General features: G+C 70.5%; 113 protein-coding genes, 2 tRNA genes and 1 riboswitch (2 of these 116 cut by a window edge). Of the genes, 71 read left to right on the forward strand and 44 right to left on the reverse strand.

Going from position 1 to position 110477, the window contains the following annotated elements:
- Together exaC and ACERZO_RS06345 are read left to right on the forward strand one after the other, a co-directional pair.
- Positions 1 to 607, forward strand: partial view of an acetaldehyde dehydrogenase ExaC gene (gene exaC / locus ACERZO_RS06340; RefSeq protein WP_372663206.1) — the 3' portion only. 917 nt of this gene lie to the left of the window's left edge; only the last 607 of its 1524 coding nucleotides appear in the window; the start codon falls outside the window, past its left edge; it ends in the stop codon at positions 605 to 607.
- Entirely contained in the window at positions 607 to 978 is a 372-nt protein-coding gene (locus ACERZO_RS06345) for a DUF779 domain-containing protein (protein ID WP_372663208.1), read from the forward strand. The genes exaC and ACERZO_RS06345 overlap by 1 nt, the downstream gene beginning before the upstream one ends.
- Here the strand turns inward: ACERZO_RS06345 and ACERZO_RS06350 are convergent.
- Positions 944 to 2302 (reverse strand): M20 family metallopeptidase, encoded by a 1359-nt coding sequence (locus ACERZO_RS06350; RefSeq protein WP_372663210.1) that lies wholly within the window; start codon positions 2300 to 2302, stop codon positions 944 to 946. The two genes, ACERZO_RS06345 and ACERZO_RS06350, sit on opposite strands and share 35 nt — an antisense overlap.
- A gap of 54 nt (positions 2303 to 2356) precedes the next feature.
- Between ACERZO_RS06350 and ACERZO_RS06355 the strand changes: the two genes are divergently transcribed.
- Positions 2357 to 3040, forward strand: coding sequence for an MOSC domain-containing protein (locus tag ACERZO_RS06355; RefSeq protein ID WP_372663212.1), 684 nt, complete (start codon positions 2357 to 2359; stop codon positions 3038 to 3040).
- Positions 3030 to 3626, forward strand: coding sequence for a TetR/AcrR family transcriptional regulator (locus ACERZO_RS06360; protein WP_372663214.1), 597 nt, complete (start codon positions 3030 to 3032; stop codon positions 3624 to 3626). Before ACERZO_RS06355 ends, ACERZO_RS06360 begins: the two co-directional genes overlap by 11 nt.
- Here ACERZO_RS06360 and ACERZO_RS06365 read toward each other — a convergent pair whose 3' ends face one another.
- Entirely contained in the window at positions 3627 to 5192 is a 1566-nt protein-coding gene (locus ACERZO_RS06365) for a beta-N-acetylhexosaminidase (protein ID WP_372663216.1), read from the reverse strand. It lies immediately after the preceding gene.
- 65 nt (positions 5193 to 5257) lie between these two features.
- Positions 5258 to 7129: a propionyl-CoA synthetase gene (locus tag ACERZO_RS06370; protein ID WP_372663218.1), complete on the reverse strand. Its 1872-nt coding sequence runs from the start codon at positions 7127 to 7129 to the stop codon at positions 5258 to 5260.
- Between the two features lie 185 nt (positions 7130 to 7314).
- Here ACERZO_RS06370 and ACERZO_RS06375 point away from each other — a divergent pair, with 185 nt between their 5' ends.
- Positions 7315 to 9069: a serine/threonine-protein kinase gene (locus tag ACERZO_RS06375; protein ID WP_372663220.1), complete on the forward strand. Its 1755-nt coding sequence runs from the start codon at positions 7315 to 7317 to the stop codon at positions 9067 to 9069.
- Here ACERZO_RS06375 and ACERZO_RS06380 read toward each other — a convergent pair.
- A complete protein-coding gene (locus ACERZO_RS06380) occupies positions 9066 to 9638 on the reverse strand; it encodes a class I SAM-dependent methyltransferase (protein ID WP_372663222.1) in 573 nt (190 codons plus the stop codon). The genes ACERZO_RS06375 and ACERZO_RS06380 overlap by 4 nt on opposite strands.
- A gap of 76 nt (positions 9639 to 9714) precedes the next feature.
- Between ACERZO_RS06380 and ACERZO_RS06385 the strand changes: the two genes are divergently transcribed.
- Positions 9715 to 10428: an AraC family transcriptional regulator gene (locus ACERZO_RS06385; RefSeq protein WP_372664576.1), complete on the forward strand. Its 714-nt coding sequence runs from the start codon at positions 9715 to 9717 to the stop codon at positions 10426 to 10428.
- Position 10429: 1 nt separating this feature from the next.
- Here ACERZO_RS06385 and ACERZO_RS06390 read toward each other — a convergent pair whose 3' ends face one another.
- Entirely contained in the window at positions 10430 to 11998 is a 1569-nt protein-coding gene (locus ACERZO_RS06390) for a dolichyl-phosphate-mannose--protein mannosyltransferase (protein WP_372663224.1), read from the reverse strand.
- Positions 11999 to 12066: 68 nt separating this feature from the next.
- Here ACERZO_RS06390 and rsmI point away from each other — a divergent pair, with 68 nt between their 5' ends.
- From rsmI to ACERZO_RS06415, 5 genes are read left to right on the forward strand one after another with little or no spacing between them, the layout of a single operon-like run.
- Positions 12067 to 12906 (forward strand): 16S rRNA (cytidine(1402)-2'-O)-methyltransferase, encoded by an 840-nt coding sequence (gene rsmI / locus ACERZO_RS06395; RefSeq protein ID WP_372663226.1) that lies wholly within the window; start codon positions 12067 to 12069, stop codon positions 12904 to 12906.
- A 5-nt stretch (positions 12907 to 12911) separates the two neighbouring features.
- A complete protein-coding gene (locus tag ACERZO_RS06400; protein WP_372663228.1) occupies positions 12912 to 13073 on the forward strand; it encodes a hypothetical protein in 162 nt (53 codons plus the stop codon).
- Positions 13073 to 13633: a hypothetical protein gene (locus ACERZO_RS06405; RefSeq protein WP_372663230.1), complete on the forward strand. Its 561-nt coding sequence runs from the start codon at positions 13073 to 13075 to the stop codon at positions 13631 to 13633. The genes ACERZO_RS06400 and ACERZO_RS06405 overlap by 1 nt, the downstream gene beginning before the upstream one ends.
- Before the next feature lie 36 nt (positions 13634 to 13669).
- On the forward strand, positions 13670 to 14149 hold the full coding sequence (locus ACERZO_RS06410; protein ID WP_372663232.1) for a DUF4265 domain-containing protein: 480 nt from the start codon (positions 13670 to 13672) through the stop codon (positions 14147 to 14149).
- The gene (locus ACERZO_RS06415; protein ID WP_372663234.1) at positions 14146 to 15090 is read left to right on the forward strand and encodes a hypothetical protein; all 945 of its coding nucleotides are present in this window, start codon (positions 14146 to 14148) and stop codon (positions 15088 to 15090) included. The genes ACERZO_RS06410 and ACERZO_RS06415 overlap by 4 nt, the downstream gene beginning before the upstream one ends.
- 7 nt (positions 15091 to 15097) lie before the next feature.
- Here ACERZO_RS06415 and ACERZO_RS06420 read toward each other — a convergent pair whose 3' ends face one another.
- A complete protein-coding gene (locus ACERZO_RS06420) occupies positions 15098 to 15631 on the reverse strand; it encodes a QsdR family transcriptional regulator (protein ID WP_372663236.1) in 534 nt (177 codons plus the stop codon).
- Positions 15632 to 15680: 49 nt separating this feature from the next.
- Between ACERZO_RS06420 and ACERZO_RS06425 the strand changes: the two genes are divergently transcribed.
- On the forward strand, positions 15681 to 16637 hold the full coding sequence (locus tag ACERZO_RS06425; RefSeq protein WP_372663238.1) for a quinone oxidoreductase family protein: 957 nt from the start codon (positions 15681 to 15683) through the stop codon (positions 16635 to 16637).
- Here the strand turns inward: ACERZO_RS06425 and ACERZO_RS06430 are convergent.
- The 5 genes from ACERZO_RS06430 to ACERZO_RS06450 all read right to left on the reverse strand — a co-directional run bounded on the left by ACERZO_RS06430 (position 16614) and on the right by ACERZO_RS06450 (position 20959).
- Positions 16614 to 17843 (reverse strand): aminodeoxychorismate synthase component I, encoded by a 1230-nt coding sequence (locus ACERZO_RS06430; protein ID WP_372663240.1) that lies wholly within the window; start codon positions 17841 to 17843, stop codon positions 16614 to 16616. The genes ACERZO_RS06425 and ACERZO_RS06430 overlap by 24 nt on opposite strands.
- A gap of 19 nt (positions 17844 to 17862) precedes the next feature.
- Positions 17863 to 18477: a glycoside hydrolase family 25 protein gene (locus ACERZO_RS06435; protein ID WP_372663243.1), complete on the reverse strand. Its 615-nt coding sequence runs from the start codon at positions 18475 to 18477 to the stop codon at positions 17863 to 17865.
- 78 nt (positions 18478 to 18555) lie between these two features.
- Positions 18556 to 19320, reverse strand: a complete 765-nt coding sequence (locus ACERZO_RS06440; protein ID WP_372663245.1) for an ABC transporter permease — start codon at positions 19318 to 19320, stop codon at positions 18556 to 18558.
- Complete coding sequence (locus ACERZO_RS06445) at positions 19310 to 20287, reverse strand: ATP-binding cassette domain-containing protein (protein ID WP_372663247.1); 978 nt, start codon at positions 20285 to 20287, stop codon at positions 19310 to 19312. Before ACERZO_RS06445 ends, ACERZO_RS06440 begins: the two co-directional genes overlap by 11 nt.
- An 81-nt stretch (positions 20288 to 20368) precedes the next feature.
- A complete protein-coding gene (locus tag ACERZO_RS06450; RefSeq protein ID WP_372663249.1) occupies positions 20369 to 20959 on the reverse strand; it encodes a PadR family transcriptional regulator in 591 nt (196 codons plus the stop codon).
- A 52-nt stretch (positions 20960 to 21011) separates the two neighbouring features.
- Here ACERZO_RS06450 and metG point away from each other — a divergent pair, with 52 nt between their 5' ends.
- From metG to ACERZO_RS06490, 8 genes are all read left to right on the forward strand, one after another.
- The gene (gene metG, locus ACERZO_RS06455) at positions 21012 to 22808 is read left to right on the forward strand and encodes a methionine--tRNA ligase (protein WP_372663251.1); all 1797 of its coding nucleotides are present in this window, start codon (positions 21012 to 21014) and stop codon (positions 22806 to 22808) included.
- Between the two features lie 9 nt (positions 22809 to 22817).
- The gene (locus ACERZO_RS06460) at positions 22818 to 23654 is read left to right on the forward strand and encodes a TatD family hydrolase (RefSeq protein WP_372663253.1); all 837 of its coding nucleotides are present in this window, start codon (positions 22818 to 22820) and stop codon (positions 23652 to 23654) included.
- A 209-nt stretch (positions 23655 to 23863) separates the two neighbouring features.
- Complete coding sequence (locus ACERZO_RS06465; protein WP_372663255.1) at positions 23864 to 25288, forward strand: transglycosylase family protein; 1425 nt, start codon at positions 23864 to 23866, stop codon at positions 25286 to 25288.
- Between the two features lie 101 nt (positions 25289 to 25389).
- The gene (rsmA, locus tag ACERZO_RS06470) at positions 25390 to 26226 is read left to right on the forward strand and encodes a 16S rRNA (adenine(1518)-N(6)/adenine(1519)-N(6))-dimethyltransferase RsmA (protein ID WP_372663257.1); all 837 of its coding nucleotides are present in this window, start codon (positions 25390 to 25392) and stop codon (positions 26224 to 26226) included.
- Positions 26227 to 26363: 137 nt separating this feature from the next.
- A riboswitch (SAM riboswitch) is annotated at positions 26364 to 26454 on the forward strand.
- Between the two features lie 209 nt (positions 26455 to 26663).
- The gene (locus ACERZO_RS06475) at positions 26664 to 27674 is read left to right on the forward strand and encodes a methionine ABC transporter ATP-binding protein (protein ID WP_372663259.1); all 1011 of its coding nucleotides are present in this window, start codon (positions 26664 to 26666) and stop codon (positions 27672 to 27674) included.
- Between the two features lie 70 nt (positions 27675 to 27744).
- Entirely contained in the window at positions 27745 to 28707 is a 963-nt protein-coding gene (locus ACERZO_RS06480; protein ID WP_372663261.1) for a 4-(cytidine 5'-diphospho)-2-C-methyl-D-erythritol kinase, read from the forward strand.
- A gap of 54 nt (positions 28708 to 28761) precedes the next feature.
- Positions 28762 to 30525: an ABC-F family ATP-binding cassette domain-containing protein gene (locus ACERZO_RS06485; RefSeq protein ID WP_372663264.1), complete on the forward strand. Its 1764-nt coding sequence runs from the start codon at positions 28762 to 28764 to the stop codon at positions 30523 to 30525.
- A gap of 25 nt (positions 30526 to 30550) precedes the next feature.
- The gene (locus ACERZO_RS06490) at positions 30551 to 32239 is read left to right on the forward strand and encodes a fatty acyl-AMP ligase (protein ID WP_372663266.1); all 1689 of its coding nucleotides are present in this window, start codon (positions 30551 to 30553) and stop codon (positions 32237 to 32239) included.
- A 145-nt stretch (positions 32240 to 32384) separates the two neighbouring features.
- Here ACERZO_RS06490 and ACERZO_RS06495 read toward each other — a convergent pair whose 3' ends face one another.
- From ACERZO_RS06495 to ACERZO_RS06510, 4 genes are all read right to left on the reverse strand, one after another.
- Entirely contained in the window at positions 32385 to 32741 is a 357-nt protein-coding gene (locus ACERZO_RS06495; RefSeq protein WP_372663268.1) for a DivIVA domain-containing protein, read from the reverse strand.
- 171 nt (positions 32742 to 32912) lie between these two features.
- The gene (locus tag ACERZO_RS06500; protein WP_372663270.1) at positions 32913 to 33227 is read right to left on the reverse strand and encodes a DivIVA domain-containing protein; all 315 of its coding nucleotides are present in this window, start codon (positions 33225 to 33227) and stop codon (positions 32913 to 32915) included.
- A 21-nt stretch (positions 33228 to 33248) separates the two neighbouring features.
- Positions 33249 to 33842, reverse strand: a complete 594-nt coding sequence (gene pth, locus ACERZO_RS06505; RefSeq protein ID WP_372663272.1) for an aminoacyl-tRNA hydrolase — start codon at positions 33840 to 33842, stop codon at positions 33249 to 33251.
- A 9-nt stretch (positions 33843 to 33851) separates the two neighbouring features.
- The gene (locus tag ACERZO_RS06510; protein ID WP_372663274.1) at positions 33852 to 34457 is read right to left on the reverse strand and encodes a 50S ribosomal protein L25/general stress protein Ctc; all 606 of its coding nucleotides are present in this window, start codon (positions 34455 to 34457) and stop codon (positions 33852 to 33854) included.
- 345 nt (positions 34458 to 34802) lie between these two features.
- Between ACERZO_RS06510 and ACERZO_RS06515 the strand changes: the two genes are divergently transcribed.
- Both ACERZO_RS06515 and ACERZO_RS06520 read left to right on the forward strand, forming a co-directional pair.
- Complete coding sequence (locus tag ACERZO_RS06515) at positions 34803 to 35921, forward strand: hypothetical protein (RefSeq protein WP_372663276.1); 1119 nt, start codon at positions 34803 to 34805, stop codon at positions 35919 to 35921.
- 99 nt (positions 35922 to 36020) lie between these two features.
- The gene (locus tag ACERZO_RS06520; protein WP_372663278.1) at positions 36021 to 36662 is read left to right on the forward strand and encodes an NAD(P)-dependent oxidoreductase; all 642 of its coding nucleotides are present in this window, start codon (positions 36021 to 36023) and stop codon (positions 36660 to 36662) included.
- On the opposite strand, the gene ACERZO_RS06525 is transcribed toward ACERZO_RS06520, so the two are convergent.
- The 5 genes from ACERZO_RS06525 to ACERZO_RS06545 all read right to left on the reverse strand — a co-directional run bounded on the left by ACERZO_RS06525 (position 36656) and on the right by ACERZO_RS06545 (position 41942).
- The gene (locus tag ACERZO_RS06525; protein WP_372663280.1) at positions 36656 to 37522 is read right to left on the reverse strand and encodes a TIGR03621 family F420-dependent LLM class oxidoreductase; all 867 of its coding nucleotides are present in this window, start codon (positions 37520 to 37522) and stop codon (positions 36656 to 36658) included. The genes ACERZO_RS06520 and ACERZO_RS06525 overlap by 7 nt on opposite strands.
- Positions 37523 to 37583: 61 nt before the next feature.
- Complete coding sequence (locus ACERZO_RS06530) at positions 37584 to 38564, reverse strand: ribose-phosphate diphosphokinase (RefSeq protein ID WP_364451495.1); 981 nt, start codon at positions 38562 to 38564, stop codon at positions 37584 to 37586.
- The gene (gene glmU / locus ACERZO_RS06535; RefSeq protein WP_372663282.1) at positions 38561 to 40033 is read right to left on the reverse strand and encodes a bifunctional UDP-N-acetylglucosamine diphosphorylase/glucosamine-1-phosphate N-acetyltransferase GlmU; all 1473 of its coding nucleotides are present in this window, start codon (positions 40031 to 40033) and stop codon (positions 38561 to 38563) included. Before glmU ends, ACERZO_RS06530 begins: the two co-directional genes overlap by 4 nt.
- A gap of 48 nt (positions 40034 to 40081) precedes the next feature.
- Positions 40082 to 41836 carry a GGDEF domain-containing protein gene (locus ACERZO_RS06540; protein ID WP_372663284.1) on the reverse strand — a complete coding sequence of 585 codons (1755 nt, stop codon included), beginning with the start codon at positions 41834 to 41836 and terminating at the stop codon, positions 40082 to 40084.
- A 34-nt stretch (positions 41837 to 41870) separates the two neighbouring features.
- A tRNA-Gln gene (locus tag ACERZO_RS06545) sits at positions 41871 to 41942 on the reverse strand.
- Positions 41943 to 42148: 206 nt separating this feature from the next.
- Here ACERZO_RS06545 and ACERZO_RS06550 point away from each other — a divergent pair.
- Positions 42149 to 43114, forward strand: coding sequence for an acyl-CoA desaturase (locus tag ACERZO_RS06550; RefSeq protein WP_372663286.1), 966 nt, complete (start codon positions 42149 to 42151; stop codon positions 43112 to 43114).
- Positions 43115 to 43209: 95 nt separating this feature from the next.
- Entirely contained in the window at positions 43210 to 43803 is a 594-nt protein-coding gene (locus tag ACERZO_RS06555) for a TetR/AcrR family transcriptional regulator (protein WP_364451484.1), read from the forward strand.
- Here the strand turns inward: ACERZO_RS06555 and ACERZO_RS06560 are convergent.
- The 3 genes from ACERZO_RS06560 to ACERZO_RS06570 are packed head-to-tail and all read right to left on the reverse strand — an operon-like array spanning position 43800 to position 45069.
- Positions 43800 to 44189: an NUDIX hydrolase gene (locus ACERZO_RS06560; protein WP_372663288.1), complete on the reverse strand. Its 390-nt coding sequence runs from the start codon at positions 44187 to 44189 to the stop codon at positions 43800 to 43802. The two genes, ACERZO_RS06555 and ACERZO_RS06560, sit on opposite strands and share 4 nt — an antisense overlap.
- Positions 44186 to 44578, reverse strand: a complete 393-nt coding sequence (locus tag ACERZO_RS06565; RefSeq protein WP_372663290.1) for an NUDIX hydrolase — start codon at positions 44576 to 44578, stop codon at positions 44186 to 44188. Before ACERZO_RS06565 ends, ACERZO_RS06560 begins: the two co-directional genes overlap by 4 nt.
- Positions 44575 to 45069 (reverse strand): isochorismatase family protein, encoded by a 495-nt coding sequence (locus tag ACERZO_RS06570; protein ID WP_372663292.1) that lies wholly within the window; start codon positions 45067 to 45069, stop codon positions 44575 to 44577. Before ACERZO_RS06570 ends, ACERZO_RS06565 begins: the two co-directional genes overlap by 4 nt.
- 30 nt (positions 45070 to 45099) lie before the next feature.
- Between ACERZO_RS06570 and ACERZO_RS06575 the strand changes: the two genes are divergently transcribed.
- The gene (locus ACERZO_RS06575) at positions 45100 to 45825 is read left to right on the forward strand and encodes an SDR family NAD(P)-dependent oxidoreductase (protein ID WP_372663294.1); all 726 of its coding nucleotides are present in this window, start codon (positions 45100 to 45102) and stop codon (positions 45823 to 45825) included.
- 201 nt (positions 45826 to 46026) lie between these two features.
- Here ACERZO_RS06575 and ACERZO_RS06580 read toward each other — a convergent pair whose 3' ends face one another.
- The 4 genes from ACERZO_RS06580 to ACERZO_RS06595 form a co-directional block, all read right to left on the reverse strand.
- Positions 46027 to 47208 (reverse strand): PQQ-dependent sugar dehydrogenase, encoded by a 1182-nt coding sequence (locus ACERZO_RS06580; protein WP_372663296.1) that lies wholly within the window; start codon positions 47206 to 47208, stop codon positions 46027 to 46029.
- A 16-nt stretch (positions 47209 to 47224) separates the two neighbouring features.
- On the reverse strand, positions 47225 to 48070 hold the full coding sequence (locus tag ACERZO_RS06585; protein WP_372663298.1) for an alpha/beta fold hydrolase: 846 nt from the start codon (positions 48068 to 48070) through the stop codon (positions 47225 to 47227).
- Between the two features lie 46 nt (positions 48071 to 48116).
- Entirely contained in the window at positions 48117 to 48773 is a 657-nt protein-coding gene (locus ACERZO_RS06590) for a response regulator (protein ID WP_372663300.1), read from the reverse strand.
- Between the two features lie 313 nt (positions 48774 to 49086).
- A complete protein-coding gene (locus ACERZO_RS06595; protein WP_372664577.1) occupies positions 49087 to 50190 on the reverse strand; it encodes a sensor histidine kinase in 1104 nt (367 codons plus the stop codon).
- Positions 50191 to 50337: 147 nt separating this feature from the next.
- On the opposite strand from ACERZO_RS06595, the gene ACERZO_RS06600 reads away from it, so the two are divergent.
- Both ACERZO_RS06600 and ACERZO_RS06605 read left to right on the forward strand, forming a co-directional pair.
- Positions 50338 to 50934, forward strand: coding sequence for a class I SAM-dependent methyltransferase (locus ACERZO_RS06600; RefSeq protein WP_372663302.1), 597 nt, complete (start codon positions 50338 to 50340; stop codon positions 50932 to 50934).
- Positions 50906 to 51397, forward strand: a complete 492-nt coding sequence (locus ACERZO_RS06605) for a DedA family protein (RefSeq protein WP_372663304.1) — start codon at positions 50906 to 50908, stop codon at positions 51395 to 51397. The genes ACERZO_RS06600 and ACERZO_RS06605 overlap by 29 nt, the downstream gene beginning before the upstream one ends.
- On the opposite strand, the gene ACERZO_RS06610 is transcribed toward ACERZO_RS06605, so the two are convergent.
- Complete coding sequence (locus ACERZO_RS06610) at positions 51373 to 52146, reverse strand: MmyB family transcriptional regulator (RefSeq protein WP_372663306.1); 774 nt, start codon at positions 52144 to 52146, stop codon at positions 51373 to 51375. The genes ACERZO_RS06605 and ACERZO_RS06610 overlap by 25 nt on opposite strands.
- Positions 52147 to 52220: 74 nt before the next feature.
- Here ACERZO_RS06610 and ACERZO_RS06615 point away from each other — a divergent pair, with 74 nt between their 5' ends.
- The 4 genes from ACERZO_RS06615 (at position 52221) to ACERZO_RS06630 (ending at position 57837) form a co-directional block, all read left to right on the forward strand.
- Positions 52221 to 53144 carry an LLM class flavin-dependent oxidoreductase gene (locus ACERZO_RS06615; RefSeq protein WP_372663308.1) on the forward strand — a complete coding sequence of 308 codons (924 nt, stop codon included), beginning with the start codon at positions 52221 to 52223 and terminating at the stop codon, positions 53142 to 53144.
- A 52-nt stretch (positions 53145 to 53196) separates the two neighbouring features.
- A complete protein-coding gene (gene mfd / locus ACERZO_RS06620) occupies positions 53197 to 56751 on the forward strand; it encodes a transcription-repair coupling factor (protein ID WP_372664578.1) in 3555 nt (1184 codons plus the stop codon).
- A gap of 99 nt (positions 56752 to 56850) precedes the next feature.
- The gene (locus ACERZO_RS06625) at positions 56851 to 57660 is read left to right on the forward strand and encodes a helix-turn-helix domain-containing protein (RefSeq protein WP_372663310.1); all 810 of its coding nucleotides are present in this window, start codon (positions 56851 to 56853) and stop codon (positions 57658 to 57660) included.
- Between the two features lie 15 nt (positions 57661 to 57675).
- Positions 57676 to 57837, forward strand: a complete 162-nt coding sequence (locus ACERZO_RS06630) for a DUF397 domain-containing protein (RefSeq protein ID WP_372663312.1) — start codon at positions 57676 to 57678, stop codon at positions 57835 to 57837.
- Here ACERZO_RS06630 and ACERZO_RS06635 read toward each other — a convergent pair.
- Positions 57821 to 58228 carry a hypothetical protein gene (locus ACERZO_RS06635; RefSeq protein ID WP_372663314.1) on the reverse strand — a complete coding sequence of 136 codons (408 nt, stop codon included), beginning with the start codon at positions 58226 to 58228 and terminating at the stop codon, positions 57821 to 57823. The genes ACERZO_RS06630 and ACERZO_RS06635 overlap by 17 nt on opposite strands.
- An 85-nt stretch (positions 58229 to 58313) precedes the next feature.
- Between ACERZO_RS06635 and ACERZO_RS06640 the strand changes: the two genes are divergently transcribed.
- From ACERZO_RS06640 to ACERZO_RS06670, 7 genes are read left to right on the forward strand one after another with little or no spacing between them, the layout of a single operon-like run.
- Positions 58314 to 59339, forward strand: coding sequence for a hypothetical protein (locus tag ACERZO_RS06640; protein ID WP_372663316.1), 1026 nt, complete (start codon positions 58314 to 58316; stop codon positions 59337 to 59339).
- Entirely contained in the window at positions 59336 to 60262 is a 927-nt protein-coding gene (locus tag ACERZO_RS06645; protein ID WP_372663318.1) for a MazG family protein, read from the forward strand. Before ACERZO_RS06640 ends, ACERZO_RS06645 begins: the two co-directional genes overlap by 4 nt.
- A 60-nt stretch (positions 60263 to 60322) precedes the next feature.
- Positions 60323 to 60880, forward strand: a complete 558-nt coding sequence (locus ACERZO_RS06650; RefSeq protein ID WP_372663320.1) for an RNA polymerase sigma factor — start codon at positions 60323 to 60325, stop codon at positions 60878 to 60880.
- Positions 60877 to 61659 (forward strand): zf-HC2 domain-containing protein, encoded by a 783-nt coding sequence (locus ACERZO_RS06655; protein ID WP_372663322.1) that lies wholly within the window; start codon positions 60877 to 60879, stop codon positions 61657 to 61659. The genes ACERZO_RS06650 and ACERZO_RS06655 overlap by 4 nt, the downstream gene beginning before the upstream one ends.
- Positions 61660 to 61670: 11 nt before the next feature.
- Entirely contained in the window at positions 61671 to 62459 is a 789-nt protein-coding gene (locus ACERZO_RS06660) for an ABC transporter ATP-binding protein (RefSeq protein WP_372663324.1), read from the forward strand.
- Positions 62459 to 63817: a hypothetical protein gene (locus ACERZO_RS06665; RefSeq protein WP_372663325.1), complete on the forward strand. Its 1359-nt coding sequence runs from the start codon at positions 62459 to 62461 to the stop codon at positions 63815 to 63817. The genes ACERZO_RS06660 and ACERZO_RS06665 overlap by 1 nt, the downstream gene beginning before the upstream one ends.
- Positions 63814 to 64374 carry a hypothetical protein gene (locus tag ACERZO_RS06670; RefSeq protein WP_372663327.1) on the forward strand — a complete coding sequence of 187 codons (561 nt, stop codon included), beginning with the start codon at positions 63814 to 63816 and terminating at the stop codon, positions 64372 to 64374. Before ACERZO_RS06665 ends, ACERZO_RS06670 begins: the two co-directional genes overlap by 4 nt.
- Positions 64375 to 64590: 216 nt before the next feature.
- Here the strand turns inward: ACERZO_RS06670 and ACERZO_RS06675 are convergent, their stop codons facing one another.
- Genes ACERZO_RS06675 through ACERZO_RS06685 form a run of 3 tightly spaced genes read right to left on the reverse strand, consistent with a single transcriptional unit; the run spans position 64591 to position 66637 of the window.
- A complete protein-coding gene (locus ACERZO_RS06675; protein WP_372663329.1) occupies positions 64591 to 65001 on the reverse strand; it encodes a PPOX class F420-dependent oxidoreductase in 411 nt (136 codons plus the stop codon).
- A 17-nt stretch (positions 65002 to 65018) separates the two neighbouring features.
- Entirely contained in the window at positions 65019 to 66071 is a 1053-nt protein-coding gene (locus ACERZO_RS06680; RefSeq protein WP_372664579.1) for an SGNH/GDSL hydrolase family protein, read from the reverse strand.
- Complete coding sequence (locus ACERZO_RS06685) at positions 66068 to 66637, reverse strand: TetR/AcrR family transcriptional regulator (RefSeq protein WP_372663331.1); 570 nt, start codon at positions 66635 to 66637, stop codon at positions 66068 to 66070. The genes ACERZO_RS06680 and ACERZO_RS06685 overlap by 4 nt, the downstream gene beginning before the upstream one ends.
- A gap of 64 nt (positions 66638 to 66701) precedes the next feature.
- On the opposite strand from ACERZO_RS06685, the gene ACERZO_RS06690 reads away from it, so the two are divergent.
- A complete protein-coding gene (locus ACERZO_RS06690) occupies positions 66702 to 66914 on the forward strand; it encodes a KTSC domain-containing protein (RefSeq protein WP_372663333.1) in 213 nt (70 codons plus the stop codon).
- On the opposite strand, the gene ACERZO_RS06695 is transcribed toward ACERZO_RS06690, so the two are convergent.
- Genes ACERZO_RS06695 through efeU form a run of 4 tightly spaced genes read right to left on the reverse strand, consistent with a single transcriptional unit; the run spans position 66911 to position 70612 of the window.
- Positions 66911 to 67345: a VOC family protein gene (locus ACERZO_RS06695; protein ID WP_372663335.1), complete on the reverse strand. Its 435-nt coding sequence runs from the start codon at positions 67343 to 67345 to the stop codon at positions 66911 to 66913. The two genes, ACERZO_RS06690 and ACERZO_RS06695, sit on opposite strands and share 4 nt — an antisense overlap.
- A 26-nt stretch (positions 67346 to 67371) precedes the next feature.
- Positions 67372 to 68628, reverse strand: a complete 1257-nt coding sequence (gene efeB, locus ACERZO_RS06700; RefSeq protein ID WP_372663337.1) for an iron uptake transporter deferrochelatase/peroxidase subunit — start codon at positions 68626 to 68628, stop codon at positions 67372 to 67374.
- Positions 68625 to 69770 (reverse strand): iron uptake system protein EfeO, encoded by a 1146-nt coding sequence (gene efeO / locus ACERZO_RS06705; RefSeq protein WP_372663340.1) that lies wholly within the window; start codon positions 69768 to 69770, stop codon positions 68625 to 68627. Before efeO ends, efeB begins: the two co-directional genes overlap by 4 nt.
- Positions 69767 to 70612 carry an iron uptake transporter permease EfeU gene (gene efeU, locus ACERZO_RS06710; RefSeq protein WP_372663342.1) on the reverse strand — a complete coding sequence of 282 codons (846 nt, stop codon included), beginning with the start codon at positions 70610 to 70612 and terminating at the stop codon, positions 69767 to 69769. Before efeU ends, efeO begins: the two co-directional genes overlap by 4 nt.
- A 367-nt stretch (positions 70613 to 70979) precedes the next feature.
- Between efeU and ACERZO_RS06715 the strand changes: the two genes are divergently transcribed.
- The gene (locus ACERZO_RS06715) at positions 70980 to 71726 is read left to right on the forward strand and encodes a lytic murein transglycosylase (RefSeq protein WP_372664580.1); all 747 of its coding nucleotides are present in this window, start codon (positions 70980 to 70982) and stop codon (positions 71724 to 71726) included.
- Positions 71727 to 71942: 216 nt separating this feature from the next.
- Here the strand turns inward: ACERZO_RS06715 and ACERZO_RS06720 are convergent, their stop codons facing one another.
- Entirely contained in the window at positions 71943 to 72347 is a 405-nt protein-coding gene (locus ACERZO_RS06720) for a tetratricopeptide repeat protein (protein ID WP_372664581.1), read from the reverse strand.
- A gap of 71 nt (positions 72348 to 72418) precedes the next feature.
- Between ACERZO_RS06720 and ACERZO_RS06725 the strand changes: the two genes are divergently transcribed.
- The 15 genes from ACERZO_RS06725 to ACERZO_RS06795 all read left to right on the forward strand — a co-directional run bounded on the left by ACERZO_RS06725 (position 72419) and on the right by ACERZO_RS06795 (position 88466).
- Positions 72419 to 72880, forward strand: a complete 462-nt coding sequence (locus tag ACERZO_RS06725) for a VOC family protein (RefSeq protein ID WP_372663344.1) — start codon at positions 72419 to 72421, stop codon at positions 72878 to 72880.
- Between the two features lie 60 nt (positions 72881 to 72940).
- Complete coding sequence (gene eno / locus ACERZO_RS06730; RefSeq protein WP_086865093.1) at positions 72941 to 74227, forward strand: phosphopyruvate hydratase; 1287 nt, start codon at positions 72941 to 72943, stop codon at positions 74225 to 74227.
- Between the two features lie 252 nt (positions 74228 to 74479).
- Entirely contained in the window at positions 74480 to 74842 is a 363-nt protein-coding gene (locus ACERZO_RS06735; RefSeq protein ID WP_364452528.1) for an FtsB family cell division protein, read from the forward strand.
- A 705-nt stretch (positions 74843 to 75547) separates the two neighbouring features.
- Positions 75548 to 76057: a DUF501 domain-containing protein gene (locus ACERZO_RS06740; protein ID WP_372663347.1), complete on the forward strand. Its 510-nt coding sequence runs from the start codon at positions 75548 to 75550 to the stop codon at positions 76055 to 76057.
- 140 nt (positions 76058 to 76197) lie between these two features.
- The gene (locus ACERZO_RS06745; protein ID WP_372663349.1) at positions 76198 to 77376 is read left to right on the forward strand and encodes a lytic transglycosylase domain-containing protein; all 1179 of its coding nucleotides are present in this window, start codon (positions 76198 to 76200) and stop codon (positions 77374 to 77376) included.
- A 9-nt stretch (positions 77377 to 77385) separates the two neighbouring features.
- Positions 77386 to 78339 carry a Ppx/GppA phosphatase family protein gene (locus tag ACERZO_RS06750; protein ID WP_372663351.1) on the forward strand — a complete coding sequence of 318 codons (954 nt, stop codon included), beginning with the start codon at positions 77386 to 77388 and terminating at the stop codon, positions 78337 to 78339.
- A gap of 236 nt (positions 78340 to 78575) precedes the next feature.
- Positions 78576 to 80201, forward strand: a complete 1626-nt coding sequence (locus ACERZO_RS06755) for a peptide ABC transporter substrate-binding protein (protein WP_372663353.1) — start codon at positions 78576 to 78578, stop codon at positions 80199 to 80201.
- A gap of 104 nt (positions 80202 to 80305) precedes the next feature.
- Positions 80306 to 81235, forward strand: a complete 930-nt coding sequence (locus ACERZO_RS06760) for an ABC transporter permease (protein ID WP_372663355.1) — start codon at positions 80306 to 80308, stop codon at positions 81233 to 81235.
- Entirely contained in the window at positions 81228 to 82181 is a 954-nt protein-coding gene (locus ACERZO_RS06765; RefSeq protein ID WP_372663358.1) for an ABC transporter permease, read from the forward strand. Before ACERZO_RS06760 ends, ACERZO_RS06765 begins: the two co-directional genes overlap by 8 nt.
- A 6-nt stretch (positions 82182 to 82187) precedes the next feature.
- The gene (locus tag ACERZO_RS06770; RefSeq protein ID WP_372663360.1) at positions 82188 to 83183 is read left to right on the forward strand and encodes an ABC transporter ATP-binding protein; all 996 of its coding nucleotides are present in this window, start codon (positions 82188 to 82190) and stop codon (positions 83181 to 83183) included.
- Positions 83176 to 84174, forward strand: a complete 999-nt coding sequence (locus tag ACERZO_RS06775; RefSeq protein WP_372663363.1) for an ABC transporter ATP-binding protein — start codon at positions 83176 to 83178, stop codon at positions 84172 to 84174. Before ACERZO_RS06770 ends, ACERZO_RS06775 begins: the two co-directional genes overlap by 8 nt.
- 103 nt (positions 84175 to 84277) lie before the next feature.
- Complete coding sequence (locus tag ACERZO_RS06780; protein ID WP_372664582.1) at positions 84278 to 85969, forward strand: S8 family serine peptidase; 1692 nt, start codon at positions 84278 to 84280, stop codon at positions 85967 to 85969.
- Between the two features lie 104 nt (positions 85970 to 86073).
- On the forward strand, positions 86074 to 86868 hold the full coding sequence (locus tag ACERZO_RS06785) for a hypothetical protein (RefSeq protein WP_372663365.1): 795 nt from the start codon (positions 86074 to 86076) through the stop codon (positions 86866 to 86868).
- 48 nt (positions 86869 to 86916) lie between these two features.
- Positions 86917 to 87702: a hypothetical protein gene (locus ACERZO_RS06790; RefSeq protein WP_372663367.1), complete on the forward strand. Its 786-nt coding sequence runs from the start codon at positions 86917 to 86919 to the stop codon at positions 87700 to 87702.
- A complete protein-coding gene (locus ACERZO_RS06795; protein WP_372663369.1) occupies positions 87699 to 88466 on the forward strand; it encodes a hypothetical protein in 768 nt (255 codons plus the stop codon). Before ACERZO_RS06790 ends, ACERZO_RS06795 begins: the two co-directional genes overlap by 4 nt.
- Here the strand turns inward: ACERZO_RS06795 and ACERZO_RS06800 are convergent.
- Entirely contained in the window at positions 88444 to 89937 is a 1494-nt protein-coding gene (locus tag ACERZO_RS06800; protein WP_372663371.1) for a S10 family peptidase, read from the reverse strand. The two genes, ACERZO_RS06795 and ACERZO_RS06800, sit on opposite strands and share 23 nt — an antisense overlap.
- Before the next feature lie 31 nt (positions 89938 to 89968).
- On the opposite strand from ACERZO_RS06800, the gene ACERZO_RS06805 reads away from it, so the two are divergent.
- The 4 genes from ACERZO_RS06805 (at position 89969) to ACERZO_RS06820 (ending at position 94250) form a co-directional block, all read left to right on the forward strand.
- Positions 89969 to 90628 (forward strand): endonuclease V, encoded by a 660-nt coding sequence (locus ACERZO_RS06805; protein WP_372663373.1) that lies wholly within the window; start codon positions 89969 to 89971, stop codon positions 90626 to 90628.
- Complete coding sequence (locus ACERZO_RS06810; RefSeq protein ID WP_372663376.1) at positions 90625 to 91308, forward strand: uracil-DNA glycosylase; 684 nt, start codon at positions 90625 to 90627, stop codon at positions 91306 to 91308. Before ACERZO_RS06805 ends, ACERZO_RS06810 begins: the two co-directional genes overlap by 4 nt.
- Before the next feature lie 84 nt (positions 91309 to 91392).
- The gene (locus tag ACERZO_RS06815; protein ID WP_372663378.1) at positions 91393 to 92727 is read left to right on the forward strand and encodes an NAD(P)/FAD-dependent oxidoreductase; all 1335 of its coding nucleotides are present in this window, start codon (positions 91393 to 91395) and stop codon (positions 92725 to 92727) included.
- 191 nt (positions 92728 to 92918) lie between these two features.
- Positions 92919 to 94250 carry a ricin-type beta-trefoil lectin domain protein gene (locus tag ACERZO_RS06820; RefSeq protein ID WP_372663380.1) on the forward strand — a complete coding sequence of 444 codons (1332 nt, stop codon included), beginning with the start codon at positions 92919 to 92921 and terminating at the stop codon, positions 94248 to 94250.
- Positions 94251 to 94303: 53 nt separating this feature from the next.
- Here ACERZO_RS06820 and ACERZO_RS06825 read toward each other — a convergent pair whose 3' ends face one another.
- Entirely contained in the window at positions 94304 to 94582 is a 279-nt protein-coding gene (locus tag ACERZO_RS06825) for a hypothetical protein (protein ID WP_372663382.1), read from the reverse strand.
- A 202-nt stretch (positions 94583 to 94784) separates the two neighbouring features.
- Between ACERZO_RS06825 and ACERZO_RS06830 the strand changes: the two genes are divergently transcribed.
- The 4 genes from ACERZO_RS06830 (at position 94785) to ACERZO_RS06845 (ending at position 99519) form a co-directional block, all read left to right on the forward strand.
- Entirely contained in the window at positions 94785 to 97304 is a 2520-nt protein-coding gene (locus ACERZO_RS06830; protein WP_372663384.1) for a DUF4407 domain-containing protein, read from the forward strand.
- Positions 97304 to 98677, forward strand: coding sequence for an FHA domain-containing protein (locus tag ACERZO_RS06835; RefSeq protein WP_372663386.1), 1374 nt, complete (start codon positions 97304 to 97306; stop codon positions 98675 to 98677). The genes ACERZO_RS06830 and ACERZO_RS06835 overlap by 1 nt, the downstream gene beginning before the upstream one ends.
- A gap of 27 nt (positions 98678 to 98704) precedes the next feature.
- The gene (locus ACERZO_RS06840) at positions 98705 to 99397 is read left to right on the forward strand and encodes a hypothetical protein (protein ID WP_372663388.1); all 693 of its coding nucleotides are present in this window, start codon (positions 98705 to 98707) and stop codon (positions 99395 to 99397) included.
- 45 nt (positions 99398 to 99442) lie between these two features.
- A tRNA-Leu gene (locus tag ACERZO_RS06845) sits at positions 99443 to 99519 on the forward strand.
- Positions 99520 to 99805: 286 nt separating this feature from the next.
- Here ACERZO_RS06845 and ACERZO_RS06850 read toward each other — a convergent pair.
- Both ACERZO_RS06850 and ACERZO_RS06855 read right to left on the reverse strand, forming a co-directional pair.
- On the reverse strand, positions 99806 to 100294 hold the full coding sequence (locus tag ACERZO_RS06850) for a MerR family transcriptional regulator (protein ID WP_372663391.1): 489 nt from the start codon (positions 100292 to 100294) through the stop codon (positions 99806 to 99808).
- A 10-nt stretch (positions 100295 to 100304) separates the two neighbouring features.
- On the reverse strand, positions 100305 to 101162 hold the full coding sequence (locus ACERZO_RS06855) for an SDR family NAD(P)-dependent oxidoreductase (RefSeq protein ID WP_372663393.1): 858 nt from the start codon (positions 101160 to 101162) through the stop codon (positions 100305 to 100307).
- A gap of 58 nt (positions 101163 to 101220) precedes the next feature.
- Here ACERZO_RS06855 and ACERZO_RS06860 point away from each other — a divergent pair, with 58 nt between their 5' ends.
- The 3 genes from ACERZO_RS06860 to ACERZO_RS06870 all read left to right on the forward strand — a co-directional run bounded on the left by ACERZO_RS06860 (position 101221) and on the right by ACERZO_RS06870 (position 103040).
- Positions 101221 to 101964: a PIG-L deacetylase family protein gene (locus tag ACERZO_RS06860; protein WP_372663395.1), complete on the forward strand. Its 744-nt coding sequence runs from the start codon at positions 101221 to 101223 to the stop codon at positions 101962 to 101964.
- 61 nt (positions 101965 to 102025) lie between these two features.
- Positions 102026 to 102562, forward strand: a complete 537-nt coding sequence (locus ACERZO_RS06865; protein ID WP_372663397.1) for an RNA polymerase sigma factor — start codon at positions 102026 to 102028, stop codon at positions 102560 to 102562.
- Positions 102563 to 102593: 31 nt separating this feature from the next.
- Entirely contained in the window at positions 102594 to 103040 is a 447-nt protein-coding gene (locus tag ACERZO_RS06870) for a peroxiredoxin family protein (RefSeq protein ID WP_372663399.1), read from the forward strand.
- 7 nt (positions 103041 to 103047) lie between these two features.
- Here the strand turns inward: ACERZO_RS06870 and ACERZO_RS06875 are convergent, their stop codons facing one another.
- Complete coding sequence (locus tag ACERZO_RS06875; RefSeq protein WP_372663401.1) at positions 103048 to 104250, reverse strand: cytochrome P450; 1203 nt, start codon at positions 104248 to 104250, stop codon at positions 103048 to 103050.
- Between the two features lie 62 nt (positions 104251 to 104312).
- Here ACERZO_RS06875 and ACERZO_RS06880 point away from each other — a divergent pair, with 62 nt between their 5' ends.
- From ACERZO_RS06880 to ACERZO_RS06900, 5 genes are all read left to right on the forward strand, one after another.
- Positions 104313 to 104924 carry a TetR/AcrR family transcriptional regulator gene (locus ACERZO_RS06880; RefSeq protein WP_372663403.1) on the forward strand — a complete coding sequence of 204 codons (612 nt, stop codon included), beginning with the start codon at positions 104313 to 104315 and terminating at the stop codon, positions 104922 to 104924.
- A gap of 201 nt (positions 104925 to 105125) precedes the next feature.
- Positions 105126 to 106292 carry a thioester domain-containing protein gene (locus ACERZO_RS06885; protein WP_372663405.1) on the forward strand — a complete coding sequence of 389 codons (1167 nt, stop codon included), beginning with the start codon at positions 105126 to 105128 and terminating at the stop codon, positions 106290 to 106292.
- 130 nt (positions 106293 to 106422) lie between these two features.
- Complete coding sequence (locus ACERZO_RS06890; protein ID WP_372663407.1) at positions 106423 to 107304, forward strand: helix-turn-helix transcriptional regulator; 882 nt, start codon at positions 106423 to 106425, stop codon at positions 107302 to 107304.
- Between the two features lie 79 nt (positions 107305 to 107383).
- Positions 107384 to 108214 (forward strand): dioxygenase family protein, encoded by an 831-nt coding sequence (locus ACERZO_RS06895; protein WP_372663409.1) that lies wholly within the window; start codon positions 107384 to 107386, stop codon positions 108212 to 108214.
- Positions 108215 to 108325: 111 nt separating this feature from the next.
- A complete protein-coding gene (locus tag ACERZO_RS06900; protein WP_372663411.1) occupies positions 108326 to 109087 on the forward strand; it encodes a thioesterase II family protein in 762 nt (253 codons plus the stop codon).
- Here the strand turns inward: ACERZO_RS06900 and ACERZO_RS06905 are convergent.
- Both ACERZO_RS06905 and ACERZO_RS06910 read right to left on the reverse strand, forming a co-directional pair.
- A complete protein-coding gene (locus tag ACERZO_RS06905) occupies positions 109078 to 110103 on the reverse strand; it encodes a glycoside hydrolase family 19 protein (protein WP_372664583.1) in 1026 nt (341 codons plus the stop codon). The genes ACERZO_RS06900 and ACERZO_RS06905 overlap by 10 nt on opposite strands.
- 342 nt (positions 110104 to 110445) lie before the next feature.
- Positions 110446 to 110477, reverse strand: partial view of a zf-HC2 domain-containing protein gene (locus ACERZO_RS06910; protein ID WP_372663413.1) — the 3' portion only. Its footprint extends 145 nt past the window's final position; only the last 32 of its 177 coding nucleotides appear in the window; its start codon lies beyond the right edge, outside the window; the stop codon is at positions 110446 to 110448.

Genomic DNA, 110477 nt, shown 5'->3' on the forward strand with positions numbered 1-110477 from the left:
GCGGGCGCTGATCCAGTCCGGCATCTACGACAGGTTCCTCGGCGACGGCGTCGAGCGCGTCCGCAAGATCAAGCAGGGCCACCCGCTCGACACCGAGACGATGATCGGCGCGCAGGCGTCGAACGACCAGCTCGAGAAGATCCTGTCCTACATCGACATCGGCAAGCAGGAAGGCGCCGAGATCCTCACCGGTGGCGTGCGCAGCGACCTCGGCGGCGAGCTGTCCGGCGGCTACTACGTCGAGCCGACCGTGTTCGCCGGCGACAACAAGATGCGGATCTTCCAGGAGGAGATCTTCGGCCCGGTCGTGTCGGTGGCGAAGTTCGACGACTACGCCGACGCCATCAAGATCGCCAACGACACGCTCTACGGCCTCGGCGCCGGCGTCTGGTCGCGCGACGGCAACACCGCCTACCGCGCCGGCCGCGACATCCAGGCGGGCCGCGTCTGGGTGAACAACTACCACGCCTACCCGGCGCACGCGGCCTTCGGCGGCTACAAGGCGTCCGGCATCGGCCGCGAGAACCACAAGATGATGCTCGACCACTACCAGCAGACGAAGAACATGCTGGTCTCCTACTCCGACCAGGCGCTCGGATTCTTCTGATGACGCAACGAGTAGACCTGACACCGGCTGCCGCGGACCTCCTGCGGCAGCTGGTGTCACTCCACGGGCCGGTGATGTTCCACCAGTCCGGCGGGTGCTGCGACGGCAGCGCCCCGATGTGCTACCCGGCCGGGGAGTTTCGCACCGGCGCGTCAGACGTGCGCCTGGGCGACCTTGAAGTCGAGGGCATCGAGGACGTGCCGGTCTGGATGTCCGGGCCGCAGTTCGAGTACTGGAAGCACACGCACCTGACGATCGACGTCGTGCCCGGCCGCGGGAGCGGGTTTTCCTTGGAGGCGCCCGAAGGCGTGCGTTTCCTGATCCGCTCCCGGCTGCTCACCGACGCAGAGTCGGCGGCGCTGAACCGATAGCGCCGAACAACGCCGTGGCGAGTTCTAGGCCTTCCCGGGCCACCGGGGCGAGCAGGTGCTCGTCCGGCGCGTGCTGCAGGCAGCCCGGGTAGGAGTGCGGCAGCCACAGCGTCGCCAGTCCGAGGACGTCGGTGAAGACGTGGTTGGGCAGCCCGCCGCCGAAGTTCGGCAGCAGGGCGACGGGTTTGTCCGCCACCTGGTCCAAAGTGGACTTGGCCCAGCCTGCCCACGGGTTGTCGACCGGGGTGCGGCTGGCGAGGAAGGTGGCGTCCGCCGTCACCGAAACCATCGGGAACCCTTGCGCGGCAAGGTGCTTTTCGAGCGTCGTGGTGAGGTCACCGATCTCGGTGCCCGCGACGTACCGCAACTGCAGCACCGCGCGGGCGCGGCCGGGGATCGCGTTGACCGGGCGGTCGGCGTCCCCGGCGTCGAGCGCCAGCACCTCCAGGGTGTTCCAGCCGTAGAGCCGCTCGGCGGGGCCGAGTCGTTGATCGCCCCAGCCCTCGTCCGCCCCGTCGACGACCACGTCGGCCAGCGCTTCGCGGACGGACTCCGGCAGCTCGGGCGGCAGCAACGCGGGCACCTGGATGCGGCCGTGGCCGTCGACCAGGCTCGCGATCGCGGCGGCGAGCGTCGTCGCGGGGTTGCGCAGGATCCCGCCCCAGTTGCCGGAGTGGTAGGCGTCCGGGCGCAGGTTCGCGTCGAGGGTGATCCGGACGCCGCCGCGGGCGCCGAGGAACAGCGTCGGTGTCGCCGCGTCGAGGCGCGGGCCGTCGGAGGCGACGAGGACGTCGGCTGCGAGGAGTTCCTTCTGCTGGGCAGCGAACTCCGTGAGACCGGGCGAGCCGATCTCTTCGCCGGTCTCGAAGAGGAACTTCAGGTTGAAGCCGAGGGCGCCGCGCGCTTCGAGGAGCAGCCGCAAGGCCGTGAGGTTGATCAGGTGCTGGCCCTTGTTGTCGGCGGTGCCGCGGCCGTACCAGCGGTCGCCGTCCGCGGTCAGCGTCCACGGGTCCAAGCCGTCGCGCCACCGCCCGGCTTCCCCGACGACGTCGGCGTGGCCGTAGCAGAGCAGCGTCGGCAGGTCTTCGCCTTCGGTGCGGACCCCGACCAGGAACGGGCCGCCCGCCGGGTCCGGGTTGGCGTGCTGGGTGACCTCGCAGCCGAGGCCGGACAGCGCCGGGGTCAGGACTTCGTCGAGGTAGGCCTGGATCGCGGCGCGGCCTTCGGGGGCGTCGCTCACGGTGGGGTAGGCGACGAGCCGGGCGAGTTCGGCGAAGAACGCGCCGGAGTCGACGTGGGCGCGGGCCTGGTCGAGCAGTTCCATGACCGCCAGCCTAAAGGGCGAAAACAATACGAACGGTCGTGCTATCTTCGGGGTATGAACGTCGACAGCGTCTACGTGGGCGAACCGAGCGTCCTGGGGTACCGGCGAGAGCGGCAGGTGCTCAGCGGGATCACGAAGGCGCTGGTCACCGCGCCGGAGCTGCAGCTGACCGAGCTGAACCTCGACGGCGACCGCCAGGCCGACCTCACCGTCCACGGCGGGGTCGACAAGGCGGTCTACGTCTACCCGGCGGAGCACTACGCGGCCTGGCGCGAGGACGGCTTCGAGGTCGGCACGGCCGATTTCGGCGAGAACATCTCGCTGTCCGGGGTCACCGAGGACGACGTGCGGATCGGGGACGTCTGGGCCTGGGGCGACGCGCTCGTGCAGGTCTCGCAGCCGCGGTCGCCGTGCTTCAAGCTCGCGATGAAGACCGGCCGCAAGGACATCGCCCCGGCGATGATCGACTCCGGGCGCAGCGGCTGGTACCTGCGCGTGCTGCGGCCGGGCACCGTGCCGACGTCCGGCGCGCTCGAGCTGGTCGAGCGCGCGGACGCGCCGACGGTCGCCGAGGTGTACGTCATCTCGTTCGCCAACTACGGGCAGCTGCCGCCGGAGCACGTCGAGCCGGCGCTGGACTTCGCGGACCGCGTGCTGGCGACGCCCGCGCTGGCGGAGCAGTGGAGCGCCGGCATCCAGTCCACTGTGGACCGCTGGCGGGCGCGGCGTGCCGGTTGACGGCCGGGTCGCCCGCGGCGACGCGACCCGCCGCCTGGTGCTGCGCCGGGCGGCGGACGTCGCGTCGGTCGACGGCCTGGAGGGACTGTCCCTCGGCCGGCTGGCCACCGAGCTGGAGCTGAGCAAGAGCGGCGTGTTCGCGTTGTTCGGCTCGAAGGAGGAACTCCAGCTCGCGACGGTCGAGGCGGCGTTCGCCATCTTCGAGGCGCACGTCGTGACGCCCGCCCGCGCGGTGGCGCCGGGCTTGCCGCGGCTGCGCGCGATCTGCGAGAACTGGCTGGACTACTCGGAAAAGCGCGTGTTCCCGGGCGGGTGCTTCTTCTTCAACGTCGGTGCGGAGGTCGACGCGCGTCCCGGCCGGGTCCACGACGCGGTGGCGGCGGCGAGCGGCACGTTCGCGGAGTTCATCCGCGAAACTTGCTTCGACGCGGTCTCGCTCGGCCACTTGGCCGCGGACGCGGAGGTGCTGGCGTTCGAGCTGCACGCGCTGGGCCGCGCGGCCAACGCCGACGCGGTGCTGAACGGGGGAACGCAGGCGTACGAACTGGCCAGGCGGGCGATCCGCGCCCGCCTGGCCGGCGCGTGACTACTTCCAGTCGACCTGCGGGCTGCGGTAGAAGTTGATGCCCTGGGCCACCCAGCGCGGGCTCTGCTTCGCGAGGCGGGCGCGGTAGGCGTCCCAGTTGTGGGTGGCGCGAGGGGACCAGCCGATCTCCGCGATGCCCGGCAGCCGCGGGAACGCCATGTACTCGATGTCGGCGCTCGTGCGGATCGTCTCGGTCCACAGCGGCGCCTCGACACCCGCGACCTGCTTCTCACCGACGCCGGTCACCAGCGACGCGGGATCCCAGTCGTACCCGTCGCGCACCTCGATCAGCGCGGCCCAGTCCTGGCCGAGCGGCGTCGAAGCGTCGTACTTCATGTCCAGGTACGCGTAGTTCGCCGGCGACATCAGGATCTTGCTGCCCCGGGCCGCCGCGGCCGCGACCGAGGCGTTGTCCCCGCCGAAGTCCCAGTACTGCGGGACCGCCGACGCGGGCGGGTCCGACTTCGCGATCTCGTGCCAGCCGGTGACCTTCTTGCCGTACTTGGCGACGATCGGCTGCACCTTCTTCTCGAACGCGAGGTAGTCCGCGGGCGGCGTCGAGTGCGCCTCGTCGCCGCCGATGTGCAGGTACGGGCCGGGGGTGATGGCCGCCAGCTCGCGGACGACGTCCTCGACGAACTTGTAGGTGATCGGCGAGGAGATGCACAGCGAGCTGTAGCCGACCTCGGTGTCCGTGCGGACCGGGACGGCCTTGCCGTCGCAGTTCAGCTCCGCGTACGTCGACTGCGCCGCGTTCGTGTGGCCCGGCATGTCGATCTCCGGGATCACCGTGATGTGCCGCGAAGCCGCGTACGCGACGATGTCCTTGTACTGCGCCTGGGTGTAGTAGCCGCCGGGGTCGCCGTCGACGGCGGTCAGGCCGCCGACCGTGGCGAGCTTCGGCCAGCTCTTGATCTCGATCCGCCAGCCCTGGTCGTCCGCGAGGTGCAGGTGCAGGGTGTTGACCTTGTACTGAGCGATCTGGTCGATGTACCGCTTGACCTGGTCCGGCTTGAAGAAGTGCCGGGCGACGTCGAGCATCGCGCCGCGTTCGGCGAAGCGCGGGTAGTCGAGGATCGTGCCGCCGGCGACGGTCCACGTCCGGTGCTGGACGCGCTTCGCGTCGATCGCCGACGGCAGCAGCTGCCGCAGCGACTGGACGCCTTCGAAGAGCCCGTCCGCGGTGTTGGCTTTGAGCGAGACGCCGTCGCGGGCGACCTTCAGCTCGTAACCCTCGGTGCCGATCCGGGAGTCGTGGCCCAGCTGCAGGGAAATCGCGGGCAGGCCGGCGGCGTGCGGCACGACCGGCAACGGGTAGCCGGTGGCCGGGCGCAGCAGGCCGCGCAGGTAGTCCGCGACCTGGCCGGCGCCGCGGCCGGCGGTGATCACGGTGAACGGCGTCAGCTTGAAGCCGCCCCGCGGGTCGGCCTTCGCCGAGACGGGCGCCGGGACGACGTCGGTCACGCTGCGTTCCGGGGCGGCCGGCGCGGCCACCGCGGCAGCGGGCACGCCGACGGCCGTGAGACTCACGATCGCCGCGGTCAAGACGGCTCTGGACAAGCGCATCAGGGCACCTCCGGTCGGGGACTCCTCCCAAAGGTACAGACCAGCGGAGCCATTTGGAACAGTCCTTAACGAAGGGCGGCGCGGATGGCGTCCAGGACGGCCGGGTCCTCGATCGTCGACGGCACGGCCTCGTCGCGCCCGTCGGCGATCGCCCGCATGGTCTTGCGCAGGATCTTGCCCGACCGCGTCTTCGGCAGCGCGTCCACAATGGACACATCACGGAACGCGGCGACCGGCCCGATGTCCCGGCGCACCAGTGCCACGAGTTCGTCGCGCAGCTGGTCTTCGGCGATGTCCGCGCCCGCCTTCAGCACGACGAACCCGCGGGGCAGCTGGCCCTTGAGCTGGTCGGCGACCCCGATGACGGCGCACTCGGCGACGGCCGGGTGCGAGGCCAGCACGGCTTCCATCGACCCGGTGGACAGCCGGTGGCCGGCGACGTTGATGACGTCGTCGGTGCGGCCCATGACGAACAGGTAGCCGTCCTCGTCGAGGTAGCCGGAGTCGCCGGTCAGGTAGTACCCGTCGTAGCGGGAGAGGTAGGCCTCGCGGTAGCGCTCGTCGTCGCCCCAGAGCGTCGGCAGTGAGCCCGGCGGCAGCGGCAGCTTGACCGTGATGGCGCCTTCGCGGCCGGCCGGCAGCTCGTCGCCGGCCTGGTCGAGGATCCGGACGTCCCAGCCGGGGACGGGCTTGGTCGCCGAGCCCGGCTTGACCTCCATCGGCTCCAGGCCGCGCGGGTTGGCCGCGATCGGCCAGCCGGTCTCGGTCTGCCACCAGTGGTCGATCACCGGTGCGCCGAGCTTCTCGTGCGCCCAGTGGAGGGTCTCCGGGTCGAGCCGCTCGCCGGCCATGAAGAGCGTCTTGAACGCCTTCAGGTCGTACTTCGCCAGTTCACGGGCGTCCGGGTCGACCTTCTTGACGGCCCGCAGCGCGGTCGGCGCGGTGAACAGCGCCTGGACGCCGTGCTCGGCGATGACCCGCCAGAACGCGCCCGCGTCCGGCGTGCCGACCGGCTTGCCCTCGTACATGACCGAAGTCGCCCCGACCAGCAGTGGCGCGTACACGATGTAGGAGTGCCCGACGACCCAGCCGACGTCGGACGCCGTCCACCAGACGTCACCGGCGTGGACGTCGTAGACGGCGTCCATCGAGTAGGCGAGCGCGACGGCGTGGCCGCCGGTGTCGCGCACGACGCCCTTCGGCTTCCCGGTGGTCCCGGACGTGTAGAGGATGTAGAGCGGGTCGGTCGCCGCGACCGGCACCGGGTCGGCCGGGTCGGCGTTCGCCGCCAGCTCCCGCCAGTCGAGGTCCCGCTTGGCCAGCTGGGCCGGCGCCTGCTCGCGCTGCAGCACGACGACGTGGTCGGGCTGGTGCTCGGTCAGCTCCAGGGCGGCGTCGATGATCGGCTTGTACTCGACGACCCGCGTCGGCTCGATGCCGCAGGACGCCGCCAGGATCACCTTGGGTTTCGCGTCCTCGATCCGCGCCGCCAGCTCCTTCGGCGCGAAGCCGCCGAAGACCACCGAGTGCACCGCGCCGATCCGCGCGCAGGCCAGCATCGCGATCGCCGCTTCGGGCACCATCGGCAGGTAGATGATCACGCGGTCACCCTTGGTGACCCCCAGCGAGCTGAGGGCGCCGGCGAACCGCGCGACCGTGTCGCGCAGCTCCTCGTAGGTGTAGGTGCGTTGCCGTCCGGTCACGGGAGAGTCCCAGATCAGTGCGGCCTGGCCGCCGCGGCCGGCCTCGACGTGCCGGTCGAGCGCGTTGTACGAAGTGTTCAGCTCGGCGTCGGGAAACCACCGGTAGAAGGGCGGGTTCGAGCTGTCCAGAGCCCGCTCCGGCGCCTTCGTCCAGCTGATCGCACCGGCCGCGGCCAGCCAAAACGCTTCCGGGTCCGTCAGGCTGCGCCGGTAGGCCTCGGCGTACGCGCCCATTGCCGCTCCTTCACGTCGAACATCCGCGCCGGCCCCCATCATGGCGCGGGAGCGGCGGGCTCGCCGGATTCCGGGCACGCTGAAGACCCGGCAACCTCACGGCGGCCGGCTGCGTCCTAAGCTGGACCGCGGGGAAACGCGGCGTGACGGTACGAAGTGAACACGGACAGTGAGGGGATCCGGCGGTGAACGGACTCGCGAGCGCGTTGCTCTCGCTAGCCCATTCCTTGTTCGGCCCGGGCTTCTGCCCCGGCGACTGGGTGTGGGCCACGAGTGCGGCCGGCGCGCTCGTCGCGCTGATCCCGCCGGCCGGCGCGCTGGCCGTGTCGATCATCCGGAAGGGCACGGGCAACCGCTACGACGCCACGACGCTGGGGGTCTTCGGCGCGATCGGCCTGGTCAGCGCCCTCGTCCTGCCGTGGCTGCTGTCGAACGGCGTGTCGGGCGTCTACCGCTCGGCGTTCGCCAAGGAGAAGACCGGCCTGTCCGCGACCGAGCTCTCGACGCTGCGGGGCCCCGGCGGCTGCTGGGTCGATTCCCAGGTGGACTACCTGGGCGGCCGGCAGACCGTCTTCGACGTCTTTTCGTCCCGCAGCACCGGCGCCGACGACCTCCCGTTCTTCGTGTACCTCCTGGCGTTCATCGTCCTGGGGGCGGGCTCGCTGCTGTTCGTCATGCTCCAGGGCCGCACCGCCTTCCGCCGCGGCCCGAAGTGGCCGTCGCGGTTCTTCTGGATCCCGTTCGCCGCGATGCTCGCGTTCAGCGTCGGCATGGAGGCGAACACCGCGCTGCACTTCTGGCTCGGCTTCCTGCCGTTCAGCGTGCTGGGCCTGATCCCGGTCGCGATGGTCGGACCGCCGCCGTGGTCGGTGATCAACCGGTCCGACGCGCCGCCGCGCCGCGAGGAGCCGCAGGGGCCGCCGCCGTCGCAGGTCCAGCCGCGCCCGACCCCGCCGCCCCCGCCCCCGGTCAACCGGCCGTACCCGAAGACGGCGCTGGCGTCCGCGCCCGAGCCCCCGCCGATGGCCGGCGCGCTGGCCGCGGCCCCGGGCCCGGTCCCGCCGCCGCCCGGCTCGCGCAACGCCGGCGGCAGCCGCTACCGCCGCGTCAAGCAGCTCGGTGCGGGCGGGTTCGGCACGGTCTGGCAGGCCGTCGACACCCAGCTCAACCGCACGGTCGCACTGAAGATCGCGCACGCGCCGGACCGCGACACCGCCGAGCGCATGCAGCGCGAGGCCCGCGCGCTGGCCGTGGTCAGCCACCCGAACTGCGTCAAGGTGTACGACCTGGCCGAAGAGCCGGACGGGCTCGCGCTGGTCATGGAGTACCTCGAGGGCCGGCCGCTGGCCGAGCTGGTCGACGGCCAGGGCCCGCTCGACGACGTCGCGGCCGGCCGCCTCTGGGCGACCATGGCGGGCGCGCTCGCCGCGGCGCACGAGAAGGGCGTCCTGCACCGCGACATCAAGCCGTCGAACGTCATCCTCGACCCGAGCGGCCTGGCCCACCTGATCGACTTCGGCATCGCCCGCAGCCAGGGCGACTCGAAGATGACGGCGACGGGCATGATGATCGGCACGCCGGACTTCGTGGCCCCGGAGCAGGCGATGGGCGCGGCGGCGTCCCCGGCGTCCGACGCGTGGCAGCTGGCGGCGACGATCAGCTACGCCCTGTCCGGCCAGCCCCCGCGCGGCACACGCGAGACCCCGATGGCGGCCCTGATGGCCGCGGCCCGGGCGGAACCGGTGTCCCGGCTGCCCCAGCGGAGCGCGCACGCGCGGCTGCTGGCGGCTTCGCTGGACCCGGAGCCGCGACGCCGTCCGACGCTGAACGCCGTGCGGCGTGAGGTCGAGGGCTGGCTGTCGCGGGCGGGCAAGTCGGCCGACGGCCCGGTGACGCGGGTGGTGCCGCGCCAGCCGGGTGGCCAGGTGCCCCGCCGCTAGCCGGGCTTCACCGCCTCGAAGATCAGCAGCTCCTTCGGGTGGTGCTGGATCTTCACCTGCTGCTCGAAGCCCGCCTTTTCGAGGCGCGCCGGGAACGTCGCCGCGTCGACGACGTTCATCGTGTCGCCGAGGTGCAGCAGGCGGAACCTCAGGTTGAGCTGGCCGTCGCTACCGCAGTACGTGCCGCCCGGGCGCAGGACCCGGGCGGCCTCGGCGAAGATCGCGTCCTGCAGCTCCTTCGTCGGCACGTGGTGCAGCATCGTGAAGCACACGACGGCGGAGAAGCGGCCGTCCTCGAACGGCATCTCCGCGCCGCTGCCCTCGACGACCTCGGCGCGGCCGCCGAACTTCGCCCGCAGCAGCTCGCTCGACGCGGGGTCGATCTCCAGGACCGTCAGCTTCGGGACCGCCTTGAGCAGCACGGTCGTGGTGGCGCCGAAGCCGGGGCCGATCTCGAGGACGTCGTCGCCGAGGTCGCGCTGCTTCAGCCACGGCGTCAGGCGTTCTTCGACGGTGGCCGCCCACTTCTCCGAGCTGCAGATCTTGCGGTGGATCAGGTTCATCGGCATGCGTCCGACGTTATTTCCACGCGCGGATGGCCGGTAGCCGATAGCCTGCCAACTGATGTCGCGAACCAGCCAAGCCATGCTGCTCGGCGAGGTCGACCTGCCCGCCGGCACCTGGTTCCCCTGGCACGAGCACCCGGTCCACCAGCTGGTCTGGTCGGCCCGGGGCGTCGTCGCGGTCAAGGCGGGTGACGCGGGCTGGGTCCTCCCACCGACCCGGGCGCTGTGGATGCCGGCGGGCGTCCAGCACCGCACGGGCGCGCTCGGCCGGGCGGCCCTGCGCGGCATCTACGCCGACCCCGCGCTGTCCCCGGTGTCGTGGCCCGCGCCGCGGATGGTGGTGGTCCGGCCGCTGCTGCGCGAGCTGCTGGAGTACCTGACCGGCGACGGCGTGGCCCCGGACGCCCGCCTGCGCGCCGAGGCGGTGGCGTTCGACCTGCTGGAACCCCTGGACGTCGTCCCGATCGTGGTGCCGTCGCCGGCCGACCCGCGCGCCCGCGACGTCGAGCGCGCGGTGGTTTCGAACCCGGCGGACCCGCGGAGCCTGGCCGAGTTCGGCCGCGACGTCGGTGCGGCGGAGCGGACGCTGGCGCGGATCTTCGTGCGCGAGTGCCGGATGCCGTTCGGGACGTGGCGCACGCAGGTGCGGCTGCGTGCGGCGCTGCCGCTGCTGGCCCAGGGGGCGCCGATGGAGACGGTGGCGCACCGGGTGGGCTACAGCTCGGCGAGCGCGTTCGTGGCGGCGTTCCGGCGCGCGGTCGGCGTCACGCCGGGGGCGTACTTCGCCGGCTGAGCTACCGCCAGGACGGCAGCCAGCGTTCGGCCTCCCATTGCCCGGTCGTGATCGCGACGCCGTTCAGGATCGGCCACAGCCAGGCGAAGTTGGCCACCACCAGCCCGACGTACAGGCTGACCACGAGCAGACCGGTCCCGCGTCTCTCGAACCCGCGCCGCGCGCTGCCCAGGATCTGGCCGAGGCACAATGTCAAGCCCAGGACCAGGAACGCGGCCAACGGCGTCGCGTAGAAGAAGTACATCTGGCGGTCGATGTTGGTGAACCAGAAGACGTACCCGCCGAGGTAGCCCACCAGCACCGCGGCGTAGCGCCAGTCCGCGCGGAACACCGAGCGCCACACCGACCAGCCCAGCATCGGGATGGCCAGCCACCACATCGCCGGCGTGCCGATCAGCATCGTCGCGCTGACGCAGCGGGCCTCGCCGCAGCCGGTGACGTCGCCGTCGTAGCTGTAGAGCATCGGGCGCAGCCCCATCGGCCACGTCCACGGCTTCGACTCCCACGGGTGCGGGTTGTCCTTCGGCGTGACCAGCGTTTCGTGGAAGTGCAGGACGTTGCCCGTGTAGTCGGCCAGCGAGCGCAGCGACGCCGGGACCCACGACCAGACGCCCGGCGCGATGTCCTTGATCTCCGTGTAGTGCCGGTCGGTCGCCGTCTCGCTCGCGAACCACGCCCAGTACGCGCCGAGGTACATCAGGAACGGGATGAGCAGGATCGCCCAGAGCGCGGGCAGCACATCGCGGCGGATCGTGCCCAGCCACGGCCGTTCGACGCCGGCCGCGCGCCGCGCCGCGACGTCGAAGAACACGCACAGCAGGCCGAACGCGACGATGTAGTACAGCGCCGACCACTTGACGCCGAAGGTCAGCCCGATCATCAGCCCGGTCGCGAACCGCCACCAGCGGAAGCCCAGCTTGGGGCCCCACACGGACTCGTTGACCCAGCCTTCGCGGACCGCCGTCGCGAGGCGCTCGCGCACCTGGTCGCGGTCGACGAGCAGGCAGGCGAACGCGGCGAGCACGAACAGCGCGATGAAGATGTCGAGCATGCCCATGCGCGACTGCAGGTGCAGCACGCCGTCGCTGATCACCAGGATGCCCGCGATGCCGCCGAGCAGCGTCGAGCGGGTCAGGCGGCGGGCGACGCGGATGGTCAGGAAGATGATGAGCGTGCCGGCCAGCGCGGGCATGATGCGCCAGCCCCAGCCGTTGTAGCCGAACAGCCATTCGCCGATCGCGATCAGCTGCTTCGCCAGCGGCGGGTGGACGACCAGCTCGTAGCCGTAGTTGTCCTCGTAACCGCCGTTGCGCAGCACCTGCCACGCCTGCGGCACGTAGTGCTTCTCGTCGAAGACCGGGCTGCCCTTGTCCGTCGGCACGCCGAGGTTCTGCAGCCGGACGATGCCGCCGATCACGGTCAGCACCAGCGTGACGACCCAGCCGCGCAACCGGTCGGTCGGCATGCCGCGGCCGAGCAGCGTCACTTCGCGGTCGGTCGGCGGCCGGAGCGCCTCGAGGGGGTCCGGCCGGACGCTCTCGTCGTCGGCACGGGTCAGCACGGCGGTCACGGGGGCGATCCTACGGGCGCGGCGGGACGTGCGTCGTCGGGATCCGCTGATCAGCCTAGGCTGGCCGGGTGACTCCGGGCCGTCTGATCCTCGCCGCCACCCCGCTCGGCGACGTCCGTGACGCTTCCCCGCGCCTGGCTTCGGCCTTGGCAGAAGCCGACGTCATCGCGGCCGAAGACACGCGGCGGCTGCGATCGCTGGCCTCCGCGCTGGAGGTGACCCCGCGAGGCCGGGTGGTGAGCTTCTACGAGGACGTCGAGACGGCGCGCCTGCCCAAGTTGCTCGAATCGTTACGCGCGGGCGAGACGGTGGTGCTGGTGACGGACGCCGGTATGCCCAGTGTGTCCGATCCGGGCTTCCGGCTGGTGTCGGCTTGCGTCGCTGCTTCTCTTCCGGTGACGTGCCTGCCCGGCCCGTCCGCGGTGACGACCGCGCTCGCTTTGTCCGGTTTGCCGTGTGACCGGTTTTGTTTCGAGGGTTTCGCGCCGCGGAAGCCCGGCGAGCGGACGCGGTGGTTGACGTCGTTGGTGTCCGAGCCGCGGACGGCGGTGTTCTTCGAGTCCCCGCACCGGTTGGCATCGCTGCTGGCCGACGCGGCTTCGGTGCTGGGAGCGTCTCGCCAGGCCGCGGTGTGCCGGGAGTTGACGAAGACGTATGAAGAGGTGAAGCGGGGATCGCTGTCGTCGCTCGCCGAGTGGGCCGCGGAGGGCGTGCGCGGGGAGATCACGGTGGTGCTGGCGGGGGCGGAGCCGCGGTCGGTTTCGGTGGCGGATTTGGTGGCGGAGGTTTCCTCGCGGGTTGCTTCGGGGGAGCGGCTGAAGTCCGCGGCCGCGGAGGTTGCCGAGGCCACTGGGGTGTCCAAAAAGGAGCTCTATGACGCGGTGTTGGCTTCGCGGAAGGCGGAGTGACCGGGTTGTCCCGATTCGCGGACACCTACGGTGAGGGCCACCGGCTCGGCGCCGGTGGGGCGCCGTCCGCGCCCGTCGGCGCCTTTCTGCGGCACTACCACGGCCGCGAGTTCGGCGCGGTGCTGGAGAGTGGGCAGGTCCTGCTGTGGCTCAGAGCGGCGAGGTGATGGTGGAGTTCGAGATCGGACGTCACGATTGGCCGTCGCGGGCTTCGGTCTACGGCAACTCCGCCGTTTTCCCGGACGCCGTCCGGGCGCTCCGCTCAGCAGAAAGCAGAGCCGACGCCGAGTTGGCTCTCCGGCGGCTGGAGGAGGTGCTCCCGCTGGGGGAAGGGCCGACCGAGGTATCGGTCGCCGCGGCCTCGACTCTGGTGCACTGCCTGTGGGGTTGCAGCGTCTTCGCCGCCGACCTTGTCCTGGGTGTGCTTGCCGACCTCGCGGCCGGGTTCGCCGGAGGTGACCTGCGCGATCCGGTGCAGGCGGCCCTCCGGCAGGACGTCCTGCGCGAAATCTGCCGCGGTTTCGTCGCCTACGTCGAAATGGCGGAATCCGCCGGCTCGGCCGACATTCGCACCGCCTGCATCGATCTGATCACCGCCTGCGGTGGCGCTGACGCCGGACTCCGGGAGCGCGCCATCCACTTCCTCGAGGCGTTCTTGGCGGAGGTAAGTTTCGCGTCGCATCGAGAGGTCATCGAAGCGTCACTTGACGAGGTGCGTGCCGCCTGATGGAGACCGAGGTCATCGAGTGAGCACAGGGGCGAAATGAGCAGCACCGGCGAGGAAGCCCTCTACCAGGTCGTCTTCGACCTTCCCGACGACATCGCCGCTTGGGCTCCCGGCACGTCGGAGCGGTTGTGGGCGGCGAAGACCTCGGTCAGGCTCGAGGTCGAGGTCCGCAACACCCCCTTCTACTTCAAGGGGATCTCCTACCGGGACCGCGTCCGGGTTCGGATCGACCACGAGCGGCGGGAGCTGGTGTTCGACGAGTTCGTGGCCGAGTCGGGGCACTCCACCGTGCGCGTCATCCTGATGGATCCCGGGGGCGCCGCCGCGGTGGCGGAGCTGCTGGACGGGTTCGGCTGCACCTGGGAGATCGACGCGGGTGAGCGGTTGTGGGTGATCGACGTGCCACCTTCGGCCGACTACGACGCCGTGCTGGCCGAGCTGGTCAAGCTCCTCGAAGCCGGGAAGATCGAAGTCCAGGAAGCCGCGCTTTCCGAAGCGCACGGCGGTCGCGGATGACGGCCGTGGTGCTCGTCGCCAAGTACGACGAGGCGGCGCGCCGGGGTGAGGTCGAAGACTGGACATCGAACGACGACATCGGCTCTCGGTTCGCGGGCGAGGTGCTCTCGGCCGCCGAGTACTACCGGGTCGAGGAGCGCTACCTCGGGTTCGTCCGGTCGCTCGCGATCTCCTGCGGTGTCACCGAGTTCGTCGTCAGGACTCCGATGGTGGCGAAATCGCCGCCACCGTGGGTCCCGCCGTTGCGGAGCGGGCTGGTGGTCGATCCGGAAACCGCCTTGAAGCTCGTCCGCCGCATGCTGCGGATCGGCGACTTCTCCTGCGTGCTCTGCGGTGGCGACGACCTCACGGTCGGTGTCGAGACCGACTTCTACCTCTCCGTGCAAGCCGACGAGGACGGGGTCGCCGAGTCCGCCCGGCGTTTTGGGCTGCATCTGTACGAGGCCGGCTGGTCGTGGTTCGAATCGGACGACGACGTGCCGGTGCTCGGCGAGTTCGACGACCGGTTGGCCCGGAAGGCGCTGCAGTCGGCCGGGCGGCCGGTCGTCGCGCTGGAGCGGTGGGCCAACGGGCCGCGAGGAGAACGCTGGCACCTGGTCGATGGTGCCGAATCACTCGGCTGGATCCGCCGGCTGCCTCCGGGCGTCGCCGTGGCGGCCTTGCCTGAGGTCCGGATCAAGTGGGTGCCCCGTCGGGATGTGGTGGCGGACGCCGGTGTCGACGAGCCCGTTGTCGTCGTCGCGCGGCCGGAACCCGGCGCCGGGTCCGCACTCGAAGCCGTCGTCTTCCTGGACGGTGTCCGTGAAGACGACCTGCCGTTGGGTGGTGAACTCGGGTGGTTCGCGTACCCCGACTTCCGCGGCTCGCTCGCCGGCGTGATCCCCGACCCGGAGGGACGCGTCGACGCGCTGTGGGACGGGGACCTCACGCTGATCCGCTGACCCGGCCTCAGGTCAGCAGTGCTGTCACCGCGGCATGCGCCTTCTCCGCATCGGGCGCATCCCCGGTGATCACGTCCGTGTAGACGAACGACTCGCCGATCCGCACCAGCAGATAGGCCAGGTCGGGCACCGGCAACGGCGGCGCCAACCGGCCGGCGGATACCTCCGTGGCCAGCAGCATCTCCAGTTCCGTCGTCGTCCGCTGCTGGCAGACGCTGGCGCGGGTGGTCAGCAGCCGCAGCGCCCGCTCCGGTTCCCGGCGCAGGAAGTCGCGGAACGGCGGGGAGTCGTTCGCGAACCGGACGTACCCGCTCACGAAGTCCGCGATGCCCGCCGCGCCACGCCCGGCGCACGACGGCCAGAGCCGCGCGATCGAGGCGGCCGACAGCGACCACAGGATCTCGCCGAGCAGCCGGTCGCGAGAACCCACGCGCCGGTGCAGGGTCGCGCGGCTGATCGCCAGGTCCTCCGCCAGTTCGCCCATGTCGAGCCGGCGGCCCGACAGGAACCACTCGCGTGCCCGTTCGAACTCGTGAGACATATGTCAGAATGTCTCACATCGAGCAGCGGACGGCGAGAGGGACAGCGAAATGCGCGCAGTGCAGGTGACCGAGTTCGGCGGCCCCGAGGTGCTCACCCCCGTCGAGCTGCCCGATCCCGTGGCCGGCCCCGGTGAGGTGCTCATCGACATCGAGCGCATCGGCGTCAACTACGCCGACACCCACCAGGCCGAGAACTCCTACCTCGCGCCGTCGAAGCTGCCGCTCGTGCCCGGTGGCGAGGTCGTCGGAACGCACGGTGGCACGCGGGTCGTCGCCCTGCTCAACGGCGGTGGTGGCTATGCCGAAAAAGCCGTCGCGCCCGAGGCGACCACCTTCCCCGTTCCCGACGCCATCGACGACCTCACCGCCCTCTCCCTGCTGGTCCAGGGCACCACCGCGTGGGTCCTGCTCAAGAAGAACGCCCACCTCGAACCCGGCGAATCGGTCGTCGTGCACGCCGCCGCCGGTGGCGTGGGGACCATCGCCGTGCAGCTCGCCAAGGCCTGGGGTGCCGGCCGCGTCATCGCCACCGCCAGCAGCGACGAGAAGCGCGCCCTCGCGCTCGAACTCGGGGCCGATGTCGCCGTCGATTCCCGAGCCGAAGACATGACCGCGACGATCATCGAGGCGAACAACGGCCGCCGCGTGGACGTCGTGCTCGACATGGTCGGCGGCACCACCACCGACCAGAGCATCGCCGCGCTCGCGCCGTTCGGCCGGCTCGCCTTCTACGGCATGGCCGGCCGCGAGAACCCCAAGCCCGTTGAGATGCGCAACCTGCTCGGCCACAGCACCACCATCAGCGGCATGTGGCTGCCGCACGTCTTCCGCCTGCCGGGCAACGTCTTCGGGACGGCCCTGAACGAGCTGTTCGACGTGGTGCTCCAGGGCAAGCTCAAGGCCATCCCGGGCGGCGAGTTCCCGCTGTCGGACGCCCGCGGCGCGCACGAGGCCCTGCGCTCCCGCAAGACCGTCGGCAAGCTACTGCTCGACCCCGGCAAGTAGGCGTTCCAGGGGTGCCGCCTTGTGGAGGCACTCCTGCCACTCCGCCTCCGGGTCCGAATCCGCCGTGATGCCGCCGCCGACGCCCAGCTCGATCCGGCCGGCGGCGATCTCGAACGTCCGGATCGCCACGTTCAGCTCCAGCCCCGCCGCCGGGGACAGCAGCCCGATCGCTCCCGTGAAGACCCCGCGTCCGCAGGGTTCCAGCGACGCGATCAGGTCCAGCGCGCGGATCTTCGGCGCGCCCGTCACCGAACCCGGCGGGAAAGCGGCCTCCAGCAGGAGACTGTCCGAAACGGACGGTCGCAGCGTCCCCGTCACCGTCGAGTCCAGGTGCCACACCCCCGGCGCCGGCCGGACGCGCAGCAGCGACGGCACCGTCACCGACCCCACCTCGCACACCCGGCCGAGGTCGTTGCGCACCAGGTCCGTGATCATCACGTTCTCGGCGACGTCCTTCGCCGACCGGCGCAGCAACTGGGCGTTGCCGTCGTCGGCCGGGCCGCGGCGGGGGAGTGTGCCCTTGATCGGTGTCGACCGGACCGCGCGGCCGTGGCGGGCGAGGAACAGCTCCGGGGAGAACGACACCACCGACCCCCACGGCCCGGCGACGAACGCCGCCCGGCGCGGATCCAAAGTGGACACTCCGGAGGCGAACAGCGCCGCGGGGGAGCCCGAGAACGTGCCCGTGAACCGGCTGCAGATGTTGGCCTGGAACAACTCCCCGGCTTCGATCGCGTGTACGCACGCCTTCACCGCGTCCCGGTGCTCCGACGGCAGCGGCCGCCGCAACGGCCCGGCCGTCCACGACCCGACGGGCGGCGCGGCGGCCAGCAAGGACTCCATTGTGGACACCGACGGGCCGGCGCCGTCCAGGGATTCGAGGTGGCAGGTGCCCGAAGCGGACCACCGCAGCACGTGGTCCGCCCAGCCCCACGCGGCCGGCGGGAGCAAGCCGGCGGCGTCGTACGCCAGGTAGCCGAACCACCCGCCGCCGATCACGCCCGGTGGCGCGTCGACCTCGGGGCAAGCGGGGAAGGCCCCAGGCGTGACCGCGAGCGAAGGCGCGATGACCGCCTGCGAGGAAAACCAGTCACCCGAGAGCATCGCGGGCGGCGGCAGCCCGCGGGCACGCGCGTGCGAGGCGAGTACCGAAAAAGCGCGCGCGGGGGTCACGTCCGTCCGGAGTGCCCTGCTCGTCACGCGCATGGCGACATACCACCACAGGTCAGAGCAGCAGGTCACCCAATGTGAACGGGTACACGACGGCGTTCTGCTCCACCGGCCCGTCGACGCCCCGGATGTCCGGGCCGTACGCGTGCTGGTGCACGCCGAGCCGCGAGTGGAACCAGCCCGGCCTGCCGGGGATGCCGTTGTGCCGGACCAGCCAGAGCACGACCTCGCTGTCGGCCCAGCGGTCCGGGTGCAGCCGGTGCGACCAGCAGTCGTGGTCGGCGTAGACGAGCACCCGCTCGATGCGCGCCGCGTGCCGGACGTGCTTGATCCACGTCTTGATGAACCGGTCGTCCACGCTCGGCGCCGCCACTTCCAGGGCCGGTGCCAGCGACCCGGGCGCGAACGCGCCGAGCCTGCTGGCCGTCCGGACGAAGTGGTCGGCCTGGTCGTGGGCCGCGCCGGGGCGGGCGTAGTGCCGGCCGCCGACGTGCAGGCCGGCTTCCTGCGCGCCGGCCAGGTTGCGCTCGGCGGCGGAATTGGTCCAGTTGACGTTCTCGCTGATCGTCACCGACACGAACCGGGTCTCCGCCCCGCGGACGGCGTGCCAGTCGGTCACCCGCTCCCGGTGGGACAGCGAGATCCCGCGTTCGCTCTCCGGTTCCGTCACAGTCCGCCCCCGGCACGTCGGTGGAGAGCACACCATACGTCGCCGGAGGCGGACCCGCAGTGACAACCCGCTGGTTGATCAGGCGTTTTCTCGCTTGAAGGTCCGGGTGCCCCACCACACGGACACCGCCGCCATCACCAGCACCACGACACTGCCGGTGAACAACGCGTCCATCGTGAAGTCGCCCTTGAAGGTGTTCCGCTCGACGTCGACCACGTGCCGGAACGGGTTGATCTGCGAAACCGTGTACAGCCACTTCGGCGCGACGCCTGCCGTGATCGGCAGCAGGATCCCGGAAAGCAGCAGCAGCGGGATGAGCACGGCGTTGAGCAGCGCGGGGAACGTCTCCTCGCTCTTCAACGTCAGCGCCAGCGCGTACGAGCACGACGCCAGCGACACGGCCAGCAGGAACACGATCACCAGGCTCAGCAGCACGCCGCCGAGCGGCGCGTCGAGGTCGAACGCCAGGTACGCCAGCGCGATGATCAGCAGCGCCTGGACGATGGCCTGCAGCGCGTTGGCCAGCACCTTGCCCAGCAGCAGCGCGCCGCGGCTGACCGGCGTCACCCGGAACCGCTCGACGACGCCGGAGCGGTAGTCGGCCAGCAGCCCGAACCCGACGAACGAGCTGCCGAACAGCGCCAGCTGCGCGATCAGCGCCGGGGTGAGCAGCATCCAGCCGTCCACTTCGGACAAGCCCTGGGCCTGCATCGCCTTCACCATCAGCGGCCCGAACAGGAACAGGTACAGCAGCGGCTGCATGATCCCGATCATGACCCAGGTCGGGTTGCGCAGCGCCGCCTTCATGTCTCGGCGGAAGATCAGCCAGGTGTCACGCAGCACGGCCGCCCTCCTCCGCTTCGCGCAGCGAGCGCCCGGTCAGGGTCAGGAAAACGTCGTCGAGCGTGGGCCGGTGCACCTGGACCGACAGCATCGGGATGGACTTCGCGTCGAGCGCGCGCAGCAGTTCCGGCAGCGCGACGTCACCGCGCGGCACCCGGAACCGGACGACCCCGCCGTCCGCGGACAGCTCGTGCGCGCCCGCCAGCCGGCCCGCGATCTCGGCGGCGTCGGCGCCCTGCTCCGGGTCGACGCCGACTTCGACGCGGTCGCCGTTGACCCGCGCCTTGAGCGAGTCCGGGGTGCCCTCGGCGACGATCCGGCCGTCGTCGATGACGATCAGCCGGTCCGACAGCGCGTCGGCTTCGTCGAGGTAGTGGGTCGTGAGGAAGACCGTGACGCCCTGCTCGGCACGCAGCCGGCGGATGTGGTCCCACAGGTTGGCGCGGCTCTGCGGGTCGAGCCCGGTCGACGGCTCGTCGAGGAAGACCAGGCCCGGCGAGTGGATCAGCCCGAGCGCGATGTCGAGCCGCCGCCGCTGGCCGCCGGACAACGTCCGGGTCAGCCGCTGGTCCAGCCCGGTCAGGTCGAGCTGGTCGGCGAGTTCGGCGCCGCGCGCGATCGCGTCGGCCTTGCTCATCCGGTAGAGCCGGCCCTGCAGCTCGAGCTCGTCGGCGACCTTGGTCTCCGGCGAGCTGCCGCCGCCTTGGGCGACGTAGCCGATGCGCTCGCGCACGCCGAGCGGGTCGGCCAGCAGGTCGCGGCCGCCGACGGTCGCGGTGCCCGCGGACGGTTTCAGCAGCGTGGTCAGCATGCGCAGCGTGGTCGTCTTCCCGGCGCCGTTCGGCCCGAGGAACCCGACCAGCTCGCCCGCTTCGACGTCGAGGTCGACGCCTTTCACCGCGTGTACTTCGCCCCCAGTGCGGCCCTTGCGGCGGAACCGCCGCTCGAGACCGCGTGCCGTGATCATGAGATCCCCTCTCGAAAGTAGTCAAGCTTGACTAGCTGAGGCGCACACTGTGCCGCAGAAGAGTGCGCTAGTCAAACTTGATTACTGGGCGGGTGGTTCGCCGAAGGCCCGGCCCGGGTCGTCGGCCATCACGTATTCGCCGGCTTCGAGCCGGGTGATGAGGGTGCGCAGCCAGTCCAGGCTCGCCGCCGAGATCTGGGCCCAGAGCCCGAACAGCTCGGCGATGTGCGCGGGCTGCCCCCACTCGGAGCCTTCTTCGATGAGCAGGCCCGCCCGTCGCACCTCGGCTTCGAGGTGGACGAGCCGCTGGTTCAGCATGCCGATCACCCGCTTGCGGGGCAGCGCGGTCATCAGCGAGATCGCGGCGGACAGCTCCGGGTGCCCGACCTCGGGATCGGACAGCGCCGTGCCCAGCAGCAGGTGGAACTCCCGGTCACCGTCCTCGGTGAGCCGGTAGGCGATGCGGTCCGGGCCGCCTTCGCCCGGCTCGGCGTCGATCTGCTCCAGCAGCCGCTCGGCGGTCATCTTCTTCAAGGCGTGGTAGATCGACCCGGGCTGGACGTTCGCCCACTTGTCCGCCGACCAGGTCAGCAGCTCGCGCCGCACTTGGTAGCCGTGCGCGCGGCCGTACATGCGCACCACCCCGAGCACGAGCAACCGTGTCGCCGACAACCGGGCCTCCCTCTCGACAAAGCGCGTGACGCCCTCCGTAGGCTAATAAGGTATGAGCACCCCTGTGTTGACCGCGGTGGCCTGGCCCTACGCCAACGGCCCCCGCCACATCGGCCACGTGTCCGGATTCGGCGTCCCGTCCGACGTCTTCTCCCGCTACCAGCGAATGGCCGGCAACCGGGTGCTCATGGTGTCCGGCACCGACGAACACGGGACCCCGATCACCGTCCAGGCGGACAAGGAGGACTCGACCCCGCAGCAGACGGCGGACAAGTACACCCGCCAGATCGGCAACGACCTGCAGGGCCTCGGCCTGTCCTACGACCTGTTCACCCGGACCACGACCGGCAACCACGCCGAGGTGACGCAGCAGATCTTCCTGGCGCTGCACCGCAACGGCTACGTCGTGCCGAAGACCACGCGCGGGGCGATCAGCCCGTCCACCGGCCGCACGCTGCCCGACCGCTACGTCGAGGGCACCTGCCCGATCTGCGGGTACGACGGCGCGCGCGGCGACCAGTGCGACAACTGCGGCAACCAGCTCGACGCCGCGGAGCTGATCAACCCGAAGTCGCGGATCAACGGCGAGACGCCGAAGTTCGTCGAGACCGAGCACTACTTCCTCGACCTGCCGGCGTTCACCAAGACCCTCGGCGACTGGCTGGGCACCAAGACCGACTGGCGCCCGAACGTCCTCAACTTCACCAAGAACCTGATCGACGACATGCGGCCGCGGCCGATCACCCGCGACCTCGACTGGGGCGTCAAGATCCCCCTCGACGGCTGGCGCGACCAGCCGCTCAAGCGGTTCTACGTCTGGTTCGACGCGGTGATCGGGTACTTCTCGGCCAGCGTCGAGTGGGCCCGGCGCTCGGGCAACCCGGACGCGTGGCAGGAGTGGTGGAACAACGCCGACGCGCGGTCCTACTACTTCATGGGCAAGGACAACATCACCTTCCACGCCCAGATCTGGCCGGCCCTGCTGTTCGGGCACAACGGCGAGGGCGACAAGGGCGGTGAGCCCGGCAAGTACGGGAAGCTGCACCTGCCCGACGAGATCGTCTCCAGCGAGTTCCTCACCATGAGCGGCTCGAAGTTCTCGACCTCGCGCGGGCGCGTGATCTACGTCGAGGACTTCCTGCGCGACTTCGGCCCGGACACGCTGCGGTACTTCATCTCCGTCGCCGGCCCGGAAACCCAGGACACCGACTTCACCTGGGACGAGTTCGTCCGCCGGACGAACTTCGAGCTGGCCAACGAGTGGGGCAACCTGGTCAACCGGTCCATCTCGATGGCGCACAAGAACGTCGGCGCGATCCCGCGCCCGGAGGCCCCGACCGCGGCCGACGAAGAGCTGAAGGCGTTGTCGCGCAAGGCGTTCGACACCGCGGGCGCGCACCTGGCCCGGTCCCGGTTCAAGCTCGCGGCGAGCGAGGCGATGAAGGTCGTCACCGCGGCCAACAAGTACATCTCCGACCAGGAGCCGTGGAAGCTCAAGGACGACCCGACGCGGCGCGACACCGTGCTGCACACCGCGCTGCAGGTCGTCTCCGACGCCAACACGCTGCTGACGCCGTTCCTGCCGCACTCGGCCCAGAAGGTGCACGAGGCCCTCGGCGGCACCGGCGTCTGGGCCGCCCAGCCGGAGCTCAAGGAGGTCGAGGACCTCGACATCGACGGCCGGGTCAACCCGATCCTGACCGGCGACTACGCGGCCGAGCAGGCGAAGTGGGAGTCGAAGCCGATCGAGGTCGGCAAGCCCCTGCAGAAGCCGTCGCCGCTGTTCACGAAGCTCGACCCGGCGCTCGGCGAGACCGGTCCGGAGTGGGCGCCGATCATCAAGGAGTAAGAAGAACGCATGGGTGACGAGAAGCGCGAGCTGCCGCCGGTCCCGGACCGGCTCCCGGTGTCGGTGGTGGACGCGCACACCCATCTCGACGCGTGCGGCGCGGTCACCGCGGCCGATGTCACGGCCATGGTCGACCGCGCCGAGCGCGCCGGCGTCGCCCGCGTCGTCACGGTGGCGGACGACCTCGCCTCGGCCCGCTGGGCCACCGAGGCGGCGACCTGGGACCGCCGGGTCTGGGCCGCGGTGGCCGTCCACCCGACGCGGACCAAGGGGTTCGGCGAGGCCGAGAAGTCCGAAGTGGAGCGCCTGGCCGCCCAGGACCGCGTGGTCGCCGTCGGCGAGACCGGCCTCGACTACTACTGGGACTACTCGCCGCACGACGCCCAGCAGGAGGCTTTCCGCTGGCACATCGACCTCGCCAAGCGGCTGGACAAGCCGCTGATGATCCACGACCGCGAGGCCCACGACGACGTGCTGCGCATCCTGGCCGAAGAGAATGCGCCGAATGCCGTAATCTTCCATTGTTTTTCCGGGGACGCGGAAATGGCGCGCAAGTGCCTCGACGCGGGATACGTCCTTTCCTTCGCGGGCACGGTGACGTTCAAGAACGCGAAGGGCCTCCACGAGGCGGCCCGGCTCTGCCCGCCGGATCAGTACCTCGTCGAAACCGACGCGCCGTTTCTGACCCCCCACCCGTTCCGTGGGCGGCCGAACGAGCCGTTCGGCGCCGCTTACACCGTCCGTCACCTCGCGGCGCTCAGGGGCGAAGCTGTCCACGAAGTCGCCGAATCGGTCCGGACCACTGCCGAGCGCGTCTACCGACTCCCCAGTGTCACAACGGGTTGAACGCATTGCGACATCAAGGTTCCTTGATCGTCCACCTGATGGAGTGACGGGGATCACGACACTCCGGGGGGTGTTTGCGCAACCCGCCGCGACCCGTTACTGTCCCGTGATCGTGCCGGTCGGACCTGCGCTCAGCAGTTCCCGATCGTCACGCCCAGTCGTAGAGACGGTGCCCCCGACCGCCGTCTCGTGAAAGGGAACGATCCCCGGTGACAGGTAGCAGACAGGCTGGAGCGCGCTCCGCCGTCCTCGAACGCAGTTACTTCGAGGACACCGCGTATGGCCAGCTCGACTTCTCCGACGACCCGAACATCACGCAGCAGGACATCCTGGCCGCGCTCGGCCCCGACGCCGACGCGATGATGGCCGAGATCGACGTCGACGTCGACGAGCTGATCCGCCTCATCAACGCGGAGACGACGTACCTGCCGCCGATCGTCATCCCGGACGGCCTCGAGGAGGACCGCACCGCTTCCCCCGAAGCGCGTCGTGCGGCTCTGGACGAGGGCCTCCGCCAGACCACCAAGGTCTGGAAGCGCCGCTTCCTCAAGGGCGCCGTCCTCAGCGTCATGATCAGCGTCGCCGGCGGCGGCGCGGCCGCGCTGGCGATGAACAAGAGCATCACCGTCGACGTCGACGGCCAGCAGACCACCGTGCACTCGTTCGGCGACACCGTCGGCGAGGTGCTGGAGGACGCGGGCCTGTCCGTGGGCGCGCACGACTCGCTCTCCCCGTCCCCGCAGGCGGAGGTCGGCGACGGCGGCGTCATCAAGCTCGAGCGCGGCCGCCAGCTGAAGATGATCGTCGACGGCGCGGAGCACACCTCCTGGGTCCGCGCGACGCACCTCGGCGACGCGCTGGGCCAGCTCGGCATGACCGAGCTGGACAAGCCCGGCACGTGGATGTCGATGCCGAAGGACGGCGAGCTGCCCCTGCAGGGCGCCACCGTCGAGATCAAGACCCTGAAGAACATCACCCTGTACGACGGCGCCAACACGCCGAAGCAGGTGAAGACGACCGCGGTCACGACGAAGGAGTTCCTGGGCGAGTACAAGCTCACCCTGGGCCCGGAGGACCAGGCCGAGGGTGGCCTGGACGTCAAGCTGACCGACGGCGCCGAGGTGCACATCAGCCGCACCGGCGTCTCGACGGTCGTCCAGAAGGAGTCCATCGACCCGCCCGAGCAGCGCGTCGACGACCCGGACCTCGCCAAGGGCAAGACCTCGGTCGAGGACCCAGGCACCCCGGGCGAGAAGATGGTGACCTACAAGGTCACGCAGAAGAACGGCAAAGAGGTCGCTCGCGAGAGCATCTCCGAGCAGGTCATCACCCAGCCGAAGCCGAAGATCGTCCACGTCGGGACCAAGCAGGCCCCGACCCCGGCGATCGGCGACGGCTCCGCGTGGGACCGCATCGCGCAGTGCGAGTCGGGCGGCAACTGGGCCATCAACACGGGCAACGGCTACTACGGCGGCCTCCAGTTCGACAAGCGCACGTGGGACGCCTACGGCGGCGACCAGTACGCGAACCTGCCGAACCAGGCTTCGCGTGAGCAGCAGATCGCGATCGCCGAGAAGGTCCGCGACGCTCGTGGCGGCTACAGCGCCTGGCCGGTTTGCGGCAAGAAGGCCTGAGTTTCGCTTCGGAACGGCCCCTGTCCCTGGTGGACGGGGGCCGTTCCGCGTGCGATCGACCGTCCGGCCGCGCGCGTCGGCCGCCTCGGTAGGCTCACCCGGTGGTTGAACTGCTGGGACCTGCCGAAATCCGCGGGCTGGCGGCCGAGCTCGACGTGCGGCCGACCAAGAAGCTCGGGCAGAACTTCGTGCACGATCCCAACACCGTCCGGCGGATCGTCGAGCTGGCCGGTGTCGGCGAAGGCGACGTCGTTCTCGAGGTCGGGCCCGGGCTCGGTTCGCTCACCCTCGGGCTGCTCGCCACCGGCGCGCACGTCGTCGCCGTCGAGATCGATCCCAAGCTCGCCGAACGGCTGCCCAAGACCGTCGCCGAGCGCGGCCCCGAAGCCGCCGACCGGCTGACCGTGGTCGGCGCCGATGCCCTGCGTGTCACGCGCGAGCAGCTGGGCGAGCCGACCGCGCTCGTCGCCAACCTGCCCTACAACGTCGCCGTGCCCGTCGTGCTGCACCTGCTCGCCGAGGTGCCCTCCCTGCGCACCGGCCTCGTCATGGTCCAGACCGAGGTCGCCGACCGGATGGCCGCCGGCCCCGGCAGCCGGATCTACGGCGTCCCCAGCGTCAAGCTCGCCTGGTACGGCCCCGCCCGCAAGGTCGCCGCCGTGCCGCGCTCGGTGTTCTGGCCGGTGCCCAACGTCGACTCGGCGCTCGTCGCCTTCGAACGTGGTGACGCTCCGGCGTCGGACGACCGCGATCGGCTCTTCGGCCTCGTGGACGCCGCTTTCTCACAGCGCAGGAAGACGCTCCGGGCCGCGCTCGCCGGCTGGGCGGGTTCCGCCGAGCGGGCCGGGGAGCTGCTCACGGCCGCCGGGATCGACCCGAAAACCCGGGGCGAGCAGCTGGACGTGCACGACTTCGCGAGGCTGGCCGCGGCTCGTTAGCACGTCCACAGTGGAAGTCAACGCCGTCCGGCGAAAATACGCCTCTTGCCGTGCGATCTCGCGATTCGGACACCTCCACTCGTGTGATCTGGGCCAACGGGCTTGCTTTCGCTCCTCGGGATCGGTTTTACTCAGTACGTCCATCCCGAGCGACTGAGAGACCTGGCTCGCCGAAGTCGCAGCAACCACCCTCCACAGGGCAGGTGCTACCGCCAGGACCGATGGAGGCCGTTTCCGATGAAGAGGGTAGCCCGCCCCCTGCTCCTGACCAGGCGTCGCGTTGTCGACGAAGGCCGCCGCTCCGTGACCGCATGTCGACGCTCCCACTGAGCTTGTCGTAGCCGGTCCACCTCTTCTTCACGCACCGTCCACACAGGACGGACTTCGCATGCGGCCGGGTGCCGCGCGCTGCGCGCACCCCGTTTTCTGGAGCCTTCGTGATCACCGTCGAAAACCTGTCCAAAACCTTTGCCACCAACGGAAACTCGGTCGTCGCCCTGCGGGACGTGAGCGTTGACGTCCAGGCCGGTTCGCTGTTCGGCGTGGTCGGCCCCGCCGGTTCGGGCAAGTCCGTCCTGGCGCGGTGCATCGCGCTGCAGGAGCGGCCCGACCGCGGCGTCGTCCGGCTCGACGGACTCAACACCGGCACCCTCGACGGCCGCCGCCTGCGCGAGATCCGCCGCCAGCTCGGCGTCGTCTCGACCAAGCCGGAGCTGATCGCCGAGCGCACCATCGCCGGCAACATCGCCTCCCCGCTCGAGCAGCTCGGTGTCGACGGCCCGCAGCGCCGCAGCCGGGTCGGCTCGCTGCTCGACCTCGTCGGCCTGACGCAGCGTGCGACGCAGCGTCCCGGCGAGCTCACCGAGGGTCAGCTCCGCCGCGTCGCGGTCGCGAAGGCGCTCGCGGCGGCGCCCGCCGTGCTGCTGGCCGACGACCCGACGGCCGGCGTCGACCCGGAGGAGGCCGGCTCGGTCCTCACCGTGCTCGACCGCGCCCGCTCCGAGCTGGGCACGACCGTCGTCATCACGACGCCGGACGCCGGCGTGGTCCGCCGGGTCTGCGACGACGTCGCGGTGCTCGAAGACGGCACGGTCGTCGAGCGCGGCACGGTGCTCGACCTGATCTCGAACCCGGCCAGCCGCACCGCGCAGGCGCTGCTGCCCGCCATCGAGACCACCCGCTCGCAGTCGTCGCGCTACGACCGCTCGGTCGACGTCGTGCTGGTCGGCTTCGCGTCGGTCGGCGCGCTGCTGCCCGAGGCGGCGGGCCGCTTCGACGTCGAGTTCGCCACCATCGGCGGCGGCCTGACCCGGATCGGCGACACCCCGGTCGGCCGCTTCCGCCTGGGCGTCCGCGGCGAGCGCGCCGACGCGGCCCTCGCGTGGGTCGCCGAGCGCGGCGGCCACGTGACGCACACCGCTCGCGGCCCTCAGGGCGTCGCGGCCTGACCCGAACGTCGGAACCGCCCCGATGCGCATGTCGCATCGGGGCGTTTTCGCGGGCACGTAGGCTGGTCGGGTGCTCGCCGTAGTTCCGCCTCCAGTCACCGTCCGGGTCCCGGCCAAGGTCAACCTGCACCTGGCGGTCGACGACCTGCGCGAAGACGGTTACCACGAGCTGGTGACCGTGTTCCAGGCCCTGTCGCTGACCGACGAGGTGACCGTCGCCGTCACCGAAGAACCGGGGCTGGAGATCTACGGCGAAGGCGAGGGCACGGTCCCGACCGGCCCCGAGAACCTGGCCTGGCGCGCGGTCGAAGCACTGGCCGCGCACGTCGGGCGCACCGGCGAGCCGAAGGTCCGGGTGGTGCTGCGCAAGGGCATCCCGGTGGCGGGCGGCATGGCCGGCGGCAGCGCCGACGCGGCCGCGACCCTGGTCGGGCTGGCGAGCCTGTGGAACCTCGACGTCACGCGCGACGAACTCGCCGAAATCGCCGCCGGCCTGGGCAGCGACGTCCCGTTCGCGCTCTACGGCGGCACGGCACTGGGCACCGGCCGCGGCGAGCGGCTCGTCCCGGTGCTGTCGCGGCACACCTTCCACTGGGTGCTGGCCTTCGACGAGCGCGGCCTGTCGACGCCGAAGGTGTTCGGCGAGCTCGACCGGCTGCGCGCCGACGGCAACCCGCCGCGCATCGGCTCGCACACCCCGGTCGTCGAGGCGCTGGCCTCGGGCGACCCGCGGCAGCTGGCGCTGCTGCTGGGCAACGACCTCCAGGCGGCGGCGGTCTCGCTGCGGCCGGGCCTGCGCCGCACGCTGCGCGCGGGCGTCAACGCGGGCGCGCTCGCCGGCACGGTCTCCGGTTCCGGCCCGACGTGCGCGTTCCTCTGCGAAGACGCGCAGTCGGCGGTCGAGGTCGCCGCCGAGCTGTCGGGCGCGGGGGTGTGCCGCACGGTCCGGGTGGCACACGGCCCGGTGCCCGGTGCCCGCGTCGTCGGCGGCGACGACGCGCCGCGGCCGGCCCCGCCGCGCGTGCACGCCTGATCGTCCACTTCTTGTCGTCCACTGTGGACTTCTGTTGCTGAGGAAAGGATCCGGATGGCCAACCTGGTCAACCTGGAGGCGGTGAGCAAGTCCTACGGGGTTCGCCCGCTCCTGGACGGCGTTTCGCTGGGCGTCGCGGCCGGGCAGCGCATCGGCGTCGTCGGCCTCAACGGCGGCGGCAAGACGACCCTGCTGGAAGTCCTTTCCGGACTCGCGGAGCCGGATTCCGGGCGGGTGAGCCAAGTTCGCGACCTGCGGATGGCGGTGGTCACTCAGCGCACCGAGCTGCCGGAGAACAGCACGGTCGGCGACGTCGTCCTGGAACGCTACGGCGCCGAGCACGAATGGGCGGCCGACGCCCGCGTCCGATCCATTGTGGACGGACTCGGGATCACCGCGATCGGGCTGGACACGCCGACCGCGAACCTCTCCGGCGGGGAGCGGCGCCGGGTGTCCCTGGCCGCCGCGCTGACCGGTGAGCTCGACCTGGTCGTGCTCGACGAGCCGACGAACCACCTGGACGTCGAAGGTGTCCGCTGGCTCGCCGACCACCTCCTGTCCCGCCGGATCGCCGTCGTGGTCGTCACGCACGACCGGTGGTTCCTCGACACCGTCGCGACGCTGACGTGGGAGGTCGCGAACGGCCGCGTCGAGCAGTACGAAGGCGGTTACGCGGACTGGATCTTCGCGCGCGCCGAGCGGGCCCGGCTGGCCGCGACGGCCGAGGAGAAGCGGCAGAACCTGGCCCGCAAGGAGCTGGCGTGGCTGCGCCGCGGCCCGCAGGCGCGCTCGTCGAAGCCGCGCTACCGCGTCGAAGCGGCCGAAGCGCTGATCGCGGACGTGCCGCCGCCGCGCGACTCCGTCGAACTGCAGGCGTTCGCCAAGCGGCGGCTCGGCAAGACCGTGCTGGAGCTGGAAGACACGACGTACCAGGTGGGCGAGCGGACGCTGCTCGACCACGTCACCTGGCGCATCGGCCCGGGCGACCGGATCGGCCTGGTCGGGGTCAACGGCTCGGGCAAGACGTCGCTGCTGAAGCTGCTCGGCGGCGACGTCGAAGGGTCGACGGGCCGCCGGATCGAGGGCAAGACGGTGGCGCTCGCGCACCTGCGCCAGGAGCTCGACGACCTGCCCGGTGACCTGCGCGTGCTGCAGGCGATCGAGCAGGTGGCCGGGCGCGTGGTGTTCGGCAAGCAGGAGATGACGGCGTCCCAGCTGGGCGAGAAGCTCGGCTTCCCGCAGGCCCGCCAGTGGACCCCGGTCGGCGACCTGTCCGGCGGCGAGCGGCGGCGGCTCCAGCTGTGCCGGCTGCTGATGGCCGAGCCGAACGTCCTGCTGCTGGACGAGCCGACGAACGACCTGGACATCGACACGCTGCAGCAGCTGGAGGACCTCCTCGACGGCTGGCCGGGCACGATGGTCGTGGTGTCGCACGACCGCTACCTGGTGGAGCGGGTGTGCGACACGATCGTCGCCCTGTTCGGCGACGGCCGGATCACGCACTTGCCCGGCGGCATCGAGGAGTACCTGAACCGCCGCGCGGCCGCGGCTCCGGTCGCGGGCCCGGCGCCGTCCGCGGAGAAGGTCGAAGCGAAGAAGTCGGCGGCGGACCTGCGCGCGGCGCAGAAGGAGCTGGGCCGGCTGGAGCGCAAGCTGGACCAGCTGCACGCGAAGGAGGAGAAGCTCCACGCGTCGCTGCTGGAGGCGGCTACGGATCCGGCGAAGCTGATGGAGCTGAACGCGGAGCTGAAGGGCGTCCAGGGCGAGATCGAGGACGTCGAGGGCCGCTGGCTGGAGACCTCCGAACTGCTGGAGTGACACAGCTCCCAGTAATGTCTGCTCCATGAGCAGGTTCGTGGACACGCTCGTCGCCACCGCGGCGGGCCGGGGTCAGCAGCGTGGCATGGTCACCGGGGAACCCAAGGAGCCGGTGCGGCGGACGTGGGCCGAGGTGCACGAAGAAGCCCGGCGGATCGCCGGCGGTCTCGTCGCCGGCGGGTTCGAGCGGGGCACCGCGGTCGGGGTGCTCGCCGCCGCGCCCGTGTTGATCGCACCCACCGTGCAGGCCGTCTGGCTCGCCGGGGGCAGCGTCACCATGCTGCACCAGCCCACCCCGCGGACCGATCTCGCCGAATGGGCCGAAGACACCGTGCGCGTGCTCGGGATGATCGGGTCGGACCTCGTGCTGCTGGGCGAGCCCTTCGACCAGCTCGCCCCCGTGCTCGAAGAAAAGGGCATCGGGTTCAAGCTCATCACGGACCTCACGAAGGCCGAGCCGCTGGCGGACGTCGTCGGCACCGATGAGGGCGAGACCGCACTGCTGCAGCTGACCAGTGGGTCGACCGCTGACCCGAAGGCCGTGCGGATCACCTACGGGAACCTGTACTCCAACGTCAAGGCCATGGTCGACCGCGCGGAGTTCGACTTCGACGTCGACGTCATGGTGTCCTGGCTGCCGACCTTCCACGACATGGGCATGGTCGGCTTCCTGACCGTCCCGATGACCTTCGGCGTCGAGCTCGTCAAGATCACGCCCGTCGAGTTCCTCTCGGGGCCGTTGATCTGGCCGGAGCTGATCACCAAGTACGGCGGCACGACGACGGCGGCGCCGAACTTCGCGTACGCCATCGTCGGGCGCCGGATGGCCCGCGTCGACGACGACAGCGCCTACGACCTCTCGAAGCTGCGCATCGCCCTGAACGGCGCCGAGCCCATCGACGAGACCGCCGTCCAGACCTTTGTGGACGCCGGCGCGCGGTTCAAGATGCCCGCGGAATGCGTTTTCCCGGCCTACGGCATGGCGGAGGCGACCCTCGCGGTGTCGTTCGCGCCGCTGTTCACCGGGCTCACGCTCGACGTCGTCGAGGCGGACGCGCTCGAGGCCGACAACCGCGCGGTGCCCGTGCCCGAAGGCGACCCGCGGCGCGGCACCGACGGCGTCCGGTCGTTCGCGCTCCTCGGCCGGCCGCTGGACGGCCTGGAAGCGGAGATCGTCAACGACGCGGGCGAGCGGGTCGGTGACCGCGAGGTCGGCGAGATCCGGCTGCGCGGCGAGGCCGTGACGCCCGGGTACCTGACCATGGAAGGCCCGGTCGCGACCCAGGACGACGAGGGCTGGCTGAACACCGGCGACCTCGGCTACCTGGTCGACGGCCAGATCGTCATCTGCGGCCGCCGCAAGGACGTCATCATCATGGGCGGCCGCAACCTCTACCCGACGGACATCGAGCGCGCGGCGACGTCCGTCGAGGGCGTCCGGGCGGGCAACGCGGTCGCCGTCCGGCTGGACGCGGGCAGCCGCCGAGAACGGTTCGCGGTCGTCGTGGAGTCGAAGCTGGCGGGCGACGCCGAGGCCGAGAAGAACCTGATGAAGCAGGTCTCGGCGCGGGTGCGCGACGCCGTGGACATGCGGCCGTACGCGGTGGTCGTGCTGCCGGCGGGGAGCCTGCCGAAGACGCCGTCGGGCAAGGTCAAGCGCGCGGCGACGGCCCAGCAGTTCGCGGACAAGATCAAGAAGAACGCCGACGCCTAGCGCCCCAATGTGGCCTTCGGTGCGTCTGACGCACCGAAGGCCACCTTGGGTGCGTTGAATCAGCACCGCGGCGCGAAGCGCCTCCGCTGAGGGTGGCGGTGGGGGCATCGGTGGAGCAACCAAGGCCACCTTGGGGCGCTTGGGGCTAGCGCTGTTGGAGGCGCTCCGCACGCAAAGTCGGCGGGGCCGCGCGCTCGATCATGGCCTCGGCCGGCGTGCGGGCGCCCGGGAGGTCCGGGGCGTGGCCCGTGCGGGACGCGAGCTGGTCCTCCACCCGGTCCAGGAAGTCGTCGACCTCCCGCTCGTCGTAGCCGCGCTTGCCGATCAGCGGCTTCGCGAACACCACGTGGTGCACTTCCGCGGCGGTCAGGTCGTCCTCCTCGGCGAACGTCTTGGCGATGCGCCGGACGAACTCGTCGACCTCGTGCTTCGCGTAGCCACGGCGGCCGATCGGGGCGTTACCGAAGGTGACCTCGGCGAGGTCTTCGGCGGTGAACGACATGGAACTCTCCGATTCCGGGGTTTGGCGGTGCGAACTCCCGTACACCGTCCTAACCCGGGAACGGGTTCCCCCGGAAGAGTCGACCCCGAAGCTCACCCCGACGGGCGGCCCGTATCCGCCATCGAGTGAGGCGGGACTACCGAGCGCTGTGTGGCCGGTTTCACACCGTCGTCAGCCGCGGCCGAACCACTTCCGGGGCCCCGGCGGCGGGCCCTCCTCGACCACCGGGCGCGGGTTCCGCAGCTCCACCAGGGCCGCCTCGGCCTCGTCGAGGAACAGGTCGACCTGCGCCTGGTCGTAGCTGCGCATGCCGACCGGCATGATCGTGAAGTCGACGTAGTGGATGTCGTCGGGCGTCAGGATGTTGCGGCCGGCCAGCGCCTCGGCGATGAGGTCGAGGAACGCGTCGACTTCGTCCTCGTTGTAGCCGCGCCGGCCGAAGCGGGGTTTGCCGAACGCGATCGCCCGGACTTCGTCGGGGGTCATGGGCTCACCTTGCCACCGATGTCAGCCCGCATGGAAGGCGTTCTGCGCGGCCGCGAGACCGGTGCCGACCAGCGCCTCGGTCGCGTCCGCGCAGCGGTCCACCTCGAACGGGAGCTCCTTGCGCTCGACCGTCGAGAAGTCCTTCAGGACGAAGTCCGCCGGGTCCTGGCGGCCGGGCGGGCGGCCGATGCCGAACCGGACCCGGTAGTAGTCGCGGGTGCCGAGCGACTTCGTGATCGAGCGGAGCCCGTTGTGGCCGTTGTCGCCGCCGCCGAACTTCAGCTTCAGCGCGCCGAAGTCGACGTCCAGCTCGTCGTGCACCACGACCACACCGGACGGCGGCACCTTGTAGAACCGGGCCGCGCCGACCACCGGGCCGCCGGAGAGGTTCATGTACGACCGCGGCTTCACCAGCACCACGCGGCGGCCGCCGAGGCGGCCTTCGAGCACCTCGCCGCCGCTCTTGTGCGTCTTGAACTTGCCGCCGATCCGGGTGGCGAGCTCGTCCAGCACCATGAAACCGACGTTGTGCCGGTTTCCGGCGTACTGGGGTCCGGGATTGCCGAGGCCGGCGAGCAGGATCAGCTCGCCGGCCCCGGGCAGGTCTTCGGTCATGCGGAAATGCTATTCGGCGGCTTCGGCCGACTCTTCGCCCGCCTCGGCGGTGGCCTCGTCGTCGGCCTCTTCACGCTGCGGCTCGTTGACGGCGACGACCAGGGCCTCCGGGTCGGTGACCAGGGTGGCGCCCTGGGGCAGCTCGACCTGGCCGGCCAGGACCTGGCTGCCGATCTCGAGGCCCTCGATGGAGACCTCGAACTGCTCCGGGATGTGCAGCGCCTCGACCTCGACCTGCAGGGTGTCGACGTCCTGGTTGACCAGGCCGCCGGGGCCGGGGGTCCCGGAGACGACGACCGGGACGTCGACGACGATCTTCTCGCCGCGCTTCACGACCAGCAGGTCGACGTGCTCGATGTAGTTCTTCAGCGGGTGCACGACGATCGTCTTCGTCAGCGCGAGCTCGTCGGAGCCCTCGATGGCGAGGGTGATGACGGCGTTGGAGCCGTTCTCGCGGACGACGCGGGCGAACTCGATGGCCGGCAGCGCGAAGTGCCGCGGGTCCGAGCCGTGGCCGTACAGGACGGCGGGGATCTTGCCGGCGCGACGCGTGCGACGCGCGGCGCCCTTGCCGAACTCGGTGCGCGGCTCGACGGACAGACGTACCTCGGACACGGTGTGGCACTCCTTCAAATCACGAACATGGTGCGGGAGACAGCATGCTGCGGCGGGGGATGCTTGCGTTGTTCTGTTCAGGCGGTTGCGGCGGCGAGTTTCAGGCGTGCACGACAGCCGGGGCTACTCGAGCCGCCGCGTCGATCACGCCGGGCACCCCAGAAGGGCCCCGCCTCGCCGAGACAACCTCAAGAGTGTAAACCAACCTCATCACGGTGGGTTGCGGCGGGGGCCCGGCCCAGGCTAGAACCCTCCTGAACCCCGGTGCGTGACGACACAAATCCGGTGGCGGGACTTCACCGGCCGAGGTGTCCTCGGGTACAGCGGGAGAGCAGGGGGCGGAAGATGCGGGCTCGACGGGCCACGACGGCGGCGGCGGTGCTGCTGCTGGGCGGACTGCTGGCCGGCTGCCAGGTGGCGGTCCCCGGCACCGCCGGGGTCTCCGCGGCCGGGCAGCAGACGGCCGACCGGCGCGCCGAGCAGCGCACCGCGGTCGACGCCGCGCTCACCGCGCTGGGCCAGGCGCCCGCGCTCGCCCTGAAGTCGGCGACCAACGGCGCCGAGCAGCAGTTCCGCGTCACCCGCGGGGGCAACGCCCTCGGCGGGCTGCCGATGGAGGGCCGCGTCGTCCAGGTGACCGCCGCCGCGGGGCAGTTCTACCTGCAGGCCGACGCCGACTACTGGAAGGCGCACGCCATCGACGAGGGCACGCAGTTCGGCACGAGCTGGGTGCGTTCGCTCGGCTCCGAGCTGCCGCTCGACCCCGCCGCGCGGTTCGCCCCGAAGGCGCTGGCCGACGGGCTGCGCAAGGCCCTGCCCGCCCTCGACCGGCTGGGCGACCCGGTCAAGGCGAAGCTCCCGGACGGCACCGAGGTCTACCAGCTCGGCGCCGCGCCCAGCCTGCTGCGCGTCACGACGGCCAAGCCGAACCGGGTCGTCAGCTTCGCCCCGGCGCTGCTCGACCCGCAGGCCGGGCCGAAGTTCGGCGCCGAGTTCGGCGTCGACCCGCTCGCCGGCGACGCGCTCAAGAAGTTCCACACCGACCTCGACAACACCGTCGGCGGGCTGGGCCAGCCGTTCGAAGGCCTGGTGCAGGCCAGCGCCGTCGTCACGAACGACAACCTCGACTGCAAGGACTTCGTCGGCTCCTGCACGACGACCGTCGACGTCTCCAACAGCGTGGTCGGGTCGCCGTCCTCGGGCGGCAAGAGCGTCATCCACATCAACCTGTCCGTCGAGGTGAGCGCCGACTCGCTCGGTTCGCAGACCTGCACGGCGGCGGCCGACGCCGAGCCGTACGCGACGGTCAAGATGTCCTGCACGGTCAAGTTCAAGCTGCCGAACCGCACGGCGAGCTACCAGGTGCTGTCCAAGCCGAACGCGACCGCGGAGGTCCGCGCGGCCCTCGACGTCAACGCCGTCAAGCAGCAGGTCGCGGCCGAGTTCGCCGGCCTGGGCGGCTGAGCTGGACACCTACCCGGGGGTGCGTTGCTTCCGTTGAAGTAGGTGATCTTCCGTTCCTAGCATCGGCTGCGTACAGCCGAGACGAACGGAGAATCAGACATGGCCAAGCTGGTCATTTTCGGGGGAACGGGCTACGCCGGGGGCAAGATCGGCGCCGAGGCGGTGCGGCGCGGGCACGAGGTCGTCGGCGTCGCGCGCCACGCGGGTTCCGCGCCCGAGGGCGTCGACGAGCGCCAGGGTTCGCTGCACGACGAGGAGTTCGTGACGGGGCTGGCCAAGGACGCCGACGTGTTCGTCGTCGCCACCCCGGCGCGGGAGATCGACGGCAAGAAGCTGATCGACGCCGTGCCGTCGCTGGCCCGGATCGCGCGCGAGAACGGCGTCCGGCTGTCGTTCGTGGGCGGCGCGGCGAGCCTGCTGGTCGCCGAGGGCGGCCCGCGGCTGTTCGACACCCCGGAGTTCCCGGCCGAGTACAAGGACGAGGCCGGCCGCCACGCCGAGGTGCTCGGCCTGCTGCGCGAGCAGCCCGAGGGCCTCGACTGGTTCTACGTGAGCCCCGCCGCCGAGTTCGGCGCCTGGACCCCGGGCGAGCGCCGGGGCGAGTTCCGGCTCGGCGGCGACGTCCTGGTGACCGACGAGAACGGCAAGTCGCACATCGGTGGTGACGACTTCGCGATCGCGTACGTCGACGAGATCGAGCAGCCGAAGCACCACCGGGCGCGCTTCACCGTCGCTTACTGAAGTTCTTCCAGTACGGGCGCGAAGGTCTCGAAGAACGGCTCGAAGACCGTGATGTAGGAGAAGCCGTAGCGTTCGCGCCGGGTCTCGAGCTGTCCGGCGATCTCCTCGACCGTGCCCAGCAGCAGCTGGGGCGCGTCGAGGAGCTCCCGGGCGTCGGGGACGGCGCTGCGCTCGGTCAGCTCGTGCCACGCCTCGGCGGCCTTCTGCCGGTCGTCGGTGACCTCGACGTGCTGGACCAGCATGTTGTACTCGACCTCGCGGCCGGTCTTCGCACGGAAGTACGCGACGCGCTCGTCCATCGCCTCGGCGTTGTCGAGCTTGAAGGTGCCCGGCGGCTTCCCGGGCTGCTGCCGGAGCCCGCCGAACCCGACGACGTCCGCGTGCTCGGCGGCCAGGTCCAGGACGCCGTCGCTGTTGCCCGCGATGAGCAGCCGCGGGTGGCCGATGCCCTCGTCCTCGAAGTGTTTCCGCAGGTGGCCGAGGCTTTCTTCGAGGTAGCCGATCCGGGTCGCGGCGTTCTGCCACGGGATACCGGCGGCGTCGAACTCGCTCTTCATGTGCCCGGCGCCGAGGCCGAGGTCGAGGCGGCCGTCGAGCAGCGTGGCCATCGAAGAGGCTTCGCGCGCGAAGAGTGCGAGGTTGTAGAAGGGCACATTGGACACGAGCGTGCCCAGCCGCGACCGCTCGGTGACGGCGGCCGCCATGGCCAGCACCGGGAACGGCGCGAACCGGCCGGTGCCGAGGTGGTCGGGCACGGTGATGGCGTCGTAGCCGAGCTCTTCGGCCCGCCGGCACTTGGCGATCCAGGCGTCCCGGCTGCCGATCTCGCGGAAGCTGACGCCGAACTTGAAGTTCCCCATGCCGGCGACGCTAGCGCCGGGAACCGCCGCCGGGCGCGGAGTTCGCGCCCGGCGGACGGGTTCAGGCGTTGCCGTCGAAGAGGGACGTCACCGAGCCGTCTTCGAAGACCTGCTGGATGGCTTCAGCCAGCATCGGCGCGATCGACAGGACCGTCAGCCCCTCGAAGCGCTTCTCCTCCGGGATCGGCAGCGAGTTCGTCACGATGACCTCGCGGGCCTTGCACTGCGAGAGCCGCTCGGTCGCCGGGTCGGACAGGATGCCGTGGGTCGTCGCGATGACGACGTCCGCCGCGCCCTCGTCGATCAGGGCCTCGGTGGCCTTCACGATCGTGCCGCCGGTGTCGATCATGTCGTCGATCAGCACGCAGAGCTTGCCCTCGACCTTGCCGACCACGCGGTTGGCGACGGCCTGGTTCGGCTTGTCCGGGTCGCGCGTCTTGTGGATGAACGCGATCGGCCGGTCGCCCAGCGTCTGCGCCCACTTCTCGGCCAGCCGCACGCGGCCCGAGTCCGGCGAGACGACGGTGATGTCGGCGTCGCCGTAGGTCTTCTTGATGTGGTCGGCCAGCACGGTCTGCGCCATCAGGTGGTCGACCGGGCCGTCGAAGAAGCCCTGGATCTGCGCGGTGTGCAGGTCGACGGTCATGATCCGGTCGGCGCCCGCGGTCTTGAACAGGTCCGCGATCAGCCGCGCCGAGATCGGCTCGCGGCCCTTGTGCTTCTTGTCCTGGCGCGCGTACGGGTAGAACGGCATCACGACGGTGATCCGCTTCGCGCTCGCCCGCTTGAGCGCGTCCACCATGATCAGCTGCTCCATCACGTACTCGTTGATGGGCGTGGTGTGCGCCTGGATGACGAAGGCGTCGGTGCCGCGCACGGACTCCTCGAAGCGGACGAACAGCTCGCCGTTGGCGAACGTGTGCGCCGTCTGCGGGGTGATCGTCACGTTGAGGTGCTTCGCGACCTCTTCGGCGAGCTCCTGGTGCGCCCGTCCGGAGAAGAGCATCAAGTTCTTCTTCGGCGTACCTGACTTCGGACTCATGCTGGCGACTCCCCGTCGGTTCCTGCTGCTGACTCGGCGTCGAGCGCGGCCTGGGCCGCTTCCGCCGCGGGCGTACCCGGCCTGCGCCGGATCGCCCAGCCTTCGATGTTGCGCTGCGGCGGTGCCGACACCGCGAGTGTGCCCGGCGGGACGTCTTCGCGGATCACGGCACCCGCTCCACTGTAAGCGCCGTCACCGACCTGCACCGGAGCGACGAACGTGTTGTCCGCGCCCATCCGGACATACGACCCGATAACGGTCCGGTGCTTGTGCACCCCGTCGTAGTTCACGAACACGCTGGAGCAGCCGATGTTGCTGTGCTCGCCGATCGTGGCGTCGCCGACGTAGGTCAGGTGCGGCACCTTCGTGCCGGCGCCGATGTCGGCGGACTTCGTTTCGACGAACGCGCCGAGCTTGCCCTTCTCGCCCAGCTTCGTGCCCGGCCGCAGATAGGTGAACGGCCCGACGTTGACGCCGTCGCCCAGTTCGGAGTCGGAGCCGTGCACGCGCACCACGGAGGCGCGGGCGCCGATGGTCATGTTCGTCAGGGTGCTGTCCGGGCCGACGGTCGTGCCCTCGCCGACCGACGTCGTGCCCTTGAGCTGCACGCCGGGCTCGATGACGACGTCGCGCGAAAGGGTGACGCCGGCGTCGATCCAGGTCGTGGCCGGGTCGACGACCGTGACGCCCTCGCGCTGCCAGCGCCGCACGATCCGCCGGTTGAGCTCGGCGCCGAGCACCGACAGCTGGACGCGGTCGTTGACGCCCTCGGTCAGCCACGGGTCGTCGACGACGAGCGCGCCGACGTGCAGCCCGTCGCCGTTCGCGATGCCCAGGACGTCGGTGAGGTAGAGCTCGCCCTGCGCGTTGTCGGTCGAAAGGCGCGAAAGGCCGTCGCGCAGGACGGCGGCGTCGAAGGCGTAGACCCCCGAGTTGATCTCGGTGATCTCCGCCTGGTCCGGGGTGGCGTCCTTGTGCTCGACGATCCCGGTGACCTTGCCTGCGCCGTCGCGCACGATGCGGCCGTAGCCGGTCGGGTCGGAGACGACGGCGGTGAGCACGGTGACCGCGTTCTTCGCCTCGGTGTGCTCGTCGAGCAGGGCGCGCAGCGTCGCCGTGTCGAGCAGCGGGACGTCGCCGTAGCTGACGATCACCGTGCCGGTCAGGTCGGCGGGCAGGGTCGCCAGCGCGCAGGACACGGCGTGGCCGGTGCCCTTCTGCTGGTCCTGCACCGCGGTGCCGACCTCGCGCCCGAGGGCTTCCCCGACCCGGGCCAGGTGCTCTCCGACGGCTTCGCGGCCGTGGCCGGTCACGACCACGAGGTGCTCGGGACCCAGGCCGGCGGCGGCCCGGACGGCGTGCTCCACGAGGGGCCGCCCGGCGATCGGGTGCAGCACCTTCGGGGTCGCGGATCGCATGCGGGTGCCCTCACCCGCGGCGAGGATCAACGTGCTCAGCGGGCCGGTCAACGGCGCTCCCAACGGTAACCAAAAGATGGCTTCTGTCGGGCTCAGATCCTAACTGTGGTCTTCGGCGTCCCACGCGGGGTCGGTCGGTGGGGCCTCGCCCGCCCACGCGGCGGCCGGGTCGGCGGCCATCGAGTTGGCCGACGCCACCTGGTTGCCGCCACCGCGTTTCGCCTGGTACATGGCCGCGTCCGCGCGCGCGAGGACCTGCTCGCCGCGCTCCTGCGGCCGCAGCGAGACGAGCCCGATGGACAGCGTCACGCCGTGCGAGAGGTGGTGCGGCAGGTTCGAGACGGACTTGACCGCGCGGCCGAGCGCCATCTTCGCCGCGGACGCCGGCGTGCCCGGCAGCAGGACGATGAACTCGTCGCCGCCGTAGCGCGCCACGAGGTCGTCGCCGCGCAGGGCGTCACGCAGCGTGCTCGCGACGACGCGCAGCACGTTGTCGCCCTCGGCGTGGGACTGCTTGTCGTTGACGCCCTTGAAGCCGTCGAGGTCGACCAGCGCCACCGCGAGGGGCTGCGCGTCGGCCGACGACGCCAGCTGGCGCAGCTTCTCGTCGAGCGCGCGCCGGTTCGGCAGCCCGGTGAGCGGGTCCTGCAGGGCCTGCTGGGTGATCGCGCCGTGCTCGGCGGAGAGCCGTTCGTGCTCGCGGCGGGCGTTGAGCGTGGCGATCTGCGACTCGCGCAGGCTCCACATCTCGTTTTCGAGGCGCCTCGCGTAGTCGATCAGCGACTCGCTGGCGCCGGACGCGTAGTCCGGCGTGGTGTCCAGCCGGGCCAGCTCGCGGGCGATGTTCAGCCGCATCGAGGGCTGCGAGGTGTCGTCGGCCAGCGACTCGCGGGCGTGCCGCAGCACGTCGAGGGCCTCTTCGCGGCGGCCGGCCTGGTCCAGGCAGCGGGCCAGCGCGATGGCGACGATCTCGCGTTCGCCCGGGTAGCCGGTGCCTTCGTGCAGCGCCCGGAGCCGGTCGATCTGGTCGGCGCTCGGGCTGTGCAGCGCCTGCGCCGAGGCGAGGACGCCGACCTGGTCGACGGCCGCGACGCCCGCCTTCCGCGGGAACAGCGACTCGGTGAACGGGCCTTCGGCGGCCACGGCCATGGACGCGGCGGTGCGGAACTTCTCGGCGCTCTCGTCGTACTCGTCGATGCGCTCGAGCCGCAGGCCCCAGCCCAGCAGCATCTTGACCCGGTTCATCAGCTGCAGCGTGATCTCGTGCGGGCTCGCGCTTTCGCGGATCGCGCTCGCCGCGCGGCCGATGACCTCCTCGGCGGCCTCGTAGACGCCGAGCTGGTTCAGCACGATCCAGCAGTCGTTCAGCGTCGACCACAGCATCCGGTTCCACTGGCGGATGCCGACCTGCCGGTTCGGGATCGCGGAGTCGTCGAGGATGGCCAGCGCGCGGGCGATCTCGGTGAGCGCGGGGTCCTCCTGCGCGGCGATCACCAGGCGGCGGCCGCGCAGCGCGTGCGCGTCGGCCCGCAGCAGCGCGAGGCCGTGCCGGCGGGTGTGCGCGAGCATCTCGTCGAGCCGCGGTTCGGCCTCGGCCGCGAGGCCCTTGGTGATCAGCCGGGCGATCGCCGAGGCGCGCAGGAGCTGCGCGACCATCGTCGGCTCGCCGCGGCGCTGGGTCTCGTCGAGCAGCTCGTCCATCAGCTCGACGATCTGCAGCTGCTGGGTGTACTCCTGGCGCTGGACCGCGGCGATGAGCTCCCGCGCGCGCCCGACGAGCCAGGCGTCGGACATTTCGGCCAGGGCGGGACGCCTGGCCGCACCGGGGTCGGTCGCCTCGTCGGTCAGCGCCAACCTCCCGGTGTCGTGGGTTCGGGTCCTTCTGCTGCTCCGCCGCCAGGATTCGAACCTGAACTGTCAGAACCAAAATCTGAAGTGCTGCCGATTACACTACGGCGGATCGAACCTGGTCAGGATAGCGACGATCGGGTGTCGTCCGCGCGGGGGATGCGTTACGCGGCTGTCCGCCGGGTATCCCCCTACGAAGGACCGGTGTGAGGTTCAGGCTCTCCCCAGCCGCCGAAACCTCCTGTACCGTAACTTACGGCATCGTAGGTTAGGGCACCCTACGTCACAGGGTTGCCCGCGTAGGGAGAAGTGAAGCGTATGACGGCCACGCTCGACCGTTCTCAGCCCGCCGGGGAGCCCTCGGCACCCAAGGGGCCCAAACCCGTTATCGAAGGCACGCGCGGCATCGGCGTGCAGCTGTCGGTGTACTTCGGCGTGATCGCGCCGCTGGTGGCACTGCTGGTCGCGGTGCCCTTCGCCTGGGGCTGGGGACTGAGCTGGGTCGACGTCGCCATCTTCGTCGTGTTCTACGCGATCAGCGGGCTCGGCATCACGGTGTCGTACCACCGCTACTTCACACACGGCTCGTTCAAGGCCAAGCAGTGGCTGCGCGTGTTCATGGCCATCGCGGGCAGCATCGCCCTGCAGGGCCCGGTGATCACCTGGGTCGCCGACCACCGCCGCCACCACGCGTTCTCCGACCGCGACGGCGACCCGCACTCGCCGTGGGCGTTCGGCACCTCGCCGTGGGCCATCGCGAAGGGCTTCTGGCACGCCCACATGGGCTGGCTGTTCGAGCGCGACCAGACCAACGCCGAGCGCTTCGCGCCGGACCTGGTCAAGGACCCGGCGATCAAGAAGGTCGACGACCTGTTCTGGCTGTGGTCGCTGGTCAGCCTGCTGCTGCCGGCGCTGCTGGGTGGCCTCATCTCGTGGTCGCTGTGGGGCGCGGTCACCGCGTTCTTCTGGGCGGGCCTGGTGCGCATCTGCGTGCTGCACCACGTGACGTGGTCGGTCAACTCGATCTGCCACATGATCGGCGAGCGCCCCTTCGCGGCGCGCGACAAGTCGGCGAACTTCTGGCCCCTGGCCATTTTCTCGTTCGGCGAGTCGTGGCACAACCTGCACCACGCCGACCCGACGTCCGCCCGCCACGGCGTGAAGCGCGGCCAGATCGACATTTCCGCGCGGCTGATCTGGATCTTCGAGAAGTTCGGCTGGGTGCACGACGTCCGCTGGCCGACCCCGCAGCGCTTGGCCCGTATCGCGACGGAAAAAGGCTAGTCAACTAGGCTGCCCCGATGGCGGGGAGACGACGTTCTAAGAGGGAACAGCAGGTCACCGGGGCGCGTCCGGTCGCCCCGGTGACGCGCGTCCGGATGACCGGCACCGAGCGGCGCCAGCAGTTGTTGAACGTGGCGCGGGCGTTGTTCGCCGAGAAAGGCTTCGACGGAACGTCGATCGAGGAGATCGCGCACCGCGCCAACGTGTCGAAACCCGTGGTGTACGAACACTTCGGCGGCAAAGAGGGCATCTACGCGGTGGTCGTGGACCGCGAAACGCAACTGCTGCTGGACCGCATGGTGTCCACGTTGCACGGTGGCCACCCCCGCGTGATGCTCGAGCAGGCGGCGACGGCGTTGCTGTCGTACGTCGAGGATTCCCACGACGGCTTCCGGATCCTGGTGCGCGATTCGCCGGTGGCGAGTTCGACGGGGACGTTTTCCACCGTGCTGAACGACATCGCCAGCCAGGTGGAGCACATCCTGGCCCAGCAGTTCGCGGCTCGCGGGTATGACGAGAAGCTGGCGGCGTTGTACGCGCAGGCTTTGGTGGGAATGGTCGCGTTGACCGGGCAGTGGTGGCTGGACGCCCGGAAGCCGAAGCGGGACGAGGTCGCGGCGCATCTGGTGAACCTGGCTTGGAACGGGTTGTCGCACTTGGAGCACAAGCCGAAGCTCCGGCTCGGTTAGTGCAACCGGCCGGTCTCGTGCAGGTGGTCGAAAATGATCTTGTCCACTGCCGACACCCGCGGCCGGTCCGTGTACGCCAGCCAAGCGATCTCTTCGATCTCACTGCTGGCGGCCAACGTTCCGGTGTACTCCGCCGTGTAGCAGGTCATGCGGACGAGCGTGCCCGGGTGACCGTGAGCCTCCGCTTCGAACACGCCCGCCGGGGCGATCGACTCCGGGGTGATCGCCACGTCGAGTTCTTCGCGGATCTCCCGCGTCAGCGTCTCGACGTCCGACTCGCCCGCCTCGCGTTTGCCACCCGGGAGGTAGTACACCTCCTTGCCGCGCGATCGCGTGCTCAGGATCCGGCCGCCCACCAAGTGCAGCCAAGCGATCTTGTCGATCACCGCAGTGCGCCTGCCTCGTGCAGGTGGTCGAAGATCAGCTGCGCCACCAGGGACACCCGCGGCCGGTCGTCGTACCCGAGCCACGCGATCTCCTCGATCTCGCTGCTCGCCCGCGGGGTTCCCGTGTACTCCGCTGTGTACGCCGCCGTGCGGACCAGCGTTCCCTCGGCTTTGCCGTGCGCCTGGCCCTCGAACGTGCCTGCCGGGGTGATCGTCGACGGCGAGATCTCCACGTCCAGCTCTTCGCGGATCTCCCGCACCAGCGTCTCGGCGTCCGTCTCGCCCGGCTCGCGCTTGCCGCCCGGCAGGTAGAACCTGTCCTTGCCCCGCGAGCGCGCCGCCAGGACGCGGCCGTCCGATACCTCGATCCACGCCACCTTGTCGATCACGCCAGGACCTCGTCGGTCGTCATGACCGTGCCGAGGCGCGGGAAGATCTTCGTGATCGCGTTTTCGTGCGAGATCTCCGACAGCGCGGTCATCGCGTCCGACACCGCGACCGTGTCGTAGCCGTGGTCGGAGGCCGCGCGCAGCGTCGACTCCACGCCGAACTCCGTCGCGATTCCACCGAAGTACACGGTTCGGACGCCCTTGCCGCGCAGGAATTCGTCGAGGTCCGTGTTCGCGAAGCCGCCGATCGTGTACTTCGTGACGATCTTGTCGTCCTGCGCGTCGAAGACGAGCTCGTTGCCCGGCGGGTTGTCCGGCCGCGACACCTTGACGATCACCACCGGCGCCCCGGCCTCGCGGAACGCCGTCCGCAGCCGCAGCGCGTTCGCGACGACGTCCTCGCCGGAGTACGGCGTGGTCGGCAGCTTGACGATCCGCTCCTGCAGGTCGACGAGCACGAGCGCGGACGTGGCCGGATCGATCTTGGTCATGCCCCGATCCTAGGCACTAGGGTCGAAGTCATGGGGAACAGCAGGGAAGTAGTGGTCACGGGCGGCGGCACCGGCATCGGGTACGCCGTCGCGGCGGCGTTCGCCGAGGCCGGCGAGCGGGTCACCGTCACCGGGCGCCGGGAGCAGGTCCTCTCCGAAGCCGCGGCGCTCCTGGGTGCGCGGCCCGTCGTCTTCGACGCCGCCGATCCCGCGGCCGTCGAGTCCGCACTCGGGGAGTTGCCCGCGCGCGTCGATGTCCTCGTCAACAACGCCGGCGGCAACACGGACTTCCTCGACGCCGACGGTGATGGGCTCGCCGGCTTCGCGGCCGCGTTCGAGCGCAACCTCAAGTCCAATGTGGTCAGTGCCGCGCTGGTGACGCACGCGCTGCGCGAGCGGCTCGCCGACAACGCGCGCATCGTGACGATCGGGTCCATCGCCGCCCGCACCGGCGCCGGCTCGTACGGGGCGGCCAAAGCCGCCGTCGAGGGGTGGAACGTCAGCGTGGCCCAGGAGTTCGGCCCGCGGGGGATCACCGCGAACGTCGTCGCGCCCGGGCTGATCGGCGAGACGGAGTTCTTCCACGGCAAGCTTTCGGACCGTCGGCGCGAGTGGCTGATCGGGAACACGATGAACAAGCGACCGGGCACGGTGGAAGATGTCGCCGCCGTCGTGACGTTCTTGGCGAGCCCCGCCGCCGGGCACGTCACCGGACAGGTGGTGCACGTCAACGGCGGGGCTCACCTGGGCAAATAGGACATTTGGATGCCGGTCCCCGATCGTCAGGTCGGCGATGACGATCGAGGACCGGCGCGGTGCTGCCGCGGGAACGCTATCTTCGGACCGCGTCCAACACTCGTCGGGGGCGGGCGAAAACTCTTGGTGCACACCATGTTCCGCGATCCGCCACCCCGGCGGAAGTGTCCACGGCATCGGACGGCCGTGGGTTTCTCATGATCAGGCGGGCGTGACCTTCAGCAGCTTGTCGTCCGTACCGTCCGAAGTCGTCACGTACAGGGCGCCGTCCGGGCCGCTGCGGACCGCGCGCAGGCGGCCGAACTTGTCGTCGAACTCCGGCGGGAGCGAGACGTCCAGGACCTTGCCCGCCGCGTCCAAGTGGTACAGCAGCAGCTTCTGGCCCTTCAGTGCCACCACGACCAGTGCGCCGTCGTTCGGGCCCCACTGCGCCCCGGTCAGGAACGCGTCGCCGCTGATCGCCTCGGTGATCTTGCCGGACGTCCACAGTGGACTCACGGCGTCCGGGAAGCGCTTGAGGTCCGTCATCGGCACGCTCTCGTCGTAGCTCGAGTCCGTGCCGCCCTTCGACGGGTCCCAGCCGTAGTTCGCGCCCGGCTTGAGCAGGTTGACCTCGTCGTCGAAGGTCGGCCCGTGCTCGGCCGTGATCACCTGGCCGCTGCCCGGCCGGATCGCGACGCCTTGGACGTTGCGGTGCCCGTAGGTGTAGATCAGCCGTTCGCGCGGGTCGGCCGAGGTGATGAACGGGTTGTCCGGCAACGGATCCCCGGTCTTCGCGTCCAGCCGCAGCACCTTGCCGCCGAGGGAGTGCCGGTCCTGGGCGATCGACGCGCGGGCCGTGTCGCCGGTGCCGACGAGCAGGGCGCCGTCGGGCGCGAACGTCGGGCGGCAGCCGGAGTGCCGTCCGCTCGGGTTCACCGGCAGCCCGGTCAGCAGGTTCTTGACGCGAGAAGCGCTCCCGCCGTCCTCGGCGAGCTTCCAGGTGACCAGCCGGATGTCGACGGCCTTGCCGCCCTCCTGGTGGTCCTGGCAGGTGATGAACTCGCGGCTGGTCGCGAAGTCGGGACTGATCACCATGCCGAGCAGCCCGCCTTCGCCCTTGGCGTAGACGTCGGAGAAGTCGGCCTTGACATCGGTCGCCGTCCCGCCGCGGACCAGCGCGAGCTTGCCGGGCCGCTGCGGCACGAGGATGCCGCCATCGGGCAGGAAGCCGACGTCCCAACCGTGCTCCAGCCCGGCCGTCACCGTCTCGACCTTGAACTTCCCGGTCGACGCCGGGGGTGTGGACGCCGGCGGGACGCTCTGGACCGGCGCGCTCGCGGCCCCCGAGCAGCCCGCGATCACCAGGGACACCGCACCGATGAGACCCAGCACACGTCGCATACGGCTCATCCTGCCATCAAGCGGTGAAATCGCCGTGCGACGCCACCGCCGTCAGGAACTCCAGATCGCGTGAACCCGGGATGTAGTGCCCCGTACCCGGCACGAGGTCGACGACGGCGCCGGCTGCTTCGAGCCGCCGTGCGGTCGTCGCGGAGCCGACCATGGCGTCGTCCGCACCCACGACGGCGTACACCGGCATCGTCAGCCGGCCGAGTGCGGCGTCGCCGAAGACCGGGAACGGGCCGGTGCGGTACCGGTAGTGCGCCGCCACCAGCAGCTGGTGCTCGACGATCGGGGACGTCTCCGGCTCGCCGATCGTGCTCGCCATGGACTTCCGCCGCCCCTTCGCGCCGAGCAGCGACAGCAGCACCGCCTTGACGACGAACCCCTTCTTCATCGGGCCGAGGCCGATCGGGCACCGCAACGCCAGTGCGGCGACGCGCTCGGGACGCCGGGTCGCGTAGTCGAGCGCGAGCCAGCCGCCGAACGACGACGTCAGGAACGCCGCCCGCGAGACGCCGAAGTGGTCGAGCACCGCGTCCAGCCAGCGCGCGTACCGGTCGCTGTCCAGCGGCGGCCGCGTCTCGGCGCTCAACCCCGGCTCGCCGATGACGTCGACCGCGTACACCCGGAACCGCTCGGTCAGCGCCGGGATCCGCGGCACCCACTCGGCCGCGTTGCTGCCGGAGCCGGGCAGCAGCACCAGCGGCGGGGCGCCGGCCGGGCCCGAGACCACGACGAACGTCTCGCCTTCGGGCGTCGGGACGCGCGCCTCCTCGCGGGCGCCGGGCCACGTCGCCAGTGCCTCGAGGTAGCGCTCACGCAGCAGGCGAGCCCCGGCTTCGGACTTGTAGATCGTCATGCAATGTACTCTAACGCTCCCTATCAAGAGGATAAATACGGAAGTATCAGGAACCTGGTCGCACCAGTCCGGACTCGTAGGCGAAGACGACGGCGTGCACCCGGTCTCGCAGCCGCAGCTTCCCGAGAATCCGCCCGACGTGCGTTTTCACGGTCGTCTCGCCGATGTACAGCTTCGCCGCGATCTCGCCGTTGGACAGCCCGCGCGCGATGAGCCCCAGCACGTCCTTCTCGCGCTCGGTCAGGACGTCGAGCTTCGCGACGTCGACCGGGTCGCGGTCGTCGGCGAGGTAGCGGTCGAGCAGCCGCCGCGTGACCGAGGGCGAGACCATCGCGTCGCCGCGCAGGACGCCGCGGATCGCCACGAGCATCTCCTCCGACGGCGCGTCCTTCACGAGGAACCCGCTGGCCCCGGCGCGCAACGCCGCGTAGGCGTACTCGTCGAGGTCGAACGTCGTGATGATCAGGACGCGCACGTCCGGCAGCTCGGCGCAGATCCGCCCGGTCGCGGCGACGCCGTCGAGCACCGGCATCCGGACGTCCATCAGCACCAGGTCGGGCCGCAGCTCGCGCGCCTTCGCGACGGCCTCTTCGCCGTTCGCCGCCTCGGCCGCGACGACGAGGTCGTCCTGGCTTTCGACGATCATCCGCAGCCCGACGCGCACCAGCTCCTGGTCGTCGCAGAGCAGCACCCGCGTGGTCACGACCGCACCTCCGGGGCGTCGTCGACGAACTCGGCCAGTCCATGTCCCGAAGACGACCGCGCCCGCGTGGGTCCGGCCGCTCGCTGTCCGAGGCGGACCGGCGACCCGACCACCAGGCCTGCCCGTACCTGCGGGTTCGCGTGAGCTGCGCGGCGTTCCGCGCGCCGCACCGCGCGGGACGGCGGGGCAGGCGCGAGCCCGAGCCTCGGCTTCAGCTCGGAGCAGGGCGGCTCGTCGCAGTCGCCGGGGAGCCGGCCGCCGAGCTCGCCTGGCGGCCGGGGCCGGGGCCGGGGGTGGGCTCGCATCCGGCCCGTCACGACCCGACCACCAGGCTCGCGCGGACCCGGTACCCGCCGTCCGGCAACGGGCCGGTCGACAGCTCGCCGTGGTACATCTCGACGCGCTGGCGCATGCCGGCCAACCCGCGCCCGGACGACGGCAACGCGGGCGCCGGCGGGGACTTGCCGCCGGTGTTCGTCACCTCGATCCGGATCTCCTCCGGGGCGAACGCGACTTCGACGCGGCCGGTCGCGTCGGCCGGGGCGTGCTTGATCATGTTGGTCAGTGCCTCCTGGACGATCCGGTAGGTCTGCAGCGCGGCGCTCGCGGGCAGGCCGGCCGCGTCGCCGGTGACGTCGAGCGTGACGTCGCGCCCGGCGTGCTCGACGAGCCGGCGCAGCTCGTCGGCGGTCGGCTGGGGACTGCGCGCCTCCTGGCCGGCGTGCAGGACTTCGAGCAGGCGCCGCAGCTCGGCGAGGGCGGTGCGGCCCGTGCGGCCGATCGTGTCGAGCGTGCGGTCGACGGCGTCGGGGTCGCGGTGCCGGGCGAGCTTCGCGCCCTCGGCGTTCAGCACGATCACGCTCATGCTGTGCGCGAGGACGTCGTGGAGTTCGCGCGCGATCCGCGTGCGCTCCTCCGCGACCGCCGCCCGCGCCTGGGCGTCGGCGCGTTTCTCCTCCTCCGTGGTGAGCTTTTCCTTGCTGCGGAAGAACTCCCCGAGCGCCCAGGCGGCGATGTGCAGGGGCCAGATGCCGACGATCGTGGCGGTGGGGTTGTCGGTGTAGGTCCCCCAGGCGAACCCCCATTCCCAGCCGAGCGCGAAGATCGCCACGGCGATCACCGCGGCGAACCGCCGCTGCCCGAGCTTGACCAGGTTGAACAGCACGACCGCCATCGCCAGTTCGGTGCGGCCGCGGTCGTAGGCCCAGATCTCGTTGACGTACACCACCACCGCGCCGGCGATGATCAGCACGGCGACCGTCCGCGGGTACCGGCGCCGCACGAGCAGCGGCAGCAGGAACAGCATCGGGATCGCGCGCGTGGTCCACGGCTCCTCGCCCGCCCAGTTCGGCGCGAGGAACACGAAGACGGCGTACAGCGGCAAGTCCACCGTCCACCGGTGTCTGCGCACCCACATCACGAGTCGTTCCACGCCACCGAACGTAACGCCGGCAGCGGGTGCGGGTCGTCATCATTTCGGTCCGACCTTGTCCTCCCTTGGAAGGACCGGACCGGTCGATCCGACGGATTCGCGACCACCCCGGTCGTTCCTAGCGTCGGAGGCATGTCGATCACCAGGGAATTCCTCCGCCACCCGATGCTGACGGGCGCGATCGCGCCCAGCTCGCCGCGGCTGGCCGAAACGATGACCGCGGGCCTCGGTCTGGAACGCGCGGCCCGCGTCGCCGAGCTGGGGCCGGGTACGGGCGTGTTCACCGAAGCGGTCCTCGCGCTGCTTCGCCCCGAAGCGCGCCTGACCGCCTACGAGATCAACCCGCGTTTCGCGGCCGCACTTCGCGAGCGGTTTCCGGACGTGGACGTCGTCACGGACTCGGCCGAGCACCTCACGCCGGCCGGCGTCGACGTCGTCGTCTCGGGTCTGCCGTGGACGGCCATGACCGCGGACCGACAGCGCCGCATCCTCGACGCGGTCACGGCGGCGCTGGCCCCGAACGGCCGCTTCACGACCTTCGCGTACGCCCACGCGGCCTGGACGCCACCCGCGCGTCGCTTCGCCGCTTCGCTGCGAAGCCGTTTCGCCGTCGTGGAGCGCACTTCGGTCGTCTGGGGCAACCTGCCGCCCGCGTTCGTCTACCGCGCGGCGCTCCCGGTGGCGGTGGGGAGGACGCGGGATGGACAGCCTGCTGCGGCCACTGCTTGACGCGCCCCCGCCGGTCGTCTACCTCGTCTGCTTCGCGATCATCGCGGCCGAAACGGCGTTGCTGCCCGGGATCGTGCTGCCGACGTTGTCGACGTTGCTGCTGATGGGTTTCCTCGCCGAGCGCGGCACACTCCACTTCGGACTCGCGTTGCCGGTGGCCGTGCTCGCGGCCGTCCTCGGCGACCAGCTCGCGTACCTGGAGGGGCGGCGCCTCCGCCGGTCCCGGCTCGCCCGCCGCGTCGGCCAGGACCGCTGGGACCGCGCGGAAGCGGCCGTCGCGCGCTACGGCGTCCCGGCGGTGATCGCCGGCCGCTGCCTGGCCGGCCTGCGGACGCTGGTGCCGCGCGTCGCGGGCTCGGCGGCGATGCCGTACCGCCGGTTCGCCGTCGGCAGCGTGTGCGCGGCGGTGCTGTGGGCGAGCGCGGAACTGCTGGCGGGTCACGTCACGGCGCTGGTCGTCTGAAGGCGTTCGGCGGTTTCGGCGTCCGCGGGCAGGAACGTCTCCAGCTTCAGCTCCGACACCGTGACGTCGGCGGCGGTCGCGAACGTCGTGATGGCCGTGATCAGCCGCAACTCACCGACCGAAGTGGACAGTCGCACCGGGACGGCGAAGCCGAGGTGGCCGTCCGTCGGCGGCCGTTGCGGCGGCAGGTAGGACTCCAGTTCGGCGAGCTGCGCGGCCAGCCGGTCGTCCGGGGTGCGGGCCAGGTCGTTGCGGAGGCGTTCGAGGATGTGCCGGGCCCAGTCGTCGAGGTTCCGCACGCGCGGCGCCATGCCGTCCGGATGCAGGGCGAGCCGCAGCGTGTCGACCGGTTCCTCCAGCAGTTCCGCGGCGACACCCTCGGTGAGCAGGGAAAACGCATCGTTCTTCGCGACGAGCAGGCCGTGGCGGTCGACGACGATCGCCGGGTACGGGCGGTGGCCGTCGAGCAGCCGCCGCAGCCCGTCGAGCACCGGCCGGATCGCGGGGTCGTCGAGCCGCGTCTCCGGGTACGTCGGCGCGTAGCCGGCCGCGTGAAGCAGGCCGTTGCGTTCGCGCAGCGGCAGTTCGAGCGACTCGGCGACGCGCAGCACCATGCCGCGGCCGGGCAGCGACCGGCCGCTTTCCATGAAGCTGACGTGCCGCTGCGTCGTGCCCGCGCGCAGCGCCAGGTCGAGCTGGCTGAGGCGGCGCCGGGCGCGCCAGTCCTTGAGCGCCGTTCCGAAGTCCACGGGTTCATCTTGCTCCGCCGGGCCATTCCCTTCGGGGAATTGAAGGTATTCCCGGGGCGGGCGACGCTTCCGGCATGACGAACTACGGCCTGGTCGTACCGACCTACCAGCCCATCCTCGACGCCGGGCGGACCGCGCCCGAGCTGGTCGACGTCGCCGTCTCCGCCGAGGAGCTCGGCCTCGACTCGGTGTGGGTGGGCGACACCTTGGCACGTGCTCCTCTCGACGCTTTCACTGTTTTGGGTGCTTTCGCCGCCCGGACCTCACGGGTGACGTTGGGGACGTCCGCGCTGCTCCCGGCGTTGCGCGACCCGGTTCTCTCGGCGAACCAGCTGCTGTCACTGGACCTCTTGAGCGGCGGCCGGCTGACGGTGGCCGTCGGCGCGGGGTTCGCCGGGCGGAGTGAGCCGGAGTTCGCGTTCGTGGGGGTGCCGTGGGCTCGTCGCCGGGCTCGGCTGGACGACATCGTGGGGTTGTGGCGGGCGGCGTGGAGCGGCTCGGATTCCTTCCACGGGTCGGTGCTGCACTACGACTCGCTGCCCTCCTTCCCGGCGCCCGCGCGTGTCGGCGGGCCGCCAGTGTGGTTGGCGGCGTACACGCCAGGGGCGTTGGAACGCGTCGGCCGGCTGTACGACGGGTGGTTGCCGTACCCGCCGGACCCGGCGGACTACGTGTCGGGGCTGGCGCAGATCCGCGCGTCGGCGTCGCGCCCGATCACGCCCGCTTTGTTCGCGACGGTCCTGGTGGAGGACGATCCGGTCCGGGGGCGTGAGCTGCTGGAGGAGTACTGCCGGCGCAACTACGGGATGCCGGCGGACTTCGTCCAGGGGATCCAGATGCAGGTGACGGGGTCGGCCGCGGAGGTGGCGGCTCAGTTGCGGCGTTACGAAGGGGCGGAGCACGTCCTGCTGCGGATCGCGAGCACGGACCCGAAGGTGTTCGACGAGCAGCTGCCGAGGCTGGCGGAGGTGGCGAACCTGCTGCGCGACCAGCCGTGATCGGAAACTTGTCGGGGGTGGCACGTAGGCTGGGACCGTGACCGACGCTCCACTGTCCGGACTCCTCACCGCCATCCTTCCCGACCCGGCCCTGCGCGGCGTGGTCGAGCGCGCCGGTGCGCCGCTGCTCGAGCTGCAAGGCCCGATCGCCGCCCGGCAGCTCGTCGCCGCCGCGCTCGCCGCCGATGAGGGCGCCGCCAAGCCCGTTCTCGCCGTCACCGCCACCGGGCGCGAGGCCGACGAGCTGACCGCGTCCCTCGGCGCTCTCCTGGGCAACCGGCGAGTCGCCGACTTCCCGTCCTGGGAGACCCTCCCGCACGAGCGGCTCTCCCCGCGCGCCGACACCGTCGGGCGCCGGCTGGAAGTGCTGCACCGGCTCAAGACCGAGGACGACACCCTGCGCGTCGTCGTCGCCACCGTCCGCAGCCTCATCCAGCCCATGGCGCCCGGCCTCGGCTCGCTCAAGCCGATCGACCTGGTCGTCGGCGAGGAAGAGCCGTTCGAGGAGCTGCTCGAACGGCTCGTCGAGCTGGCCTACACCCGCGTCGACATGGTCGAGAAGCGCGGCGAGTTCGCCGTCCGCGGCGGCATCCTCGACCTGTTCGGGCCGACCGCGCAGCACCCCGTCCGCGTCGAGTTCTGGGGCGACGAGGTGAGCGAGATCCGCGCGTTCGCCGTCTCCGACCAGCGGTCGCTGCCCGGCGAGATCCCGCGCGTCACCGCGCCGCCGTGCCGGGAGCTGCTGCTCACGCCGCCGGTCAAGGAGAAGGCCGCGGAGCTGGCGAAGACGTACGAAGCCGACGCCCACCTGGCCGAGATGCTCACCAAGCTCGCCGACGGCATCCCCGTCGAAGGCATGGAAGCGCTCATCCCGGTGCTCTGCGAAGGCGAGCTGGAGCTGCTCACCGACGCGATGCCGGTCGGCACCCACGTCCTGCTCACCGACCCCGAGAAGATCCGCGCCCGCGCCGCCGACCTCGTCCGCACCGGCCAGGAGTTCCTCGAAGCCTCCTGGACGACGGCCGCGGCGGGCGGCCAGGCCCCGATCGACCTCGGCGCGTCCGCCTACCGCGGGCTCGACGAAATCGCGTCCCACGCGCAGGACACCAAACGCGCCTGGTGGACGCTCACCCAGCTGACCAGCGAAGACCCGGACGTCTACCGCGTCTCGGTCGAGGCCGCGCCGTCCTACCGCGGCGAGCTCGAGCGCGCCATGACGGACCTGCGCGCCCACACGGCGTCGGGCGGCACGGCGGTGCTCGTCGTCGCCGGCCAGGGCACCGCGGCGCGCGCGGTCGAGCAGCTGTCGGGCGCCGACGTCCCGGCGACCCAGGCCGGCGACGGGCTCAAGGCCGCGCCGGCGCCCGGCATGGTCACGGTCACCTGCGGCGGCCTCACCGACGGCTTCGTCTCGCCGGAGCGCGCCCTCGTCGTGCTGAGCGAAGCGGACCTCACCGGCCGCGGCGCGGGCGCCGGAACGTCCACAAAGGACCTCAACACCAAGATGCCGTCCCGGCGGCGCAACGCCGTCGACCCGCTGGCGCTGAAGGCCGGCGACTACGTCGTGCACGACCAGCACGGCATCGGCCGCTTCGTCGAGATGGTCCAGCGGACGGTCGCCGGCGCCACCCGCGAGTACCTCCTGCTGGAGTACGCGTCGTCGAAGCGCGGCCACCCGGGCGACCGGCTGTTCGTCCCCACCGACCAGCTCGACGAGGTCTCCCGTTACGTCGGCGGCGAGCTGCCCACGCTCAACAAGCTCGGCGGCTCCGACTGGAAGAACACCAAGGCCAAGGCCAAGAAGGCGGTCAAGGAGATCGCCGCCGAGCTGGTCCAGCTGTACGCGGCGCGCCAGGCCGCGCCCGGCCACGCGTTCGGGCCGGACACGCCGTGGCAGGGCGAGCTCGAAGACGCGTTCCCGTTCACGGAGACGAACGACCAGCTCGCGGCCATCGACGAGGTCAAGGCCGACATGGAACGCGGCGTCCCGATGGACCGCGTCATCTGCGGCGACGTCGGCTACGGCAAGACGGAGATCGCCGTGCGCGCCGCGTTCAAGGCGGTCCAGGACGGCAAGCAGGTTGCGGTCCTCGTGCCGACGACGCTGCTCGCCCAGCAGCACCTGAACACCTTCCACGAGCGGATGCGCTCGTTCCCGGTGACGATCAAGGGCCTGTCGCGCTTCACGAACAAGGCGGAGTCGGACGCGATCCTCGAGCAGCTGGCCGGCGGCGAGGTCGACATCGTCATCGGCACGCACCGGTTGCTGCAGACGGGCATCCGCTACAAGGACCTCGGCCTCGTGATCGTCGACGAGGAGCAGCGCTTCGGCGTCGAGCACAAGGAGCACATCAAGGCGCTGCGCACGCACGTCGACGTGCTCACGATGTCCGCGACGCCGATCCCGCGAACGTTGGAGATGTCGCTGGCCGGCATCCGCGAGATGTCGACGATCCTGACCCCGCCGGAAGACCGCCACCCGATCCTGACGTACGTGGGCGCGTACGACGACAAGCAGGTCGGCGCAGCGATCCGGCGCGAGCTGCTGCGCGACGGCCAGGTCTTCTACGTCCACAACCGCGTGTCTTCGATCGAGAAGGCCGCGCGGCGGATCCGGGAGCTGGTGCCGGAGGCGCGGGTCGTCACCGCGCACGGGCAGATGAACGAGGAGAAGCTCGAGAAGATCATCCAGGGCTTCTGGGAGAACGAGTACGACGTCCTGGTGTGCACGACGATCGTCGAGACGGGCCTGGACATCTCGAACGCGAACACGCTGCTGGTCGAACGCGGTGACCTGCTGGGTCTGGCGCAGCTGCACCAGCTGCGCGGCCGCGTCGGGCGTGGGCGCGAGCGCGGGTACGCGTACTTCCTGTACCCGCCGGAAGCGCCCTTGACGGAGACCGCGCACGACCGCCTGGCGACGATCGCCCAGAACACCGAGCTGGGCGCGGGCATGGCAGTCGCGATGAAGGACCTGGAGATCCGCGGCGCGGGGAACATCCTGGGTGCGGAGCAGTCGGGGCACATCGCGGGCGTCGGGTTCGACCTGTATGTGCGGTTGGTGGGCGAAGCGGTCGACGCGTTCCGCCGGCACGCGGGCGCGGAGCCTTCCGAAGAGGAGGAACTGGCGGAAGTCCGCGTGGACCTCCCGATCGACGCGCACATCCCGCACGACTACGTGCCAGGGGAGAGGCTCCGGTTGGAGGCGTACCGCAAGATCGCGGCGGCCCCGGACACGGAGGGGCTGGACGCGGTCCGCGAAGAGCTGATCGACCGGTACGGGCAGCCGCCGGCGCCGGTGAACCGGCTGCTGGCGGTGGCTCGGTTCCGGCATACGTGTCGTGAAGCGGGTGTGACGGAGGTGGCGGTCCAGGGCAACACCATCCGGTTCGCGCCGTTGCCGCTGGCGGATTCGCAGATGGTCCGGTTGAAGAGGTTGTACCCGAAGGCGGTGTTCAAGGCGGTGACGAACACGGTGTCGGTGCCGAAGCCGACGGAGGGCCCGGCGGGTGGCCGGATAGGTGCGCCGACGCTGCGGGACGAAGAGCTGTTGGACTGGTGCACGAAGTTGCTGACACAGCTGACGAAGAAGCCTGCCACGGTCTAAGAGCACGGTGTAAAGGGCGGCGGACACCCGGCGCCACTTCGGGGGGACTTCTCGTTGTGGCGCCGGGGTTCTTGCTTTCGGTGGTTTTACGTTCGCCGCATGAACATCCGTAGCAGGCAGCTCGGTGAACGGCTGCTCCAGCGCATGGCGGAGAAGCGGTGGGGAGTCCGGGAGATGTCCCGGAAGCTCGAGGTCAGTGCGCAGTGGGTTTCCGCGGTCACCCGAGGGCACACGCGGCCGGATCCCGTGCGGTTGTCGCGGTTTCTCACGGAACTGGGGGTTCGGGGTTCGGAATTCCGCGAGCTGATGGCCCTGGGGGACGAAATGCGCAAGCCTGGCCTCCTCGAGAAGCCGCTCCAGTTGCGCACGTTGATCTGGCACGAAGAGCGGGCCACCGCCATCTCCCAGTTCCATGGTTGCCTGGTGCCGGGACTGCTGCAAACCGCCGACTACGCCCGCAGCCTGATTTCCGAGATCGGCAACGCGACCGAGCCGGACCACATCGATGAGCTGGTCTTCGCCCGGATGTCCCGCCAGGTCATCCTCGACAAGCAGCCGCAGGTCGCGTTCGAGTTCTTCCTGCACGAGTTCGTGCTGCGGCTGCCGATCGGGCGCGGAGCGCCCGAGGTCATGCGTGATCAGCTGGGCCATTTGGCGAGGCTGGCCGAGCGGAACCACGTCTCGATCCGGGTGGTGCCTGCGGATCGCGGCGGGCATCCCGCGATGGCCGGGCACTTCCAGCTGATCGAATCGAAGGAGTTCACCCCGGTGATCTACATAGACAGCGAGATTTCCTCGCTGTTCCTCGAGGAAACCGCGGATGTCGTGGCATACCGGCGAGTGCTCAGTGGGCTGGATCGGGTCGCACTCGATCGGGCAGAATCCAAGAGGTTCATCGCCGACATTTAGACAGGAGCGAGAGCGATGCCGACTTGGCGCAAGAGCAGTTACAGCACCAATGGCGGTGAGTGCGTGGAGGTCGCCCTCGACCGGACCGTCCTGGTCCGGGACACCAAAGACCGCGAAGGCGGCATCCTCACTGCCTCCGCCCAAACCTGGCGGGAACTCCTCAGCCGACTTCGCTGAACATCGGCGGCAAACTCTCCGCCAACCCCATCCGCACCGACTCCACCGGCACCGGAACTGCCCCAGCACCAGCCATCGGCAACGGCCGAGGCCGACGCGGCATCCGCGACCCGGCACCCCCACCCCGCCCCGGGTACACCAACAACCCCCGAGCCGGATCCGGTACCGCGTCCAACGCCGCCGTCACCACCGGCAACCCCCGGAACGCGTCCCGGCGCGACTCCGACGCGAACTCGATCTCCAGCACCACACCCCACCGGTGCTCGTGCCAAACCCACTGCTCAGCGCCGTTCGTCAGCGCTGCTTCCGTGAGTGCGTCGCCGTGCGCCAAACGCCACCGGGATGCCGAGGACTCGCCGTCGAACACTTCGATCGTCAGCCACTGGTCCATAAGTCGACATTAGCGCCGGCGACACCCCATGGGTGTTGCGTTTCGGGTGCGATGGTGTGAGAGGGTATGGCCTGTGATGCGGATCATGGGGCGCCCTCGCGCGCTGGTCGCGGTCGTTGCCGGTGCTCTTCTGCTCGCCGGGTGCGGCTCGGGCCCCAGCCAGGTCGGCAGCGCCGTCATCGTCGGGGACAGCTCCGTCTCGCTCGACCGCGTCCAGTCGATGATCGACCAGGCCGTCCGCGAACAGCCCTACGGCCAGAAGCTCGCCCGCGAACACAAGCTGGACCAGCTGGGCCGCGAAATCGTCCGGCAGACCGTCCTGCACGAGCTGACCGAGCTCGCCGCCCGCAAGGAAGGCCTCGTCGCCGACCAGGCCAAGGTCGCCGCCCTGACCGCTCAGGAAAAGGCCACCCCCGTCACGGACACCGGGCAGGGTGACTCCGTCGCCGTCACGCAGATCGTCTCGAAGCTGCGTGACCCGAACGAGGTCGCGAACGACGTCGTCCTCGAAATGCAGCTCGCGCAGAAGTACCTGCCGAAGCTGTCCGTCGGCGCGGACTACGTCGGCATCGCCGCCACCAGCGAGACCGACCCCGAGGCCCGCGCTCGCGCGTTCGACCTCGCGAAGCAGTTCGGGGCCGACCCCGCCAAGATCCAGGCCACCATCCAGCAGGCCGGCCAGGAAGCCCAGCAGGCGCAGCAGACCGGCATGCCCGGCGCGGGCGGCTTCTCCGACGCGGGCATGACCGAGCTCTTCGGCGCCGCGCAGTACCTCTCGCTGGCGCAGACGCCGCTCTTCGGTTCACCGGCGAACAGCGTCGTCGCGTTCCAGGCGCGGATGCCCGCCAAGCCCGACTGGTACGTCTTCGTCGTCCGCAGCCGCGGCACCGACAAGGCCGTCCCGGCCGACCAGGAAGCGCAGAAGCCGACCGACCAGCAGCTGACCTCGATCGGCACCCGGCTCCTGCAGCCCTACCTGGCCGATGCCGGGCTGCGCGTCAACCCCCGGTACGGCGTGTGGGATGTTGTCGGCATGAACCTCGCGCCGAACCAGGACGCCACCAAGGGCACCGTCGTGCCCTTGAGCGGTGCCGCACCCGCCCAGCAGTGACCACGGGTGTCGTCGTAGTCGTCCGCGGGGCGACACTGCCCGCCGCGGCCCTGAAGATCCTTCGTGACTCCACCGCCGTGTACGCGGCGACGGACGTCGATGCGACCGTGTTCGGCGTCCCGGCCATCACCGAGGCGCCTTCGCTGAAGGACGTCGTGCTGCTCGCCGGGTCCCGCGACGAGCCCGCGGCGTCGCTGCTCATCGCGACCGGCGCCGAAGTCATCGAGACGCCGGCGCCGCCGCTGGTCGAGGCCGCCGAGGTGATGGACCGGCTCCGCTCGCCCGGCGGCTGCCCGTGGGACGCCGCCCAGACGCACGATTCACTCCGGCAGTACCTCGTCGAGGAGACCTACGAGCTGCTCGACGCCATCGAATCGGGCGACCGGGAAGCCTTGCGCGAGGAACTCGGCGACGTCCTGCTCCAGGTGCTCTTCCACGCGCGCGTCGCGGCCGAGGACCCCGCTGACCCGTTCGGCATCGACGACGTCGCCGCCGAACTCGTCGCGAAGCTGGTCGGCCGGCACCCGCACGTGTTCGCCGACGCCGACGGCGTGCACACCGTCGAGCACCAGAACGCCAAGTGGGAAGAGCTGAAGCAGCAGGAGAAGCAGCGCTTGTCCATTGTGGACGGCGTCGCGCTCGGCCAGCCCGCCGTGGCCCTGGCCGGCAAGCTCGGGCAGCGCTCCGGGCGCGCGGGCATCCCGCTCGACCTCTTCCCGACGGGCACCGGCGCCGCCGCCCAGCTGTTCCGCATCGCGGCGACGGCGCGGCGGGCGGGCGTCGACCCGGAGGGCGAGCTGCGGGCGGTGGCGAAGCAGTTCGCGGCCGACGTCCGGGCTGCCGAGCGGGCCGCGCGCGACGCCGGGCTGGAGCCGACGACCCTGGAAGCCGACGGCTGGCGCAAGTTCTGGCCCGCACAATGACTGTGACGCAGCACACATTCGGGTGAGAACCGATCGCGCTGACCCGGCGTCTTGCCTGGTGTGAGGAATCCGCCACTGCAGGACGCCGACGAGGAGCACCTCGTCCGGCGCACGGCCAAGGGCGACCGCGCGGCCTTCGAAGAGCTCTACCGCCGCACGTCGCCCTGGCTCGCCGTGCGCCTGCGCCGCCGGTGCGCGGACGAGCAGGTCGTCGCCGAAGTCATGCAGGAGACGTTCCTGGCCGTCTGGCGCGCGGCGGGTTCGTTCGCGGGCGCCGCGACCGGGGGCACCGCCGTCGGCTGGGTGTGGACGATCGCCGCGCGCCGGCTGGTCGACGCGTTCCGGCGCCGGGCGCACCACGCCGAAGTGCCGGCGGAAGTCGTCCTCGACGTCGCACCCGTGCCGGCGGCGGAAGACGTCGCGCTGGCGTCCGCGATCGGTGACGAGGTCGGCGACGCGCTGCGCGACCTCGCGCCCGAGCTGCGGCAGGTCCTGCAAGCGATGGTGCTCGACGGGCTGACCGTCCGCGAGACCGCCGTGCTGCTCGGGCTGCCGGAAGGGACCGTCAAGACCCGTGCCCGCCGGGCGCGGATCGCGATGCGGGAGGCACTGTCATGACCCATGCGTCGGACGAGCTCATCGCCGGGTACGCGGCGGGCGACGACCTCCCGGGCGACCGGCTGTGGGGCCTCGAAGCGCACCTCGAGACGTGCGCGCCGTGCCGGGCGCGGCTCGCGGCGGTGGCGCCGGTGCAGCCGGTCGTCGACGCCGTCTGGGACCGGATCGCCGTCGAACTGCTGCCGCGGCCGCGGCAGTCCCGGCGGCGGTGGCTCGACACCTGGGTCACGCCGGCGATGCTGCCGTGGCTGGGGATGATCGTGCTGGTCACGCTGCTCGCCGTGGCGTTCGACCACGTCGCGCACTCGGTGCTGGACGTGACGGCGGTGCAGCTCTTCGCGCCGGTGCTGCCGGTGCTCGGCGTCGCCGCGTCGTGGGCGCGGGGGCTGGACCCGGCGTACGAAGTCGTCGTGGCGACGCCGCGGGCTGGCCTCTACCTGATCGCGCGGCGGACGCTGGCCGTGCTCGTCGTCGTCCTGCCGGTGCTCGGGGTGGCCGGCTGGCTGACCGGCACGGCACTGGCGCTCTGGCTGCTGCCGAGCCTGGCCTTCACCACGGGGACGCTCGCGCTGGGCGGGCTGATCGGCGTCACGCGGGCGGCGTACGCGCTGATCGCAGTGTGGGTCGCCGTACTGGTGCTGCCCACCGTGGCGGCCCACGAGCAAACGTTTGCGCTCAGCACCGGCGCGGTGCCGGTGTGGGCGGGGATCTTCGCGCTGACGTCGGTGGTGGTCGCCCTGCGCAAGGGCGCGTTCACCCGGCTCGGCGCGCGACACTAGGGAGGAAGACCATGCGTGCTGTCGGGGCCGCGGAGGTCGCGCCAACGGCCTACGCCTGGGAAGTCCGGGCCGAAGGGCTGAAGGTGCGGGTCGGCCGCAAGAAGCTGGCCGTCGACGGGGTGGACCTGTCGCTCGGCAAGGGGGTGCACGGCCTGCTCGGGCCCAACGGCGCGGGCAAGACGACGCTGATCCGGGCGCTGGCGACGGTGCTGCGCCCGGCGTCCGGCACGCTGACGCTGCTCGGCGGGCAGGGGCAGCGCGCGTTGCGCCGGCGGATCGGCTACCTGCCGCAGGACTTCGGGTTCTACAAGCGGTTCACCGTCCGGGAGTTCGTCGAGTACGTCGCGTGGCTCAAGGAGATGTCCAAAGAGGACATCCCCGGCGCCGTGCAGCGCGCGATCGAGCGGGTCGGGCTCGCCGACCGCGCGGACGACCGGATGAAGACGCTGTCGGGCGGCATGGTCCGGCGCGTCGGGATCGCGCAGGCGATCGTCAACGACCCCGACCTCCTGCTGCTGGACGAACCGACTGCCGGGCTCGACCCGGCTCAGCGCGTGCGGTTCCGCGAACTGGTGCAGGAACTCGGCCAGGACTCGTGCGTGCTGATCTCGACGCACCTGGTCGAGGACGTCGGGACGGCGTGCTCGGACGTCGTCCTGTTCGCCGGGGGCAAGCTGGTGTTCCAGGGGACGCCGGACGAGCTGGCCGCGGCGGGCACCGCGGAGCACGTGGGGGACAGCCCGATCGAGCGCGGCTACTCGGCGCTGCTGGACCACCGGCCGGGTCAGGGGGCGTGGTGATGATCCTGCGCACCGAACTGCGGCGCTCGATCGCGCCCTGGGCCGGGCTGGCGCTGCTGGTGGTGGCGCTCGGCTTCCTGTTCCTGCTGTCCGGGCCCTGGTGGAAGGTGCCCGCCCCGTGGACGGCGCACACGACGACCACCGCGCTGTGGCTGCGGTTCCTGCTGGTCTTCCTGTGGCCGATCGCCGTCGGTGCCGGGGCCATCCAGGGCATGCGCGACAGCCGTTCCGGCATGGTCGAGCTGCTGGCCACGACGTCCCGGCCGGGCTGGCACCGGGCGGTCCGGCTGGCCGGCGCGGTGGGGGCGTTGAGCGCGCTCGGGTACCTGCTGGTGTTCGGCGTCGGCCTGGTGGAGGTGCTCGGGCACGGCGGGTTCGTCTCCGCGAGCTTCCTGCCGGTCGTCCTCGTCGGCCTGCTCGCCGTCGTGGCGGGGAGCTGGGTGGGCCTGGCGGCCGGCCGGCTGCTGCCGCACCCGCTGACCGCGCCCGCGTCGGCCGTGGTGACGCTGGTGGTGTCGATCCTGGCCTGGACGACGCTCGAAGGGGCCGTGCTGTCGATGCCGTACAGCCGGTTCGGGTTGCTGACGCCGGCCCTCGGGCAGCCGCGAGGCGTCCTGGTGACGACGGCGGGTTCGGTGGACCTCGGGCAGGCGGTGTGGTTCGCCGGGCTGGCCGTGACGGGATTCCTCCTGCTGGCGGCGAACTCCGTGCGGGCCCGGCTCCTCGGCCTCATCCCGGTGGTGGCCGGGATCGCGATCGCCCTGCCGGTGTTCCCGGCGTCCGCCGACGGGCTCCTGGTCCCCGACAGCGTTGCCGCGCAGAAGGTTTGCGACGGGCCGATCTGCGTCAGCCGGGCGCACGAGGACAGGCTGGCCGCGTTGGCCGCGCCGGGCCGGGAAGCGCTGGCCATGCTGGCGAAGCTGCCCGGCGCGCCCACCCGCATCGAAGAGCAGCTGGCGCCGGACTCCTTCACCACGGCGCCCGCGCGCGACGCCGGCGTCGTCCGCCTCGACCTCCAGCGAGACGAAGACCTGCTGACGGCGGACGCGAACGACCTGCGGCTCGCGGTGCTGGCCGGCGCCGGGCTGCCGTCGTGCTTGCCGCCGAGCTACGGCGACGTGGCCGACGTCGGTGCCCGCATGATCGCGACGGCGTACTTCACCGGCGAACTGAAGCCGTTGCCCGAGTACGGCGCGAAGTGGGTCGGCCGCCGGCCCGGTCCGATCGAGGGTGCCTGGGCGAAGTTCCGCGCGTTGCCGGCGGAGGTGCAGTTCGCGCGGGTGGTTGCGCTGCGCCAGGCGCTCCTGACTTGCCAGGGCGACCCGCTCGACACGCTGGTGCCGGGGTACTCGCGATGAGGTGGGCGACGCTGTACGCGCGTTCGCGGCAGGTCCCGGCGGCGTTCACCGCGCTCCTGGCCGCGACGGCGGGCGTGTGGTTCCTGGCGCGTGACTCGTGGTCGTCGATCCCGGTCATGCTGACGCTGACGGCGGGCATCGCGGTGGCGGCGATCGGGCTCAGCGGCCAGGACCCGGACCTCGACCGCACCGCGGCGCTGCCGTGGCCGGTCCGCCGGTTCGCGCACTTGGCGTTGATCGGCGTGGTGGCCGGTGGTGCGGTGCTGGCGGTCCAGCAGTTGGGCGCGACAACTGTCGACATGTCGATCATCGTGCGTGACGCGGCGGGGTTGCTGGGGTTGGCCGGTTTGGCGGCGACGGTCGCGGGTGGCCAGTTCGGGTGGACGCTGCCGCTGGTTTGGGCGGCCATAACGCCTTTCGTGCCCCACGACGGCACGGCGAGTGAGGTAGCGGCCTGGATGGTGCAGCCGACGGGGACACCGGCGGCGACCTGGACGGCGGTGACGCTGGCGGTCACGGGCACGGCGGCCTACACCGCTCGGGGTGGTCGCCGCTGACCCCGGCCACTTCGCCGCCCGGAAAGCCGCGGCCGCCACGGGAACCCCCAGTGCCCCGTGGTGGCCGCGGCCGACCGGCGTGTGCCTGCGGTTTGGTGACAGCGGCCGGTCCGATGACATGAATGAGTCATTCATGTCATCGGACGAGGTGAATGGGTCATTCATGTCGTTGCTGCCGGGACTGCACCATCGAAGCCGGGCTCAACGGGCAGCGTGTCACACGTTGCGGATGTTCGTCTCCAGCTCCAGCGGCTCCCGATCCCAGTCCTCGACTCCGAAGGCCAGAATCCGCTCCGGCCGGATCCGGATCACGGCGTCGTCGAAGTGGTTGTCCGGGAGGTTCACCCCCGTCAGCGCCTCCGCGTGGCCGCGGATCTCCAGGCACCGCACGCGCCACGGGTTCGTCGAGGGCAGGTCGTCGACCACGAACGCCACCCGGCCGTTCTCGCGGACGTTGCGGAACTTCCTGCTGCCGCTGAGGTTGTGGCCGGTGACGTCGATGGCCTTCTCGTCCGGGTTGTACCGGAACCCGACCGGGTTGACCTGCAGGGTGCCGTTCGGCTGCTGGGTCGCCAGCCGGCCCAGCGGCTGGGCGTCGAGGTACTCGAGCTCTGCTTCGGTGAACATGCCCCCAGCCTTCAACTTCAAGGGAGGTTTAAGTCAAGCCAGCGCGCGGCGATCCGGCGGTGGGCCGCCGCGTCCGGGTGCAGCTCGTCCGGCAGCGGGAACTCCGCGTAGTCGGCGGGCCCGTACAACGACAGCCCGTCCACGTAGTGCAACGCAGGATCCTCCCGCTGCGCCACGATCTCCGCCAGCGCGTCGCGGACCACCTCGAGCGTCAGCTTCCCCTCGCCCGCTTCACCGGTGGCGCGGAAGCGCACGACACCGGCAGCCAATGCCGCGTGGTCGAAGTCGCCGGGACCCGGAGTCCGCTCGTGGATCGGGCAGTACAACGGCGAGACGACCAGCAGCGGGGTCGACGGGTGACCCTCGCGGATCGTGTCGAGGAACCCGTGGACCGCCGGGCCGAACGCGCGCAGCCGCATCACGTCCGCGTTGACGACGTTGATGCCGAGCTTCACGCTGACCATGTCCGCCGGGGTGTCGCGCAGCGCGCGGGCGGTGAACGGGTCCAGCAGCGCGTTCCCGCTGAAGCCCAGGTTGACCAGCTCGACCCCGGCCGACAGCGCGGCCAGCGCGGTCCACGTCGTCGACGGGCTCGCCGCGTTCGACCCCTGGCTGATCGAACTGCCGTGGTGCAGCCACACGCGGCCGGCCCGGGGCGCGGGCGAAACCGGCGCGTCCGTGCGCAACGCGACCAGCGTCGTCAGTTCGTTGTGCGGCAACCAGATCTCGACGTCCTTGTCGTGCCCGGGCAGGTCCGCGAACCGGACGCCGGCGGGCGCGGTCGCCTGGGCAGCGAGCTTGCCGTCGACCAGCAGGTCGTAGACGCCGTCCGGCCGCGGCGGCGCGCCCGGGTACTCGACCTTCGTCGCCACCGTGTCGAGCTCGATGAGGCGCGCGGTGGTGCGGAAGCGCACCCGGACGCCCGCGGGCTGCGCCTCGGCCATCGCGAGCCGCGGGTCGGTGTTCTGCGCCCGCGCGCGGGCCGGCAGCCGGTGCGGGACCAGGCCCCTTTCGGTGGATTCGAGTTCGAGAGCGCCGTGGACGAGGTCGTGGAGCGGGGTGGTGATCACGAGGGTGGCCAATCGCGGAGAAGGGAATCGAGGACGTCGAGGAGGCGCGTCCAGCTTTCGGGCGCCGCGGGCGAGCTGTGGTCGAACCCGCCGTCGGCTTCGAGGGCGACGAACCCCCGGACGAAGCTGCCCAGCAGCCGCACGGCGTGCGTCTGGTCCGGCCCGGTCAGGTCGTAGCCGCGCAGGATCGCGCGCATCAGCTCCGCGTGCCGCACGCCCGCGCTCGCCGCCGCGGTCTCCGCGTCGAGCCGCAGCTGCGCCGCCGCGAACCGGCCGGGGTGCGCCCGGGCGTAGTCGCGGTGGACGTCGGCGAACGCGATCAGCGCGTCCCGCCCGGACCGGCCGGCCAGCGCTTCGGCCGCCCGGTCGGCGAGCTCCTCCAGCGCCAGCAGCGCGATCCGCGTCCGCAGGTCGTGCGCGTTCTTGACGTGCGAATACAGGCTGGCGACCTTGACGTCGAACCGGCGCGCCAGCTCCGACGGCGTCACCCGCTCGAACCCGAGCTCGTCGGCCAGCTCGGCGCCCGCTCGGACCAGCCGCTCGGTCGTCAACCCGACGCGAACCATCAGCCACCTCCTAAAGCCAATATAGATCTACCTAAAGGCTTTAGGCAAGGTGATAATGGGTGACATGCGCCGCCACGCCGTCAGCTCGTCGACGATCGCGTCGATCGGCTACGACCGGGAGGAGCACCTCCTGGAGATCGAGTTCGTGAACGAGAGCGTCTACCGGTACCGGCTGGTGCCGGAGTCCGTGCACCGCGAACTGATGGCGTCGCCGAGCCACGGCCGGTTCTTCAACACGCGGATCCGGGACCGGTACCCGACGGAACAGGTGGATTAGCGCTTCAGCTCCTGGGCGAGCATCACGATGATGCCGCTGGGCCCGCGGACGTAGGTGAGCTTGTAGATGTCCTCGTAGGTCGCCACGCCGCGAAGCGGACGGCAGCCGTGCTTCGCGGCGATCTCGAGGGCTTCGTCGAGGTCGTCGACGGAGAAGCCGACGCGGTGCATGCCGATCTCGTTGGGGCGAGTGGGCTCCGACTCGATCGCTTCGGGGTGGATGTATTCGAAAAGCTCGAGGCGACCCTGACCGTCCGGCGTCTGGAGCATGGCGATGTTGGCGTGGTTGCCATCGAGGCCGACGGCGGTGTCGGTCCACTCACCACTGACGGTGTCCCGGCCGACGACCGTCAGGCCCAGGTCGGTGAAGAAGGCGATCGTCGCTTCGAGGTCGCGAACGGCGATGCCGACGTTCTCAAGTTTGATGGCCATGCGGCGCATGGTATCGGCGCACGGCGCTAGGCGAAGAGCCCTTCGCCCCAGTACCCGGTCTTCGAGACGCCCGGCGGTACGGCGAAGTGCGCCGAACCCGTGTGCTGCACGTACTCCATCATCGCGTCCTTCGAGGACAGCGCCTGCTGCATCGGCACGTACTGCGTGCGCGTGTCCCGGTTGAACGCCAAGAAGAACAGCCCCGCCTCGAGGTGCCCGACGCCGTCCGAACCGTCCACGAAGTTGTAGCCGCGACGCAGGATTCGCACGCCGTTGAGCGCCTGGTGCGAGGCCAGCCGGACGTGCGCGTCCTCCGCGATCACCTTCTCGCCGCCCGCGCCGCCGACGTCGAGGTCCAGCTCGTCGAACTCCGCGGTCTGGCCCAGGGGGGCGCCGGTGCCCTTCGTGCGGCCGACGATCTGCTGCTGGCCGTCGAGCGTTTCGCGGTCCCACGTCTCGATGTGCATCCGGATGCGGCGCGCCACCAGGTACGAGCCGCCCGCCATCCACGCCTGGCCGTCGGCCGCCGTGGCCCACACCTGGTCGCGCAGGAAGTCCGTGTCCTCGGACTTGATGTTGTTCGTGCCGTCCTTGAAGCCGAACAGGTTGCGTGGCGTCGCCTGCGCGCGGGACGTCGACGAGCTGCGGCCGAACCCGAGCTGCGACCAGCGGACCTCGGTGACGCCGAAGCCGAGCCGCACCAGGTTGCGGACCGCGTGCACTGCCACCTGGGGGTCGTCCGCGCAGGCCTGGATGCACAGGTCGCCGCCGCTGCGGGCCGGGTCGAGCTTGTCCTTCGGGAAGAGCGGCAGGTCGATCAGCTGCGGCGGCCGCTTGCCCGCCAGGCCGAACCGGCCGTCGAACAGCGACGGCCCGAAGCCGATGGTCAGCGTCAGGTTCGACGCCGGCAGGTCGAGCGCCTCGCCGGTGTCGCCGGGCGGCGCGTACTCGCCGCCGCCGACCGCGCCGTTCGCCACGACCTCCTGGCCCGCCGTCATCCGGCGGGCCGCGTCGGTCCACGTCTTCAGCAGCTGCCGCAGCTTCTCGCGGTCCTTCGTGGTGACGTCGAGGGCCGCGAAGTGCAGGTTCGCCTGGGTCGGCGTGACGATGCCGGCCTGGTGCTCCCCGTCGAACCCGACGGTGTTCACCGACGCCTCGGCGCTGCCCGTCGCCTTGTCGATCCCGATCCCGGCGGCGGCCCCCGCCCCGGCGAGCGCGACCCCCGCGCCCGCCAGGCCGAACAGCTTCCGCCGCGAAACTCGCGTGCCCTCCGTCGACGTCACTTCGACACGACCTCCGCAACCTTGCTCAGCGGCTCGCTCAGCGCGTCGACGGCCGAAGCGAACTCCTTGACCTGGTCCTGGGAAAGATCCGTGTAGAGCTTGAAGCCGTCCCCCGCGCGCTGCTTGTCGAGCAGGCCCTGGACGTTCGCGAACTCCTTGTCCAAAGTGGACACCAAGGCCGGGTCCTTCGCCTGCAGGATCGGCCGCAGCGAGGTGATCGCGCCCTTCGAACCGTCCAGATTGGCCTGGAAGTCCCAGAGGTCGGTGTGCGAGAAGGTCTCTTCCTCGCCGGTGATCTTGCCGGTCGCGACCTCGTCGAGCAGGCCCTTCGCGCCGTTCGCGAGGTCGAGCGCGGTCAGCTCCAGCGTCTTCGTCTTCGCGACGAGGTCCTTGACGTCGGTCAGCAGCTTGTCCGCGATCTGCGGGCTGTCGGCCTGCAGGCCGGTCTTGAACAGGTCCTTCTCCAGCCGGTGGAAGCCGGTGAACTGCTGGCCCGGCTCGAGGTCGGCCTCGCGGACGTCGATGGCCGGATCCAGGTCGCCGAACTTCTCGGCCACCGGCTCGATGCGCTCGTAGTAGACGCGGGTGCGCGCGTACGCGGCCTTCGCCTCGTCGACCTTGCCGCCCTTGACGAGGTCGACGAACTTGCCTGTCTCCTCTTCGAGGGCGGCGGTGTTGTTCGCGATGTAGTCGTTGTAGCTCTTGGTGGCCTGCGCCTTCTGGGCGTTGGCGTCGTTCTGCTTGGGCGCGCCGCCGGTGACGGTGAACTCGCCGCGGATGCCGTTGCCGGCCATGCCCGGCTTGCACGCGGTCTGGTACTTGCCGGCGTCGGCGACCTCGACGATCAGCCGCCGGTTCAGGCCCGGCGCGATGTTCTCGACCTCGCCCATGATCCGGTCGCCCTCGGCGTAGAGGTAGAACTCGGTGACCTTGGTGCCCTTGTTGGTGATCTCGAAGGTGAGGTTGCCCGCGTTGGCCGTCGTGGCGGAGACCTCGCACGCGGTGTCGGACGCGGAGACCTTGATCGGGCCGCCGTCCGCCGCGGCACCGGCGGTGTCGCTCTTGCTGTCGCAGGCGGCCAGCGTCACCAGGACGGCGGCGCCGGCCAGTACGGCCAGCGAGGGGGTCTTGCGCACGGTCACTCCTTCGAGGCGGCCGCGGCGGCGGGGGCCGGCGCGGTCTTCTTGCTGGGCTTGAGGAACAGGGGCAGCACGATGGCGACGTAGGCGACCCACGCGACGGCCTGCAGCACGGTCGTCTGCTGCGAGTAGTTGAAGATGCCCTTGAGCAGGGCGCCGTACCAGGAGGTCTCGGGCAGCGTGCTCGATGCGTCGAACGCCAGCGTGTGGATGCCCGGCAGGAAAGCGGCCTCCTGCAGGTCGTGCAGGCCGTAGCCGAGCACGCCCGCGGCGACGAACACGAGCAGGACGCCGGTGATCGTGAAGAACTTGCCCAGGTTGAACCGGACGGCGCCCTTGTAGAGCAGCCAGGCGAGCACGACGGCGGCGGCGATGCCGATGGCGAAGCCGATCAGCGGCTGCACGGTGTCCGACTGCGCGGCCTGCACGGTCGAGTAGAAGAACACCGCGGTCTCGAGCCCTTCGCGCCCGACCGCCAGGAACGACAGCAGCAGGACGGCCAGCGGGCCGACGTCCAGCGCGTCGTCCATCTTCCCGCGCAGCTCGGCGGCGATGCTCTTCGACGCCTTGCGCATCCAGAAGATCATCGCGGTGACGAACCCGACGGCGACGATCGACAGGCTCCCGCCGAGCAGCTCCTGGTGCTCGAAGGTCAGCTGGTGGGTCGTGAAGGTGAGGACCGCGCCGACGGCGACCGACAGCACCACCGCGGCGCCGACGCCCGGCCACACCCAGCGCAGCGCGTGCCGCCGCTCGGTCTTGACGAGGAAGGCCACCAGGATGCTGACGACCAGCGCGGCTTCCAGGCCTTCGCGCAGCCCGATCAGCGCGCTCGAGAACAACACCGGTCCGCCTCCCTGAGTTTCTGCTTCCGAGATGGTTTTAGGTAAGGCTCACCTGTAAGTCCAGCGCGCCGGCGGCCGCTCGAAACGATGCAATCGGACAAACAGGGCATCGGTTCGAAGTTAGGTTAGGGTAACCGCAGGTCAGGGGCCTGCGCGTCGACTCGATAACGAAATCTGTGATGTCGCTGGCAGTGGGCTTGTTTTAACCATCCGCTTGCCTGATCAGGCTCCCGAGGGACCCCCTTGAGTGGCTCCGTAACCTGATCGGGTGGCCGATACCGCTCAGCCGACCGTCACGCCTCCGTCGTCCCCTCCGGGCGGCCCGCCCAGGCGGTACGTCGGCCGGATCGCCCTCGCGCTGGGGCTGGTGCTCACCGGCGTGATCCTCGTCGTCACGATCGGTGTCCGGAACCCGGACGCGCCCGCCGCGCCGCCGCCGGTCCAGCCGGCGCTGGCCATCCCGGAGCAGCGTCCGCAGCCCGGCGCCGAGTCACCGCGCGCCGGGCTCGCCGCGCCGGTCGACCGGCCCGCGGTGTCCGACCAGGCCGAGCTGGACGCGTGGGCGACGCGCGTCGCGGACAAGACGCACCTGCCGTCGCGCGTGCTCGCCGCGTACGGCCGGGCGGAGATGTGGATGCAGCGGCAGAAGCCGACGTGCCACCTGTCGTGGGCGACGCTGGCGGGCATCGGCCGGGTGGAGACCGAGCGCGGGGACTTCGACCTCGCGGCGGTCGCCGCGAACGGCCGCGTCGTCAAGCCGGTGGTCGGCCCACCGCTGGACGGTTCGCCGGGCGTCCCGGCGGTGCACGACACCGACGGCGGGAAGCTCGACGGCGACAAGTCGTGGGACCACGCGATCGGCCCGCTGCAGTTCCTGCCGTCGACGTGGAAGAAGTACCAGGAGCGCGCCAACGGCGACGGCGGCGCGCCGGACCCGCAGAACGTCGACGACGCGGCCTTCACGGCGGCGCGCTACCTGTGCTCGGGCGGCGACGACCTCGGCACACCGGCCGGCTGGTGGCGGGCGATCCTCTTCTACAACCAGGCCGTCGCGTACGGCCAAGACGTGTTCAGCGCGGCGGACGCCTACGCGGAAGCGAGCGTCGCGCCTTAGAGCTCGCGGTCGGCGAAGAACGGCGTGACGGCCATCAGGACCAGCAGCAGCAACCCGGCGTAGGCGCCCAGGGTGACGAAGATCGACATTTCCGGTTCCTCCCTCGTAACGGTCTGGAACCAGCTTCGCCGCTCACGGGGTCGCGCGGATCGGCCGAGGGGCCCGCGTTGATCGGCCGAAAGTCGGAGGCCGCCCGGGCCGTTCGGCCCTGGTGGCTCAGGAGTCGCGCAGGGCGATGTGCGCCTTGACCTCGCTGATCGCCTCGAGGTACTCGGGCACCGGGTTCATCGCCGACGCCATCCGCATCTGGGCCAGCGCTTCGACGAACCGGCCGAGGCGCTGCAGCGTCCGGCCGAGGATGAACCGGGCGTAGTGGTCGGTCGGGTCCAGCTCCAGCACCCGCGTGAACGCCTGTTCGGCGCGGCGCAGCTGCGCCGAGTGGAAGTAGGCGCGCCCGGCGAGCAGGTGCACCGACGGCTTGTCCGCCTCGGTCTCCAGCAGGGGCTGCAACGCCTTCAGCGCGTCCAGCGGACGGCGGCGGCCGACCAGATCTTCGGCCTGGCGGAAGGCATGGAACCGCGACTCCTCGGGAGGCTGCGAAGCAGCTGCGGCGTCCGTCATGGTCATCCCACGTTACCTCGGAAGTGGGGGCTGCACACGCCGCCGAACGGGACGTGATGGACTGTGCCGCCATGAGCAGCCCGTACCGGGGCCTGGCGCCCTACCTCTACTACGCCGATGCCACCGCGGCGCTCGCCTGGCTGACCAGGGTCTTCGGGTTCACCGAGGAAGTCCGGTTCTGCGACGGCGCCGGCGAGGTGTTCCAGGCGACGCTGCGCGCGGGCGAAGCGCGGATCCAGATCGCGGGCGTCGGCCCGGACTACTGGCAGGCCAAGGGCGTCGACGGGCCGGTCGGCCAGCTCAACATCCTCTACGTCGACGACGTCGACGAGGCGTACGAACGGGTCGGGACGGCCCTCGGCGACGAGGGCGAGCTCGACCCGCCGCAGGACCAGCCCTACGGCGCCCGGGTGTTCACCGTCGCCGATCTCGGGGGCAACAGCTGGACGTTCTGGCAGCAGACGTCCGAGACCGTCGAACTGCCGCCGGGCTGGCAGGCCGTCCGCGCGGGCGGTGAGTCCTCCAACGGGTGAACTGCCAGGACGGCTAGGCTGGGCACGAAACCGCAGGCACGACGCACCGAGGAGCATGGCGTGGCTCTCATCGAGCAGGTAGGCGCGCGCGAGATTCTGGACTCGCGTGGCAACCCGACGGTCGAGGTGGAGGTGGCCCTCGACGACGGCACGCTGGCGCGGGCCGCGGTCCCGTCGGGTGCGTCGACCGGTGAGCACGAAGCGGTCGAGCTGCGGGACGGCGACACCGGCCGCTACAACGGCAAGGGCGTCGAGCGCGCGGTCGCCGCGGTGCTCGACGAGATCGGCCCGGAGATGGTCGGCATCGAGGCCGTCGACCAGCGGATCGTCGACCAGAAGCTGGTCGACCTCGACGGCACGCCGGCGAAGTCCCGCCTCGGCGCGAACGCCATCCTCGGCGTCTCGCTGGCCGTCGCGAAGGCCGCCGCGGAGTCGGCCGAGCTGGAGCTGTTCCGCTACCTGGGCGGCCCGAACGCGCACGTGCTGCCGGTGCCGATGCTGAACATCCTCAACGGCGGTTCGCACGCGGACAGCAACGTCGACGTCCAGGAGTTCATGATCGCGCCGATCGGCGCGGAGACCTTCCGCGAGGCCCTGCGCTGGGGCGCCGAGGTCTACCACTCGCTGAAGTCGGTGCTGAAGGGCCGCGGCCTCTCGACCGGTCTCGGCGACGAAGGCGGCTTCGCGCCGAACCTGGCGAACAACCGCGAGGCGCTCGACCTGATCCTGCAGGCCATCGAGAAGGCCGGCTACACCCCGGGCCGCGACGTCGCGCTCGCCCTCGACGTCGCCGCGACGGAGTTCTTCGCCGACGGCGCGTACACCTTCGAAGGCAGCAAGAAGAGCGCGGAGCAGATGTCGGCCTACTACGCCGAACTGCTGCGCGACTACCCGCTCGTGTCCATCGAGGACCCGCTGAGCGAGGACGACTGGGACGGCTGGGTCACCCTGACCGCCGAGGTCGGCGAGAAGGTCCAGATCGTCGGCGACGACCTGTTCGTCACCAACCCGGACCGCCTCGAGGAGGGCATCACCCGCCGCGCCGCCAACGCGCTGCTGGTGAAGGTCAACCAGATCGGCACCCTGTCGGAGACGCTCGACGCGATTTCGCTGGCGACGTCGTTCGGCTACAAGTCGATGATGAGCCACCGCTCCGGCGAGACCGAGGACACGTTCATCGCGGACCTGGCGGTCGCGACCGGCGTCGGCCAGATCAAGACCGGTGCCCCGGCCCGCGGCGAGCGGATCGCCAAGTACAACCAGCTGCTGCGCATCGAGGAGACCCTCGGTGACGCCGCCCGGTACGCCGGCGAGCTGGCCTTCCCGCGGTTCAGCGCCGAGGGCTGATCGCCGATGGCGGACCGGGGGAGGACGACGCGCGGACGTCGCGGCAACGGCGGGGCCGCACGGGCCGGCGGGGCTTCGCGAGCCCGCCGGCCCGAAGCCGCGCGCGCCGGGAGCCCGGGCTCCCGGCCACCCCGGACCGCCGACGGCACGACCGCGGCGCGGCGCCGCACCGGCGACGCGGACACCACCCGGGCCCGGTTGCGCCGGAGCCTGGCGGCGAAGCGCGCGTCCGGTGCGGCGAAGGTGCTCGGCATGTCCACCACCCGCCGCGCGGCGGTGGTGGCGATCGTGGTGTGCGCGCTGGCGTTCACCATCGCCGTGCCCCTGCGGACATACCTCGCCCAGCGGACCGAGATCCGCGAGCAGCAGGCGCAGCAGGCCCAGCTGCAGCAGACGGTCGCCCAGCTCCAGGGCCGCAAGGCCGAGCTGAGCGACCCGGCGCAGATCGAGGCGGAGGCCCGGCGGCGGCTGCGGTACGTCAAGCCGGGCGAGACGCCGTACATCGTCCAGTTGCCGGAGGACAAGGCCCCGGACGCGGCGCCGCAGCAGGGACAGCAGCCGGCCGCGGCGGGCTCCTGGTACGAGAACCTCTGGAACCAGGTCTCCGGCGGCTGAGGCCCGGGTCGAAATGACGTGAATGACTCATTCATGTCGTCAGGCGACAGGGTCCCGGCAAAGTCGGATCGGTGCGGCCGGTCCGGGAGCCGGTGACGTCATGAACGAGTCGTTCATCTCTCCGGATGCGATGAACGAGTCGTTGATGACCGTCGAAGCTCGGCATCCCGCCGAAATGCCTCTTCGGCCCGGCGTTCCGCGGGCGGGGCGGGAACAGCTGTCCTGTCAAAGCGCCTTCCGGCACCCCGAAGCTGTCATGGTGACTACGGCCGGCAACACCGCGTCAAGGCGGGAAAGATGCCTTGACCCGGCGCTGCCGGCCGTGTTCTGGCTTCGGATCGGGGTGCGGGGGAGTCTGGGTTCTCGTCGGTGCCTGTTCTCGAGGGCCTCTCGCCTTTGGTGTCGGCTTTGTGGCTAGGCGGTGGGCAGTCGTTCAGGCGGCGGTTGGCGGATGGCATGAACGAGTCGTTCACCTCACCGGATGCGATGAACGCGTCGTTCATGACCGCCGAAGCTCGGCATCCTGCCGAAGCGCCTCTTCGGCCCGGCGTTCCGCGGGCGGTGGTGCCCGGCGGAGCATCACCCACCCGACTTTGCCGGAGCCCTGTCGTCAGGCGACATGAATGAGTCATTCACGTCGTCTGGGGGGCGAGCGGGCTCGGGGCGCGGGCCGGGTGATGAGCCGCACGCTCTAACCTGGACCGCGTGAACAGCACGCAGCAGCACCGGTACGAGCCCGTCACCGACGCCGACCGCGAGATCATCGCGGAGCAGCTCGGACGGCCGCCGCGGGCGCTGCGGGCCGTCGCCGCGCGGTGCCCCAGCGGGCACCCCTCCGTGGTGCAGACCAGTCCGCGGCTGGAGAACGGCACGCCGTTCCCGACGCTCTACTACCTGACCTGCCCCAAGCTGAACTCGATGATCGGCACCATCGAGGCCTCCGGGCTGATGAAGGAGATGACCGAGCGGCTCTCCACCGATCCCGAGCTGGCCGCGCAGTACCAGCGTTGCCACGAGACCTACCTCGCCGAGCGCGACGCGATCGAGCCGCTCGGCCACCAGGTCACCGCCGGGGGCATGCCCGGCCGGGTCAAGTGCCTGCACGTGCACGTCGCCCACGCGCTCGCGGTCGGTCCCGGCGTGAACCCGTTCGGTGACGAGACGCTGGAGCTGCTTAAGGCGAACGGGTGGCCCTCGGGGGACTGCGCCGCGTAACGCTCGCGCGTCGTGAACAGATAACTGGTCTGGGTGAGCGAAAACCCCATTCGGAACTCTCGAAGGGGTGAAACCTTGCGTCGGGTACGGCAGGCTGTCTCCCGAGCGGGTGACCGATCCGGCCAGGAGGGCTCTGAGACATGCGCGTGCGGCGGCTGCCTGACGCAGTCGGGAGTCACACCCGAAGATTCGGGCTCCGCCACCGCACCGCGTTCCCCCTGATCACCGGCATCTTCGCGGTGCTCCCGGCGGTGGCCGCCGGCGGCGGCACCCTCGGCTGGCTCGGCGGCACCGGTGACCACACCCGCGACGCCGCCCTCGGCCAGGGCTACGACCCCGGCAACGCCGCCCTCCAGCAGATCGCCGTCGACGGCACCCTCCCCGGCGCGCCCACCCCGCTGCCGCTCCCGGCGTACGAGCTGCCCGACGGTCCCCTCGGCATCCCGGCCACCGCGCTCGCCGCGTACAAGAACGCCGCCGACGTCCTCGGGCGCGAGCTGCCCGCGTGCCACATCGACTGGGCGCTGATCGCCAGCATCGGCCGCATCGAGTCCAACCACGCGCGCGGCGGGTACGTCGACGCGGCCGGCACCACCCGCGAACCGATCCTCGGCCCCGAGCTCAACGGCCAGGGCGGGTTCGCCGCGATCCCGGACACCGACCGCGGCGAGCTCGACACGGACCCGGTGTGGGACCGCGCGGTCGGCCCGACGCAGTTCATCCCCGCGACGTGGAAGGGCTACGCCTCCGACGGCAACGGCGACGGCAAGTCCGACCCGAACAACATCTTCGACGCGGCGCTGGCGACCGGCCGCTACCTCTGTTCCGGCGGCTTCGACCTGGCGAACCCGGACCAGCTGCGCGGCGCGATCTACCGGTACAACAACTCCGACACGTACGTGAACACCGTGATCCTGTGGGCCGAGGCCTACCGCAACGGGATCATGCAGGTGCCGGACAGCACCGTGCCGGTCGGCGCGCCCAACGCGGCGGCCCTGCCCGCGCCGCCGGCGATCCCGCCCCCGCCGGTCCCGACGACGACGCCGCCGGTGCCGACGACGACCCCGACCAAGCCGGGCACGACTTCGACCGGCCCGACCACGTCGAAGCCGTCCTGCGCTCCGCCGACCACGACGGTCACGACCACGACCGAAACGTCCACGACGACCACCCCACCGCCGTCCCCGCCGACGACGACCGGCTCGGGTGATCCCACGCCGAACCCGACGACCACGCCGCCGCCCCCGACGTGCGGGACGATCACCTCGACGACCACGACCACGACGACCACGACCGTGGGGCCGCCACCCGCCGGTTAGGGTGATCGCATGCCTCGTGTTGCCGCGATCGACTGTGGGACCAACTCCATCCGCCTGCTCGTCGCCGAGCTGACGCCGCGCCACGACGGCACGGTCGACCTGCGCGACCTGCACCGCGAGATGCGGATCGTCCGGCTCGGCCAGGGCGTCGACGCCACCGGGCAGCTGGCGCCCGAGGCCATCGAACGCACCCGGGCCGCGCTCGCCGACTACACGATCGCCGCGCGGCGCAAGGGCGTCGAGAAGGTGCGGATGGTCGCCACGTCCGCGACCCGCGACGCGAAGAACCGCGACGACTTCTTCCGCATGACCCGCGAGACCCTCGGCGTCGAGGCCGAGGTGATCACCGGCGACGAGGAGGCGCGGCTGTCCTTCACCGGCGCGGTGGGCGAGCAGGACCCGGACGACGGCCCGTTCGTGGTGGCCGACGTCGGCGGCGGCTCGACCGAGCTGGTCCTCGGCACGTGGGACGGCCGCCAGGCGGAGGTGCTCGCCGCGAAGTCGGTCGACATCGGCTGCGTCCGCATCACCGAGCGCGCGCTGAAGAGCGACCCGCCGGCCGCGGACGAGATCGCCACCGCCCGCGACCTGGCGGGCAAGGTGCTGACGGAGGCGTTCGACGTGGTCGACGTCGCGCGCGCCCGCACGTGGGTGGGCGTGGCGGGCACGGTGACGACGCTGTCGGCGATCGCGCTGGGGCTGCCGGAGTACGACAGCGAGCGCGTCCACCTGTCCACTTTGAGCCCGGCGGACATCGACCGGCTGGCCTCGCGGCTGCTGTCGGAGAACCACGCGCAGCGAGCGGCCAACCCGGTGATCCACCCGGGCCGGGTGGACGTGATCGGCGGCGGCGCGGTGGTGGTCCAGACCCTGGCCGAGCAACTGGCGGCCCGGGGCGGCCCGACCGAGCTGGTGGTCAGCGAGCACGACATCCTCGACGGCATCGCGCTCTCGCTGGCCTGACCGACCGTTCGGCCGCCCCAAAAGACTTGCGCCACAAGGGAACCGTGGGTGAGCGCCTGATGACCACCTGTCCGCGCTAGGCCGTCCGGAGTATCCGGATTCCTACGTTGGTTGTGCTCCAACCAGGTGGTCCCGACGACCGTCACACATTTGCAACACCGCAGTCCTGTGATCAGCTTCCCGCCCCCCGATAGCGTGCGTCTCACCTTTCGGACACACCGGATATGGAGGGGATCATGCGTCGTTCGCGCAGGCTCTGGGGACCCACGGTGGTGATGACTTCGCTGGCACTCGTGCTCGCCGCGTGCGGTGGCGGGTCGGGCAGTTCCGCGGGAGCCGGCGAGACAAACCCGGACGGCGCCGTCAGCGTCTACGGCACCGAACCGCAGAACGCGCTGGTCCCGACGAACATCAACGACCTCGGCGGCACCAAGGCGATCCAGGTCATGTTCGCCACGCTCGTCGGCTTCAAGGGCGCGGACGCCAAGCCGTTCAACCTGATGGCCGACTCGATCACGACGACCGACTCCAAGGTCTACGACATCAAGATCAAGCAGGGCTGGAAGTTCCACGACGGCACCGAGGTGAAGGCGCACAACTTCATCGACGCCTGGAACTACGGCGCCTACGCCCCGAACGGCCAGCTCAACACCGACTTCTTCTCGAACATCCAGGGGTACAAGGACGTCCACCCCGCGGACGAGAACGCCAAGCCGGCCACGGACAAGATGTCCGGCCTGGTGCCGAAGGGCGACTACGAGTTCCAGGTCACCCTGGACGCGCCGTTCTCCGTGTTCGACATCAAGGTCGGCTACCAGGCGTTCGCGCCGCTGCCCGACGCGTTCTTCAAGGACCCCAAGGGCTTCGAGCAGCACCCCATCGGCAACGGCCCGATGAAGTTCGTCTCGCGGACGCCGAACCAGGACATCAAGCTCACCCGCAACGACGACTACAAGGGTGACGACAAGGTCCACTTCAAGGACCTCGACATCAAGATCTACTCGAGCCAGGAGACCGCCTACCAGGACCTCCTGAGCGGACGGCTCGACTTCATGGAGGCGCTGCCGCCGTCGGCGGTCGCGGGCGGCAAGTACAAGTCCGACCTCGGCGACCGGCTCGTCACCGGCCACCTGCTCGGCATCAGCACCATCGCCGTGCCGTACTACGTGCCCGGCTACAACAACCTGGAGCTGCGCAAGGCCATCTCGATGGCGATCGACCGCGCGCAGATCACCAAGACCGTCATGAACGACACCTACGTGCCCGCCGACGGCTACATCGCCCAGGGCATCGAGGGTGGACGGCCCGGTGTCTGCCAGTTCTGCAAATTCGACCCGGCGGCGGCCAAGGAGGCCTTCCAGAAGTCCGGGTTCACCGGCAAGCTGACCATCGCGTCCAATGCGGACGGTGGTCGCAAGGAGCCGCTGGTCGCGGCGTGCAACAGCATCAAGAACACCCTCGGCGTCGAGTGCGACTTCGTGCCGGCCACCGACTTCGGCCAGTGGCGCAGCATCGTCACCAGCAAGAAGCTGACCGGCATGGGCCGTTCCGACTGGTCGGCGGACTACCCGTCCATCGAGGACTTCCTCAACCCGATCTACAAGACCGGCGGGTCCTCGAACGACTCCAGCTACTCGAACCCGCAGGTCGACGCGCTCCTCGCGCAGGCGGACGCCACCGCCGACAAGGCCGCCGCGGTCAAGCTGTACCAGCAGGCCGAGGACCTGATCGCGAAGGACCTGCCGTCGATCCCGGTCTGGGACGAAAAGGGCGTCGCGGCGAAGTCGAAGAACCTCAAGTCCGCGGCGCTGGACTTCCGCCGCATGCCGGACTACCCGTCCATCGAGGTCCTGAAGAAGTAGTGACGCGCTGATCGACCGCACCCACCACACGCCGTCGTGAGTGAGAAACAGTGTTCCAACCCTGTTTCTCACTCACGACGGCCGGCGCGCACTAGGAACTCGTCATGATCCGCTACGTCCTGCGACGGCTGCTCCAGCTGATCCCGGTGTTCTTCGGCACCACCTTCCTCATCTACGTCCTGGTCTGGGCCGTGCCCGGCGACCCGTTCTCCGGCAAGTGCGGCCAGGCCGCCTGCCCGCCGGCCTACATCGCCCAGATGACCGAGAAGTTCCACCTCGACGACAACATCTTCGTGCAGTACTTCAAGTACCTCGGGAGCCTGTTCACCGGCGACTGGGGCGAGACCTTCAACGGCACCTCCGTCGGCGAGCTGATCGCCACGTCCTACCCGATCACGCTGCGCCTGGCCGTGATCGCCGTGGTCATCGAGGCCCTCATCGGACTGACCGCCGGCGTGCTGACCGGCCTGCGCGGCAAGGGTTTCCTCGACAACCTGGTCCTGGTCTCGACGACGTTCCTGATCTCGCTGCCGGTCTTCGTGACGGCGATCGTGCTGCAGCTCGCCCTGGGCAGCAACGGTCTCGGCCTGATCGAGGCCAGCGTGTCGGACGACCCGGGCATCGGCGAGCTGATCGTCCCCGGCATCGCGCTCGGCAGCCTGTCGATGGCCTACGTCGCCCGGCTGGCGAGAACGAGCATCGCCGAGAACCGCCGCGCCGACTACGTGCGGACGGCGATCGCGAAGGGCCAGCCGCAGAGCCGGGTCGTGCTCGTCCACCTGCTGCGCAACTCGGTGATCCCGGTGCTGACGTTCCTCGGCACCGACCTCGGCGCCCTGATGGGCGGCGCGATCGTCACCGAAGGCGTGTTCAACATCAACGGCCTGGGCGGGCTCATCTTCCGCGGCATCCAGAACCGGGAGAGCGCGACCGTCGTCGGCGTCGTCGTCCTGCTGGTGCTGGTGTACCTGCTGATGAGCCTGATCGTCGACCTGCTCTACGCCGTTCTCGACCCGAGGATCCGCTATGACTGACCCGAACCTGGTGGGCGGCGGCGGGGCCGACGCGGCCGAGCTGTCCCGCGTCGACGACTCCGCCACCGGCCCGCAGAAACCCCGCAGCCTGTGGAGCGACGCCTGGCGCCAGCTGCGGCGCAAGCCGGCGTTCGTCGCGTCGGCCGTGATCATCCTGCTGATCGTGCTGATCGCGATCGCGCCCGGCCTGTTCAGCTCGCGCGAGGCGGGTTTCAGCGACCTCGCGCACGCCAACGAAGGCCCGTCGGCGGACGCCTGGTTCGGCTACGACAACCAGGGCCAGGACGTCTACGCCCGCACCATCTACGGCACCCGCGCGTCGGTGCTGGTCGGGGTGTTCGCGACGCTGCTGACCGTCCTCATCGGCTCGATCGTCGGGATCCTGGCCGGCTACTACGGCCGGATCGTGGACAGCCTGCTGTCGCGCTTCGGCGACATCTTCGCCGGCCTGCCGTTCGTGCTCGGCGCGATCGTCATCCTGACGACGTTCAACGCGCCCGGCTCGAACCCCGGCGCGGTCACCATCATCGTCCAGGTGGTCTGCTCGATCGCGGTGCTGAGCTGGCCGGTCGCCATGCGCATCATGCGGTCGGCGACGCTGGTGGCCAAGCAGCTCGACTACGTCAAGGCCGCGCGCGGCCTCGGCGCGAGCACGCCGCGGATCATCTTCCGCCACCTGCTGCCGAACACGCTCGCGCCGGTGCTCGTGTACGCGACCATCGCGCTCGGCGCGTTCATCGGCGCCGAAGCGACGCTGGCCTACCTCGGCATCGGCGTGCGCCCGCCGGTGATCTCGTGGGGCGTGATGATCAGCGACTCGCGGGACTACTTCCGCAACGACCCGCACATGCTGCTGTTCCCCGGCGCCTTCGTCACCCTGACCGTGCTGGCCTTCGTGATGCTGGGCGACGGCATCCGCGACGCGCTCGATCCGAAGTCGAGGTAGATCCTCTTGTCCGACAACGAACTCCTGCTCGAAGTAGAGGACCTGCACGTCGAGTTCCGGACGTCCGACGGCGTGGCCAACGTCCTCAACGGCGTCGGCTACTCGGTGCACGCCGGGGAAACCCTGGCGGTGCTGGGCGAATCCGGTTCCGGGAAGAGCGTCACCGCGCAGACGGTGATGGGGATCCTCGACATGCCACCGGGCGTGATCACCGCCGGTGCCGTCCGCTGGCGCGGCGAGGACCTGCTGACCGCGTCCGACGAACGCCGCCGCGAAGTGCGCGGCAGCGAGATCGCGATGATCTTCCAAGACGCGCTTTCCGCGCTGAACCCGGTGTTCACCGTGGGCTTCCAGATCGAGGAACAGCTGCGCGTGCGGCTCGGGATGTCCAAAAAGGATGCCCGGAAGCGGGCGATCGAGCTGCTCGACATCGTCCGCATCCCGGCGGCCGAGCGGCGGATCAAGGACTACCCGCACCAGTTCTCCGGCGGCATGCGCCAGCGCGCGATGATCGCGATGTCGCTGGCGCTCGACCCGGACCTGCTCATCGCCGACGAGCCGACCACCGCCCTCGACGTCACCGTCCAGGCCCAGATCATGGACCTCCTGGGGGAAATCCAGGCCGAGCGGAAGATGGGGCTCGTCCTCATCACCCATGACCTGGGCGTGGTCGCGGAGGTCGCCGACCGGATCGCCGTGATGTACGCGGGCCGGATCGTCGAACAGGCCGACGTGGTCGAGCTGTTCCGCGCGCCGGCCCACCCGTACACCGCCGCCCTGATGGACTCCCTGCCGCGGCTCGACCTCAAAGGACAGACGCTGGAGACCATCAAGGGCCTGCCGCCGAGCCTGCTGGACATCCCGCCGGGCTGCCCGTTCCACCCACGCTGCAAGCGAGCCGAAGCGCGGTGCAGCGAGGAAGTGCCGCCACCGCACGGCATCGGCTTCGGCCGGACCAGCGCGTGCCACTTCGCCGAAGAGGTGGTGAACTCCCGTGCCTGACCCCATCCTCTCCGTCACCGACCTGAAGAAGTACTTCCCGGTCCGCACCGGCATCCTGTTCAAGCGCACGATCGGCCAGGTCAAAGCCGTCGACGGCGTCTCGTTCGACCTGATGCCGGGCGAGACGCTCGGCGTCGTCGGCGAGTCCGGCTGCGGCAAGTCCACGTTGGCCCAGGTGCTGATGCGCCTGGAGGAACCGACTGCCGGGAGCGCGAAGTTCGAGGGCCGGGACATCTTTTCCCTGAAGGGCAACGAACTCCGGAAGCTGCGGCGCGAAATCCAGATCGTGCTGCAGGACCCGTACACGTCGCTGAACCCGCGGATGACCGTCGGCGACATCGTCGGCGAGCCCTTCGAGATCCACCCCGACGTCGCGCCCAAGGGATCGCGCGCGGCGAAGGTGCAGGAGCTGCTGGAAGTCGTCGGGCTCAACCCCGAGCACCTCAACCGCTACCCGCACCAGTTCTCCGGCGGGCAGCGCCAGCGCATCGGCATCGCGCGGGCGCTGGCGCTGCGGCCCAAGGTGATCATCTGCGACGAGCCGGTGTCCGCATTGGACGTCTCGATCCAGGCGCAGGTGATGAACCTGCTCGGCGACCTGCAGACCGAGTTCGGGCTGTCGTACGTGTTCATCGCCCACGACCTGTCCGTGGTGCGGCACCTGTCCAACCGGGTCGCCGTGATGTACCTCGGCAAGATCGTCGAGATCGGGACGGACGAGGAGATCTACGAACGACCGTCCCACCCGTACACCCAGGCGCTGCTGTCGGCGGTGCCGGTGGCCGACCCGGCCGTGCGCGGACAGCGGCAGGTGATCCGGCTGACCGGCGACGTGCCGAGTCCCCTGGATCCCCCGTCCGGGTGCCGGTTCCGCACGCGCTGCTGGAAAGCGCAGGACAGGTGCGCGACCGAGGTCCCGGAGCTGGTGCCCAGGACGGACGGCCACTTGTCAGCTTGTCACTTCGCGGAGCAGAAGTCGGTTGTTCCATAACGTACGTTTGGCCGTTGTTTGCGCTATGTCCGATCTATACGGTGCAGGAACCGCTTTCCCGAGGAGGAGAATCGTGAAGAGACCCAGGCTTCTCGCCGCGGCCATGGCCGTCCCGCTGTTCGGGGCGATCTCGGCCGTCGCGGTCCCGGTCGCGTCGGCGCAGCCCGCGCTGTCCGGCCCGGCGACCGAGTTCACCGTGCTCGCCAAGGACACGCAGAGCATCGGCACCGCCCAGCAGGCGATCAAGGCCGCCGGCGGCACCGTGCTGGAGACCAACACCGCCGTCGGTCTCATCAAGGCCAGCGCCCCGGCCACCGGGTTCACCGAGCGCGTCTCGGCGAACCGGGCCGTGTTCGGCGCGGCCAAGTCGCAGGTCATCGGCTCGCTGCCGAAGAACGGCAAGAAGGCCAAGAGCGACAACGCCGAGAAGGAAGGCCGCGGCGCCACGTCGAAGAAGGCCGCCGCCAACAAGGCTGTCGGGATGGACCCGCTGGACGACCAGCTCTGGGGCCTCAAGTCCGTCCGCTCCGACCTCTCGCGCACCAAGCAGGCCGGCAGCAAGCAGGTCAAGGTCGGCGTCATCGACACCGGCATCGACGGCACGCACCCGGACATCGCGCCGAACTTCGACGCGGCCGACTCGCGCAACTTCACCAAGGACATCCCGTTCGACGTCAACGGCGTCGAGGTCGACGGGCCCTGTGAGTTCCGCGGCTGCGTCGACCCGGCCAACCACGACGACGGCGGCCACGGCACGCACGTCGCCGGCACCATCGCCGCCGCGGCCAACGGCTTCGGCGTCTCGGGCGTCGCGCCGAACGTGACGCTGGTGAACATCCGCGCCGGCCAGGACTCGGGGTACTTCTTCCTGCAGCCGACCGTCGACGCGCTGACCTACGCCGGCGACGCGGGCATCGACGTCGTCAACATGTCGTTCTACACCGACCCGTGGCTGTACAACTGCACGGCGAACCCGGCGGACTCGCCCGCGGAGCAGGCCGAGCAGCGCACGATCATCGAGGCGACCCAGCGCGCGCTGAACTACGCGCACCGCAAGGGCGTCACGATGGTGGTCGCGCTGGGCAACCAGCACACCGACCTCGGCGCGCCGCAGCCGGACACCACCAGCCCGGACTACCCGGCGAACGCGACGCACCCGCGCACGATCGACAACAACTCGTGCCTCAACCTGCCGGTCGAGGGCAACCACACGATCGGCGTCGGCTCGTTCGGGCCGTCGCAGGCGAAGGCGGACTACTCGAACTACGGCACCGAGCAGATCTCGGTTTCCGCGCCGGGCGGGTACTTCCGCGACGGTTTCGGCACGCCGTGGTTCCGCACGGTCGAGAACGAGATCCTCTCGACGTACCCGAAGAACGTGGGTGTCGCCGAGGGCAACATCGACGCGGACGGCAACGTGACGCCGGACGGTGTCGCACTGGGCATCCAGAAGGCGACGGCGGCGGACGGCCGGGTCGGCTACTACCAGTGGCTGCAGGGCACGTCGATGGCCACGCCGCACGCGGCGGGCGTCTCGGCGCTGATCGTCTCGCAGTACGGCAAGAAGTCCCACGGCGAGTTCGGCCTGGACCCGGACAAGGTCCAGCGCGTGCTCGAGGGCACGGCGACGGAGGTGGCCTGCCCGACCCCGCGGACGGTGGACTACATCGACGAAGGCCGCGGTCCGGAGTTCACGGCCACGTGCGTGGGTGACCCGTCGTTCAACGGCTTCTACGGCCACGGCGCGGTCGACGCCTACGCGGCGGTGACGCGCGGTTCGCAGTACCTGAAGTAGGAAGTTCCTCGCGGACGGCCCACCTCCCACCGGAGGTGGGCCGTTTTCGCACGCAACCTTTTCCGGAGCTGCCGCGTGTACCCCGGGACAGGGGGAGGTTTCGGGTGGACGTGCGTGAACCGGCGTTGCCGGTCGATCCGTGGTTGCCGGGCGAGCCGACGCTCGGGGAGGTGGCGGCCGCCCGGGGCTGGCTGGCTCGGCGGGGGGTCCGGGTGTGGCTGCCGACCCGGCTGCTCTCGCTGCGGCTCGGCTCCCGGGAGTGGGCCGCCGGGACGGTGTCGCCGTGGTTCGCGGTCGGCTACGCCGCTCTGGTCGGCACGAACGTTTTCACGGAGGAGATCCCCGGCCGGATAGGGCTGCTCTTCGTCGTGTTCGCCGTCCTGGAGGTGTTCCGTTCGCGGGAGGTCCGGCCCCGGGACGCGGTCGCCGAACACTGGGCGGGCACCGGGAACCCGCCCCCGCTGCGGGAAGCCGCGAGGCAGGTGGGCTGGTGGTACCTGGCCGCCACCGCGGTCACCTTCGTCGGGGGAGCGGCGTTGTGCGCGGCCACGATCGTGGTCGCGCCCTCCTTCGACGTCTACGCGCAGACGTTCGCGCTGGCGGTCGGCGCCGGGGTGACCGCGGCGATCGTCGGCCGGATCCTGCGTGCGCCGGTCATCGCGGAGGATCCCGCGTCGCTGGCCGTGGACGGCCTGCTCCGGAGCCGGGACGCCCACCGCTACGCGCCGCCGGTGGTGTTCGCGTTGGCGGCGATGCCCGTGACGGTGGTCGATCTGCTCGAGCCCGGCCCGCTGGGGTGGTCGGCGCTGGCGTACCTGGCGGTCGCGGCCGGGACCTTCGTGGCCGGCTGGTCGGTGACGCGCCGCCGCAAGCTGCCGCCGGGCTTCTACGGCCGGTAAACCTCTGCGGCGCTTCGCGCGTGTACGTCGAGAGAAGGGGGAGGCCCGATGATCGTGTTGACGGCGGAGGAGCGCGCGGCGGCGAAGTGGCTGAAGCGGCACGGCGTGAGCGTGGCCGAGCCGGCGACGCTGCTGACGGCGCGGTTGAGCCCTCGCGGCGGCAAGAAGGTGCCGGAGGCGTTTCTGCCCGTGTTCGCCGTGACCGCGCTGGTCGCCGCCGGTGCGTTCGCCTACCCGTTCCTGCGGCTCCTTCCCGGGGTGGACGGCACCGACCTCCCGGTCGGTGCGTATGCGGTCATCCCGGCCGTGCTGGTGGCGACCACGGCGTTGCTCCACCGCCGCGCGGGCGATCGGCGGGCAGCCGTCCAGCTGGGCGCCCGGGGCCTGGACCGGCGGCCGCCGCCGTGGCGCGAGGTGGTCGGCGGCTGGTACGTGACGTCGCTGGCGATCACGTTCGGCGGCGGTGCGGTCCTCGCCCTCGCCCTGGCGTGGGGCGGTTCGCTGTGGGCGGTCTTCTGGCTCGTCCTGCTCGCGATCGGCGCCCTGGCGGACGGGGTGCTCCTGGCCTGGATCATCCGCCGGCCCGTCCTGGCCGAGGACGAGGGTTCGCTGGCGGTCGACGTCGTGACGCGGCTGGAAGACGTCCACCACACCATGCCGTCTTCCTTCGCGGTGGCGGTGGTCTTCGACCTCATCGCCGGGAACCCGCCGGGCAGACCGTGGCTCATCGGCTACGTCGTCCTGGCGGTCGCGACGCACGTCCTGGCTTTGTTCACCCAGCGCGCCCGGGTGCCCGCGTTGCCCGCGGACGGCCACTACGGGGTGCCGGCGTGAGCCGCGCGACCGAGCGCGCGGCGGCGCTGCGCTGGCTGGCGAGCCGCGGGCAGCGCGTCACGGCGCCGACGCCGTTCATCGACGCGCTGCTGGCCACGCGCAACTTCACCTCCCGCAGCCTGCTGTGGCTGGTGGTGTTCGGCGTGCCGGTGTTCTTCGCCGGGGTCTTCCACCTGGACGTCTTCGGCGCGAACTGGAGCGCGCTGGTGTACCTCGGCTGCTTGGTGATCGAGCTGTCGGTGTGGCGGTCCGTCCGGTCCGCGCAGCGACGGCTGGCGAAGCAGCTCTCCCCGTGGCCGGGCCCGGCCGGTCGGCCCGGCGGCTGGTTCGTCACGGCCTGCGCACTGGCCTACGGCGGCGGCGTGGCGCTCGCGGTCCCGCTGCTGCCCACCGCGCCGACCTACGCCACCGGCCGGCTGATCCTGCTCGGGGTCCTGGGGCTGTGCGGGGTCCTGATCGTCGTCAGCGTCCTGCGGGCCCCGGTGCTCGCCGTGGACGACGCGTCAGCCGCGGTATACCGGGGACTCCAGGCGGAGAACCTCCACGCGGCGTCGCCCGCCCTGATCGCGGTGCCGCCGCTCTTGGACCTGGTCACGAAGTCGCCGCTGCCGCGCGGGTACGCGCCGCTCCTGGTGGGGTACGCGGCGGTGGTGGTCGCCGCCGAGCTGGTCGCGTACCTGCGGGGCCGCCGCCCGCTGCCACCGGGTCACTACGGCGACCCGGTAGCAGCGCCGACCCGCTTCAGCGGTTGGACGCCTTCTTGACGAACTTCGCGAGGTCCTTCGACTGCTGCACCCGCGTCGGCTCGTGGACGTACATCATGTGCCCGGCCGGGTAGTACGCCGTGTCGATGTTCTCCCGCAGCTCCTCCGGGATCTGCAGGTGAGCGAGCACGTGCTCGGCGGCGTAGTAGGCCGTCGCGCCGTCGTAGTGGCCGAACGCCACGTGGACCCGCAGGTGCGGGTTCGCGCGCATCGCCGCGCTCACCGAGTCCACCACCGACACCGAGCGGCCCTCGAAGTCCGAGTAGGACCACGCCTTGAACGTGTCCTCGTGGATCAGCTCGTACGGCAGGTCGTTCTCGTACCCGAGCTCGGCCCGCACGTAGTGGTTGAACGACGCCGCGTACGCGCCGATCACCCGCGAGATCGACGGGTCGTCGCTCATGTGCTCGCGGCCGCCGTCCGGCTCCCACGTCGTGAAGCGGCCGTCCATCCGGCCGACCGTCAGGCCGCGGTCGCGCAGCAGCTCGGTGAAGAACCGGACGTGCTCGATCCGCAGGTTCACCCGGTCCACATAGGACTCGGTGAGGCCGGTCAGCGAAGCCAGCGTGGCCACCGCCTCGGCCCGGTCCCGGGTGGACAGCCGCGCGCCGCGCGAAAGCACGTACGGCAGGTCCTTCGCCGCGAAGTCCTCGGCGTCGGCGAGGACGTCGTCGAGCGGGCGTTCGCCGTGCAGGCCATGGTAGTGCGCGATGGCCGCGTACGTCGGCACGTACAGCGAGTACGGCAGGTCGTTGCCCTCGGTGAACCGCAGCGTGCCGAGGTCGAGCACGGACGAGATCAGCAACAGGCCGTTGAGGTAGAGCCCGTGCCGCTCCTGCAGGTGCGCGGCCAGCCCGGCGGCGCGCAGCGTGCCGTAGGACTCGCCGGCGAGGAACTTCGGCGACAGCCAGCGCTGGTGGCGCGACACCCAGAGCCGGATGACCTCGCCGACCGACTCGATGTCGCCCTTGAAGCTGTGGAAGTCCTTCGTCTCTTCGCCGCCCGACACGCGCGAGTAGCCGGTCGACACCGGGTCGATGAACACGAGGTCGCTGTGCGCCAGCAGTGTCTCGGGGTTGTCGGCCAGCCCGTACGGCGGCGGCACGAGGTCGTCGACGTCCCCCGACAGCACCCGCCGCGGCCCCAGCAGGCCCATGTGGAGCCAGATGCTCGACGAGCCGGGGCCGCCGTTGAAGGCGAACGTCACCGGCCGCGTGCCCGGGTCGGCGTCGTCGAGGGTGTAGGAGGTGATGAACACCTCCGCCTTCGCCTTGAAGCCCTCGGACTTGCCGTCCTTGACGATCTCCTTGCGGAGCACGATCCGGCCCGCCTTCGCCGTGTACGCGAGCTTCTTGCGCTTCACGGTGAGCGTGTGCTGGGTCGTGACGATGTCGTCGGTCGGTTCGGCCGGGATCTCCGTCGTTTCCGGAGCCTTCTTCTCGGGGGCCTCTTCGGGGGTCGTGTCCGCCATGGCCCCAACCTAGTTGTGGCAGGGTGACTTGGTGCACACCGGGGACTGGCCGAAGACGGCCGAGGAGGCGCTCGCCGTGCAGGAACGGCTGCGCGGCCTCGTCGACCTCGCCGACGACCTCCCGGAACTGCCGCCGACGGTGACCGGCCTCGACGTCGCCTACGACGGCGCCGACAGGATCGCCGCGGCCGTCGTCACCCTGGAAACCGCCGGGCTGACGGTCATCGAGGAGCGGACGCACCGGGCGCGGGCCGTCTTCCCGTACGAACCGGGCCTCTTCGCCTTCCGTGAGCTGCCGCCGCTGCTGGCCGCGCTCGAGCGGCTGGACCACGAGCCGGACGTCCTGGTCTGCGACGGCCACGGCCTCGCCCACCCGCGGCGCTTCGGCCTGGCCTGCCACCTCGGCGTGCTGACCGGGTGGCCCGCGTTCGGCGTCGGCAAGACCCGGTTCGTCGGTTCGCACGGCGTCCCGTTTGCGCCGCGGGGCTCGTCGGTGCCGCTGGTCGACGCCGGGGAAGAGGTCGGCGCGGTGCTGCGGACCCAGGACGGCGTCAAACCGGTTTACGTCTCGGCCGGCCACCGCATCGGCCTGGCGCACGCCTGCCGGCTCACCCTGGCGCTGACTCCGCGCTACCGCCTGCCCGAGACGACGCGGCGCGCCGACCGGCTGTCCCGGGCGGCGCTGCGATGAGGTCCCTCGCCCAGCTCGACACGGCTGTCTCGTCCTGCCGCTCGTGTCCGCGGCTGGTGACCTGGCGCGAGGGCGTCGCGGGCACGAAGGCGGCGTTCCGCGGCGAGGAGTACTGGGCGCGCCCGGTGCCGGGTTTCGGCCCGCCCGACGCGTCGCTCGCGGTCGTCGGCCTGGCCCCCTCGGCCCACGGCGCGAACCGCACCGGCCGGATGTTCACCGGCGACCCGTCGGGCGACTTCCTCTTCCGCGTGCTGCACGAGGTCGGCCTCGCCTCCCAGCCGACGTCCGAGCGCATCGGCGACGGCCTCGAGCTGTACGGCACGCGGCTCGTCTCGCCGGTGCGCTGCGCCCCGCCGGAGAACAAGCCGACGCCGGCCGAGCGCGACACGTGCCGTCCGTGGCTCGCCGAGGAGCTCACGCTGTTACGTCCGACACTGCGCTCGATCGTGGTGCTCGGGGCGTTCGGCTGGCAGGCGTTACTGCCCGTGCTCGCCGAGGCCGGCTGGCCGGTGCCGCAGCCGCGGCCGGCGTTCGCGCACGGCGCCGTCGTGGAGCTGGGCGACCTGCGGCTTTTCGGCTGCTATCACGTCTCGCCGCGCAATGTCCAGACTCGCCGCGTGACCCACGCCATGGTGGCCGACGTGTTCCGCGCCGCGACCTCGGTGACAGGGCCGGACTGAATCGTTACGGAAACCGCAGCGACCCTGGTCACAGCCGGATGGGGCCCCCGAGCGAGGTCGCGGCGAAGGTGTCACCATGAGGACATGGCTGCTGCGAAGTCGAAGTCGGAACCGACTCGGATCCTCGTCCTCGGTGGTGGGTACGTCGGGCTCTACACGGCGTACGGCCTCCAGAAGATGCTCCGGGCCAACGAGGCCTCCGTGACCGTCGTTGACCCGCAGCCCCACATGACCTACGCGCCGTTCCTCCCGGAGGCCGCGGCCGGCGCGATCGAGCCCCGGCACGTGGTCGTGCCGCTGCGGCGGGTGCTCAAGCGCTGCCACGTGCTGACCGCGCGCGTCACCAAGATCGAGAACGACAAGAAGTCCGTCACGGTCGAGGCCGCCGACGGCCACATCGAGCAGCTGGGCTACGACGTCCTGGTCGTCGCGCTCGGCGCCGTCGCGCGCATCCTCCCGATCCCGGGCCTGGTCGAGCAGGGCATCGCCTTCAAGACCATCGGCGAGGCGATCTACCTCCGCAACCACATCATGACCAAGCTCGACGAGGCGGCCAGCACGCTCGACCCCGAGCTGCGCAAGCGCCTGCTGACGTTCACGGTGGTCGGCGGCGGGTTCGCCGGCATCGAGGCGCTGGCCGAGCTCGAGGACATGACCCGGTTCGCGGTGGAGAACTACTACCCGAACATCAAGGTCTCCGACATCCGCTGGGTGCTCGTCGAGGCCGCCGGCCGGATCCTGCCCGAGGTCCGCGAGACCCTCGGCGTGTACACGGTCGAGCAGCTGGAGAAGCGCGGCATCGAGGTGTACCTGTCGACGGCGGCGAAGTCGTTCGAGAACGGCCACGTCGTGCTCTCCGACGGCACGGAGTTCGACACGGACACGATCATCTGGACGGCCGGCGTGAAGGCCAACCCGGTGCTGGTCAACTCGGACCTGCCGCTGGACAAGCGCGGCCGCCTCGAGGCCACGGCCGCGATGCAGGTCGTGGGTCACCCGGACGTGTGGACCGCGGGCGACAACGCGGCGATCCCGGACCTGTCGCGGACCGAAGAGGACCCGACGGCGACGTGCCCGCCGAACGCGCAGCACGCGGTCCGCCAGGCGACGCTGCTGGCGAAGAACATCATCAAGGTCCTGCGCGGCGGCAAGCCGAAGGACTACTTCCACAAGAACCTCGGCGCGGTGGCCAGCCTCGGCCTGCACAAGGGCGTCGCGGACGCGCTGAACCTGAAGATCAAGGGCTTCCCGGCGTGGCTCTTCCACCGCGCGTACCACCTCAAGGCGATGCCGACGTGGAACCGCCGCATCCGCATCCTGTTCGACTGGATCCTGGGTGGGCTGTTCCGGCGTGAGGTCATTTCGCTGGGACAGATCAACAACCCGAAGGACGAGTTCGCGCGCGTCTCGAAGTCCTGACGCTTTTCGTCGTCAGCCCCCGGCCCAGGCTGGGGGCTTTCGTCGTTTTCGGGGCTATTGCAGGGAAATGACCGGCTGTGTGCCGGTGAGCGACATGGTCTGGACAACTGGGCCGGTGAGCGGGTAAACCCTTTCTTCACGACGCGGAATAAGTTTCGCGCCGGCTCCCCACGGTCCCCCTTGGAGCTCCCATGCGCGTTTCCCGTGCCCTCGCGGCGGCGTTGCCCGCCGTCGTGAGTGCCGCCATCCTGGCCGCGACCCCTTCGACCGCCGCCGCGGCGGGTGGCGCGTTCCCCGCCCACTACGCGGCGCCGTACCTGCAGATCAGCGACGCCGACGCCGGCCAGCTGGCCGCCGACATGAACGCGACCGGCACGAAGTTCTACACGCTGGCGTTCCTGACCCCGCAGTCCGGCTGCACGCCGGTGTGGGAGGCGAACGGCACCGGCGTCGGCTCGTTCAAGTCGCAGATCAGCGCACTGCAGGCGGCGGGCGGCAACGTGATCCCGTCGTTCGGCGGCGCCGAAGGCGGCGAGCTGGCCCAGACGTGCACGAACACGGCCGGCCTGACCGCCGCGTACGCGAACGTGGTCAACACCTACGGCACGCCCCGCCTGGACTTCGACATCGAGGGCGGCGTCCTGAACGACACGGCGTCCAACCAGCGCCGCAACTCGGCCCTGGCGGCGCTGCAGCAGCAGAACCCGGCGGTCCAGGTCGACTACACGCTGGCGGTCGACCCGACGGGCATCCCGTCGAACGAGCTGGACCTCCTGCGCGACGCGAAGAGCAAGGGCGTCAAGGTCAGCGTGGTCAACCTGATGGTGATGGACTTCTACGACGGCCAGCCGGTCCTTGGCGACGCCCTGTCGGCGGCCCGGGCATCGGCGTCCCAGCTGGCGAGCCTGTACGGCATTTCGACATCGGCGGCGTACGCGATGATGGGCTTGACGCCGATAGCGGGCCGCAACGACGACGGCGCCCAGTTCAGCCAGTCGGACGCCCAGCAGCTGGAGACGTTCGCGGCCCAGAACGGAGTGGCGGAGCTGTCGTTCTGGGAACTCCAGGACTACGACCGCGCAACGGGCTACGCGTACTCGAGGATCTTCAACGCGATCACGGGCGGCACGACAACGCCGCCGCCTGCTTCCGGCGGAACGATCACGGGCTACGGCGGCAAGTGCGTGGACGTGGCGGGGGCATCGTCGGCGAACGGAACGACAGTGGATCTGTACACGTGCAACGGGACGAACGCCCAGCAATGGACATCTTCCGGTTCTTCGCTTCGAGCACTCGGTAAATGCCTGGACGTGAACGCGGCCGGCACGGCGAACGGAACGCGCGTCCAGCTGTACGACTGCAACGGGACGGGCGCCCAGCAGTGGACGCGGTCGGGCAGCCAGCTGGTGAACCCGGCCTCGGGCAAGTGCTTGGACGCGACGGGCCCGAGCTCGGCGGACGGAACACCGTTGCAGATCTGGACGTGCACGGGAGCGGCGAACCAGTCCTGGACGCTGAACTAGTGCTTACGTGACGAGGCCGGGCCGTCCCGTGACGGCCCGGCCTTTTGTTTCGGCTATCTCGAAGGGCCGCCGCGGCGGCCACGGATCTTCCAGGCCGCCCCGGCCATCGCCGCCGAGCCGCCGAAGCCCGTCAGAGTCTGCCACGAATGGCTGGGCGCCTGGGTCAGGACCAGCAGTACCACGCCCAGCGCGGCCATCCCCAGAAGCGCGAGGGCGGACGCGAGGGCCAGGTAGCGCCGCAGCCTGGCTGTGGATCCAGTTGCCCGGGTCAGGTGCCGGTCGATCACGGTGAGGACGGAGATCGGCTGCCGTCCGGTGTCCTTGCTGGTCATCTCGTCCGCCCTTCGGATTCCGTGTGGGACCGACGGTAGGCCGGGGGGACCGGAAAATTCTTCCTAGCGATCTTGAAAAGCGTTCTAGTGCTGGGGTTGCGCCAGATGGGCGGTCGTGCAAAGGAGGTCGCGCCGAACCGGGTGAAACATTTGGCTCGCGGTCGCCGACTACTTCGCTGACCGCGAACCGGAGGACCTGCTCTTGTCTGCCACCGTGCCACCCGCAACGAAACGCAGCCTTTGGCTGCGTGCCCGGACACTCGGTGTGCGCAGGCATTTGTTCAGCCGGATCGCCGGGGTGAACCCTGCGGAAAGTATTGCCGAAGCGGGCTCGGGAGAGCTGCTGCCGAGTGACCGCAGCCGGTACGCGGTCATGGGGTTCGCGGTCTGCCTGACCGCCGCGTTTTCCACGGTTTCGATGCCCATCGCGCTTTCGCTGGCGGCCGGCGCGTTCAATCCGGTCTTTCTCTTGTTCGGCCTGTTGTGGGGCCTGTTCGTATTCAACCTCGACCGCTGGGTGGTCAGCTCCGTCGACTACCGGCTGGACGAGACGGGGACCCGGGACGCTTGGCAGCGGGTGTTGTCCTATGTGCGCGGCATGACGCTCGTCGCGACCCGGCTGGCCATCGCGGCCCTGATCGGTCTTTCGATCTCGGAGCCGATCGTGATGTTGATCTTCGACACTGAGATCACGACGTGGATCAGCGATCGGAAACCGGGTCGTCGCGCGCAGATAACCGAAGAAGTCAATAAGGCGCCTGAGTACGCATTGCGCTACGCGTCGCAGGGCGAGCGGCTCGAACGTGCCAAAACGGCCGTCGAATCGGCAACTCGGGACGTGGGCGCCGCCAACGCCGCGCTGGATGCGGAAGAGGGCGGCGGCGGGGGCACCAAGCATGCCGGGCAGGGGCGACGCACCTCGGAGCGACGCTTGGACCTGGAGCAGAAACAGAAGATCCTCGACGATGCCATAAAAGAGAAGAAGACGGCCCAAGACGCTTACGATAAGGAAAAAGAAGGCGCCGACAAGGATCGTAAGACCGAACTGGACCGGCGGCTGGCGCAACTCGACGCGCCACCTGGTTTGGCCGATCGGGAACGGGCACTCGCCGAGGTGGCCGACGCTCAGTCGTCCGTGCGCGACACCCAGTGGGTGGCCCGCGGGCTCGTCATGCTCGTCGACATCGCGCCGATCCTCTTGAAGATCATGTCGCCGAAAACCCCTTACGAGCGCAACCTCCGCAAGCACGTCCAGATGGATGCGGTAATCCGCGACAGCCACCTTTTGGTCCGGCGAACCGATGCCGAGGCCGAAGCCGAACAGCAAGCGGAGCTGAACAGGAAGACGCTGAGCAGGAAAGGCAGTCATGATCTGCTCCTGCTCGACCAGAGGTATCTGCTGGCCGATGACGCGGCCCGCCGGAAGACAGATCTGGATCTCCGCCGAGAAATCGCCCGGCACGTGAACACCATCCGTGAGGAGAAACTCGATCCCCTCGACGACCCGGGTTTCTTGGCCGATCGTCTCGACCGTGCCGCCCCCGGATCCGAGGAAGGCGATGATTCCGAGGACTCCGGTCCGGCGACCGAACGGCGCCCAGCCCAGGGCGCGGAGACGGCCTTGGTCGTGAACCAGCGCTGGCGACTCGGAAAAGAACTCAAGGCGGCCGGCGGCTCGGAAAAAGGGAATGGGCCGTACCTGGCCCGTGATGTTCGTGACACGTCGCTCATGCCGAGTAGGTTCGTGGTGAAACGAGTGCTCATGCCCGATCAGCCGGTGGTGCACCGGGACGAAATTCGCGAGTTGGTGTCATTTCCCATCGGGGAAGAGATCAGCCGGCACGTCACGGTCGTGACCGATGCCGGGATGGACCCGAAGTTCGGCTACTTCGTCGTCACGCCTTACTATGCGAGCGGCACCCTGCACCAGCTCATCCGGGACTCGGGGCAGCAGTTGACCCTGAGCGCGGCCATCACCATCACCGAACAGGTCCTGCTCGGCCTGAAGGCGGCGTTCGACCACCAGAACAGCAACCGGGTGCACTTCGACATCAAGCCGTCCAACATCGTCTTCCACGATACGGGTGAAGCTTGCATCATCGACTGGGGACTGTCCCAGGCGAGCAACGCACAGTACGAAGACGACTCGGATCGCACGCACGGGTACACCTTGTGGTACGCACCACCCGAGCAGGTGGTCGCCCGCGAGAACGGCGACAAGAACTGGAAGTCGCCGCGCTGCGATCTGCGCGCACTGGGTGCCGTCCTCTACAAGATGATCACGGGGTTTGCTCCGCTCTACGTCGAAGCTTGGCGGGAAGGCTTGCTGGACGACCAGGGCAGGCTCCAACGATCCGAAAAGGACGCATTCATCGCGCTGCTGACCAGTACGGAACCGGTGTCGCTCGAGGCGTACTGCGGACAGGTCGAAGGTTGGGACGCGCGAGGCCTCAAGGATCTCTCCAACCTGGTCAGCCGATGGCTCTCCCTCACACCTTCGGATCGTGTCGACACCAACGCGCTTCCGGTGCACGAGTCGGCGTTGCGGGCGTTGCGCACGGTGGTCGAGACCCTCCAGGAGACTGCCCCGGACCTGGTGCACGAGAAAGTCGGCAAGGACGTTTTTCCGGTGCCGGAGCACATCGAACGCGCCACACCGGACAAGGATCCGGCCGCCTCGGCCGACCACGAGAACACCTTTGTCTCCGGAAGGCGGAGCTGATGCTGACGACGGTCCTGATTCTGTCGGTGGTCGTGGTCGCCGCAGTATTGATGGGAATCTTCATGACCAGGTTCGAGAGAAAACAGCGGCGGTTGCTGACACGGCTGCGACCCGTGGTGCGAGCCCTGGTCGCCGAGGAGCTCGAACGGTTGAAGCGGACCGATTCGAGTAGCGGACCGGCCGAGCACCCGGACCGGCGCGAGCCGGGACCGGAATCTGCGGTCGCGCCACCTGCGGTCCCCGCTCCGGTGGACGACGCGACCGAGGTCTATGCGCGACCGACGGCCTCTTCGAACAGCTCGGCGGACTTCGAAGACTCGGAGGTGCCGGAGGAGCCACCGCCCACGGCGTCGATCAGGGCCATCCGTGGTGAGAACCTCGATGTGTTGCTGACCAGTCGCCGGATGACTTTCGGACGTGGCTCCGATCGCGACATCGTCCTGTCTGCCGCAACGGTGAGCCGGAACCATTTCACCCTGCTGTACCTGGAGGGGCACTGGTACATCCGCGACGAGGGCGCGCCGAACGGCACTTTTGTCAACGGAACCCGGATCACTTCCGGTGATCCGGTCGCGCTGACGTCCGGGGACGTGATCGCGGCAAGCGAGGATGTCGAACTCCTGCTGACCACACCAGACCCACCGGCACGGGACTTCAAGTTGATCGCGGGGGCCGCGGCGTACAGGGCCGAGGGAATCGGGCCCTTCGAGGACCATTGCATCGGCGATGACTTCGTCGCCCTGGCGGGGAGTGCCGGCGTAGGCCGAAAGGAGATGGTGGCCGCGGAAATCGCCATCACCATCGCGCGCGGTGCTTCGCCTACGTTGCCCCTGGTGCACCTGGTGCCGGCCATGGAGGCGGCCATTCGCGCGCGCAGTGGCATGGATCGCGGGCACGCGGACGTCGTGGCCATGTTCGACGGGTTCCAACTGCTCCCCGAGCACCGGGGAAACCGGGTGGCCGGCGTCCACGTCGGTGACGGATGCGCATACGTTGACGACGGCGTCGAGGTCCGATCACTGACTGATGGGCTGGAGAAGGGACGGCCCATGGGCCGGGCCGGAACCGCGAAGATCGGGACCTGGCAGGAGCCGGCGATCGTCGGCTGGCGTTTCGTTCTCGTCACCGGTGGCCTTGTTGAGAGCTTCGAAGCCGCGGAGTTGAGCAGACTCCTCGGAGAGCTGCGTGGACTGGAACCGCAGCGGGCTGCGGAAAAACTGGTTGCGCTCGCGGTCGATCGCGCCGAAACCGCAGGCCGGGAGATCGCCGGGCCGGCGGCTCTCGTGGTCGAGGTGGGCAGGAGGAAACCGAAGTTGCTGCTCACGAGTGACGCGACGCGTTCGCCGAATTCAGTGCCGCTTTTGCTTCCCTGAAATATTTGTGCTGATCAAGGAGAGACGATGGCGAATCTTCTGGTGCAGTGTGGCGCTACATCCGCGGTCGAACTGGAGCCGGGCCGGGAGTTGGTGCTGGACCGGATGTTTGTGACTGGAGGCACTACCGATCCGTCGGTCAGCCGCACGAAGAACGCGGCTCTCTTGTTCGACAACAAGGGAGTCTGGTCCGTGAAGAACCGGTCGCACGACCACGACCTCCCGATACTCACCGAAACCGGTCGGCAGTACTGGATCGGCCCGGCGCTTTCTTTCGAAATTGTGCCGCCTTACTGCGAACTCGGCGTCGGCGGGCCGCACCGAGTCGGCTTGACCGTGGTCGTGACCGCGGCAGACAGCGACGCCGACGCGGTGCTCGAGGAGATCAGCACGCACAAGCCCGCCGAGATCAGGCGGGAGAGTGACTTGCTTGCCTTCTTCGCCCGCGACACCAGGGCCTGGGTTATTGCCCGCCTGCGGTTCCAAGAATATATTCCGCGGGCGGTACCGTCCGGCGACCGGCCTCAGCCGCTGTCCGCTGGCGAGGTCGTACAGTGCGACCCCAGTGTCACGGAGAGCCAGGTCAACCAGGTGCAGCGCGAGATCGCGAACATCATCGGTCTCGACGTGAAGTCGGTCGGACCATGGCTGGTCAAGCGCGGAATTCTGTTGAGGGGACACGCCAGCGGCCTGCGCCACGACGCTTGCCGGCACACATAGCCGGCGGCGGCCCTGCGTCGGGGCTGATCGCTTAGGATGTGCGGTGCCCCCGTAGCCCAATCGGCAGAGGCAGTCGACTTAAAATCGATCGAGTGCGGGTTCGAGTCCCGTCGGGGGCACCAACTGGGGCGCGCCGATCACTACCGTGGGGCTGGGTCCCGGCTCAGACGATTCCGTCCTGCACCGGATAGTGGATGACGATCGCGCCGCCCGTGGCTTAGTTGGCGACGTCGGCGCTCACCCGCCCGCCTTGCGGAGGCTCCCTTGCCGCGCTCATTGCCGCAGTGTCGGTGAACTCGGCTCCGAAGATCGCGAAGTACGGCGCCTCTCCCTGGGGCGCTGTCACGTCGGAGTAGTCGCGGAAGTGGTCGGGATCGGCGGGCTCGGGATACAGGACCACCAGGCGGCTCAGGACTGCTCCGGCCCCACCGTCACGTCCGGCCCGGTCGCGCCGCCGTAGGTGGCGATCTTGTACTCCGTCGCCGCGAGGGAGAGGGTCAGCTCCCGGATTCGGCGCCGGATGGTGTCGCGGTGCTCGATGAGCAGGTCGAGGCGCTCGGGCACCGTGTCGTCGCCGGCGTCGACGAGCGCTATGTAGTGCTGCAGGTCGCGCATCGGCATCCCCGACAGCCGCATCCGGGTCAGGAAGATCAGGCGCCGGACCGCTGCCGCGTCGTACACGCGGTGTCCGTTGCTGTCGCGGCCGACTTCGACCAGTCCGGCTCGTTCGTAGTAGCGCAGGGTGTGCGGGGAGAGGTCGAGCATGTCGGCGAGCTCGGCGATCGTCATCGGCCCGTCCGCCGCGGTGGCGTCGGTGAGCCGGTGGATCGCCTCGACCGGCAGCTCGTCGTCGCCGAGCATCGCCAGTGCCCGGGCCATCAGTTCGTCCGTGGCCATGCCGGTCAGCCTAGATCGGCCGGGCTGACGGCGGGGCGTCGGCGAAGTCGGCGCTGCGGGCGGTCTCGGCCCACCGCTCGACGCCTTCGAGGTCGCGCCGGTAGGCCCGGGTGAGCCGCTCGACGGCCTCGCCGCCCAGCGGCAGCCGCAGCGGCACGTCGGCGCCGTGGACCAGACCGACGATGATGTCCGCGGCCCGCGCCGGGTCGCCTTCCTGGGCGCCGTCGGCGCCGGCCATGTCGGCGCGGACGGCGGAAAGCACGTCGCGGTAGGTCTCGGACGGCTCCGCGAACTCCAGCACCTCGGCGCCGTTGAACCCGGTCCGGAACCGGCTCGGCTCCACGAGCACCACGCGGATCCCGAACCGCGCGACCTCCGCGGCGAGGGACTCCGACCAGCCTTCGAGGGCGAACTTCGACGCCGAATAGGCGGCCACGCCGGGGAACGACTGCCGCCCGCCCTGGCTGCTCATCTGCACGATCGTCCCGGACCCGCGTTCGCGCATCCCGGGCAGCGCGGCGCGGACGAGGGCGGCCGGGCCGAACAGGTGCAGGTCCATCAGCTCACGCAGTTGCGTGTCACTGACCTCCTCGACGGCGCCGACCACCGCGCGGCCCGCGTTGTTCACCAGGATGTCGAGCTGTCCGAAGTGGTCGATGGTGTCCTTCACCAGGTCCGCGGCCGCGGTGGTGTCGCGGACGTCGAACTTCACGACCAGGCAGCGGTCCGGGTACTCGGCCTCCAGGTCGAACACGGTTTCGGGCCGGCGTACCGCGGTCACGACGTTGTCGCCGGCCGCAAGTGCCGACTCCGCCAGTGCGCGGCCGAAGCCGCGGGTCGCGCCGGTGATGATCCAGGTCTGTGTCATGGCGGCGACGCTATGGCTTCGAGCGCGCTCGAACGCAAGCCCGCTTCGATGCGGGAGGATGGCCGGCATGACGCTGCCTGCCCTTCCCGAGGAGTCCTTCCGACGCGTCCTCTGCGTGGTCGCGCACCCCGACGACATGGAGTACGGCGCCTCCGCGGCCGTCGCCCGGTGGACCGCGCGTAGGGTCGAGGTCGGCTATCTGCTGCTCACCCGCGGCGAGGCCGGCATGCCGAACCCGCCCGAGGAGACCGCTCGCCTGCGCGTCGCCGAGCAGCGGGCCGCCTGTGATGCCGTCGGCGTCGAGCACCTCACCGTCCTCGAGCATCCGGACGGGGTGCTCGTCTACGGACTCGACCTGCGCCGGGACATCTGCCGGGAAATCCGGCGGTTCAAGCCGGACGCCGTGTTCGGCAGCGCGTTCGACGTCGAGACGCCCTACGGTTTCGACCAGGCCGATCACCGCGCGGCCGGGCTCGCGACGCTCGACGCGATCCGCGATGCCGGCAACCGGTGGGTCTTCCCCGAGCAGATCGACGACGAGGGCCTCGAACCGCACTCCGCGCGTTGGTACCTCACCCCGGGCATGACGGACGCGACCCACGGCGTCGACGTCACCGGTGAGCCGCTGCGTCGCGGGGTCGCTTCGCTCGAGGCGCACGCCGCGTACCTGGCGGCGCTCCCGGACCACCCCGCTCCCGCTGACTTCATCCCGCAGTTCACCGCGATGAGCGGCAAGGCCATGGGCGTCGAGCACGCCGTCCTGTTCCGCGCCCACGATCTGCAGGCGCCGCCGGAACTCTGAATCCTTTCGCGCTGCCGGCGTCTCTTATGGGGTGACAGCAACGCCGGGAGGGAGCAGCAACGTGGGTCGAGGCTGGGCGAGTGAGCAGCTCATCAAGGCCGCGCAGGACGGCGACCTGGAGTCGCTCACCGCGGTGGTGCAGGACGCGCACCCGCACGTGCGCCGGTTCGCCGAGCACCTCTGCGCGTCGCCGCAGGACGCCGAGGACGCGGCGCAGGAGGCGCTGATCGTCCTCTACCGCAAGATCGGCACCTTGCGGGCCTCGGCGGCGCTGGCGTCGTGGATGTTCCGCATCGTCCGGAACGAATGCCTGCGCCGCGTCCGGCGCGCGCTCGACCACGACGGCGCGGCCGGCGTCGACCTCGCGGCGTCGGCCGAAGACGAGGTCCTCAAGCGCCTGGAAGCCGAACGGGTCGCGGAGCTGATCCGGGCCTTGCCCGAGGTCACGCGCCGCGTGCTGATCATGCGGGACGTGCTGGGTTACCCGGGACGGGCGGTCGCCGACGCGCTCGGCCTGAGCACCCCGGCGATGAAGTCCCACCTGCACCGGGCGCGGACCACGCTCCGGCTGAGCCTGGCCTCGCACCCACCTGCCTGACCACCTCCCCAGCTCGAAGGGAAGTTCCCCCATGTTCGAAACCGGATCGACGGCGCCCACGATGGTGCTGGAAGACACGGCCGGGCAGGACGTCCGCATCCCCGACCGCCAGGGTGCCGTGCTGCTCTACTTCATGCGGTCGACGTCGTGCCCGATCTGCAACCGGCACGTCCAGGACCTCGTCGGCAGCGCCATCGGCGTCCGGGTCCTGATCGCGGTTCCCGAGGACCGGGAGACAGCGGCCGCGTGGAAAGCGAAGCGCGGAATCCCGTTTCCCGTGCTCACCGGCCGCCGCGACAGCCCGCACGAGATGATCGGCCTGAGCCGGAAGGTCTTCGGGTCGATGCAGCAGTCGGGGAGTGTTTTGATCGACGCGCAAGGCGTGATTCGGCACGCGCACGGCGCCACTTTGCCTACGAACAGCTACGACAAGAAGGGCATCATCGCGGCCATCGCCGCGCTTCACGCGCCGGCCTGACCGCCGGTCAGACGTGGACCGGGAACTTCGCCGGCCCGCGCAGGTTGATGCGGCCGTTCCACTCCAGTTCGCCCGCGAAGCCCAGCTTCGGGAACCGCTGCACCAGACGGCTCACCGCGACCTGACCCTCCAGGCGCGCCAACGCCGCGCCCAGGCAGTGGTGCGGGCCCGCGCCGAACGAAACCTGGTGACGCGCTTCCGGCCGGTCCAAGCGCAACTCCGAAGCGTCCGGGCCGAAGAACCGCTCGTCGCGGTTGGCCGATCCCAAGCACGCCAGCACGAACGTGCCCGCCGGGATTTCGCGGCCCGCCACCGTGTGCGGCGCCGTCGTGATCCGGCGGGTCTGCTGGACGGGGGAGTCGTAGCGCAGGAACTCCTCCACCGCGTTCGCCGCCAGATCCGGCTGTGAACGCAGCAACTCCAGCTGGGAAGGGTTGCGCAGCAAGGCGTTGACGCCGTTCGCGATCAGGTTGACCGTCGTCTCGTGGCCCGCCACGTACAGCAGCACCACCTGGGCCACCAGCTCGTCGCCGTCCAGGACGTGGCCGTCGTGCTCCGCCGCGATCAGCGCCGTCAGCAGGTCTTCCGCCGGGTTGGCGCGCTTCCAGGCGATCACCTCGCGCGTGATGGCGGTCAGCTCCGCGTCCGCCGCCGCGATCGCGCGGGCCGTTTCCTCGTCGGCGACGATCTCCAGGGACCGGACCAGCGTGCCGCTCAGCTCGCGGATGCGGGAATGGTCGGTCGGGGGCATGCCCAGCATTTCGGAGATCACCGCGAACGGGAGCGGGAAGGCCAGCTCCTCGACCAGGTCGCACGTCCCCCTTTCGGCCATCCGATCCAGCGCCGCGTCCACCAGGCCGACGATCTTCGGCTCCAGCGCGGCGATCGCGCGGCGGGTGAACACCTTCGTCACCAGGGACCGCAGGCGCGTGTGGTCGGGCGGGTCGCGGTCGAGCATCGACCGGTTGAGCGCGCCCGCGTCCTCGTCGGCGGCGAAGAACTCGAACGGGGATTCCGCCAGGTTGGCGATGTCCACGGACAACCCCGCGCGCAGCAGCGCCGAGACGTCTTCGTAGCGCGAGACGAACCAGAACCCCAGCGGGTGGTCCTGCACCGGGTCTTCGTCGCGCAGCAGCTTGTACTGCTCGTACGGGTTCTCGAAGTACCCGGGCGCGAACGGGTTGAAGAGGAGCTCGTCGGTGTTCGTCATGGCCTACCCCCGTACCTACACCGTGTCGGTGACATACACAGTGTATGTCCTATGCTTTGCGCATGTCGACTGTCAAGAGCCGGCGGGAGCAGTACTCCGAGGCCACCCGGGCCGCCCTGCTGGCCGCGGCCACCCGCCGGTTCGCCGAAGACGGTTTCGCCGGCACGGCGTTGGAAGACATCGCCGCCGACATCCAGGCCACGCGCGGCGCGATCTACCACCACTTCGCCAACAAGACCGCGTTGTTCGAGGCGGTTTTCGAAGAGCTCGAGACCGGCGCGATGGAACTGTCCGCGAACGCGGCGGCGCGCGCGGACGACCCGTGGTCGGCGGCGTTCGCGGCCCTCGACGCCTTCCTCGACCGCTGCTGCGACCCCGTGTACGGCAAGCTCGTCTGGCAGGAAGCGCCGCTCGCCCTCGGCTGGGTGCGCTGGCAGGCGGCCGAGGAGCAGTACGCCTACGGGCTCGTCGAGCAGCTGATCAAGGCCCTGGTCGAGGGCGGCGACATCGACGACCAGCCGCTCGAGACCACGACCCGGCTGGTGTTCGGCATGCTCGGCACGGCCGGGATGGCGCTGGCCGAAGCGGCCGATTCGGACAAGTCGCGGCTCAAATCGGAGTATGCGGCGGTCATCGGGAGGATGGCTTCGGGATTGCGGCCCGTCGTCACATGAATCGTGGCCTGCAACTTTCCCACGCGTCGTTTTCTTCGGGTTTCTGACCCATTCGAGATAACAGGGACACCCTGAGTAGCACTTGTGAGGTCCGTGTAGGCTCCGGTCTCGCTTGACCGGGTGATCACTCACCCGAATCAGTGGCCGCCTGCGGGGGTGGATGGCTGCTTACGTCGTGGTTCGGGCTCGGATAGGAGATTTATGCAGGTCAGGTCCACTCTCGTGCGCGGCGGGATCGCGGCTCTCGCCGCGGCCGCCGCCGTCATGATCAGCTCGCCGGCCGCCCTCGCCGACGATGGTGCCGCTCGCGGCCGCGTCGTCGCGGACGACAAGGGGCACGCCGAGGGCACCGTCGGCTACCGGCTCAACCTCGGGCGGGGCGGCGACTACATCGCCGAACTCTTCGAGATGAAGCTGTCCAACGGCAGCACGCTGAAGCTCTACTGCGTGCAGATCACCGTCGGCCTGCGCACCGACGTCGACATGGTCGAGCGGCCGTGGAGCAAGTACCCCACCAAGCCGAAGACGTCGTTCAACGAGAACAACGCCAAGATCAACTGGGTGCTCCACAACGGCTACCCGGGCGTCGGCCTGGACGCGCTGGGCAAGGCGCTGAAGAAGGCCGGCGTCGAGACCCACGACGGCATCTCCGAGCGCGAGGCCATCGCCGCGACGCAGGCCGCCGTGTGGCACTTCAGCGACGGCGTGAACCTGGACGCCACCAAGCCGCTGGCCGAGGAGAAGGACGCCGGCGCCAACGCCGACGTCGCCGCGCTCTACGCCTACTTCACCGGTGACCAGAACAAGGGCATCGGTGAGCAGCCGAAGCCGACCCTGAACATCGCCGCGGACAAGACCGAAGGCGCGGCCGGCGGCAAGATCGGCCCGTTCAGCGTCGCCACCAGCGGGGACATCACCTCGCTGACCAGCCAGCTGCCCGAGGGCGTCAAGATCACCGACGCCGACGGCAAGGAGCTGAAGAACTCCGACGTCAAGGACGGCAGCAAGCTGTACGTCGACGTCCCGGCGGGCACCAAGCCGGGCAAGGGCGGCTTCACGCTCAAGGCCACCGGCGAGCTGGACACCGGCCGCCTGTTCGTCGCCGAGAACTACGACCGCACGCCGGCGCAGTCGCTGATCGTCGCCGACTCGGAGAAGACCGAGGTGACCGCGAACGCGGCCGCCAGCTGGACCGAGGCCGGCGCTCCGGCGACCACCGCGCCGAGCACCCCGGCCGGCTCGAACGGCGGTGGCGGCGACCTGGCCAACACCGGTGTCGACGCCGCGGTTCCGTTCACCGTGGGCGGCCTGCTGCTCGGCGGCGGCGCGCTGATGCTGCTGGTGAACCGCCGGCGCAGCCGCGCGTAAGCACTGACTGGAAGACGGGGCCGGTCCACTGTGGACCGGCCCCGTTTTCGTGTCCGGATACCGACCATCGGATTGCGATCATCGGGGCAAACCGGGCGAATCGCCTGGTAATTGGTCTAGACTTTTCGGCATGCGTGGGACGACCGTTCCGCCCGGGACGCCCTGCCCGCCGCCGCGGGCGGGGGAACTCCCGATGCACCGGCTGGAGGTGCCGGCCCCGCACGCGCCGCCGTTCGCCGTCGGCACGTTCGACGAGATCGGGCCGCTGTCGCGCGCGGAGTTCCCGCACCGGCACACCTTCCACGAGCTCGTCCACGTCACCGGCGGCACCGGCGCGCACGTCGTCGACCTCGCGCGCCGCCCGCTGCGGCCGCCGCACCTGGGCGTCATCGCGCCCGGGCAGGTGCACCAGTGGGCCGGCGCGCGCGGGCTGACCGGCCACGTCGTCGTGTTCACCGACGACTTCCTCCTCGACCACCCGGCCGACCGCGACCTGCTGCGGCGGCTGAGCGAACAGCCGTGGCCGCGGCTGGACGAGCACGCCGACGCCGTCGTCACGCGGCTGATCGCCGATCTGGTGGAGGAACACCGCCACGGCGAAGAGTCCGTGCTGCGGGCGCTGCTGCACGTCCTGGTCGCGCGCGCCGGGCGGCTGCTGGGGACGCCGCCGCCCGCGCCCGCCAAGGCGATCGCCGCGGAGTTCACCCGGCTCGCCGGCCGCCCCGACCTCGGGCTCTGGTCGGTGTCGGCGCACGCCGAACGCATCGGCGTCACCCCCGGGCACCTCACCGAGGCCGTGAAGGCCGCGACCGGCCGGACCGCCGCGCAGCTCCTGCGCGAGGCGCGGACCCGGGAGGCGCAACGGTTCCTGCTCCGCACGGACCTCACCGTGCGGCAGGTCGCGAGCCGCGTCGGGTTCGCCGACCCGGCCTACTTCTGCCGGTTCTTCCGCCGCGAAACCGGGCTGAGCCCGGGCGACTTCCGGCGGGACGCGGGAAATCACCACGACTGACCGGTCCAGTCCATCGTCGCGTGCCCGGTGCGCTGCCTACGTTCGAGGGGATCCCCCGACGCCCCCACGAGGAGCAGGCATGGACGAAGACAGCAAGCTCAGCCGCAAGACGGTGCTGCGCGCGGCGCTGGCGGCGGGCGTCGCCGCGCCGGTCGCGCTGATCGGCGGTCCCGCGCTCGCCCGCACCACCGTCGCCGGCGGCCAGGTCCCCGAGCTGACGCCGGCGTGCCACGACGGCGACGAGCCGACGATCGAGCAGACCGAAGGCCCGTACTTCAAGCCGAACTCGCCGGAACGGACCGACCTGGTGACGCCCGGTACCCCGGGCACGCGCCTCACTGTGTCGGGCTACGTCTTCGGACGCGCCTGCCTGCCGATCGGCCGCGTGCTGCTGGACTTCTGGCAGGCCGACGTCAACGGCGCGTACGACAACACCGGCTACACCTTCCGCGGCCACCAGTACACCGACGCCCAGGGCGCGTTCCGGCTCTCGACGATCGTGCCCGGCCTCTACCCCGGCCGCACCCGGCACATCCACGTCAAGGTCCAGGCGCCCGGCCGGCCGATCCTGACCACCCAGCTCTACTTCCCGAACGAGCCGCGCAACAACACCGACACGATCTTCGACGCGCGGCTGCTGATGACCGTGCGGGACAACGGCTCCGCGAAGGAAGGCGCCTTCGACTTCGTGCTGAACGTCCCGCAGACGCCGACGTCGACGTCGACCCCGCCGACGTCGACCCCACCGACCTCCACGCCGCCCGGGGGCACCACCTGGGCGGTGGGCACCAGCTACGCGGCCGGTGCCCGGGTCACCTACGGCGGCCGGGGCTACGTGTGCTTGCAGGGGCACACCGCCCAGCCGGGCTGGGAACCCCCGGCCGTCCCCGCGCTGTGGCGGGCGGAGTGACCCGCTGAGGAGGGAGGGAACGGGCGGGTCCTGGTCTGCACCCCGGGACCCGCCCGGCTTTCCGCACGATTGGCGTCGCGCCGGTCCCCGTCGGCCTGCGACATTCGCGGCATGACGGATTCGCGACCGTGGCTGCGGCGCTTCCACCCGGCGGCCCCGGGCGCGCCGCGGCTCGTGCTGTTCCCGCACGCCGGCGGGTCGGCGAGCTGCTTCCACCCGGCGTCGGCGGCGCTGGCCCCCGCGGTCGACGTGCTGGCCGTGCAGTACCCGGGCCGGCAGGACCGCCACGCCGAACCCCTGGTGGACGACCTGCTCGTGCTCGCCGACCGGCTGGCCGGCGTGCTCGCCGCCGAGGTCGCCGGGCCGGTGGTGTTCTTCGGGCACAGCATGGGCGCGAGCCTGGCGTTCGAGGTCGCGCGGCGGCTCGGACCGCAGGTCCGGGGCTTGGTCGTGTCCGCGCGCCGGGCGCCGTCGGCGCCCCGCGCGGCGCGGGTCCACGAGGGAGGGGACGACGCGCTGCTCGCCGACGTCCGGCGGCTGGGCGGCACCGACACCCGGGTGCTCGAGCACCCCCAGTTGCTGCGCATGGTGCTGCCGGTGCTGCGCAACGACTACCGGGCCGCGGAGACCTACCGCTACCGGCCCGGCCCCGACGTGAGCTGCCCGGTCGTCGCGCTCGTCGGCGACCGCGACCCGAAGGTGACGGAGGCGGAGGCCGGGCGGTGGGCGGCGCACACGAGCGGCGAGTTCGAGCTGAAGTCGTTCCCGGGCGGGCACTTCTACGTGAACGACCACCGCCCGGCGGTGGCCGCGCTGCTCGGCGAGCGGCTCACCCGCTGGGTGGGTGAGCCGCTCGCGTCAGGTCAGCAGTAGAGGTTGGCGCCGGGGTCGACGCCGAGGATCGAGGTGATCTGGCGGTACTTGTCGACGCGGCTCTGCACCTGCGCCGGGTTGCCGCCGTTGCACTCGATCGAGCCGTTGATGCTGCGGATCGTCTCGCCGAAGCCGCGGCCGTTGACGATGGCGTTGTGCGGGGTCATGGTGCCGGGACCGCTCTGGGTGTTCCAGTACCAGAGGCCGGTCTTCCACGCGACGGCCGCATTCTGCTCGACCTGCCACGGGTTGCCGAGCAGGTCGATGCCCAGCGCGTCGCCCGCGGCCTTGTAGTTGAAGTTCCAGCTCAGCTGGATCGGGCCGCGGCCGTAGTACGCCGACTGGCCGGCCGGGCAGCCGTAGGACTGGCTCCAGTCGCAGTAGTGCGGGTAGTTGGCCGTGTTCTGCTCGACGATGTAGACCAGCCCACCGGTCTCGTGGTTGACGTTCGCGAGGAACGCGGCGGCTTCCTGCTTCTTCACCGTGTCGCTGCCGGTGTTCGCGAAGCCGGGGTAGGCCGACAGGGCCGCGGTCAGGCCGCTGTAGGTGTAGAAGGAGTTGCGGCCGGGGAAGATCTGGTTGAACTGCGCTTCGCTGACGACGAACGCGCCGGGGTTGCCCGGGTTGCCGGGGTCCGTGCCGCCGCCGCAGTTGTAGGGCTCCCAGTACCAGGTGCTGATGATCGGGTCGTAGCCCGGGTTGGCGTTCTTGGCGCGGTAGTAGCCGCCGTTGGTGTAGCGCACGATGGCGCCGACGTCGTACCACTGGCCGGCCACCCAGTTCGGGTAGCTGCAGGTGGTCCCGCCGCCGCCGTCGCAGCTGTAGGGCTCCCAGTACCAGGTGCTGATGATCGGGTCGTAGCCCGGGTTGGCGTTCTTGGCGCGGTAGTAGCCGCCGTTGGTGTAGCGCACGACGGCGCCCACGTCGTACCACTGCCCGGCGACCCAGTTGGGCGCGGTGCAGGCGGCGGCCGCGGCCTGCGGGGCCTGGCCGGTGGCGGCGGGTACGCCGAACACGAGCCCGGCGACGGCGGCGAATGCGGAGAGGATCGCGGCAAGACGTCTTCTCAAGACTGGCTCACTCCTTCGGCCACGACGGAGTCCGGACGCGGGGGCGCCCGGTGTCGGAGGGGGTGTGCTCATCCGGCCGAGACGAGGGTGACACCGGTCACTAGAACAGATTGGTCTAGTCCAGTCAAGGATTCTGGCGGGTCGGGCAACGGGTGTGCGCGAACGACTCCGGAGTTGAACCGCGCGGGGCGGGTGCCGGCGACCAGCCGTCGACCGGGTTCGCGGGCGGCGTGAACCCGGTCGTAGCTCTCCGCGACGATCGAATGGGTCCGGCCTCCGTGATCAGTCCTATGTGGACTCCGCGCGACCGAGGTGGTCGA

Origin of the sequence: Amycolatopsis kentuckyensis (genome assembly GCF_041679295.1) — a bacterium.
Taxonomy (GTDB): Bacteria; Actinomycetota; Actinomycetes; order Mycobacteriales; family Pseudonocardiaceae; genus Amycolatopsis; species Amycolatopsis kentuckyensis_A.

Coding starts and splice junctions, on each gene's coding strand:
- ACERZO_RS06345 (WP_372663208.1), top strand. CDS start 607: ATGACGCAACGAGTAGACCTGACACCGGCTGCCGCGGACCTCCTGCGG.
- ACERZO_RS06350 (WP_372663210.1), bottom strand. CDS start 2,302: ATGGAACTGCTCGACCAGGCCCGCGCCCACGTCGACTCCGGCGCGTTC.
- ACERZO_RS06355 (WP_372663212.1), top strand. CDS start 2,357: ATGAACGTCGACAGCGTCTACGTGGGCGAACCGAGCGTCCTGGGGTAC.
- ACERZO_RS06365 (WP_372663216.1), bottom strand. CDS start 5,192: ATGCGCTTGTCCAGAGCCGTCTTGACCGCGGCGATCGTGAGTCTCACG.
- ACERZO_RS06370 (WP_372663218.1), bottom strand. CDS start 7,129: ATGGGCGCGTACGCCGAGGCCTACCGGCGCAGCCTGACGGACCCGGAA.
- ACERZO_RS06380 (WP_372663222.1), bottom strand. CDS start 9,638: ATGCCGATGAACCTGATCCACCGCAAGATCTGCAGCTCGGAGAAGTGG.
- ACERZO_RS06385 (WP_372664576.1), top strand. CDS start 9,715: ATGCTGCTCGGCGAGGTCGACCTGCCCGCCGGCACCTGGTTCCCCTGG.
- ACERZO_RS06405 (WP_372663230.1), top strand. CDS start 13,073: ATGGTGGAGTTCGAGATCGGACGTCACGATTGGCCGTCGCGGGCTTCG.
- ACERZO_RS06410 (WP_372663232.1), top strand. CDS start 13,670: ATGAGCAGCACCGGCGAGGAAGCCCTCTACCAGGTCGTCTTCGACCTT.
- ACERZO_RS06415 (WP_372663234.1), top strand. CDS start 14,146: ATGACGGCCGTGGTGCTCGTCGCCAAGTACGACGAGGCGGCGCGCCGG.
- ACERZO_RS06420 (WP_372663236.1), bottom strand. CDS start 15,631: ATGTCTCACGAGTTCGAACGGGCACGCGAGTGGTTCCTGTCGGGCCGC.
- ACERZO_RS06425 (WP_372663238.1), top strand. CDS start 15,681: ATGCGCGCAGTGCAGGTGACCGAGTTCGGCGGCCCCGAGGTGCTCACC.
- ACERZO_RS06430 (WP_372663240.1), bottom strand. CDS start 17,843: ATGCGCGTGACGAGCAGGGCACTCCGGACGGACGTGACCCCCGCGCGC.
- ACERZO_RS06445 (WP_372663247.1), bottom strand. CDS start 20,287: ATGATCACGGCACGCGGTCTCGAGCGGCGGTTCCGCCGCAAGGGCCGC.
- metG (WP_372663251.1), top strand. CDS start 21,012: ATGAGCACCCCTGTGTTGACCGCGGTGGCCTGGCCCTACGCCAACGGC.
- ACERZO_RS06460 (WP_372663253.1), top strand. CDS start 22,818: ATGGGTGACGAGAAGCGCGAGCTGCCGCCGGTCCCGGACCGGCTCCCG.
- ACERZO_RS06485 (WP_372663264.1), top strand. CDS start 28,762: ATGGCCAACCTGGTCAACCTGGAGGCGGTGAGCAAGTCCTACGGGGTT.
- ACERZO_RS06490 (WP_372663266.1), top strand. CDS start 30,551: ATGAGCAGGTTCGTGGACACGCTCGTCGCCACCGCGGCGGGCCGGGGT.
- ACERZO_RS06495 (WP_372663268.1), bottom strand. CDS start 32,741: ATGTCGTTCACCGCCGAAGACCTCGCCGAGGTCACCTTCGGTAACGCC.
- ACERZO_RS06500 (WP_372663270.1), bottom strand. CDS start 33,227: ATGACCCCCGACGAAGTCCGGGCGATCGCGTTCGGCAAACCCCGCTTC.
- pth (WP_372663272.1), bottom strand. CDS start 33,842: ATGACCGAAGACCTGCCCGGGGCCGGCGAGCTGATCCTGCTCGCCGGC.
- ACERZO_RS06515 (WP_372663276.1), top strand. CDS start 34,803: ATGCGGGCTCGACGGGCCACGACGGCGGCGGCGGTGCTGCTGCTGGGC.
- ACERZO_RS06520 (WP_372663278.1), top strand. CDS start 36,021: ATGGCCAAGCTGGTCATTTTCGGGGGAACGGGCTACGCCGGGGGCAAG.
- ACERZO_RS06525 (WP_372663280.1), bottom strand. CDS start 37,522: ATGGGGAACTTCAAGTTCGGCGTCAGCTTCCGCGAGATCGGCAGCCGG.
- ACERZO_RS06530 (WP_364451495.1), bottom strand. CDS start 38,564: ATGAGTCCGAAGTCAGGTACGCCGAAGAAGAACTTGATGCTCTTCTCC.
- ACERZO_RS06550 (WP_372663286.1), top strand. CDS start 42,149: ATGACGGCCACGCTCGACCGTTCTCAGCCCGCCGGGGAGCCCTCGGCA.
- ACERZO_RS06555 (WP_364451484.1), top strand. CDS start 43,210: ATGACCGGCACCGAGCGGCGCCAGCAGTTGTTGAACGTGGCGCGGGCG.
- ACERZO_RS06570 (WP_372663292.1), bottom strand. CDS start 45,069: ATGACCAAGATCGATCCGGCCACGTCCGCGCTCGTGCTCGTCGACCTG.
- ACERZO_RS06575 (WP_372663294.1), top strand. CDS start 45,100: ATGGGGAACAGCAGGGAAGTAGTGGTCACGGGCGGCGGCACCGGCATC.
- ACERZO_RS06580 (WP_372663296.1), bottom strand. CDS start 47,208: ATGCGACGTGTGCTGGGTCTCATCGGTGCGGTGTCCCTGGTGATCGCG.
- ACERZO_RS06585 (WP_372663298.1), bottom strand. CDS start 48,070: ATGACGATCTACAAGTCCGAAGCCGGGGCTCGCCTGCTGCGTGAGCGC.
- ACERZO_RS06595 (WP_372664577.1), bottom strand. CDS start 50,190: ATGTGGGTGCGCAGACACCGGTGGACGGTGGACTTGCCGCTGTACGCC.
- ACERZO_RS06600 (WP_372663302.1), top strand. CDS start 50,338: ATGTCGATCACCAGGGAATTCCTCCGCCACCCGATGCTGACGGGCGCG.
- ACERZO_RS06605 (WP_372663304.1), top strand. CDS start 50,906: ATGGACAGCCTGCTGCGGCCACTGCTTGACGCGCCCCCGCCGGTCGTC.
- ACERZO_RS06615 (WP_372663308.1), top strand. CDS start 52,221: ATGACGAACTACGGCCTGGTCGTACCGACCTACCAGCCCATCCTCGAC.
- ACERZO_RS06625 (WP_372663310.1), top strand. CDS start 56,851: ATGAACATCCGTAGCAGGCAGCTCGGTGAACGGCTGCTCCAGCGCATG.
- ACERZO_RS06630 (WP_372663312.1), top strand. CDS start 57,676: ATGCCGACTTGGCGCAAGAGCAGTTACAGCACCAATGGCGGTGAGTGC.
- ACERZO_RS06635 (WP_372663314.1), bottom strand. CDS start 58,228: ATGGACCAGTGGCTGACGATCGAAGTGTTCGACGGCGAGTCCTCGGCA.
- ACERZO_RS06640 (WP_372663316.1), top strand. CDS start 58,314: ATGGGGCGCCCTCGCGCGCTGGTCGCGGTCGTTGCCGGTGCTCTTCTG.
- ACERZO_RS06655 (WP_372663322.1), top strand. CDS start 60,877: ATGACCCATGCGTCGGACGAGCTCATCGCCGGGTACGCGGCGGGCGAC.
- ACERZO_RS06660 (WP_372663324.1), top strand. CDS start 61,671: ATGCGTGCTGTCGGGGCCGCGGAGGTCGCGCCAACGGCCTACGCCTGG.
- ACERZO_RS06665 (WP_372663325.1), top strand. CDS start 62,459: ATGATCCTGCGCACCGAACTGCGGCGCTCGATCGCGCCCTGGGCCGGG.
- ACERZO_RS06670 (WP_372663327.1), top strand. CDS start 63,814: ATGAGGTGGGCGACGCTGTACGCGCGTTCGCGGCAGGTCCCGGCGGCG.
- ACERZO_RS06675 (WP_372663329.1), bottom strand. CDS start 65,001: ATGTTCACCGAAGCAGAGCTCGAGTACCTCGACGCCCAGCCGCTGGGC.
- ACERZO_RS06685 (WP_372663331.1), bottom strand. CDS start 66,637: ATGGTTCGCGTCGGGTTGACGACCGAGCGGCTGGTCCGAGCGGGCGCC.
- ACERZO_RS06690 (WP_372663333.1), top strand. CDS start 66,702: ATGCGCCGCCACGCCGTCAGCTCGTCGACGATCGCGTCGATCGGCTAC.
- ACERZO_RS06695 (WP_372663335.1), bottom strand. CDS start 67,345: ATGGCCATCAAACTTGAGAACGTCGGCATCGCCGTTCGCGACCTCGAA.
- ACERZO_RS06720 (WP_372664581.1), bottom strand. CDS start 72,347: ATGACGGACGCCGCAGCTGCTTCGCAGCCTCCCGAGGAGTCGCGGTTC.
- ACERZO_RS06725 (WP_372663344.1), top strand. CDS start 72,419: ATGAGCAGCCCGTACCGGGGCCTGGCGCCCTACCTCTACTACGCCGAT.
- ACERZO_RS06735 (WP_364452528.1), top strand. CDS start 74,480: ATGTCCACCACCCGCCGCGCGGCGGTGGTGGCGATCGTGGTGTGCGCG.
- ACERZO_RS06745 (WP_372663349.1), top strand. CDS start 76,198: ATGCGCGTGCGGCGGCTGCCTGACGCAGTCGGGAGTCACACCCGAAGA.
- ACERZO_RS06750 (WP_372663351.1), top strand. CDS start 77,386: ATGCCTCGTGTTGCCGCGATCGACTGTGGGACCAACTCCATCCGCCTG.
- ACERZO_RS06755 (WP_372663353.1), top strand. CDS start 78,576: ATGCGTCGTTCGCGCAGGCTCTGGGGACCCACGGTGGTGATGACTTCG.
- ACERZO_RS06760 (WP_372663355.1), top strand. CDS start 80,306: ATGATCCGCTACGTCCTGCGACGGCTGCTCCAGCTGATCCCGGTGTTC.
- ACERZO_RS06765 (WP_372663358.1), top strand. CDS start 81,228: ATGACTGACCCGAACCTGGTGGGCGGCGGCGGGGCCGACGCGGCCGAG.
- ACERZO_RS06780 (WP_372664582.1), top strand. CDS start 84,278: ATGGCCGTCCCGCTGTTCGGGGCGATCTCGGCCGTCGCGGTCCCGGTC.
- ACERZO_RS06790 (WP_372663367.1), top strand. CDS start 86,917: ATGATCGTGTTGACGGCGGAGGAGCGCGCGGCGGCGAAGTGGCTGAAG.
- ACERZO_RS06800 (WP_372663371.1), bottom strand. CDS start 89,937: ATGGCGGACACGACCCCCGAAGAGGCCCCCGAGAAGAAGGCTCCGGAA.
- ACERZO_RS06810 (WP_372663376.1), top strand. CDS start 90,625: ATGAGGTCCCTCGCCCAGCTCGACACGGCTGTCTCGTCCTGCCGCTCG.
- ACERZO_RS06815 (WP_372663378.1), top strand. CDS start 91,393: ATGGCTGCTGCGAAGTCGAAGTCGGAACCGACTCGGATCCTCGTCCTC.
- ACERZO_RS06820 (WP_372663380.1), top strand. CDS start 92,919: ATGCGCGTTTCCCGTGCCCTCGCGGCGGCGTTGCCCGCCGTCGTGAGT.
- ACERZO_RS06825 (WP_372663382.1), bottom strand. CDS start 94,582: ATGACCAGCAAGGACACCGGACGGCAGCCGATCTCCGTCCTCACCGTG.
- ACERZO_RS06835 (WP_372663386.1), top strand. CDS start 97,304: ATGCTGACGACGGTCCTGATTCTGTCGGTGGTCGTGGTCGCCGCAGTA.
- ACERZO_RS06840 (WP_372663388.1), top strand. CDS start 98,705: ATGGCGAATCTTCTGGTGCAGTGTGGCGCTACATCCGCGGTCGAACTG.
- ACERZO_RS06850 (WP_372663391.1), bottom strand. CDS start 100,294: ATGGCCACGGACGAACTGATGGCCCGGGCACTGGCGATGCTCGGCGAC.
- ACERZO_RS06855 (WP_372663393.1), bottom strand. CDS start 101,162: ATGACACAGACCTGGATCATCACCGGCGCGACCCGCGGCTTCGGCCGC.
- ACERZO_RS06860 (WP_372663395.1), top strand. CDS start 101,221: ATGGCCGGCATGACGCTGCCTGCCCTTCCCGAGGAGTCCTTCCGACGC.
- ACERZO_RS06870 (WP_372663399.1), top strand. CDS start 102,594: ATGTTCGAAACCGGATCGACGGCGCCCACGATGGTGCTGGAAGACACG.
- ACERZO_RS06875 (WP_372663401.1), bottom strand. CDS start 104,250: ATGACGAACACCGACGAGCTCCTCTTCAACCCGTTCGCGCCCGGGTAC.
- ACERZO_RS06880 (WP_372663403.1), top strand. CDS start 104,313: ATGTCGACTGTCAAGAGCCGGCGGGAGCAGTACTCCGAGGCCACCCGG.
- ACERZO_RS06885 (WP_372663405.1), top strand. CDS start 105,126: ATGCAGGTCAGGTCCACTCTCGTGCGCGGCGGGATCGCGGCTCTCGCC.
- ACERZO_RS06890 (WP_372663407.1), top strand. CDS start 106,423: ATGCGTGGGACGACCGTTCCGCCCGGGACGCCCTGCCCGCCGCCGCGG.
- ACERZO_RS06895 (WP_372663409.1), top strand. CDS start 107,384: ATGGACGAAGACAGCAAGCTCAGCCGCAAGACGGTGCTGCGCGCGGCG.
- ACERZO_RS06900 (WP_372663411.1), top strand. CDS start 108,326: ATGACGGATTCGCGACCGTGGCTGCGGCGCTTCCACCCGGCGGCCCCG.